The sequence below is a fragment of the Micromonospora sp. NPDC049282 genome (assembly GCF_043197045.1).
Lineage (GTDB): Bacteria > Actinomycetota > Actinomycetes > Mycobacteriales > Micromonosporaceae > Micromonospora.
The window spans coordinates 1-113,493 of the sequence record NZ_JBICSL010000001.1 but is presented as its reverse complement, the minus strand read 5'-3'; the positions used below and the strand labels follow the sequence as shown (position 1 = coordinate 113,493).

General features: G+C 73.9%; 99 protein-coding genes and 2 pseudogenes (1 of these 101 only partly in view). 70 read left to right on the top strand and 31 right to left on the bottom strand.

All coding sequences use genetic code 11. The features are described from left to right. Nucleotides 1-450 carry the start of a PQQ-dependent sugar dehydrogenase gene (locus ACGFI2_RS00505; protein ID WP_393508325.1) on the bottom strand. The gene continues 729 nt to the left of window position 1, outside the view, so the window shows 450 of its 1,179 coding nt (coding positions 1-450); its start codon is at nucleotides 448-450; its stop codon lies off the left edge, out of view. Between the two features lie 87 nt (nucleotides 451-537). On the opposite strand from ACGFI2_RS00505, the gene ACGFI2_RS00500 reads away from it, so the two are divergent. From ACGFI2_RS00500 to ACGFI2_RS00485, 4 genes are all read left to right on the top strand, one after another. Further along, on the top strand, nucleotides 538-1,902 hold the full coding sequence (locus ACGFI2_RS00500; RefSeq protein WP_393508323.1) for a glutamine synthetase family protein: 1,365 nt from the start codon (nucleotides 538-540) through the stop codon (nucleotides 1,900-1,902). A 113-nt stretch (nucleotides 1,903-2,015) separates the two neighbouring features. Next, complete coding sequence (locus ACGFI2_RS00495) at nucleotides 2,016-3,362, top strand: aldehyde dehydrogenase family protein (protein WP_393510017.1); 1,347 nt, start codon at nucleotides 2,016-2,018, stop codon at nucleotides 3,360-3,362. A gap of 5 nt (nucleotides 3,363-3,367) precedes the next feature. After that, complete coding sequence (locus ACGFI2_RS00490) at nucleotides 3,368-4,135, top strand: 3-oxoacyl-ACP reductase (RefSeq protein ID WP_393508320.1); 768 nt, start codon at nucleotides 3,368-3,370, stop codon at nucleotides 4,133-4,135. 263 nt (nucleotides 4,136-4,398) lie between these two features. Next, nucleotides 4,399-8,058, top strand: coding sequence for a SpoIIE family protein phosphatase (locus ACGFI2_RS00485; protein WP_393508317.1), 3,660 nt, complete (start codon nucleotides 4,399-4,401; stop codon nucleotides 8,056-8,058). 6 nt (nucleotides 8,059-8,064) lie between these two features. Here ACGFI2_RS00485 and ACGFI2_RS00480 read toward each other — a convergent pair whose 3' ends face one another. Next, nucleotides 8,065-8,379, bottom strand: coding sequence for an STAS domain-containing protein (locus ACGFI2_RS00480; RefSeq protein WP_393508314.1), 315 nt, complete (start codon nucleotides 8,377-8,379; stop codon nucleotides 8,065-8,067). Nucleotides 8,380-8,473: 94 nt separating this feature from the next. Here ACGFI2_RS00480 and map point away from each other — a divergent pair, with 94 nt between their 5' ends. Then, on the top strand, nucleotides 8,474-9,331 hold the full coding sequence (gene map / locus ACGFI2_RS00475; RefSeq protein ID WP_393508311.1) for a type I methionyl aminopeptidase: 858 nt from the start codon (nucleotides 8,474-8,476) through the stop codon (nucleotides 9,329-9,331). After that, entirely contained in the window at nucleotides 9,328-10,041 is a 714-nt protein-coding gene (locus tag ACGFI2_RS00470) for a VIT1/CCC1 transporter family protein (RefSeq protein ID WP_393508308.1), read from the top strand. The genes map and ACGFI2_RS00470 overlap by 4 nt, the downstream gene beginning before the upstream one ends. A gap of 97 nt (nucleotides 10,042-10,138) precedes the next feature. Here ACGFI2_RS00470 and ACGFI2_RS00465 read toward each other — a convergent pair whose 3' ends face one another. The 6 genes from ACGFI2_RS00465 to ACGFI2_RS00440 all read right to left on the bottom strand — a co-directional run bounded on the left by ACGFI2_RS00465 (nucleotide 10,139) and on the right by ACGFI2_RS00440 (nucleotide 15,708). Further along, nucleotides 10,139-10,606 carry a nitroreductase family deazaflavin-dependent oxidoreductase gene (locus ACGFI2_RS00465; protein ID WP_393508305.1) on the bottom strand — a complete coding sequence of 156 codons (468 nt, stop codon included), beginning with the start codon at nucleotides 10,604-10,606 and terminating at the stop codon, nucleotides 10,139-10,141. Nucleotides 10,607-10,633: 27 nt separating this feature from the next. Next, nucleotides 10,634-13,312, bottom strand: coding sequence for an FtsX-like permease family protein (locus ACGFI2_RS00460; RefSeq protein ID WP_393508302.1), 2,679 nt, complete (start codon nucleotides 13,310-13,312; stop codon nucleotides 10,634-10,636). Continuing rightward, nucleotides 13,309-14,031 carry an ABC transporter ATP-binding protein gene (locus ACGFI2_RS00455; protein WP_393508299.1) on the bottom strand — a complete coding sequence of 241 codons (723 nt, stop codon included), beginning with the start codon at nucleotides 14,029-14,031 and terminating at the stop codon, nucleotides 13,309-13,311. The genes ACGFI2_RS00460 and ACGFI2_RS00455 overlap by 4 nt, the downstream gene beginning before the upstream one ends. A gap of 22 nt (nucleotides 14,032-14,053) precedes the next feature. Beyond that, on the bottom strand, nucleotides 14,054-14,635 hold the full coding sequence (locus ACGFI2_RS00450; RefSeq protein WP_393508296.1) for a PadR family transcriptional regulator: 582 nt from the start codon (nucleotides 14,633-14,635) through the stop codon (nucleotides 14,054-14,056). A gap of 69 nt (nucleotides 14,636-14,704) precedes the next feature. Further along, nucleotides 14,705-15,145 carry a ferritin-like domain-containing protein gene (locus tag ACGFI2_RS00445; RefSeq protein ID WP_393508293.1) on the bottom strand — a complete coding sequence of 147 codons (441 nt, stop codon included), beginning with the start codon at nucleotides 15,143-15,145 and terminating at the stop codon, nucleotides 14,705-14,707. 110 nt (nucleotides 15,146-15,255) lie between these two features. Further along, nucleotides 15,256-15,708, bottom strand: a complete 453-nt coding sequence (locus tag ACGFI2_RS00440) for a hypothetical protein (protein WP_393510015.1) — start codon at nucleotides 15,706-15,708, stop codon at nucleotides 15,256-15,258. Nucleotides 15,709-15,972: 264 nt separating this feature from the next. On the opposite strand from ACGFI2_RS00440, the gene rimP reads away from it, so the two are divergent. The 13 genes from rimP to ACGFI2_RS00375 all read left to right on the top strand — a co-directional run bounded on the left by rimP (nucleotide 15,973) and on the right by ACGFI2_RS00375 (nucleotide 28,559). After that, on the top strand, nucleotides 15,973-16,629 hold the full coding sequence (rimP, locus tag ACGFI2_RS00435) for a ribosome maturation factor RimP (RefSeq protein ID WP_393508291.1): 657 nt from the start codon (nucleotides 15,973-15,975) through the stop codon (nucleotides 16,627-16,629). Beyond that, on the top strand, nucleotides 16,626-17,669 hold the full coding sequence (gene nusA, locus ACGFI2_RS00430; protein WP_393508288.1) for a transcription termination factor NusA: 1,044 nt from the start codon (nucleotides 16,626-16,628) through the stop codon (nucleotides 17,667-17,669). The genes rimP and nusA overlap by 4 nt, the downstream gene beginning before the upstream one ends. A 15-nt stretch (nucleotides 17,670-17,684) precedes the next feature. Then, nucleotides 17,685-18,020, top strand: a complete 336-nt coding sequence (locus ACGFI2_RS00425) for a YlxR family protein (protein WP_393508285.1) — start codon at nucleotides 17,685-17,687, stop codon at nucleotides 18,018-18,020. A 93-nt stretch (nucleotides 18,021-18,113) separates the two neighbouring features. Further along, nucleotides 18,114-21,131: a translation initiation factor IF-2 gene (gene infB, locus ACGFI2_RS00420; RefSeq protein ID WP_393508282.1), complete on the top strand. Its 3,018-nt coding sequence runs from the start codon at nucleotides 18,114-18,116 to the stop codon at nucleotides 21,129-21,131. A gap of 84 nt (nucleotides 21,132-21,215) precedes the next feature. Beyond that, the gene (locus tag ACGFI2_RS00415) at nucleotides 21,216-22,259 is read left to right on the top strand and encodes a TRM11 family SAM-dependent methyltransferase (RefSeq protein WP_393508279.1); all 1,044 of its coding nucleotides are present in this window, start codon (nucleotides 21,216-21,218) and stop codon (nucleotides 22,257-22,259) included. Nucleotides 22,260-22,301: 42 nt separating this feature from the next. Then, nucleotides 22,302-22,595, top strand: coding sequence for a DUF503 domain-containing protein (locus ACGFI2_RS00410; RefSeq protein ID WP_393508276.1), 294 nt, complete (start codon nucleotides 22,302-22,304; stop codon nucleotides 22,593-22,595). A gap of 177 nt (nucleotides 22,596-22,772) precedes the next feature. Next, complete coding sequence (rbfA, locus tag ACGFI2_RS00405) at nucleotides 22,773-23,264, top strand: 30S ribosome-binding factor RbfA (RefSeq protein WP_393508273.1); 492 nt, start codon at nucleotides 22,773-22,775, stop codon at nucleotides 23,262-23,264. A gap of 83 nt (nucleotides 23,265-23,347) precedes the next feature. Continuing rightward, nucleotides 23,348-24,367, top strand: coding sequence for a bifunctional oligoribonuclease/PAP phosphatase NrnA (locus ACGFI2_RS00400; protein ID WP_393508270.1), 1,020 nt, complete (start codon nucleotides 23,348-23,350; stop codon nucleotides 24,365-24,367). A 584-nt stretch (nucleotides 24,368-24,951) separates the two neighbouring features. Then, nucleotides 24,952-25,506, top strand: a complete 555-nt coding sequence (locus ACGFI2_RS00395; RefSeq protein WP_393508268.1) for a hypothetical protein — start codon at nucleotides 24,952-24,954, stop codon at nucleotides 25,504-25,506. A 109-nt stretch (nucleotides 25,507-25,615) separates the two neighbouring features. After that, nucleotides 25,616-26,023 carry a hypothetical protein gene (locus ACGFI2_RS00390; protein WP_393508265.1) on the top strand — a complete coding sequence of 136 codons (408 nt, stop codon included), beginning with the start codon at nucleotides 25,616-25,618 and terminating at the stop codon, nucleotides 26,021-26,023. Further along, the gene (locus ACGFI2_RS00385) at nucleotides 26,023-26,232 is read left to right on the top strand and encodes a DUF6186 family protein (RefSeq protein WP_393510013.1); all 210 of its coding nucleotides are present in this window, start codon (nucleotides 26,023-26,025) and stop codon (nucleotides 26,230-26,232) included. The genes ACGFI2_RS00390 and ACGFI2_RS00385 overlap by 1 nt, the downstream gene beginning before the upstream one ends. A 594-nt stretch (nucleotides 26,233-26,826) precedes the next feature. Further along, entirely contained in the window at nucleotides 26,827-27,195 is a 369-nt protein-coding gene (locus tag ACGFI2_RS00380; RefSeq protein ID WP_393508263.1) for an adenylate kinase, read from the top strand. 41 nt (nucleotides 27,196-27,236) lie between these two features. Continuing rightward, nucleotides 27,237-28,559: an MATE family efflux transporter gene (locus ACGFI2_RS00375; RefSeq protein WP_393508260.1), complete on the top strand. Its 1,323-nt coding sequence runs from the start codon at nucleotides 27,237-27,239 to the stop codon at nucleotides 28,557-28,559. Nucleotides 28,560-28,565: 6 nt separating this feature from the next. Here the strand turns inward: ACGFI2_RS00375 and ACGFI2_RS00370 are convergent, their stop codons facing one another. The 3 genes from ACGFI2_RS00370 to ACGFI2_RS00360 form a co-directional block, all read right to left on the bottom strand. Then, nucleotides 28,566-29,501, bottom strand: a complete 936-nt coding sequence (locus tag ACGFI2_RS00370; protein ID WP_393508257.1) for a hypothetical protein — start codon at nucleotides 29,499-29,501, stop codon at nucleotides 28,566-28,568. A 77-nt stretch (nucleotides 29,502-29,578) separates the two neighbouring features. Continuing rightward, the gene (locus ACGFI2_RS00365; RefSeq protein ID WP_393508254.1) at nucleotides 29,579-29,878 is read right to left on the bottom strand and encodes a hypothetical protein; all 300 of its coding nucleotides are present in this window, start codon (nucleotides 29,876-29,878) and stop codon (nucleotides 29,579-29,581) included. Between the two features lie 48 nt (nucleotides 29,879-29,926). Further along, entirely contained in the window at nucleotides 29,927-30,916 is a 990-nt protein-coding gene (locus ACGFI2_RS00360) for a hypothetical protein (protein ID WP_393508251.1), read from the bottom strand. A gap of 107 nt (nucleotides 30,917-31,023) precedes the next feature. Here ACGFI2_RS00360 and truB point away from each other — a divergent pair, with 107 nt between their 5' ends. The 8 genes from truB (at nucleotide 31,024) to ACGFI2_RS00320 (ending at nucleotide 39,733) form a co-directional block, all read left to right on the top strand. After that, complete coding sequence (gene truB / locus ACGFI2_RS00355) at nucleotides 31,024-31,908, top strand: tRNA pseudouridine(55) synthase TruB (protein ID WP_393508248.1); 885 nt, start codon at nucleotides 31,024-31,026, stop codon at nucleotides 31,906-31,908. 30 nt (nucleotides 31,909-31,938) lie between these two features. Further along, on the top strand, nucleotides 31,939-32,865 hold the full coding sequence (locus ACGFI2_RS00350) for a bifunctional riboflavin kinase/FAD synthetase (protein WP_393508245.1): 927 nt from the start codon (nucleotides 31,939-31,941) through the stop codon (nucleotides 32,863-32,865). A gap of 183 nt (nucleotides 32,866-33,048) precedes the next feature. After that, nucleotides 33,049-33,318 carry a 30S ribosomal protein S15 gene (rpsO, locus tag ACGFI2_RS00345; RefSeq protein WP_184683203.1) on the top strand — a complete coding sequence of 90 codons (270 nt, stop codon included), beginning with the start codon at nucleotides 33,049-33,051 and terminating at the stop codon, nucleotides 33,316-33,318. Between the two features lie 220 nt (nucleotides 33,319-33,538). Beyond that, nucleotides 33,539-35,926: a polyribonucleotide nucleotidyltransferase gene (locus ACGFI2_RS00340; protein ID WP_393508241.1), complete on the top strand. Its 2,388-nt coding sequence runs from the start codon at nucleotides 33,539-33,541 to the stop codon at nucleotides 35,924-35,926. A gap of 121 nt (nucleotides 35,927-36,047) precedes the next feature. After that, a complete protein-coding gene (locus ACGFI2_RS00335) occupies nucleotides 36,048-37,382 on the top strand; it encodes a M16 family metallopeptidase (protein ID WP_393508238.1) in 1,335 nt (444 codons plus the stop codon). Between the two features lie 64 nt (nucleotides 37,383-37,446). Then, nucleotides 37,447-38,214, top strand: a complete 768-nt coding sequence (gene dapB, locus ACGFI2_RS00330) for a 4-hydroxy-tetrahydrodipicolinate reductase (RefSeq protein ID WP_393508235.1) — start codon at nucleotides 37,447-37,449, stop codon at nucleotides 38,212-38,214. Between the two features lie 86 nt (nucleotides 38,215-38,300). Next, nucleotides 38,301-39,236 carry a helix-turn-helix domain-containing protein gene (locus ACGFI2_RS00325; protein ID WP_393508232.1) on the top strand — a complete coding sequence of 312 codons (936 nt, stop codon included), beginning with the start codon at nucleotides 38,301-38,303 and terminating at the stop codon, nucleotides 39,234-39,236. Between the two features lie 29 nt (nucleotides 39,237-39,265). After that, nucleotides 39,266-39,733: a GNAT family N-acetyltransferase gene (locus ACGFI2_RS00320; RefSeq protein ID WP_393508229.1), complete on the top strand. Its 468-nt coding sequence runs from the start codon at nucleotides 39,266-39,268 to the stop codon at nucleotides 39,731-39,733. A gap of 167 nt (nucleotides 39,734-39,900) precedes the next feature. On the opposite strand, the gene ACGFI2_RS00315 is transcribed toward ACGFI2_RS00320, so the two are convergent. Beyond that, a complete protein-coding gene (locus tag ACGFI2_RS00315) occupies nucleotides 39,901-42,042 on the bottom strand; it encodes a glycogen debranching N-terminal domain-containing protein (RefSeq protein WP_393508227.1) in 2,142 nt (713 codons plus the stop codon). Nucleotides 42,043-42,217: 175 nt separating this feature from the next. Between ACGFI2_RS00315 and ACGFI2_RS00310 the strand changes: the two genes are divergently transcribed. From ACGFI2_RS00310 to ACGFI2_RS00295, 4 genes are all read left to right on the top strand, one after another. Next, the gene (locus ACGFI2_RS00310) at nucleotides 42,218-43,180 is read left to right on the top strand and encodes a LacI family DNA-binding transcriptional regulator (protein ID WP_393508224.1); all 963 of its coding nucleotides are present in this window, start codon (nucleotides 42,218-42,220) and stop codon (nucleotides 43,178-43,180) included. A 25-nt stretch (nucleotides 43,181-43,205) separates the two neighbouring features. Then, nucleotides 43,206-44,453, top strand: a complete 1,248-nt coding sequence (locus ACGFI2_RS00305) for an extracellular solute-binding protein (protein ID WP_393508221.1) — start codon at nucleotides 43,206-43,208, stop codon at nucleotides 44,451-44,453. 83 nt (nucleotides 44,454-44,536) lie between these two features. Continuing rightward, the gene (locus ACGFI2_RS00300) at nucleotides 44,537-45,655 is read left to right on the top strand and encodes a carbohydrate ABC transporter permease (protein WP_393508218.1); all 1,119 of its coding nucleotides are present in this window, start codon (nucleotides 44,537-44,539) and stop codon (nucleotides 45,653-45,655) included. 1 nt (nucleotide 45,656) lies between these two features. Continuing rightward, nucleotides 45,657-46,541, top strand: coding sequence for a carbohydrate ABC transporter permease (locus ACGFI2_RS00295; RefSeq protein ID WP_393508215.1), 885 nt, complete (start codon nucleotides 45,657-45,659; stop codon nucleotides 46,539-46,541). 85 nt (nucleotides 46,542-46,626) lie between these two features. Here ACGFI2_RS00295 and ACGFI2_RS00290 read toward each other — a convergent pair whose 3' ends face one another. Then, on the bottom strand, nucleotides 46,627-47,205 hold the full coding sequence (locus ACGFI2_RS00290; protein WP_393508212.1) for a GNAT family N-acetyltransferase: 579 nt from the start codon (nucleotides 47,203-47,205) through the stop codon (nucleotides 46,627-46,629). 35 nt (nucleotides 47,206-47,240) lie between these two features. On the opposite strand from ACGFI2_RS00290, the gene ACGFI2_RS00285 reads away from it, so the two are divergent. Then, nucleotides 47,241-48,554 (top strand): glycosyltransferase family 87 protein, encoded by a 1,314-nt coding sequence (locus ACGFI2_RS00285; RefSeq protein ID WP_393508209.1) that lies wholly within the window; start codon nucleotides 47,241-47,243, stop codon nucleotides 48,552-48,554. Here ACGFI2_RS00285 and ACGFI2_RS00280 read toward each other — a convergent pair. Further along, on the bottom strand, nucleotides 48,453-49,004 hold the full coding sequence (locus tag ACGFI2_RS00280; RefSeq protein ID WP_393508206.1) for a GNAT family N-acetyltransferase: 552 nt from the start codon (nucleotides 49,002-49,004) through the stop codon (nucleotides 48,453-48,455). The genes ACGFI2_RS00285 and ACGFI2_RS00280 overlap by 102 nt on opposite strands. 82 nt (nucleotides 49,005-49,086) lie before the next feature. Between ACGFI2_RS00280 and ACGFI2_RS00275 the strand changes: the two genes are divergently transcribed. The 6 genes from ACGFI2_RS00275 to ACGFI2_RS00250 all read left to right on the top strand — a co-directional run bounded on the left by ACGFI2_RS00275 (nucleotide 49,087) and on the right by ACGFI2_RS00250 (nucleotide 56,302). Beyond that, on the top strand, nucleotides 49,087-50,316 hold the full coding sequence (locus ACGFI2_RS00275; protein WP_393508203.1) for a winged helix-turn-helix domain-containing protein: 1,230 nt from the start codon (nucleotides 49,087-49,089) through the stop codon (nucleotides 50,314-50,316). Beyond that, complete coding sequence (locus tag ACGFI2_RS00270) at nucleotides 50,306-50,941, top strand: DUF2752 domain-containing protein (RefSeq protein WP_393508201.1); 636 nt, start codon at nucleotides 50,306-50,308, stop codon at nucleotides 50,939-50,941. Before ACGFI2_RS00275 ends, ACGFI2_RS00270 begins: the two co-directional genes overlap by 11 nt. A gap of 183 nt (nucleotides 50,942-51,124) precedes the next feature. After that, on the top strand, nucleotides 51,125-51,862 hold the full coding sequence (gene thyX / locus ACGFI2_RS00265) for an FAD-dependent thymidylate synthase (RefSeq protein WP_282288783.1): 738 nt from the start codon (nucleotides 51,125-51,127) through the stop codon (nucleotides 51,860-51,862). Nucleotides 51,863-51,914: 52 nt separating this feature from the next. Beyond that, nucleotides 51,915-52,841 carry a 4-hydroxy-tetrahydrodipicolinate synthase gene (dapA, locus tag ACGFI2_RS00260; RefSeq protein ID WP_393508198.1) on the top strand — a complete coding sequence of 309 codons (927 nt, stop codon included), beginning with the start codon at nucleotides 51,915-51,917 and terminating at the stop codon, nucleotides 52,839-52,841. 51 nt (nucleotides 52,842-52,892) lie between these two features. Beyond that, entirely contained in the window at nucleotides 52,893-54,581 is a 1,689-nt protein-coding gene (locus ACGFI2_RS00255; protein ID WP_393508195.1) for a ribonuclease J, read from the top strand. Nucleotides 54,582-54,754: 173 nt separating this feature from the next. Further along, nucleotides 54,755-56,302, top strand: coding sequence for a S1 family peptidase (locus tag ACGFI2_RS00250; RefSeq protein WP_393508193.1), 1,548 nt, complete (start codon nucleotides 54,755-54,757; stop codon nucleotides 56,300-56,302). A 202-nt stretch (nucleotides 56,303-56,504) separates the two neighbouring features. On the opposite strand, the gene ACGFI2_RS00245 is transcribed toward ACGFI2_RS00250, so the two are convergent. Further along, nucleotides 56,505-58,085, bottom strand: a complete 1,581-nt coding sequence (locus ACGFI2_RS00245) for a YbjN domain-containing protein (RefSeq protein WP_393508190.1) — start codon at nucleotides 58,083-58,085, stop codon at nucleotides 56,505-56,507. Beyond that, nucleotides 58,082-58,561, bottom strand: a complete 480-nt coding sequence (locus ACGFI2_RS00240; protein WP_393508187.1) for a YbjN domain-containing protein — start codon at nucleotides 58,559-58,561, stop codon at nucleotides 58,082-58,084. Before ACGFI2_RS00240 ends, ACGFI2_RS00245 begins: the two co-directional genes overlap by 4 nt. A 113-nt stretch (nucleotides 58,562-58,674) precedes the next feature. On the opposite strand from ACGFI2_RS00240, the gene ACGFI2_RS00235 reads away from it, so the two are divergent. Next, nucleotides 58,675-61,122 (top strand): DNA translocase FtsK, encoded by a 2,448-nt coding sequence (locus ACGFI2_RS00235; protein WP_393508184.1) that lies wholly within the window; start codon nucleotides 58,675-58,677, stop codon nucleotides 61,120-61,122. Nucleotides 61,123-61,179: 57 nt separating this feature from the next. Here ACGFI2_RS00235 and ACGFI2_RS00230 read toward each other — a convergent pair whose 3' ends face one another. Continuing rightward, the gene (locus ACGFI2_RS00230; protein WP_393508182.1) at nucleotides 61,180-61,425 is read right to left on the bottom strand and encodes a hypothetical protein; all 246 of its coding nucleotides are present in this window, start codon (nucleotides 61,423-61,425) and stop codon (nucleotides 61,180-61,182) included. 86 nt (nucleotides 61,426-61,511) lie between these two features. Beyond that, nucleotides 61,512-61,826 carry a DMT family transporter gene (locus tag ACGFI2_RS00225; RefSeq protein WP_393508179.1) on the bottom strand — a complete coding sequence of 105 codons (315 nt, stop codon included), beginning with the start codon at nucleotides 61,824-61,826 and terminating at the stop codon, nucleotides 61,512-61,514. A gap of 214 nt (nucleotides 61,827-62,040) precedes the next feature. Between ACGFI2_RS00225 and ACGFI2_RS00220 the strand changes: the two genes are divergently transcribed. From ACGFI2_RS00220 to ACGFI2_RS00190, 7 genes are all read left to right on the top strand, one after another. Then, entirely contained in the window at nucleotides 62,041-62,964 is a 924-nt protein-coding gene (locus ACGFI2_RS00220) for an ornithine cyclodeaminase family protein (RefSeq protein ID WP_393508176.1), read from the top strand. Nucleotides 62,965-63,027: 63 nt separating this feature from the next. Next, nucleotides 63,028-64,530: a 30S ribosomal protein S12 methylthiotransferase RimO gene (gene rimO, locus ACGFI2_RS00215; protein WP_393508173.1), complete on the top strand. Its 1,503-nt coding sequence runs from the start codon at nucleotides 63,028-63,030 to the stop codon at nucleotides 64,528-64,530. 47 nt (nucleotides 64,531-64,577) lie between these two features. Beyond that, the gene (gene pgsA, locus ACGFI2_RS00210) at nucleotides 64,578-65,159 is read left to right on the top strand and encodes a CDP-diacylglycerol--glycerol-3-phosphate 3-phosphatidyltransferase (protein ID WP_393510010.1); all 582 of its coding nucleotides are present in this window, start codon (nucleotides 64,578-64,580) and stop codon (nucleotides 65,157-65,159) included. 50 nt (nucleotides 65,160-65,209) lie between these two features. Continuing rightward, entirely contained in the window at nucleotides 65,210-65,755 is a 546-nt protein-coding gene (locus ACGFI2_RS00205) for a CinA family protein (protein ID WP_393508170.1), read from the top strand. 170 nt (nucleotides 65,756-65,925) lie between these two features. After that, nucleotides 65,926-66,375 carry a helix-turn-helix domain-containing protein gene (locus ACGFI2_RS00200; RefSeq protein ID WP_393508168.1) on the top strand — a complete coding sequence of 150 codons (450 nt, stop codon included), beginning with the start codon at nucleotides 65,926-65,928 and terminating at the stop codon, nucleotides 66,373-66,375. 127 nt (nucleotides 66,376-66,502) lie between these two features. After that, nucleotides 66,503-67,354: a PspA/IM30 family protein gene (locus ACGFI2_RS00195; RefSeq protein WP_393508165.1), complete on the top strand. Its 852-nt coding sequence runs from the start codon at nucleotides 66,503-66,505 to the stop codon at nucleotides 67,352-67,354. 16 nt (nucleotides 67,355-67,370) lie between these two features. Continuing rightward, on the top strand, nucleotides 67,371-68,132 hold the full coding sequence (locus ACGFI2_RS00190; protein WP_393508162.1) for a hypothetical protein: 762 nt from the start codon (nucleotides 67,371-67,373) through the stop codon (nucleotides 68,130-68,132). A 70-nt stretch (nucleotides 68,133-68,202) separates the two neighbouring features. Here the strand turns inward: ACGFI2_RS00190 and ACGFI2_RS00185 are convergent, their stop codons facing one another. Both ACGFI2_RS00185 and ACGFI2_RS00180 read right to left on the bottom strand, forming a co-directional pair. Next, complete coding sequence (locus tag ACGFI2_RS00185; protein WP_393508159.1) at nucleotides 68,203-71,847, bottom strand: fibronectin type III domain-containing protein; 3,645 nt, start codon at nucleotides 71,845-71,847, stop codon at nucleotides 68,203-68,205. 170 nt (nucleotides 71,848-72,017) lie between these two features. Beyond that, nucleotides 72,018-72,809: a DNA-formamidopyrimidine glycosylase family protein gene (locus ACGFI2_RS00180; protein WP_393508156.1), complete on the bottom strand. Its 792-nt coding sequence runs from the start codon at nucleotides 72,807-72,809 to the stop codon at nucleotides 72,018-72,020. A gap of 106 nt (nucleotides 72,810-72,915) precedes the next feature. Between ACGFI2_RS00180 and ACGFI2_RS00175 the strand changes: the two genes are divergently transcribed. Next, a complete protein-coding gene (locus ACGFI2_RS00175; protein ID WP_393508153.1) occupies nucleotides 72,916-74,163 on the top strand; it encodes a hypothetical protein in 1,248 nt (415 codons plus the stop codon). Between the two features lie 13 nt (nucleotides 74,164-74,176). On the opposite strand, the gene ACGFI2_RS00170 is transcribed toward ACGFI2_RS00175, so the two are convergent. From ACGFI2_RS00170 to ACGFI2_RS00160, 3 genes and pseudogenes are all read right to left on the bottom strand, one after another. Next, complete coding sequence (locus ACGFI2_RS00170; RefSeq protein WP_393510007.1) at nucleotides 74,177-74,962, bottom strand: S-adenosyl-l-methionine hydroxide adenosyltransferase family protein; 786 nt, start codon at nucleotides 74,960-74,962, stop codon at nucleotides 74,177-74,179. Nucleotides 74,963-75,136: 174 nt separating this feature from the next. After that, nucleotides 75,137-78,745 (bottom strand): annotated as a pseudogene (locus ACGFI2_RS00165) (helicase-related protein); the annotation flags it as partial. A gap of 306 nt (nucleotides 78,746-79,051) precedes the next feature. Next, nucleotides 79,052-80,002 (bottom strand): annotated as a pseudogene (locus ACGFI2_RS00160) (DEAD/DEAH box helicase); the annotation flags it as partial. Between the two features lie 177 nt (nucleotides 80,003-80,179). Here ACGFI2_RS00160 and ACGFI2_RS00155 point away from each other — a divergent pair. The 10 genes from ACGFI2_RS00155 (at nucleotide 80,180) to ACGFI2_RS00110 (ending at nucleotide 90,645) form a co-directional block, all read left to right on the top strand. Beyond that, a complete protein-coding gene (locus tag ACGFI2_RS00155; protein WP_393508151.1) occupies nucleotides 80,180-80,533 on the top strand; it encodes a hypothetical protein in 354 nt (117 codons plus the stop codon). 349 nt (nucleotides 80,534-80,882) lie between these two features. Further along, nucleotides 80,883-83,714 carry a Na+/H+ antiporter subunit A gene (locus ACGFI2_RS00150; protein WP_393508148.1) on the top strand — a complete coding sequence of 944 codons (2,832 nt, stop codon included), beginning with the start codon at nucleotides 80,883-80,885 and terminating at the stop codon, nucleotides 83,712-83,714. Further along, entirely contained in the window at nucleotides 83,711-84,190 is a 480-nt protein-coding gene (locus tag ACGFI2_RS00145) for a Na(+)/H(+) antiporter subunit C (protein ID WP_393508145.1), read from the top strand. The genes ACGFI2_RS00150 and ACGFI2_RS00145 overlap by 4 nt, the downstream gene beginning before the upstream one ends. Beyond that, nucleotides 84,187-85,692 carry a Na+/H+ antiporter subunit D gene (locus ACGFI2_RS00140; RefSeq protein WP_393508142.1) on the top strand — a complete coding sequence of 502 codons (1,506 nt, stop codon included), beginning with the start codon at nucleotides 84,187-84,189 and terminating at the stop codon, nucleotides 85,690-85,692. Before ACGFI2_RS00145 ends, ACGFI2_RS00140 begins: the two co-directional genes overlap by 4 nt. Continuing rightward, on the top strand, nucleotides 85,689-86,300 hold the full coding sequence (locus tag ACGFI2_RS00135; RefSeq protein ID WP_393508139.1) for a Na+/H+ antiporter subunit E: 612 nt from the start codon (nucleotides 85,689-85,691) through the stop codon (nucleotides 86,298-86,300). Before ACGFI2_RS00140 ends, ACGFI2_RS00135 begins: the two co-directional genes overlap by 4 nt. Further along, nucleotides 86,297-86,560, top strand: coding sequence for a monovalent cation/H+ antiporter complex subunit F (locus ACGFI2_RS00130; RefSeq protein ID WP_393508136.1), 264 nt, complete (start codon nucleotides 86,297-86,299; stop codon nucleotides 86,558-86,560). Before ACGFI2_RS00135 ends, ACGFI2_RS00130 begins: the two co-directional genes overlap by 4 nt. A 120-nt stretch (nucleotides 86,561-86,680) precedes the next feature. Next, complete coding sequence (gene mnhG / locus ACGFI2_RS00125; RefSeq protein WP_393508133.1) at nucleotides 86,681-87,010, top strand: monovalent cation/H(+) antiporter subunit G; 330 nt, start codon at nucleotides 86,681-86,683, stop codon at nucleotides 87,008-87,010. Nucleotides 87,011-87,173: 163 nt separating this feature from the next. Further along, nucleotides 87,174-88,529, top strand: a complete 1,356-nt coding sequence (locus ACGFI2_RS00120) for a hemolysin family protein (protein WP_393508130.1) — start codon at nucleotides 87,174-87,176, stop codon at nucleotides 88,527-88,529. Next, nucleotides 88,526-89,590, top strand: a complete 1,065-nt coding sequence (locus ACGFI2_RS00115) for a hemolysin family protein (RefSeq protein ID WP_393508127.1) — start codon at nucleotides 88,526-88,528, stop codon at nucleotides 89,588-89,590. Before ACGFI2_RS00120 ends, ACGFI2_RS00115 begins: the two co-directional genes overlap by 4 nt. A 125-nt stretch (nucleotides 89,591-89,715) precedes the next feature. After that, the gene (locus ACGFI2_RS00110; RefSeq protein ID WP_393508124.1) at nucleotides 89,716-90,645 is read left to right on the top strand and encodes a sporulation protein; all 930 of its coding nucleotides are present in this window, start codon (nucleotides 89,716-89,718) and stop codon (nucleotides 90,643-90,645) included. 70 nt (nucleotides 90,646-90,715) lie between these two features. On the opposite strand, the gene leuE is transcribed toward ACGFI2_RS00110, so the two are convergent. Beyond that, on the bottom strand, nucleotides 90,716-91,372 hold the full coding sequence (gene leuE, locus ACGFI2_RS00105) for a leucine efflux protein LeuE (protein ID WP_393510005.1): 657 nt from the start codon (nucleotides 91,370-91,372) through the stop codon (nucleotides 90,716-90,718). Then, complete coding sequence (locus tag ACGFI2_RS00100) at nucleotides 91,372-92,616, bottom strand: bifunctional pyridoxamine 5'-phosphate oxidase family protein/GNAT family N-acetyltransferase (RefSeq protein WP_393508121.1); 1,245 nt, start codon at nucleotides 92,614-92,616, stop codon at nucleotides 91,372-91,374. Before ACGFI2_RS00100 ends, leuE begins: the two co-directional genes overlap by 1 nt. A 38-nt stretch (nucleotides 92,617-92,654) precedes the next feature. Between ACGFI2_RS00100 and ACGFI2_RS00095 the strand changes: the two genes are divergently transcribed. Continuing rightward, nucleotides 92,655-93,992 (top strand): aminotransferase class I/II-fold pyridoxal phosphate-dependent enzyme, encoded by a 1,338-nt coding sequence (locus tag ACGFI2_RS00095; protein WP_393508118.1) that lies wholly within the window; start codon nucleotides 92,655-92,657, stop codon nucleotides 93,990-93,992. A gap of 96 nt (nucleotides 93,993-94,088) precedes the next feature. Next, nucleotides 94,089-94,775 (top strand): UdgX family uracil-DNA binding protein, encoded by a 687-nt coding sequence (locus ACGFI2_RS00090; RefSeq protein ID WP_393508115.1) that lies wholly within the window; start codon nucleotides 94,089-94,091, stop codon nucleotides 94,773-94,775. Nucleotides 94,776-95,195: 420 nt separating this feature from the next. On the opposite strand, the gene ACGFI2_RS00085 is transcribed toward ACGFI2_RS00090, so the two are convergent. Continuing rightward, nucleotides 95,196-95,852: a 4a-hydroxytetrahydrobiopterin dehydratase gene (locus ACGFI2_RS00085; protein WP_393508112.1), complete on the bottom strand. Its 657-nt coding sequence runs from the start codon at nucleotides 95,850-95,852 to the stop codon at nucleotides 95,196-95,198. Between the two features lie 82 nt (nucleotides 95,853-95,934). Between ACGFI2_RS00085 and ACGFI2_RS00080 the strand changes: the two genes are divergently transcribed. The 8 genes from ACGFI2_RS00080 (at nucleotide 95,935) to rny (ending at nucleotide 104,516) form a co-directional block, all read left to right on the top strand. After that, nucleotides 95,935-96,468 (top strand): hypothetical protein, encoded by a 534-nt coding sequence (locus ACGFI2_RS00080; RefSeq protein WP_393508109.1) that lies wholly within the window; start codon nucleotides 95,935-95,937, stop codon nucleotides 96,466-96,468. Between the two features lie 20 nt (nucleotides 96,469-96,488). Continuing rightward, nucleotides 96,489-97,631, top strand: coding sequence for an acyl-CoA dehydrogenase family protein (locus tag ACGFI2_RS00075; protein ID WP_393508106.1), 1,143 nt, complete (start codon nucleotides 96,489-96,491; stop codon nucleotides 97,629-97,631). Between the two features lie 68 nt (nucleotides 97,632-97,699). Beyond that, the gene (locus ACGFI2_RS00070; RefSeq protein ID WP_393508103.1) at nucleotides 97,700-99,022 is read left to right on the top strand and encodes an MFS transporter; all 1,323 of its coding nucleotides are present in this window, start codon (nucleotides 97,700-97,702) and stop codon (nucleotides 99,020-99,022) included. Nucleotides 99,023-99,026: 4 nt separating this feature from the next. After that, nucleotides 99,027-99,227: a DUF3046 domain-containing protein gene (locus ACGFI2_RS00065; protein ID WP_018785963.1), complete on the top strand. Its 201-nt coding sequence runs from the start codon at nucleotides 99,027-99,029 to the stop codon at nucleotides 99,225-99,227. A gap of 185 nt (nucleotides 99,228-99,412) precedes the next feature. Further along, nucleotides 99,413-100,462, top strand: coding sequence for a recombinase RecA (recA, locus tag ACGFI2_RS00060; RefSeq protein WP_393508099.1), 1,050 nt, complete (start codon nucleotides 99,413-99,415; stop codon nucleotides 100,460-100,462). An 11-nt stretch (nucleotides 100,463-100,473) separates the two neighbouring features. Next, nucleotides 100,474-101,166 carry a regulatory protein RecX gene (locus ACGFI2_RS00055; protein ID WP_393508096.1) on the top strand — a complete coding sequence of 231 codons (693 nt, stop codon included), beginning with the start codon at nucleotides 100,474-100,476 and terminating at the stop codon, nucleotides 101,164-101,166. Between the two features lie 69 nt (nucleotides 101,167-101,235). Further along, nucleotides 101,236-101,940, top strand: coding sequence for a 3-keto-5-aminohexanoate cleavage protein (locus ACGFI2_RS00050; RefSeq protein WP_393508093.1), 705 nt, complete (start codon nucleotides 101,236-101,238; stop codon nucleotides 101,938-101,940). 809 nt (nucleotides 101,941-102,749) lie between these two features. Further along, complete coding sequence (gene rny, locus ACGFI2_RS00045) at nucleotides 102,750-104,516, top strand: ribonuclease Y (RefSeq protein ID WP_393508090.1); 1,767 nt, start codon at nucleotides 102,750-102,752, stop codon at nucleotides 104,514-104,516. Between the two features lie 79 nt (nucleotides 104,517-104,595). Here rny and ACGFI2_RS00040 read toward each other — a convergent pair whose 3' ends face one another. The 4 genes from ACGFI2_RS00040 to ACGFI2_RS00025 form a co-directional block, all read right to left on the bottom strand. Next, nucleotides 104,596-105,483: an amino acid ABC transporter permease gene (locus ACGFI2_RS00040; RefSeq protein ID WP_393508087.1), complete on the bottom strand. Its 888-nt coding sequence runs from the start codon at nucleotides 105,481-105,483 to the stop codon at nucleotides 104,596-104,598. Then, nucleotides 105,483-106,157 (bottom strand): amino acid ABC transporter permease, encoded by a 675-nt coding sequence (locus tag ACGFI2_RS00035; protein ID WP_393508084.1) that lies wholly within the window; start codon nucleotides 106,155-106,157, stop codon nucleotides 105,483-105,485. Before ACGFI2_RS00035 ends, ACGFI2_RS00040 begins: the two co-directional genes overlap by 1 nt. A 78-nt stretch (nucleotides 106,158-106,235) precedes the next feature. Further along, entirely contained in the window at nucleotides 106,236-107,102 is an 867-nt protein-coding gene (locus ACGFI2_RS00030; RefSeq protein WP_393508081.1) for a glutamate ABC transporter substrate-binding protein, read from the bottom strand. Between the two features lie 56 nt (nucleotides 107,103-107,158). Continuing rightward, entirely contained in the window at nucleotides 107,159-107,914 is a 756-nt protein-coding gene (locus tag ACGFI2_RS00025; protein ID WP_393508078.1) for an amino acid ABC transporter ATP-binding protein, read from the bottom strand. A gap of 199 nt (nucleotides 107,915-108,113) precedes the next feature. Between ACGFI2_RS00025 and selD the strand changes: the two genes are divergently transcribed. The 3 genes from selD (at nucleotide 108,114) to miaB (ending at nucleotide 111,368) form a co-directional block, all read left to right on the top strand. Continuing rightward, nucleotides 108,114-109,103, top strand: coding sequence for a selenide, water dikinase SelD (selD, locus tag ACGFI2_RS00020; protein ID WP_393508075.1), 990 nt, complete (start codon nucleotides 108,114-108,116; stop codon nucleotides 109,101-109,103). A gap of 203 nt (nucleotides 109,104-109,306) precedes the next feature. After that, nucleotides 109,307-109,786, top strand: coding sequence for a hypothetical protein (locus ACGFI2_RS00015; RefSeq protein WP_393508072.1), 480 nt, complete (start codon nucleotides 109,307-109,309; stop codon nucleotides 109,784-109,786). 52 nt (nucleotides 109,787-109,838) lie between these two features. Then, nucleotides 109,839-111,368, top strand: a complete 1,530-nt coding sequence (gene miaB, locus ACGFI2_RS00010) for a tRNA (N6-isopentenyl adenosine(37)-C2)-methylthiotransferase MiaB (protein ID WP_393508069.1) — start codon at nucleotides 109,839-109,841, stop codon at nucleotides 111,366-111,368. A gap of 116 nt (nucleotides 111,369-111,484) precedes the next feature. Here miaB and ACGFI2_RS00005 read toward each other — a convergent pair whose 3' ends face one another. After that, nucleotides 111,485-113,125: a cellulase family glycosylhydrolase gene (locus tag ACGFI2_RS00005; RefSeq protein ID WP_393508067.1), complete on the bottom strand. Its 1,641-nt coding sequence runs from the start codon at nucleotides 113,123-113,125 to the stop codon at nucleotides 111,485-111,487. Nucleotides 113,126-113,493 lie beyond the last annotated feature (368 nt).

Genomic DNA, 113,493 nt, shown 5'->3' with positions numbered 1-113,493 from the left:
GGCGGCGGTGGTGTAGGCGGCGTAGACCCACCCGTCGCGCGCGTAGGTGGGGGAGACGGCGAGCCCGAGCAGGCCGGCCTCGCCGCCGGCGACCACGTCGGCGAGGCGGGCCACCTGTCGGGGCGGTCGGCCCGGGCGCACCCGGACGATGGCGCCCAGGTCCCGCTGGGCGACCAGGGCGCTGCCGTCGGGCAGGAAGGCCAGCCCCCAGGGCACCGCCAGCCCGGCGGCGATTACCCGCGGCTTCGTCAGGTCGTAGCCGGCCGCCGGCCGCCGGTCGACGTGCCGTTCGAAGCCGGCCGGGCGCAGGTCGACCAGGTCCGGCTGCGGGGCGGGAGCGGCGGCCGGTCGGGTTGGGCCACCGACGGGCTGCCGGTCGGCGCGGGCGTCGGTGGCGCCCAGCCCGACCGCGAGGACGGCGGCGACGGCCGCGACGATCCGACGACGCATGTGCCCTCCTGGCGTTTCGCCCCCGGTCCCGCCGGGGCATTGACGGTGATCCGGTTTGCCAGTAGACCTTGGTGGTGGAGGCCCCTGATGAGTAGAACGCCGTTCTCCCTGGAGCAGTTGCGGGTCGCCGTCGCCGAGGGCGGGATCGACACGGTGGTGCTCGCCCTCACCGACATGCAGGGCCGCCTCCAGGGCAAGCGGATCCACGCGCCGTTCTTCCTCGACCAGGTGGTGGAGAACGGCAGCGAGGGCTGCAACTACCTGCTCGCCGTGGACGTGGACATGAACACCGTCGACGGGTACGCGATGTCGAGCTGGGAACGCGGCTACGGCGACTTCGCCATGCGCCCCGACCTGGACACGCTGCGCCGGACGCCGTGGCAGCCCGGCTCCGCGATGGTGCTGGCCGACCTGGAGTGGCTGGACGGCTCCGGCCCGGTGGTCGCGTCACCCCGGCAGATCCTGCGCCGGCAGCTCGACCGGCTGGCCGCGCACGGGCTGACCGCGTACGCCGGCACCGAGCTGGAGTTCGTGCTCTACCGCGACTCGTACGAGGAGGCGTGGCGGCGCGGCTACCGCGAGCTGACCCCGGCCAACCAGTACAACGTCGACTACTCGCTGCTCGGCACCGCCCGGGTGGAGCCGCTGCTGCGCCGCATCCGCACCGAGATGGCCGGGGCCGGGCTGACCCCGGAGAGCGCGAAGGGCGAGTGCAACCTCGGCCAGCACGAGATCGCCTTCCGGTACGACGAGGCGGTGGCCTGCGCCGACCACCACGTCATCTACAAGAACGGGGCGAAGGAGATCGCCGCCCAGGAGGGCATGTCGATCACGTTCATGGCCAAGCCCAACGAGCGGGAGGGCAACTCCTGCCACATCCACTTCTCGCTGCGCGACGCCTCCGGCTCGTCGGCGATGCTGGGCGACGGGCCGGCGCACCTGAGCGTGACCGGGCAGCGGGTGCTGGCCGGGCTGCTCGCCACGATGCGCGAGTTCAGCCTCCTCTTCGCGCCGAACATCAACTCCTACAAGCGCTACCAGCCCGGCTCGTTCGCCCCGACCGCGTTGCGCTGGGGCACCGACAACCGCACCTGCGCGCTGCGGCTGGTCGGGCACGGGCAGGGGATGCGGGTGGAGAACCGGGTCCCGGGCGCCGACGTCAACCCGTACCTGGCGATCGCCGCGCTGGTGGCCGGCGCGGTGCACGGCATCGAGCACGAGCTGGAGCTGCCGGCGGAGTGCACGGGCAACGCCTACGACGACCCGGCCGCCGAGCGTGTCCCCGGCACCCTGCGCCACGCCCTCGACCTGTGGCAGGGCTCGGCGGTCGCCCCCGAGGCGTTCGGCGACGAGGTGGTGGCCCACTACACCAACTACGCGAAGGTCGAGCTGGCCGCCTTCGACGCCGCCGTCACGGACTGGGAGCTGATCCGTGGCTTCGAACGCCTCTGACCCCGCCCGGCCCTCCACGATCTTGCACTTGCGGCCCGTGGCTCGCGGCATGAGTGGCTTTTGTCCGGGCAGCAACTGCAAGATCGCCGAGGGAAGGGGGGCGCGTGGGTGAGGTGATCTCGCCGGTCGACGGGGTGGCGATCGGGGATGTGCCGAGGTGCTCCGTGGCGGACGTGGACGCGGCCGTGGCGCGGGCCGCCGCCGCGTTCGAGCGGTGGCGGAACGTGACGCCGGGGGACCGGGCGCGGCTGCTGCGGCGGTTCGCCGCCCAGGTCGACGCGCACCTGGAGGAGCTGGCGCGGCTGGAGGTGCGCAACGCCGGGCACACCATCGGCAACGCGCGCTGGGAGGCCGGCAACGTCCGGGACGTGCTCGACTACTACGCGGGCGCGCCGGAGCGGCTGACCGGGCGGCAGATCCCGGTGCCCGGCGGGCTCGACGTCACGTTCCACGAGCCGCTGGGCGTGGTCGGCGTGATCGTGCCGTGGAACTTCCCGATGCCGATCGCCGGCTGGGGTCTCGCCCCGGCGCTCGCCGCCGGCAACACGGTGCTGCTCAAGCCGGCCGAGCTGACCCCGCTGACCGCGCTGCGCCTGGCCGAACTGGCGCTCGACGCCGGCCTGCCCGAGGGCGTGTTCACCGTGCTGCCCGGGCCGGGCAGCGTGGTGGGCGAGCGGTTCGTCACCCACCCGGCGGTCCGCAAGGTCTGCTTCACCGGGTCCACCGAGGTCGGCACCCGGATCATGGCAGGCTGCGCCGAGCAGGTGAAGCGGGTGACGCTGGAGCTGGGCGGCAAGTCGGCGAACATCGTCTTCGCCGACGCGGACCTGGCGAAGGCGGCGGCCACCGCGCCGTCCTCGGTCTTCGACAACGCCGGCCAGGACTGCTGCGCCCGCTCCCGGCTCCTGGTCCAACGCGCGGCGTACGACCGGTTCCTGGAGCTGCTCGAACCGGCCGTGCGGGCGTTCCGGGTGGAGGACCCGGCCCGGGAGACCGCCGAGATGGGCCCGCTGATCTCCGCCGCGCACCGGGACCGGGTCGCCGGTCACGTCGAGGGCGCGGACGTGGCGTTCACCGGCACCCGCCCCGACGGCCCCGGCTTCTGGTACGCCCCGACCGTGCTGCTCGCCGGCTCGCCGGCGGACCGGCACTGGCGTGAGGAGATCTTCGGCCCGGTCGTCTCGGTGCTCCCCTTCGACGACGAGGCGGACGCGGTCCGGCTCGCCAACGACACCGAGTACGGGCTCTCCGGCTCGATCTGGACCCGGGACGTGGGCCGGGCCGTCCGGGTGGCCCGGGCGGTCGAGGCCGGCAACCTCAGCGTCAACTCGCACTCCTCGGTGCGCTACTGGACCCCGTTCGGCGGGATGAAACGTTCCGGCCTCGGCCGGGAGCTGGGTCCGGACGCCCTGCACGCCTTCACCGACGTCAAGAACGTGTTCATCGGCACCGAGGAGTGATCACAGTGCAGGGACGGCTTCAGGACCGGGTGGCCGTGGTGACCGGCGCGGGCAGCGGCATCGGCCTGGCCACCGTGCGGCGCTTCGCCGCCGAGGGGGCCCGGGTGGTCTGCGTGGACATCGACGCCGACGCCGGCGCCCGGGCGGCCGAGGAGGCCGGCGGGGAGTTCGTCGCCACCGACGTGGCCGACGAGGCGGCGGTCCGCGACCTCTTCGACGGCGTGGTGGAACGCCACGGCCGGGTGGACGTCGCCTTCAACAACGCCGGCATCTCGCCGCCCGACGACGACTCGATCCTGGACACCGGGCTGGACGCCTGGGAGCGGGTGCTGCGGGTCAACACCACGAGCGTCTACCTGTGCTGCAAGCACGTCATCCCGCACATGCGCCGGCAGGGCAAGGGTTCGATCATCAACACCGCGTCGTTCGTGGCGCTGATGGGCGCGGCGACGTCGCAGATCGCGTACACGGCGAGCAAGGGCGGGGTGCTCGCGATGACCCGGGAACTGGGGGTGCAGTTCGCCCGCGAGGGCATCCGGGTCAACGCGCTCTGCCCCGGCCCGGTCGCCACCCCGCTGCTGCTGGAGCTGTTCGCCACGGACCCGGAGCGGGCCGCCCGGCGGCTGGTGCACGTGCCGATGGGCCGGTTCGGCGACCCGGCCGAGATCGCCGCCGCGGTGGCGTTCCTGGCCAGCGACGACGCCTCCTTCATGACCGCCGCGCAGTTCGTGGTCGACGGCGGCATCACCGGCGCGTACGTCACTCCACTGTGAGCCGAGGGCCGGTGAGCGGGATCACCGCGTACGTCGAGCGGCCGTCACCGGTCGGGGCCGTCACGATGTCGCGCAGATCACAGCCGGCGGACCCGCGGCCCGGCCCGGCTCGCCCCCGCCCTCCGGTTACGCCAGGATGAGCCGGAGGTAACCAGCGTCCACCGGGTCGTGTGCGTTACGTTGCTCGTCCGTGGGGGTAGTAGGCGGGGACGGTCGGCGTGGTCGCGCCGGCCGTCGTGGACATGGCCGGAGCGGGAGGCTGCATGGGCTCGGCCCAGGGGGGCGGGGACGTCGGTCGGTCGTCCCCGGCGGCCGGTGAGTGGTCACTGTCGCCGTTGCTGACCGCCGCGTTCGCCGCCGGCGGCGAGATGGGCGAGCGGCTGCGCGGCTTCAACTGGTCGACGACCCGTCTCGGCACGCCGGACCGCTGGCCGGCCGCGCTCTGCCACGCGGTGAGCACCATGCTCGCGTCCCGCGCCCAGATGGTGGTGTTCTGGGGCGAGGAGCACCTGGCCTTCTACAACGACGCCTACCGGCCGACCATCGGCGACAAGCACCCGGCCGTGATCGGGCAGTCCGCGCGGCTGCACTGGGCGGAGACCTGGGACGTCCTCGGCCCGCTGCTGGACGGGGTGCGCGACAGCGGTGTGCCCTACCGGGGCGAGAACCACCCCTTCGTGATCAACCGGCACGGCTTCCTGGAGGACGTCTACTTCGACGTCTCGTACGACCCGATCCGCGACGCCGACGGCACCGTCAGCGGGATCTTCTGCGTCGTCAACGAGACCACCGGCCGGGTGCTCGGCGAGCGCCGGCTGCGGACCCTGGCCGACCTGGGCAACGAGTTGGGCGACGTGCCGAGCACGCTCGAGCTGGGCCGGGCCGTGGCCCGGGTGCTCGACGCGCACCGCGCCGACGTGCCGTTCAGCGCGATGTGGCTCCACGACGCCGACGGCGCCCCGGCGCTGGCCGGCTGCTCCGGCGTCGACCCGGCTCTGCTCGCCGGCTGGTCCGGCCTGCCCGCCGGCGAGCCGTTGACCGCGCCACGCTGGATCGCCACCGCCGACCTGCCCGGCGCGGTGCCGGCGGACGCCGCCGACCAGGCGCTGCTGCTGCCGCTTACCGCCACCAACGAGCCGGCGGGCGCGCTGCTGCTCGGCGTGGCCCGCGGGCTGTCGTTCGGCGACGACTACCGGGACTTCGTCGACCTGGTCGCCGCGCAGGTCTCCCGCGCCGTGGGCAAGCAGCGGGCGTACGATCAGGAGCGCATCCGCGCCGCCGAGCTGGCCGCGCTGGACCGAGCCAAGACCAACTTCTTCGCCAACGTCAGCCACGAGTTCCGCACCCCGCTCACCCTGGTCCTCGGGCCGCTGGAGGAGATGCTCGCCGACCGGGAGCTGCCCGACCGGTACACCGACCGGCTGGCCGTCATGCACCGCAACGGACTGCGCCTGCTCAAGCTGGTGAACACGGTGCTCGACTTCTCCCGGCTCGAGTCCGGCCGGCTGGCCGCCCGCTACCAGCCCACCGACCTGTCCGACTACACCTCCCGGCTGGCCAGCACGTTCCGCTCGGCCGTCGAGCGGGCCGGGCTGCGCCTGGTGGTCGACTGCCCGCCGCTGCCCGCGCCCGTCTACGTCGACCGGGACATGTGGGAGAAGATCGTCCTCAACCTGGTGTCGAACGCGTTGAAGTTCACCTTCGACGGCGAGATCCGGGTCCGGGTGCGCCCCGGCGACGGCGTGGCCGTGCTGGAGGTGACCGACACCGGGGTCGGCATCGCGCCGGAGGAGCTGCCGCAGGTCTTCGAACGGTTCCACCGGGTCGCCGGGGCCCGCTCCCGCACCCACGAGGGCACCGGCATCGGGCTCGCGCTGGTCCGCGAGCTGGTCGAGATGCACGGCGGCACGGTGACCGGGCGCAGTGTCGTCGAGCGGGGCACCACGTTCACCGTGACCGTGCCGTTCGGCTACGCGCACCTGCCCGCCGACCGGGTGTCCGCGCTCTCCCCGGTGCCGCTGACCGAGTCGGAACAGGCCCGGCTCCACGTCGCCGAGACGGCGCTCTGGACCGACGAGGTGGCCCGACCCGCCGGGCTGCCCGAGTCGTCCGGCACGCCGGGCGGCTCGGGGCGCGTCCTGCTCGCCGACGACAACCCCGACCTGCGCGAGCACGTCGGTCGGCTGCTCTCCCCGGCGTACGAGGTGGTCGCCGTGCCGGACGGCGTGGAGGCGCTGCGACTGGCCGTGGACACCCCGTTCGACCTGGTGCTGACCGACGTGATGATGCCCCGCCTGGACGGTTTCGGGCTGGTGACCGCGTTGCGCGGCAACCCGCTCACCAGGCACGTGCCGATCGTGATGCTCTCCGCCCGCGCCGGCGCCGCCGAGGAGGTCGCCGGTCTCTCGGCCGGCGCGGACGACTACCTCACCAAGCCCTTCTCCAGCCAGGAGCTGGTCGCCCGGGTGCGGGCCAACGTCGAGCTGGGACAGCTTCGCGGGCAGATCATCCGCCGGCTGCGGGCGCTCGCCGACGCCGCCGTGGCGATCAACACGGCCCGCTCCACCGCCGAGGTGGTGCGGGTGGCCGCGCACCACGCGCTCAGCCTGGCCGAGGCGGGCCGGGTGATGGTGGTCGCCACCGGCGCCCGCCACGAGGAGGACGCTGGCGGGGACCTGCCGGCCGAGCCGTCCACGGTGCTGCCGCTCACCGGCACCACCGGCGAGCAGCTCGGCGAGTTGCGGGTGTGGCGTCGCGAGGGCGGTGGCACCGAGCAGGCGGCGCTGACCGAGCTGGCCCGGCTGGTCGGCGTACGGCTGGAGAACGCCCAGCTCTACGAGGCCGAGCACCGGATCGCCACCACGCTCCAGCACAGCCTGCTGCCGCGTACGCTGCCGCAGCTGCCCGGCGCGGTGGTGGCCAGCCGTTACCTGCCCGGCAGCGCCGACGTCGAGGTCGGCGGCGACTGGTACGACGTGATCGGCACCGCCGACGACGACCTGGTGCTGGTCATCGGCGACGTGGTCGGCAAGGGCGTGCGGGCGGCCGCCGCGATGGGCCAGCTCCGCAACGCGCTGCGGGCGTACGTGCTGGAGGGCTACGACCCGGGCGAGGCGCTGACCCGGCTCAACCGGCTCGTCCACTCCACCGGCGGCGGCTCCTTCGCCACCGTGGTCTGCCTCGACTTCTCCCCGCGCACCGGCCGGCTCCGGTACGCCAGCGCGGGTCACCCCTCGCCCCTGTTGATCCGAGGAGACGACGTGGCGTTCCTGCACGATCGGGCCCTCGGACCGCCGGTCGGGGCGATCCCGGGCACCGTCTACCGGACCGTCGAGGGCGAACTCGCCCCGGGCGGCCGGCTGCTGCTCTACACCGACGGCCTGATCGAGGACCGGGAGGCGGGCATCGACGCCGGGTTCGACCAGTTGCGGGCCGACGCGACCGCGCGCGGCGAGCACGTCGCCGACCTGGTGGACGCCGTGGTGGAGCGGGTCTCCGGGCGGTCCCGGCACGACGACGTGGCGGTGCTCGCGCTGGAGGCGGCCGAGCTGAACCGCTTCGCGCTGCGGCTGCCGGCCGACCCGACCCGACTCAGCGTGCTGCGCAAGCGGCTGGAGGACTTCCTCGTCGCCCACCAGGTCGGCGAGACCGACCTGTTCGACCTCACGGTGGCGATCTCGGAGGCCGCGGCGAACGCGATCGAGCACCCGGTCGACCCGGCCGAGTCGACCATCGGGGTCGAGGTCACCATCGTCGACCGTACGGTCACCGCCACGATCCGGGACAGCGGCCGCTGGCGCGAGTCCAGCGGGTCGAGTTTCCGTGGCCGCGGGCTGGCCCTGATCCAGGCGCTCGGGGAGATGAGCGTGACCCGTACCGAGGACGGCACCGAGCTGACGTTGCGGCGCCGGCTGGCCGACTAGGGCGGCTCAGCCGTCGGCCAGCCAGGCCTGCTCGCCCAGGCCGGAGACCTCCAGCACCCGCCGGACCTGCCGGGACGGCAGCACGGTGAGCGCGGCCGGGAACTTCTGGGAGAGCCGGACCACCGCGTGGATGGCAGCCGAGTCGAAGAAGGTGACCGCCCGCAGGTCGAGCGTGAGCTGTTCGGCGGGCTCGCGCAGCGCGGTCTGGAACATGGTGTCGGCGGTCGCCATGTCGACCTCGCCGGTCACCTGGACGTGAAGCCGGACGCCGTCGCCCTCCGTCGTCACGGAGAAGACGGGCGATGCGCCCCCTTGATCCACGCAGCAACAATGGCACAGCGTTTGCCGCGCGGCAACAACCTGCCCGGCGGGGCCGTGGCGGGGTCCGGACGGGGGCCGGCGATAAGCTGAGGGCATGACCGTCCGTGCGCCGCTGACCCCCGGCACGCTCTCCCCGTGGCGGGCGGTTCCCGCCCACATTCCGCGCCCGGAGTACGTGGGCAAGAAGCGCCCGCAGGAGTGGCGCGGCTCGCACGTGCAGACACCGGAGACCATCGAGAAGATGCGGGTGGCCGGCCGGCTCGCGGCCCGGGCCACCCAGCTCGCCGGCGAGCACTGCAAGCCCGGGGTGACCACCGACGAGATCGACCGGGTGGTGCACGAGTTCCTCTGCGACCACGGCGCCTACCCGTCGACGCTGGGTTACCGCGGCTTCCCCAAGTCCTGCTGCACCAGCCTCAACGAGGTGATCTGCCACGGCATCCCGGACTCCACCGTGCTGCGTGACGGCGACATCATCAACATCGACGTCACGGCGTTCCTCGACGGGGTGCACGGCGACACCGACGCCACCTTCTGCGTGGGCGAGGTGAGCGAGGAGGCCCGGCTGCTGGTCGAGCGGACCCACGCGGCGATGATGCGCGGCATCAAGGCGGTCGCGCCGGGGCGGCAGATCAACGTCATCGGCCGGGTGATCGAGTCGTACGCCAAGCGGTTCGGCTACGGCGTGGTCCGCGACTTCACCGGGCACGGCATCGGCGAGACCTTCCACAGCGGCCTCTACGTGCCGCACTACGACAGCCCGCGTCCCACCGACGTGATGGAGCCCGGCATGACGTTCACCATCGAGCCGATGATCACCATCGGCACGTACCAGTACGACATGTGGGACGACGGCTGGACCGTGGTCACCAAGGACCGGAAGTGGACGGCGCAGTTCGAGCACACCATCGTCGTGACCGACGACGGCTACGAGATCCTGACCCTGCCGTGACCGAGACCCCGGCGGCGCTGCGCGAGGCGCACCACGCGGACGTGTCCGGCGGCTGGCTGCGGCCGGCCGTCTTCGGCGCGATGGACGGTCTGGTCACCAACATCGCGCTGATCGCCGGCGTCGGCGGTGGCGGGGTGTCCCCGCGCAGCGTGGTGCTGACCGGCACGGCCGGCCTGGTGGCCGGCGCCATCTCGATGGGCCTGGGCGAATACACGAGCGTCCGCTCCGCCAACGAGCAGGTGGCCGCCGAGGTGGCCAAGGAGCGGCGCGAGCTGGAGCGGCACCCGGAGGCGGAGGCCCGCGAACTGGCCGACGCGTGGGTCGCCCGGGGCCTGCCCCGCGACCTGGCCACCCAGGTCGCCGAGGCGGTCCGGCGCAACCCGGAGGAGGCGCTTCGGGTCCACGTCCGGGAGGAGTTGGGCGTCGACCCCGACGACCAGCCCAGCCCGTGGGCGGCGGCGATCTCGTCGTTCGTCTGCTTCTCGATCGGCGCGCTGGTGCCGCTGCTGCCCTACCTGCTCGGCTTCACCAGCCTCTGGCTGGCCCTCGCCGTCGGTGGGGTGGGGCTCTTCCTCGCCGGGGCGATCGTGGCCCGGTTCACCTACCGGTCCTGGTGGACCGGCGGCCTGCGGCAGTTGCTGCTCGGCGCGCTGGCGGCCGGCGCCACCTACCTGATCGGCGCGCTGATCGGCGTCGGCGGCTTGGGCTGACCCCCGCCCGCCCCGTCACCTGATTCACGGTAAGAGTGCCCATGCTGCGCCCCATGCCCACTCTTACCGTGAAACAGCGGGCGAAGGGTGGGCGGGGTCAGCCGACGGGGGACAGGCGGAAGACCTTGATCTCGCGACCGCCGGCCCGTTCCACGTACGTGCGGTAGGCCGGCCACTCCTCGACCAGGCGGTCGAACAGCCGGTCCCGTTCGGCGCCGCTCACCTGCTCGGCGCGCACCGGGATCCGGCGCCCCTTGACATCGACCTCGGCGATCGGCCGGGCCAGCAGGTTGAACGTCCACGACGGTTGGTGCTGCTGCCCCCAGTTGGAGCCGATCACCACGTAGGCGTCGCCGTCGGGGACGTAGAGCAGGGGGTTGCTGCGGGGCTTGCCGGAGCGGCGGCCGGTGGAGGTGAGCACCAGCGTGGGCACCAACCCGAAGGCGACCACCCGCCCCTTGGTCAGCCGGCCGACCAGCCGGTCGGCGGGGACGAGCACGCGCATGGTGGTGGCGAACCACCGTTGGTGACCGAGACGGCGGGTGAGGGATCCCAGGGCGGACACCCGCCCAGTGTGCCCCTGGATCGGCCGTCAGTCGAGGCGGCGCTCGATCGGCAGGCGGGAGCGGGTGAGCAGGGCCGCGCCGGCCATCGCCACCAGCGGCACCACGACCAGCACCGTCATGGTGAGACCGGGCACGGTCACCGGGTACGACGGCTGCACCGGCCAGGAGTCCGCGTACCGCTGGTTGAGCGAGGTCAGGACGACGGTGGCCGAGCCGAGTCCGGCCACGATGCCGAGCGCCGAGCCGAGCACCGCGATCACGCCGGCCTGGCAGAGCGAGAGCACCCGGCGTACCCGGGGGTCGGCGCCGACCGCCGCGAGCGTGGACAGGTCTCGGCGGCCCTCGGCGGCGGCCAGACCGGTGGCGACCGCGGCGGCGCCGAGCGTGATGATCCCGGAGGCGACGGCCAGCAGGAGCAGCAGCGGTCGTTGGTCCGACGGCGGGTCGGCGGTCGACACCTGCGCGTACACCCGTACGACGTCGGACAGTTCGTCGACCAGCCGTTCACGCTGCCCGTCGGTGGGCGGGCCGGTGGTGTCCACCAGGTAGCCCGTCGGCGCCGGGGCCAGGCCGAGCGCGTCCGCCGCGGCGGGGGAGATCACCAGCCGGTCCACCGGCAGCCCGCCGCGCAGGACGTGGCCGGGCAGGAGACGGACGGCCGTCGGAACGCCGGGGCCGTGGTTGACCTCCACCCGGACGTGCCCGTCCACCACCTGGTGGGGATCGGTGACCACCACGCCGCCCGCGGCGAGCGTCCGGCGTGCGGCGGCCACCTCGTCGGCCGGGGCGCCGGTGAGCGCGGGCAGCGCCGCGCCGTCGTCCACCAGGGTCGGTAGGGAGATGTCCTGCGGTTCCCGGAACGGCCGGTGACAGCGTGGGTCCTCCCGGGCCGCGGCGGGACCCGACTCGAACGGCCCGTACGGGCAGCGCTCCTCGGGCGGGCGCATCGCCTGGGCGAAGCAGTAGGCGTCCGGGTCGGCGGGACGGGCGCACCCCGGGATGGCGAGGGCCGCCACGGTGGCGTCCGGCAGCACCGCCCGGACCCGCGCGGCGACCGTCCCGGCCGCCGGCAGCGTGCCGGCCGGCGAGTCGGTGAGCTGGAGCAGCACGTGGCCCGGCGGCAGGCCGGGCTGCCAGAGCGCCCGCTCCCGGGCGTCGTCGCTGGCCACGTAGACGCCGAGCGCGACACTGCCGGCGACCGCCGCCATCACGGCCGAGATGGCCGGCGCGGCCGACGACCGGTTGCGGCTGGCGTCACGCAGCGCGAGCCGGGGTGTCAACGGCAGCAGCCGGCCGGCCCGGGCGAGCAGCCCGACCAGCGTCGGCGTGCAGAAGACCAACCCCAGCTCACCGAGGACCACACCGGCCAGCACCCCGGTCGGCGAGGTGCGGGTGGCGGCGAACGCGGCCAGCGCGGTGCCGGCCACCGTGAGCACCGCGCCGAGCAGCAGCCACCGGCGGCGCGGCCGGGGCGCCTCGCGCCGGCCGGCCAGGCCGGCCAGCACGTCCTGCCGGGCCGCGGTCCAGGCCGGCGCGAGCGCCGCCAGCACGCCGGCCAGCACCGCGACCGCGGCGATCGCGGCGAGCGCGGTCGGGAAGACGCGGTACCCGCCGAAGCGCTCGTGGACCAGGTACTGCTCGACCAGCGGCCGGCCGGCGAACGCGGTCCCGACGCCGAGCAGCAGTCCGAGGGCGGCCCCGCCGGCGCCGAGGACCACCCCGTCGGCGAGCACGATCCGGCGCAGGTGGGCCGCGTCCCCGCCGGCCACCGCGACCAGCGCGAGGTCCCGCCGGCGGCGGCGGACGCCGACCGCGAAGGCCGGGCCGACCAGCAGCACCACCTCCAGCAGCCCCAACCCGCCGACCAGCACCGAAACCCCGGTCTCCTCGGCGCCCGGCAGCGGCACGCCCCGGGCGACCTCGGGCCGCCCGGGCAGCGGGTGGCGGGTGGTCACCTGGATGCCCTGCGCGTTGAGCCGGTCGGCCAGCGCTTGATCCAGCGGGCCGGGCAGGTCCGCCAGCCAGCTCGCCTCGCTCGGCGCTCCGTCCGGGGCCAGATCGGCCATGGTGACCATCTCGCGCAGGCTGTCCGGGAACTCGACCACCCCGACGACCCGGTACGTGGTGCCGTCGGCGGCGCGCACCGGCGCGCCGACCCGGGTGTCCAGCCGGCGCAGGGCGGCCGGATTGACCGCGATCTCGTCCGGCCGGATCGGTGGCCGGCCCTCGCGCACGGTCGCCAGCGGCCGGGCGAGCGGGTCGGTCAGATCGACGGCCCGTGCGTCGATCGGCTGCGTCCGGCGGCCGACACGGGTCTCGAACGACACCCACCAGCGCACCCGGGTGACCCGGCTGCCGGCGGGCAGCAGCGCCCGCAACTCGTCGGCGGAGACCGGCCGGGTCCGGGGCACCGGGTCGCCCTCGACCGGCCACGCCGACTCGCCCCACGCGTCCTGCGTCAGCGGGGCCAGGTCGGTCCAGCGCAGTTCGGCGTCGGCCGCGCCGAGCCGTCGGTCGAGCCGCTCCGACCGGGTCAGCTCGGACATGTCGTAGCTGACCGCGGCGAAGCTGAGCCCGAGCACCGGCAGCGCGATCATCACCAGCACCAGCAGGGTGCGCCGGCGGGACCGGCGGGCCTCCCGGCGGGCGATCCGCAACGCGGTACGCCACGAGCCGCGTGCCGCGGCGAGCCGGCCGGAGGTCACCGGCCGCTGCCGCTGAGCAGGTGCTCGATGCCGATCAGCGGGGCGGTCGAGTCGACCAGCACGCCGTCGCGTAGGAAGACCACCCGGTCCGCCCAGCCGGCGTGCCGGGCCTCGTGGGTGACCAGCACCCCGGCGGCGCCGTCGTCCACCCGGCGGCGCAGCAGGTGCAGCACCGCCTCGCCGGCCTGGGAGTCCAGCGCGCCGGTCGGCTCGTCGGCGAGGACCAGCCGGCGTTCGCCGACCAACGCCCGGGCGATCGCCACCCGCTGCTGCTGGCCGCCGGACATCTGGTCGGGGAACCGGTCGGCCTGACCCGCGACGTCCACCTCGCGCAGCGCGGCCAGGGCGAGCCGGCGGGCCGCCCGCACCCCGGCGCCGTCCAGTTCCAGGGGGAGCGCCACGTTCTCCACCGCGGTCAGGCTGCCGAGCAGGTTGAGATCCTGGAAGACGTACCCGATCCGGCGGCGGCGCAGCCGGGCCAGCTCGCGGGCCGGCAGCCCGCCGAGCGCCTCGCCCTCGACCAGCACCTCGCCGCCGGTCGGTCGGTCCAGCCCGCCGGCCAGGGCCAGCAACGTCGACTTGCCGGAGCCGGAGGGGCCCATCACCGCCACCAGCTCGCCCGCCCGCACGGTGAGGCTCACGCCGCGCAGCGCGTGCACGGCGGCCTCGGCGGCGCCGTGCGTCCGGCGCACGTCGCGAAGTTCCAGCACTGCGCTCATCTCCGCCGACCTCCGTGTCGTGTCACCGGCGGGCCTCGTCGCCGGCCCGGTCCACCGCCTCGCGGTGGACGGCGGGCCGGCCCGGCGCCGGCCGGTGGCGGACCAGGCTGGTCTCGCAGTGGTCGAGCCAGCGCACCTCGGCCTCCGCCTGGAAGATCATCGCGTCCAGCACCAGCCGCCAGGGCAGATCCTCCGGCTTGTCGCTGGTGTACTTCAACCTGGTGAACTCCTGCAGCGCGCGCATGGTGGCGCTGCGCTGGGTCTGCACCACCGCCCGGACGTCCACCCCGGGAGTGGTCAGCGCCAGCGCCAGCTTGATCGACAGCTCGTCCCGGGGCCGGTCGGCGCGGCTGATCGGGGTGGCGAACCAGAGCGCCAGGTCCGCCCGCCCGGCGTCGGTGATCTCGTACGGCCGCTGCCCGCTCTCGTTCTCCGGCAGTGGGCGGACCAGGCCGTCGCGTTCCAGCCGGGCCAGTGTGGTGTACACCTGCCCGATGTTGAGCGGCCACGTCGACCCGGTCGATTCCTCGAACGCGGCACGCAGCTGGTAGCCGTACATCTGGCCGCGTTCGAGGAGGGCGAGCAGGCCGTGGCGGATGGACATGGCCTGGAGTATGCATACCTGGTATGCGGCCCGCAACCGCAGGGCTCCCGTCGGTGACCGGCGCCGCGCTCAGGCCGGCCGGCCCGGGAAGGGCACGGTGATCGGGGTCACCCCGGCGGTACGCCGCCAGCGGGTGGCCCGCAGCGCGCAGTCGGTGAGCGCGGCGAGCGCCGTGTTCCGGTCGGCGCCGCCGGTGTGCGGCAGCGCGGCCCGCCAGTGCCCGGCGGTACGCTCCTCGATCTCGACGGCCAGCCGCAACGCGGTCGCCCGGTCGGTCACCGGGTAGGGCAGCGCATAGCCGGCCCGGTCGGCGGGCACCTCCCCGGAGCCCTCGGCGAGTTGGAGGAGCAGCGCGTCCCGGCGGGACCGGTGGGCCGCCTCGGCGGCCCGGGCGGCGGAGCGGGCCGCGTCGGTGAGGTGCACGCCGATCACCCCGTACGCCCAGACCGCCGCGTACTCGGCGGCGAGCGCGTCGGCGAGGGCCCGGGTCGGGTCGCCGGTCGGGTTCATGCTGTTCCGTGTCGGTATGGCCGCACGGCCCTCGCTTCGCTCGGTGCGTTCGCTCATGCTTTGCCGGCTGGGCATGCGCTCACGGCCCTCGCTTCGCTCGGTGCGTTCGCTCATGCCAGCGCCTCCACGTGGGTGGCCCGGGCCGCGGCGATCGAGCCGAGCAGCGCGGCCCGCTCGGCCGGCGCGCCCGCGCAGGCCTTGGCGGCGTTCGTCCGGCCCTGCTGCTCGGCCCGGCGCAGCTGGGCCAGCACGGCGTCGGGCTCGGTGGCCGGCGTGACCGACGAGGCGGCCGCCGGCGTGCCGGACGGCGCGGGCCGGCCGATCGCGCGACGCAACTCGTCGGCGTGCGCCCGGTGCGCGTCGGCGATCGGGGTGAGCCGCCCGGCCAGCGCCGGCGTGGCGCCGGCGGCGGCCCGGTGCTGCGCCTCCAGCGCGAGCGCCTCGGCCACCAACGGCTCCAGCGCGTCCGGCGGCGGTGGCTCGTCGTCACGGTCGAGAAGATCACAACCAGTCAGCGGCACGGCCGCGCCGCCGAGCGCGACGAGCGCTCCGGCGCGCAGCAGACGACGCCGGGAATGCCCCGCTCCGCCCTGGTCGGATGGTGTTCTGCCGGTCCCCACCGGACAAGTCAACACCATCTCCGCCGCCCCGTGGGGCAGGGTCGTCGGTGCGCCGCCGGGTCCGCCGCCCGACCCAGGCGTTACGCTCTGCGCAGCCACCGGGCGCGAACGCCCCGGTGGCGTGCCGGCATGGCGGGTCGACCGCCGGCGCCGGCCCGGGACAACACGGCTCCGACGGACCGTGGCAACAGCAGAGAGGTGCGCGGAATGACGCAGCGTGGCCGTGCCACCCGGCCGTCGGGGCCCGCCGGGCGGCCCCGCCGGTCCGACGGGCCCCGCGGCACGGACCGCAGTGGCGCACCCCGCGGCGATCTCGCCGCCCGCCGGACCCGGCTGCGCGAGGTGATCGAGCCGGTGGTCACCGCCGCCGGCTACGACCTGGAGGACATCTCCGTCTCCCGCGCCGGCCGCCGGCACGTGGTCCGGGTGATCGTGGGCGCCGACGGTGGGATCAGCCTGGACGCCGTCGCGGACGTCTCCCGGGCGGTCTCCGCGGCGTTGGACGCCGCCGAGGAGGCCGGCGGTGACATCGTCGCCGGCGAGTACCAGCTCGAGGTCAGCTCGCCCGGCGTGGACCGTCCGCTCACCCTGCCCCGGCACTGGCGGCGCAACGTCGGCCGGCTGGTCAAGGTCACCGTGCGTGGCGATGCCGGGGACCGACAGCTCACCGGACGGATCACGGCCGCCGACGACGAGCGGGTGACCCTGGAGACCGACGCCGGTCAGGCCGCACACCCCTACCCCGAACTCGGGCCGGGCCGCGTCCAGGTGGAGTTCAACCGCCTGGACGACCTGGCCGACGAGGATCTCGGTGACGACACCGACATCGACGACGACGAAGATCTGGAGGACGAGGAGAGGTGAACATCGACCTCGCGGCGCTGCGCGCCCTGGAGCGCGAGCGGGAGATCCCGTTCGACACGATCCTCGCGGCGATCGAGACCGCGCTGCTGACCGCCTACCGGCACACCGACGGCGCCGAGCCGCACGCCCGGGTGGAGATCGACCGCAAGAGCGGCGCCGCCTCCGTCTACGCCCAGGAGCTGGACGACGACGGCACGGTGGCCCGGGAGTGGGACGACACCCCGCACGACTTCGGCCGGATCGCCGCCATGACGGCCAAGCAGGTGATCCTCCAGCGACTGCGGGAGGCCACCGACGAGGTGCACTTCGGCGAGTACGTCGGCCGCGACGGTGACCTGGTCACCGGCGTGGTGCAGGCCCACGAGACCCGCCGGGAGAAGGGCATCGTCAGCGTCGACCTGGGCAAGCTGGAGGGCGTTCTGCCGCAGTCCGAGCAGGTCCCCGGCGAGCGCTACGAGCACGGCGAGCGGATCCGCTGCGTGGTGGTGCACGTGGCCAAGGGCATGCGCGGCCCGCAGATCACGCTGTCCCGGTCGCACCCCGGGCTGGTGAAGAAGCTCTTCGCGCTGGAGGTGCCGGAGATCGCCGACGGCACGGTGGAGATCGGCGCCATCGCCCGTGAGGCAGGTCACCGCACCAAGATCGCCGTACGCTCCACCGCCTCCGGCGTCAACGCCAAGGGCGCCTGCATCGGCCCGATGGGGCAGCGGGTGCGCGCGGTGATGAGCGAGCTGCACGGTGAGAAGATCGACATCATCGACTGGTCGGACGACCCGGCCACCTTCGTCGGCAACGCGCTCTCGCCGGCCAAGGCCCTGCGGGTCGAGGTGGTCGACCTGGCCAGCCGTGCCGCCCGGGTCACCGTCCCGGATTTCCAGCTCTCGCTCGCGATCGGCCGGGAGGGGCAGAACGCCCGCCTGGCCGCCCGTCTGACCGGTTGGCGGATCGACATCCGCTCCGACGCGGAGCAGTCCGGCGCCGGCGGGCGGGGTGGAACGGACCACGTACCGGAGCCGGGCGGCGCGATCTCGAGCAGCTAGGGGTAGACTTCCTCAGTGGCACGACGCGCGCTGCCGGAGCGCACCTGTGTGGGCTGCCGGAAGCGAGCGCCAGCCAGCGAGTTGTTGCGGGTCGTCGCGATCGGTGACGAGGCTGGTCAGACCAGTCTCCGGCCCGATCCGGCCCGCAGACTGCCGGGTCGGGGAGCGAACATGCACCCCAATCCGGCCTGCTTCACGCAGGCGGTGCGGCGCCGCGCCTTCGGGCGGGCACTGCGCGTCGCCGGGGTCCCCGACCACGGCGCGCTTGCCGAGCACGTCGACGCGCAACCCCCGACGACCGGTCAATCCGACCGGTCGAGGGTCGCTAGCAAGGTAGGACGATCGACATGAGCACACGATGAAGTCGCAGAAATGACCAGGCTTCAAGTGCACGAGTGAGGTCGTTGCGGGTGCTGCCCGCACGACCTCGGAGTGAGGAGTGCAGTGGCAGGAAAGGCCCGCGTACACGAGCTCGCCAAGGAGCTCGGGGTCGAAAGCAAGACCGTTCTCGCCAAGCTCAAGGAGATGGGCGAGTTCGTGAAGTCCGCCTCCAGCACCGTCGAGGCGCCTGTCGCCCGACGGTTGCGGAACGCGTTCGTGGCGTCCGCCGGTTCGCCGGCGCCCGCCGCCCCGCCGACAGCCGCGCCCAGCGGCCCGGCACCGACCCCGACATCCACCCCGACCCCGGGTGCCCCCCGGGTCTCGGCGCGACCGATGCCGCCTCGGCGTCCGTCCGCGCCGACCCCTGGACCGAAGCCCAAGGGCCCGGTCCCCGGCCCGCCGCAGCCGGCGACCCCGGTCGCCAAGCCGGCGAGCGCGCACGACATCGAAGTGGCGGCCGCGGAAGCGCGCGCCGCCGCGCTGAAGGCTGAGCAGGAGGCCGCGGTCAAGGCCGCCCAGGCCGCCCGCCAGCAGCAGCGCGAAACCGTTCGCCGGGAGCCTCCGGCCGAGGGCGGTCCCCGTCCCGGCCCGCGTCCCGGCCCGAACGCCATGCCGGCGCGTCCGGGTTCCCCGGCCGCTCGTCCCGGTGGCCCGGGTCAGGGCCCGGGTGCCCGTCCCGGCGGTCGTCCGCCGGCGCGCGGCGCCGGTAACAACCCGTTCGGTATCCAGGGTGGCCAGCAGCGGCCCCCGGCCGCCGGTGGGGGCGGTCCCCGTCCCAGCCCGGCCGGCATGCCGCCGCGGCCCAGCCCGGCGTCCATGCCGCCGCGGCCCAGTCCGGCGTCCATGCCGAGCCAGCGTCCGACCACGGGTCGCCCCGGCGGCCCCGGTGGCGGTCGTGGCGGTCCCGGTGGCGGCGCGGGTCGTCCCGGTGGTGGCGCCGGCGGTGGCGGTGGCTACCGCGGCGGTCCCGGTGGCGGTGCCGGCGGTGGCGGTGGCTACCGCGGCGGTCCCGGTGGCGGTGCCGGCGGTGGCGGTGGCTACCGCGGCGGTCCCGGCGGTGGCGCCGGCGGTGGCGGTGGCGCTCCCGGCGGTGGTTTCCGTCCGGGTGGCGGCGGCGGTCGTCCCGGTGGCGGCGGTCGTGGCCGTGGCGGCGGCGCCGCGGGTGCCTTCGGGCGTCCGGGTGGTCGGCCGACCCGTGGCCGGAAGTCCAAGAAGCAGCGCAGACAGGAGTTCGACAACCTGTCGGCCCCGACCATGTCCTCGGGTGCTCCCCGCGGTCAGGGTCAGGTCGTCCGGCTGTCCCGTGGCGCCTCGCTGTCGGACTTCGCCGACAGGATCAACGCCAACCCGGGTTCGCTGGTCCAGGAGATGTTCAACCTGGGCGAGATGGTGACGGCGACCCAGTCGTGCTCCGACGAGACCCTGCTGCTGCTGGGTGAGCACCTCGGTTTCGACGTGCAGATCGTCAGCCCGGAGGACGAGGACCGCGAGCTGCTCGCGCAGTTCAACATCGACCTCGACGCCGAGGTCGCGGCGGACCGCCTGGTCAGCCGTGCGCCGGTGGTGACCGTCATGGGTCACGTCGACCACGGTAAGACCAAGCTGCTCGACGCGATCCGTAAGGCGAACGTCGTGGCCGGCGAGGCGGGTGGCATCACCCAGCACATCGGCGCCTACCAGGTCCACGTCCCGCACGAGGGCGAGGACCGCGCGGTGACCTTCATCGACACCCCGGGTCACGAGGCGTTCACCGCCATGCGTGCCCGTGGTGCCCAGGTGACGGACATCGTGATCCTGGTGGTGGCGGCCGACGACGGCGTGATGCCGCAGACCATCGAGGCGCTCAACCACGCCAAGGCGGCGGACGTGCCGATCGTGGTCGCGGTCAACAAGGTCGACAAGCCGGAGGCGAACCCGGACAAGGTCCGCCAGCAGCTGACCGAGTACGGCCTGGTCGCCGAGGAGTACGGCGGCGACACCATGTTCGTCAACGTGGCCGCGAAGCCCGGCATCGGCATCGACGAGCTTCTCGAGGCCGTCCTGCTGACCGCCGACGCGTCGCTGGAGCTGACCGCTCCGATCGACGGGCCGGCTCAGGGTGTGGCCATCGAGGCGCACCTGGACAAGGGCCGTGGTGCGGTGGCGACCGTGCTGGTGCAGAAGGGCACGCTCCGGGCGGGTGACTCCATCGTCGCCGGTGGGGCGCACGGCCGGGTCCGGGCCATGCTGGACGAGAACGGCAAGCCGGTCGACACGGCCGGGCCGGCGCGTCCGGTCATGGTGCTGGGTCTGACCACGGTGCCGGGTGCGGGTGACACCTTCCTGGCCGCCGAGGACGACCGCACCGTGCGGCAGATCGCCGAGCAGCGGCAGGCACGGCGGCGGGCGGCCTCGTTCGCCAACTCCCGCGGCCGGGCCACTCTCGAGACGCTCATGGAGCAGCTCAAGGAGGGCGAGAAGACCTCGCTCAACCTGGTGCTCAAGGGCGACGTCTCCGGTTCCGTGGAGGCGCTCGAGGACGCGCTGTTCAACCTCGACATCCCGGAGGAGGTCCAGCTTCGGATCATCCACCGGGGCGTGGGTGCGATCACCGAGAGCGACGTCATGCTCGCGAGCGCCTCGTCCGAGGCGGTCACGATCATCGGCTTCAACGTGCGGGCCGCCAACAAGGTCCGCGAGATCGCCGACCGCGAGGGCGTGGAGATCCGGTACTACACGGTCATCTACCAGGCCATCGAGGAGATCGACGCCGCGCTCAAGGGTCTGCTCAAGCCGGAGTACGAGGAGGTCGAGCTGGGCACCGCGGAGATCCGCGACGTCTTCCGCTCGTCCAAGATCGGCAACATCTCCGGCTGTATCGTCCGGTCCGGCCTCATCCGCCGCAACGCCAAGGCGCGGCTGCTGCGGGACGGGGCGGTCGTGGCGGACAACCTCACGATCAGCTCCCTGAAGCGGTTCAAGGACGACGCGACCGAGGTTCGCGAAGGCTTCGAGTGTGGTCTGACGCTTGGCGGTTACAACAACGTCCAGGTCGGCGACGTCATCGAGACCTTCGAGATGCGGGAGAAGCCGCGCGCCTGAGCGAGCGGTGTGCACGACCGGTCGACGGCCGGGGCCTTCGGGTCCCGGCCGTCGCCGTTTCCGCAGGCTGCGACAATTTCCGGCGTGATCGGGTACGCACTGCTCCTCGCCCCCTCCGCCAACCGCGTCTACGCCGGCGCGGCCGCCCGGCTGGCCCGCGCCGAACTGGCCGTGTTCGCCGGCTCGGGCGTGTTGGACGTGGCGCCGGCCGACGCCGACGTCACCCGGATCGGCGGGGTGGACTACCTGACCTTCACCGCGCCCGAACCCGGACTCGGCGCCCGGGACCTGGCCTACCTGGCGAACCTGTCGGCGGCGTACGCGCTCTTCGAGCGGGTCGGCGACGATCTGCTCCGGCCGGTGCCGCTGCACCCGTTGGCCCGCTACGACTCGGACCTCGTCACCATCCCCAAGTACGCCGGCAAGACCAACGAGCAGTTCACCCGGCTGCTGCTCAACGTCACGCTGCTCGCCTCGGCCGCCGCGCCGCGGATGCTCGACGGCGGGCTCGTGGTGCTGGACCCGCTCTGCGGCCGGGGCACCACGCTCAACCAGGCGCTCATGTACGGCCACGACGGCATCGGCGTCGAACGCGACAGCCAGGACGTGGAGGCGTACGCGGGGTTCCTGCGTACCTGGCTGCGCCGCAAGCGGCTCAAGCACACCGCGGAGACCACGTCGGTGCGCCGGGACCGCAAGCTGGTCGCCCGCCGCTTCTCTGCGGTGCTCTCGCCGTCCCGGGACGCGCACCGGGCCGGCGTCACCCAGCGGGTCGTCGTGCTGAACACCGACACCACCCGGGCCCGCGAGGTGCTCCGCCCCCGCTGCGCCGACGTGATCGTCACCGACGCCCCGTACGGCGTGGCGCACGGCAGCCGCACCGGTCAGGGCCTGTCCCGCAGCCCGCTGGAACTGCTCACCGTCGCCGTACCGGTGTGGCGTGAGCTGCTGCGCCCGGGCGGCGCGCTGGGGCTGTCCTGGAACACGCACGTGGCGCCGCGCGCCGAGGCGGAGGCGGTGCTGACCGCCGCCGGCCTGCGCGTGGTCGACGGGCCCGGCTGGCGGGACCTCGCCCACCGGGTCGACCAGGCCATCGAGCGGGACGTGCTGGTCGCGGTCGCACCTTAATCGGGTGCCACGGGTTCCGTCCGCCGCGTACCGTTGCTCGCCGTGTATACCGGAACCGCGTTGTTCGACCTGTTGCTCCCGGGCGACTCCCGCTCCCTGAAGGCCAAGCGGTCCTACGTGCGGCCGATCGTCGCCGCGTTGCGCAAGTTCGAGGTCTCGGCCGCCGAGGTCGGCGCGCTGGACCTGCACGGCCGGGCCGAGATCGGGGTGGCCGTGGTGGCCGCCGAACCGGCCCACGTCCGTGAGGTGCTCGACTCCTGCGAACGGATGGTCGCCGCCCGCCCGGAGACCGAGCTGCTCTCGGTGCGCCGCCGCCTGCACGGCGCGGAGGACTGACCCCGTCGGCGCGTCGCGCCGCAGCCCGGCCGCGCCGCGCGAGGCCCGGTGGGGCGCGGGTAATGTTCTCGGACGTTGGGCGGTCGGGCCCGGCGTCGTCCGTCCCCGGCCGGCGGCTTCCCGATCGCGGCGTCAGGCGCCGGGGTCGTAGGAACAGTGATCGTGGAGGTGGGGGACATGTCGGATCCGGCCAAGGTACGCCGGCACGCGGAGCGCGTCCGTGAACTCGTCGCGTCGGTGGTGCGGAGCCAGATCAAGGACCCCCGGCTCGGCATGATCACGATCACCGACGCTCGGATCACCGCCGACCTGCGCGACGCCACCGTCTTCTACACGGTGCTCGGTGACGCGACGGCCCAGGCGAGCACCGCCGCCGCGTTGGAGAGCGCGAAGGGCATGCTGCGCAGCACGGTCGGCAAGGCGCTCGGGCTGCGGCACTCGCCGACGCTGACCTTCGTCCTCGACGACGTGCAGAACCAGGTCAAGCACATCGACGACCTGCTCACCGCCGCCCGCTCCGCCGACGCCGAGGTGCAGCGGCTGGCCGCCAAGGCCGCGTACGCGGGCGACGCCCAGCCGTACCGGGTGGAGGAGGAGGGCGACGAGGACGAGTCGGCCGAGGGTGAGTCGTCGACGGACGACGAGCCGCGGGGCGGCGACCCTCGGTGACCGAGGCCGCCGCACCGCCCGCTGTGGGTGGGCCGTCCGCGACCCGGGCCGGGTCAGCCGCCGCCGGGCGTGACGCGGCGTCGGTGGGCGGCCCCACCGCCGCCGACTGGGCGGCCGCCGTCGCGACGGTACGCGAACTCCGCGCCGACGCGCGGGTGCTGCTCATCTGCCACGTGAACCCGGACGGGGACGCGCTGGGGAGCATGCTCGGCTTCGCGCTGGGCCTGCGCCGGCTCGGCGTACGCGATCTCCAGGCGACCTTCCCCGGACCGGCCGGCGTGCCCGAGCCGTTCCGCTGGCTGCCCGGCGTCGAGCTGCTGGTGCCGCAGGACGACGCGTACCCGGAACCGGACCTGGTGATCTGCTTCGACGCGGCGAGCGAGTCCCGGCTGGGTGACCTGGTCGACCGGCTGGCCACGGCCGGCACGTCGCTGGTGCTGGACCACCACGCCTCGAACACCGGCTTCGGCGCGGTCAACCTGGTGGACCCGCACGCCGCGGCCACCTCCGTGGTGGCGCTGGGGCTGCTGGACCGGCTCGGGGTGACGCTGGACGCGCCGACGGCGACCGGCCTCTACGTGGCGCTGACCACCGACACCGGCTCGTTCCGCTTCGAGGCGACCACGCCGGCCGTGCACGAGATGGCCGCGCGCCTGCTGGCTACCGGCATCCGGCCGGGCGACATCTCCCGGCGGGTCTTCGACACCCGCCCGTTCGGCGCCGTCCGGCTCTTCGGTGAGGTGCTCGGCCGGGCCACGCTCGAACCGGACGCCGCCGCCGGGCACGGCCTGGTCTGGACGTACGCGACCCGCGACGACCTGGCCCGCCACGACCAGCCGGCGTACGTGCTGGAGGCGCTGATCGACTCCGTCCGCTGCACCGCCGAGGCGGACGTGAGCTGTGTGGTCAAGCAGTCCGGGGAGGCCGAGTGGGCGGTCTCGCTGCGCAGCAAGGGCGCGGTGGACGTGAGTCGGGTGGCGGTGGGGCTCGGCGGTGGCGGGCACCGGTTCGCGGCGGGCTTCACCGGACGTGGCCCGATCGACGAGGTGGTCGGAAGCATCCGCGCCGCGCTCCCCTCCGCGGTGCTGACCCCGAGCCCCTGACCGTCCCCGTCACTCCACCCCGCCCGTCTGTCCGGTCCGGGCTACGGCGCGACGCTCGTTCCGGGTCTCCGACTACCTCCGCGCCCGCCACGGCCGCCGCCGACCCGCTCGCGCGGCTTGCTCGGCTCCGCTACGCCGACCTGGCGGTGTCCCCGCACGCCGGACCCCGCCACGTCCCCGACCTGGCGGCACCCGAGCCCGCCGAGCCCGCCACGTTCCAGTGGCCGGTGGGTGGAGCGTGGTGGGTGTTTGCGGAGTTCTGGAGGCACCTGTGGTGTTCCACTCATCGCGTCGGGTGGGTGCGATGTCTGGTTCGGGGGTGGTGGGCGGTACGCTGGCGGCGGAATCGGCCCGGGGTGCGCGGCGTTGTAACCGGGTGAACGACCGAGGAAGGTGAGTGCACCCCCGCGCCGCCGACCCGCGCCCCCCGGGAATGACGGTGGGTGGCCGGTCGTTACACATGGTCCGGCGCCGCGTAGAGGCCCCCGCGCCCCGCGAGCAGCCGGATCCCCCGAAGACTTTCCTGAGCGCCTGACGGTGCCCACACACCCCCCGGTGTGTCGACCCCCGAACGGAGCCCTCTGATGAACACGATCCTGCGTAAGAGCATTCTGGGTGTTGCTGGTCTGGCCTTCACCGGTGGTGTGTTCGCCGGTCCGATCGCCGCGCACGCCGACACCCCCGCCCACGCCACGGCCGGTAAGCCGGTCGCCGCCGCCACGGTGCAGGATGAGCAGTCGACGATCACGCTGAACGACGAGCAGACCGCGAACGTCAAGGCGATCATCGCCGCGACGAAGAAGGCCGGCCTGCCCGAGCGGGCGGCGGTCGTGTCGATCGCCACCGCGCTGCAGGAGTCGAAGCTGGAGAACCTGGGCCACCTCGGCGACCGCAACGACCACGACTCGTTGGGTCTGTTCCAGCAGCGCCCGTCCTCGGGTTGGGGTAGCCCGGAGCAGATCACCGACCCCGAGTACTCCACGCTCGCGTTCCTCAAGGGTCTGAAGCAGGTCGACGGCTGGCAGGACATGCCGCTGACCAAGGCCGCCCAGACCGTGCAGGTGTCGGCCTACCCGGATGCGTACGCGCAGTGGGAGAAGCAGGCCACCGACCTCGTCAACCAGCACTGGACCAAGTAAGCACCACGCCGAAGGCCGGCACCCACGGGGTGCCGGCCTTCAGCGTTTCGCGGCAATCACGAGGCGTGCTGGTCTTCCCGCCTTCCGTCACGCTGGGGACAATCGGGTGATGGATCATCCCCCCGAGCTCATCGTCGAGGCGCCCCGGGTCTGGGACCGGCCGGTCGTCTCCGTACCGGTGCTGATCTGCCTTTCCCTGGTCGGTGGTCAACTGCCGTCGTTCTCGACCGCGGCGAACCTCTACATCCTCGGCACCGGTGGTGGGCTGATCTGGGTCGGCCTGAGCAATCGGGTACCCCGGCGTCCGGCACCGCGCCGACTGCCGTCGGCCGCGCTGTGGTGGCTGCTGCCGGTCACCGTCTTCGGGGTCTTCGAGGGGACGACCTTCGTGCTGTCCGTGGGCGACGACTTTCCCACCTTCTCCCGGCTGGCCGACCCGCTGCTCGAGGATCACCTGGCCCGCTCGGCGGCCTGGTTCGCCTGGCTGGCGGCGTTCTGGGGACTGGTCCGCCGATGATGCGCGCGCTGGCCATCGGCGGGTTCCTGGCCGCCCTGCTGCTGTTCGCGGCCGTCGAGTGGGTCGCACGCCGGGAGGGATCGCGGATCCCGTCGCTGGCCGACGTCTGCGCCTTCGTCATGCGATACGAGGTGGGCCCGGTGCCGGTGGGCCGGATCGGTCTGTTCGGTTTCTGGTGGTGGCTGGGCTGGCACTTTCTCGCCCGCTGAGACACCACCGGAAAAGGGATTGTCCTGTCCGCATCGCGGGAACAGTGGGCAGTATCTGGAAAGTGAACGTTAATTTGGGTGAGGGATCGGCGCTTCGCGGCGCTGGTCACGGGCGGTGGTGCCGCACCCGGCGCTGCCTCCCTCCAGGGTCAGACCGACCCGGGCTCACGCTGCCAGGCGAGCCGCTCCGGTGATCCCGGACCGCTGCCGGGCGCGCAGCAGGCCGACGACTCCGGTCGCGGCGCGACGCTCGTCGCGTCGTCGACCACGAGGCGTCGGGCGCCCGCAGGGCCGCCGTGCCTCGGTGGTCCGCACCCTGGAAGGACATTCCATGCCGAGCAAGCGCAAGCCGCAGACCGAAACCACCACCGACGAGGCGCGCGAGCAGATGCGTCGCGCGCTGCAGACCTCGATGGACACCCGTCAGTGACGCAGGCCGTCCGGCGGTGACGCCGGGGGCGCCGCGACACCGTGATCGCCCCCACCGCCCGCGTCACCGCCGCACCGGTCGCCGGAACCGGCGACCATCGGCCCGGAGTCGGCGTCCCGCCGACCTGAGCCCGCACCCCGGAGTGACGGCGCTGCCGTCACCCGGTGCGCCGCATCCTCGTCGTCGGCAGTTCCGGCGCAGGCAAGAGCACCCTCGCCGGGGAACTGGCCCGGCGACTCGACCCTCCCCTGATCCACCTCGACCGCCACTACCGGCGGCCCGGCCGGGTCGCCCCGACCGGCGACGAGTTCCGCGCCGAGGTGACCGCGCTGGCCGCCCGCCCGGCCTGGGTGATGGACGGCAACCACGCCGGCACCCTCGACCTCCTGAGCTACATCTGGCGCTACCCACGCCGCTCCCGTCCCCGGGTGCTGGCGGCCGTCGCCGGGTACGCGCCAACCCTCCCGGTGTGCCGGCTGCGCGGCCGGCGGGACGTGGCTCACTTCCTGGAGGGGTGGGGTAAGCAGCCCTAGGGGTTGTGGGGCTTACCGGGCGCGTGCCAGGATCGGCGGTGATGAGCAGCACCGCAGCACCCGCCACCGCCGTCTCGCCCCGGCGGATCGCCGCGCTCGCGCTCCCCGCCCTGGTGGTGCTCGCCGCGGAGCCGCTCTACGTTCTCGTCGACACCGCGGTGGTCGGCCACCTGGGCCGGGTGCCGCTCGCCGCGCTCGCCGTCGGCGGCACGGTCATGACGCTCACCGCGTGGATCGGCACCGTCGTGGCGTACGGCACCACGGGGCGCTCGGCCCGCCGGTTCGGTGCGGGCGACCGGGCCGCCGCGGTGGCCGAGGGCGTCCAGGCGTCCTGGCTCGCGCTGACCGCCGGCCTGCTGGTGGCGGTCGCCATGGGAATCGGTGGGGGCGCGCTGGCGCGTACCCTCGCCGGCGGTCCCGGCGAGGTGGCCGACGCGGCCGCCGGATGGCTGCGGATCGCGGCGCTGGGCGCGCCCGGCCTGCTGCTCGCCGCCGCCGGCAACGGCTGGCTGCGGGGGATCCAGGACACCCGCCGGCCGCTGCTGTTCGTGCTCGCCCCCAACCTGCTCTCCGCGCTGCTCTGCCCGTTGCTCGTCTACCCGGCCGGGCTCGGCCTGGTCGGCTCCGCCGTGGCCAACGCGATCGCGCAGACGCTCTCCGGTGGCCTCTTCGCGGCCGCGCTGGTGCGCGAGCGGGTCGCCCTGCGGCCCCGGCCGCGCATGATCGGGCAGCAGTTGGTGCTCGGCCGTGACCTGCTGGTCCGCGGCGTCGCGTTCCAGGCGAGCTTCCTCTCGGCGACCGCCGTCGCGGCCCGCTTCGGCGCCGCCGCGGTCGGGGCGCACCAGATCGCCGTACAACTCTGGTTCTTCACCGCGCTGGTGCTGGACGCCCTCGCGATCGCCGCGCAGGCGCTCGTCGGCGCCGCGCTCGGCGCCGGCGACGCGGCCGGCGCGCGGTTCCTCGCCCGCCGCGTCGCCCTGCTCGGCGGCCTGTGCGGCGTGGCGTTCGCGGTGCTGATCGCCGCCGGCGCCGGCGGAGTGCCGTCGTTGTTCAGCTCCGACCCGCAGGTACGCGAACAGGCCATGGTGGCCTGGCCCTGGCTGGTGGCGCTCCAACCGATCGGCGGCGTGGTGTTCGCGCTCGACGGGGTGCTGATCGGCGCCGGCGACGTGCGCTACCTGCGCAACCTCACCATCGTGGCCGCGTTCGGCGGGTTCCTGCCGGCGATCTGGCTGGCCTACGGTCTCGACCTCGGGCTGGGCGGGATCTGGGCCGGGTTGACGCTGTTCGTGGTGCTGCGGCTGATCGCGTTGCTGCTGCGGCTGCGCTCCGGCGCCTGGGTGGTGGTCGGCGCGGTCCGCTGACGCCGGTCAGCAGGGCTGGTACGAACCGGGGCCGCCCAGCCACGGCTCGACGACGAAGAACCCTTCCCCCAGGCGGGCGCAGTCGACGTTGCTGGTGGACGCCTGCGCGGAGACGAGCCAGAGACCGCGCCTGGCCGCGGGCAGTCCCTTCGACCGGGGGACCTCCCAGACCACCCGGTCGCGGATGGTGGCGATGCCGGCCCGGCCCGGCGTCGTCCGGGGCACGTCGAAGGCGTACATCCAGACGTATTCGGTGGTGATCCTCAGGACCGGCAGCCCGTTCGCGCCGGTGACGGCCCGGTAGCGTGTCTCGCCCCGCACCCGGATCTCGTCCGCGCGGTCCTGCGACCCGATGCGGGTGGCGTAGCGCAGGAACGAGGCGTCGTCGAAGTCGGCGCGCCGCTCGGCACGGGCGGCCGGCGCCAACAACGCGAGGAACGGCTCCGGATCGCCGACGATCATGCTGGTGTCGAGCCGGGCCTGCACCAACGCGGCCCGGACCTGGGACAGGGCCACGGCCACCTCGCGGGCGGTGAACGGAAATTGCGCCGTGGCCCGGGGCAGGGTGATCCCGGCCTCACCGACCGCGAAGTCCGCGCCGAGGGTGCCCGCGTAGAGGTCGCGTGGTTCGCCGACCCGGCTGAGTGGAAGCGGCGACGGGCTGGGGGAGGAGGAGGCGACGGTGGTGCCGGAACGCACCCGGTCGACGGTGATCGTGCCGAGGGTGACCGTGCCGCCGATCAGGGCCAGCGCCAGCACCGCCACCAGGGCGATGTGGCGCTTGCCGCGCTGCCGGTTCCACTCCATCCGGAACCGTTCGCCGCGGGTCAGCGGGGTTGCCGCGTCCTCCCCGGTCATCCAACCCGGCAACCGGACACCGTCGCCGCGGGTGGCGACGGCGTACGGGTCCGGCTCGACCGGCGTGGTCTCGGGTTCGTTCATCGGCGGTCCCGGTGGATGTGGGGGGAGGCGGCAGATGATGATCGCATCCCGGGGCGCCGGTCGTGTCGCCCCTTCGGTCAGACCTGGGGGTGCCGGATCCGCCACAGCAGGTAGGACGCACCCGCGACCAGCAGGGTGGCCGTCACGGCCACCACCACGAAGGACACGATCGCGGAGAGCACCGGGCGCCGTTCACTGAACCGGGTCCGGTCCCGTCGGGCCCAGAGGCGGCGCCGGGCCGCCGCCAGCGCCGGAACGCCGTCGACCAGTTCGGAGACGCGACGGCCGAGCGTGCGTCGGGGCGGTTCCGGATCGCGCATCCAGTCGGGCAGGTCCACCCGGGCGCGGTGCGGTCCGGTCGGCGGATCGGTGGTCATGGCGGGTTCCTGTCGGTCGTGCGGGAAGGGACGGGTCGGCGGCGCGGGTCAGCAGGTGTCCGGCAGGTCGAGGGTCTTGTCCGGGTCGAAGACCGCGTCCGGGTCCGGATCGGCGGGACCGCCGAACGAGGGCTCGCCGAGCGCGAGCAGACCCTTGTCCCAGGCCGCGCAGTCGATGTTGGAGGCGTACGAGTCAGCCTTCTCGATCCAGAGTCCGAGCGAGGCGGGGCGCACGTCGTCCGGGTGGGCCACGCTCCACACCACGGTGTCGTGCACCACCACGACACCGCCGCCCGGCTCGGTGCTCGCGGTGGGGAAGGCGTACGCCCAGACGAAGTTCGTGGTGATCCGCAGGATCCGGATGCCGTCGGGATCCTTGGCGGCCCGGTAGCTGATCCGGCCCTTGACCCGGGGCTGGTCGGCGCCGAGCCGGGCGCCGGGGGCCAGCCGGGTGGCGTAGCTGCCCGCCTCGCCGGCGGGGAAGTCGTCCCGCAGGTCGTCCCGGGCGTCCGGCGCGAACTGGCGGACCAGCCGCTCCGGCTCCTTCGCGGTGAAGAACGCCCGGTCCAGCCGCGCGGTCACCAGCGCCTTGCGCACCTTGGTCAGCGCGTCGGTCACCTGCCTGGCGGTGAACGGGCCGGTGCGCTTGGCCGGTGGCAGCGCGATCCCGGCCGTACCCTCCGGGAACCCGGCGGCCGGGGTGCCGTCGAACGGCCCGGCGGCCGGTGGCGGCGACGCCGAGGTGACGGCCTGCTCGCCGCTCGGCGGGCTGATCGTCGGGTACGCCACCGGGCCCGCACGCCACCGTTGGAAGCCCTGGTAGCCGACCGTGGCGCCCACCCCGGTGCAGGCCAGGAGCAGCACCGCGACGCCGCCGCCGAGCAGCTTGCCCGAGTGTCGCCCGAGGGCGATGCGCAAGCGTTGGAGGCGGGTGAGTTCGGCTTCCGGGGCGGCCTGGCGGAGCCACTCGGGAACCCGCCCCAGGGCGTCCTCGGACAGCGGGTCGGCGGGGTCGGGGGTCGAACGGTGCTCGGTCATCGGGCTTCCGGGGGCGGCGGGACGAGGGCGGCTGATCTTGACACCTCGCTGAGCGGGGCGGTATCCCCCGCAGGGCCGATCACCGCCGTCTGGCAGGCTTGGCGGTCGTGAGCGCAGACGGTCTGATCGTGGTCGACAAGCCCGGTGGCATGACGTCGCACGACGTGGTGGCCCGCGTCCGGCGGCTGGCCCGGACCCGCCGGGTGGGGCACGGCGGCACGCTGGACCCGATGGCCACCGGCGTCCTGGTGATCGGCGTCGGGCGGGCGACCCGGCTGCTCACCTACGTGATCGGGGCCGGCAAGAGCTACGCCGCCACGATCCGGCTGGGCCAGGCCACGGTCACCGACGACGCCGAGGGCGACGTGATCGCGAGCACCCCGGCCGGCGCGGTCACCGACGACGCGGTGCGGGCCGCGCTGGCCGCGCTCACCGGCGAGATCGACCAGGTGCCCAGCGCGGTCAGCGCCATCAAGATCAACGGGGAGCGGGCGTACAAGCGGGTCCGCGACGGGGAGGCGGTCGAGCTGCCGGCCCGCCGGGTCACCGTGTCCCGGCTGGACGTGCGGGAGATCCGCCGGGACACCCCCGACGTGGTGGACGTGGACGTGGACGTGACCTGCTCGTCCGGCACGTACATCCGGGCGATCGCCCGGGACGCGGGCCTGGCGCTCGGGGTCGGCGGCCACCTCACCGCGCTGCGACGCACCGCGGTCGGCGGCTTCGACCTGGCCGAGGCGGCCACCCTGGCGCAGCTCGAGGAGCGCGCGCCGGAGGTGGTGAACCTGCCGCTGGACGCCGCCGCCGAGCGGTTCTTCCCGCGCCGGGACGCGACCGTGGCGGAGGCGCGGACGCTGTCCCACGGGGGGCCGCTGGCCCCGGCCGGGCTCGCCGGCCCGTACGCGGTCTTCGACCCGGCGGGCGGGTTGATCGCTATCGTCAGCGAGCGGGACGGGCGGGCCCGCGCGGAGATCGTCCTGGCCCCGGCCTGACGGCGCACGGGCGGACAGGGGAGGAACGGCATGCAGCGGTGGCGGGGGTACGAGGCGGCGCCCGGCGGCTGGGGACGCTCGGTGGTCACCATCGGCGTCTTCGACGGGGTGCACCAGGGGCACCAGGCCACCATCGGCCACGCCGTGGCGCGTGCCCGCGAGCTGGGCGTCAAGTCGGTGGTGGTGACGTTCGACCCGCACCCGGCCGAGGTGGTGCGCCCCGGCTCGCACCCGGCGGTGCTCACCGAGCCGGCCCGCAAGGCGGAGCTGATCGAGGCGCTCGGCGTGGACGTGCTCTGCGTGGTGCCGTTCACCGTCGAGTTCTCCCGGCTGCCGGCCGAGGCGTTCGTGCACGACATCCTGGTCGAGCACCTGCACGCCGCGCTGGTGGTGGTCGGCGACAACTTCCGGTTCGGGCACCGGGCGGCCGGCGACGTGGCCCTGCTGGAGCGGCTCGGCCGCACCTTCGGCTTCGGCGTCGAGGGGGCGCCGCTGGTCGCCGAGGCGGGCACGGTCTTCTCCTCCACGTACATCCGCTCCTGCGTCGACGCCGGCGACGTGCGCGCGGCGGCGGCCGCGCTGGGCCGCCCGCACCGGGTCGAGGGCGTGGTGGTCCGCGGTGACCAGCGCGGACGTGAGCTGGGTTACCCCACCGCCAACCTGCTGACCCACCGGTACGCGGCGGTGCCCGCCGACGGGGTGTACGCGGCCCGCCTGGTGCGCCGCGGCGGCGACCCGCTCGCGGCGGCGGTCTCGATCGGCACGAACCCGACCTTCTCCGGCCGGGAGCGCCGGGTGGAGGCGTACGCGCTGGACTTCAGTGGCGACCTGTACGGCGAGCGGCTGGCCCTGGACTTCGTGGCGCACCTGCGCGAGCAACGGACGTACGACGCGATCGAGCCGCTCGTGGCCCAGATCGCCGAGGACGTGGAGCGCACCCGCCACGCGGTGTCCTGACCCGCGTGGCGACCTTGACCGGCCGACCCGGGTCGGGGCTGGTAGGCTGACGAAGACGTCGGCTGACCGACGGGGGCCTCGCGTGCCTGCACGACGCCGCGGGTGCGAGGAACCGGTCCGTCGCGCCGGTCACCACGACCGCTCCGACAGACCTCATCGAACCACCCACGAAACAGGGAGAACATGGCGCTCGACCAGGAAGCCAAGGCCAAGATCCGCCAGGAGTACGCGACCGCCGAGGGCGACACCGGTTCGCCGGAGGTGCAGGTCGCGGTCCTGACCAAGCGGATCGCGGAGCTGACCGAGCACCTGAAGGTGCACAAGCACGACCACCACAGCCGCCGTGGGCTGCTGCTGCTGGTCGGCCGGCGCCGTCGGCTGCTCAACTACGTCCAGAAGAAGGACATCAGCCGCTACCGGTCGCTCATCGAGCGGCTCGGCCTGCGCCGATGACCTGGCGGGGGAGTGGCCGCGCGGTCGCTCCCCCGTTCCGGTACCACCGAAAGAACCCCGGCCGCGCGACGACCCGAGAGGGAGCCGGTCAGCACCGGTCTCCGGTAGTGGCCCCCGGGAATCCCGGCAGATGCCGGCCCCCCGGGCGCTTCGATCGAAGACCGGCCGCCTGAGCAGTTCCCGTGTCGTCGGCCGACGACGCGAAGGAGCACCACAGCACATGACCGAGACCAACCTCGGCACCGAATCCCGCACCGCCGTGATCGACAACGGGTCCTTCGGCACCCGTGAGATCACCTTCTCCACCGGCCGGCTGGCCCGGCAGGCCGCCGGCTCCGTCGTCGCCCAGCTCGGCGAGACGGTCGTCCTCTCCGCCACCACCGCCGGCAAGCAGCCGCGCGAGTCGTTCGACTTCTTCCCGCTGACGGTCGACGTCGAGGAGCGGATGTACGCCGCGGGCCGGATCCCCGGCTCGTTCTTCCGCCGCGAGGGCCGGCCCAGCGAGGACGCCATCCTCACCTGCCGGCTGATCGACCGGCCGCTGCGCCCGTCCTTCGTCAAGGGCCTGCGCAACGAGGTCCAGGTCGTCGAGACCATCCTCGCGCTCGACCCGCAGCACCCGTACGACGTGGTGGCCATCAACGCCGCCTCGATGTCGACCAAGCTCTCCGGCCTGCCGTTCTCCGGCCCGATCGGGGCGACCCGGGTCGCGCACGTGGACGGCCAGTGGGTCGCCTTCCCGACCCTGGAGGAGCTGGCCCGTGCCACCTTCGACATGGTCGTGGCCGGCCGCACCCTGGCCGACGGCGAGGTCGCGATCATGATGGTCGAGGCCGAGGCCACCCCGAACGCGGTGTCCCTGATCTCGGACGGTGCCACCGCGCCGACCGAGGAGATCGTCGCCAGCGGCCTGGAGGCCGCCAAGCCGGCCATCCGTGAGCTGTGCCGGGCGCAGAGCGAGCTGGCCGAGGTCGCCGCCAAGCCGGTCGCCGAGTTCCCGATCTTCCTGGACTACCAGGACGACGTGTACGACGCGGTGGCCGACGTGGCCCGCGCCGAGGTCACCGAGGCCCTGAAGATCGCCGGCAAGGCCGACCGGGAGGAGGCCCTGGACCGGATCAAGGCCAAGGTCGCCGAGGAGCTGACCGGCCGGTTCGAGGGCCGCGAGAAGGAGCTCTCCGCCGCCTTCCGCTCGCTGAGCAAGTCCGAGGTCCGCAACCGGGTGCTGCGCGAGCAGGTCCGGATGGACGGCCGCGGCCCGCGCGACATCCGCCCGCTGACCGCCGAGGTCGGCGTGCTGCCGCGGGTGCACGGCTCGGCGCTGTTCGAGCGCGGCGAGACCCAGATCCTGGGCGTCACCACGCTGAACATGCTGCGCATGGAGCAGATGGTGGACACGCTGTCGCCGGAGAACCGCAAGCGCTACATGCACAACTACAACTTCCCGCCGTACTCCACCGGTGAGACCGGCCGGGTCGGCTCGCCGAAGCGGCGCGAGATCGGTCACGGCGCGCTGGCCGAGCGGGCGCTGATCCCGGTGCTGCCGTCGCGCGAGGAGTTCCCGTACGCCATCCGGCAGGTCTCCGAGGCGCTCGGCTCCAACGGCTCCACCTCGATGGGCTCGGTCTGCGCCTCCACGCTGGGCCTGCTCTCGGCCGGTGTGCCGCTGAAGGCGCCGGTCGCCGGCATCGCCATGGGCCTCATCTCCGACGAGGTCGACGGCAAGACCCAGTACGTGACGCTTACCGACATCCTCGGTGCCGAGGACGCGTTCGGCGACATGGACTTCAAGGTCGCCGGCACGCGTGACTTCGTCACCGCGCTCCAGCTCGACACCAAGCTCGACGGCATCCCGTCGGACGTGCTGGCCGCCGCGCTGCAGCAGGCGCACGAGGCCCGGCAGACGATCCTCGACGTGATGCAGCGGGCCATCGAGGCGCCGGCCGAGATGTCGGACTACGCGCCGCGGGTCACCACCGTCAAGATCCCGGTCGACAAGATCGGCATGGTGATCGGCCCGAAGGGCCAGACCATCAACGCCATCCAGGACGAGACCGGCGCCGAGATCTCCATCGAGGACGACGGCACCATCTACGTCGGCGCGACCAACGGCCCGTCGGCCCAGGCCGCGGTGGACCGGATCAACGGCATCGCCAACCCGACCCTGCCGAAGACGGGCGAGCGGTTCCTCGGCACCGTGGTGAAGACGGCCGCGTTCGGCGCCTTCATCTCGCTCCTGCCCGGCCGCGACGGCCTGCTGCACATCTCCAAGGTGGGCGACGGCAAGCGGGTCGACAAGGTCGAGGACTTCCTCAACGTCGGCGACAAGGTCGAGGTCGAGATCGCGGACATCGACGCCCGCGGCAAGATCTACCTGGACAAGATCCGGCCGGAGGGCGCCGAGGCGCCGGCCGCCGGTGAGGCCGCCGGCGGCGACCGTCCGGCCGGCCGGGACCGCGGCGGCGACCGTGGCCCGCGCGACCGCGGTGACCGCGGTGAGCGCGGCGGTGACCGCGGTGAGCGCGGCGGTGACCGCGAGGGCGGCGACCGCCGCCCGGAGGGTGGCGAGGGCGGCGACCGCCCGCGTCGCCGCACCCGGCACAGCTGATCACCGACCGGCCCGGGCGACGTACGCGTCGCCCGGGCCGGCCCACGGCTCCAGGTCGCACGGCGGGCTGGAGCCGTCGTTCGTCCCACCCACCCTTCGTGGCACGGAGAGCAGGTCTGTCGTGAGTTCGTCTTCCCCGGCGGCACGGGCGGTCACCCGCACCCTCAGCGACGACCCGCTCGGCGGCACGGTCCGCCGCACCGTGCTCCCCAGCGGGCTGCGGGTCCTCACCGAGGCGATCCCGGCGATGCGCAGCGTCTCGTTCGGCATCTGGGTGGCGGTCGGCTCCCGCGACGAGACCGGGCCGCAGGCCGGGGCCGCGCACTTCCTGGAGCACCTGCTCTTCAAGGGCACCAAGAAGCGCAGCGCGCTGGAGATCTCGGCCGAGATCGAGGCGGTGGGCGGCGAGACCAACGCGTTCACCACCAAGGAATACACCTGCTACTACGCGCGGGTGCTCGACGAGGACCTGCCGCTGGCCATCGACGTGATGTGCGACGCGGTCGCCGACTCGGTGCTGGCCGCCGCCGACGTGGAGACCGAGCGCGGCGTCATCCTCGAAGAGATCGCCATGCACGACGACGAGCCCGGCGACGAGGTGCACGACCTCTTCGCCCGCGCGGTCTACGGCGACCACCCGCTGGGCCGGCTGATCTCCGGCACCGAGGAGACGGTCACGCCGATGACCCGGCGGCAGATCCAGAGCTTCTACCGCAGCCGATACACCGCGCCGCAGATCGTGATCGCCGCCGCCGGCAACCTCGACCACGCCGCCGTGGTCAAGCTGGTCCGGCAGGCGCTGCGGGACACCCCGCTGGACACCGACCCGGCCGCGCCGGCGCCGCACCGCGCGACGACCCCGGCGGTACGCACGAAGCCGGCCACCACCCTGGTCGAACCGAAGGAGACCGAGCAGGCGCACGTCCTGCTCGGCTGCCCGGCCATCGACCGCACCGACGACCGGCGCTTCGCCCTGGGCGTGCTCAACAACGTGCTCGGCGGCGGCATGTCCAGCCGGCTGTTCCAGGAGATCCGGGAGCAGCGCGGGCTCGCCTACTCGGTCTACTCCTACGCCAGCCAGTACGCCGACAGCGGCGTGTTCGCCGTCTACGCCGGCTGCGCGCCCGGCAAGGTGGACGAGGTGCTCGACCTGACCCGCGCCGAGTTGGCCCGGGTGGCGACCGAGGGCGTCACGGAGGCCGAACTGGCCCGGGGCAAGGGGATGAGCAAGGGCTCCTTCGTGCTGGGGTTGGAGGACACCGGGTCGCGGATGAGCCGGCTGGCCAAGGGCGAGCTGCTCTACGGCAACCTGATGCCGGTGGACGAACTGCTGGCCCGGGTGGACGCGGTGACCCTGACCGACGTGAACGACCTGGCGGCCGAGCTGCTCGGCCGGCCGATGTCGCTGGCCGTGGTCGGCCCGTTCGACGAGTCCGCCTTCACGGTCGGCCGCTGACCCGGCCGTCCGGTGCTTCGGACCACCCGGTGCGGCGCGTCCCGATTGGGATAGGTTGTGCCCCGTGACTGACGTGCGGGAGAAGGGCCCGGCCGACGCGGCCCGGGTCGGCGTGCTGGGTGCCCGGGGCCGGATGGGCATGGAGGTCTGCAAGGCGGTCGGCGGCGCGCCCGACCTGGACCTGGTCGCGGCCGTGGACCAGGGCGACGACCTGGACGCGGTCGCCGGCGCCGGCGTGGTCGTCGACTTCACCACCCCCGACGCGGTGATGGACAACCTGCGCTGGTGCGTCGAGCGGGGCATCCACGCCGTGGTGGGCACCACCGGCTTCACCGAGCAGCGGCTGGACCAGGTGCGCGACTGGCTGGCCGACCGGCCCGGGGTGGGCGTGGTGATCGCGCCCAACTTCGGCATCGGCGCGGTGCTGATGATGCAGTTCGCGGCCCGTGCGGCGCGGCACTTCGAGTCCGTCGAGATCATCGAGCAGCACCACCCGCGCAAGCTGGACGCGCCCAGCGGCACCGCCACCCACACCGCCCGGCTGATCGCGGCGGCCCGGGCCGAGGCCGGCCTCGGTCCCGCGCCGGACGCCACCCGCGACGAGGTGGCCGGCGCCCGCGGCGCCGACATCGACGGGGTACGCGTGCACGCGGTCCGCGCCACCGGCCTGGTCGCCCACCAGGAGGTGCTGTTCGGCACCACCGGCGAGACGCTGACCATCCGGCACGACTCGTACGACCGGGCGTCGTTCATGCCCGGCGTGCTGCTGGCGGTGCGCGAGGTCGGCCGCCGGCCGGGTCTCACGGTCGGCCTGGACGCCCTGCTCGACTGACACTCCCGCACCTGCCGCGGTCGGCGGTCCGCAGGTGCGCAACGGCGATCAAGCGGTTCCGTCCATGCCGGGTGCAGGCTGAGCGCATGAACCGGAACGACGGACTCACCGGCCTCCTCGACGTACTCCAGGTCGCGCTCGACGATCCGGCGGCGAGCCCGGCGGGTCTGGCCTCCCGGGCCCACCTGTCCCGGTTCCATTTCGACCGGCTGGTCGCCGCGGCCACCGGGGAACCGCCGGGCGCGCTGCGCCGGCGGTTGCTCCTGGAGCGCGCGGCGCACCGGCTCGTCACCAGCGACCGGACCGTCCTCGACATCGCCGTCGAGGCCGGATACGGCTCGCACGAGGCGTTCACCCGCGCCTTCCAGCGGTCGTACGGCTTCACCCCGACCGCGGTCCGGCGGCGCCGGCCGCTGACCTTCCACGAGCTGGAGCTGCCCTGCCCCAGCGGCGTCCACTTCCAACCGCCCGGTGGCCTGCGGCTGCCGGCCGCCCGTCAGGAGACCACGATGAACGTTCTCCAACACCTGGTCGACCACCACGTCGAGACTCTCACCGCGATCATCGACCGCGCCGGTGGCCTCGACGAGCGGGTGCTCGACCAGCCCGTCACCGTGTCCGTGGAGACGATCGACGAGGAGCCGACGCTCCGCTCGCTGATCAACGCCATGGTCACGCAGGAGGAGCACTGGCTGTCCGCCCTGCGCGGTGGCGAGTGGCCCGACGAGAGCGACCGGTCGGTGACCGGTCTCGCCGCTCGGCACGCGGTGGCCGGGCGCGACTGGCGGGCGTTCGTGGCCCGGACGCTGGCCGCCGGCACCCTGGCGGACACCTTCGTCGACACCACCTGCGCGCCCCCGACCACGCACACGCTCGGCGGCACCATCGGCCACGTGATCACCTTCGCCGCCGTGCGCCGAACCCTGGCGATCGGCGCCCTGCGCAGCGCCGGTGTCACCGACCTCGGCGCCGGCGACCCGCGCCCGTACCTCGACTCAGCCGCGCGCACCCCGGCCGGCTGACCGCTCCGGCCGGACCCTAGGCTGACCATATGATCAACTCTGGAGAGCGTGACCGCCTCGGCCGCCGGGTGACCCTGCGGCCGGTGGACGACGGCAACTGGCGGCCGGTGGCCGACGTGGCGCCGCGTGACGACCAGCGTGCCTTCGTGGCGGCGCTGGCCGCCCGCTACCTGCTGCTGACCGCGCACTCGGAGGTGTGGAACTCGCTGGCCGTGTACGCCGAGGAGACCGTGGTGGGGCACGTCATGTGGGGCGTGGACGACGACGGTTCGCGCTGGATCGGCGGCATGGTGATCGACGCCGCCGAGCAGGGTCGGGGTCTGGGCCGGGCCACCGTGCGCACGCTGGCCGGCTGGCTGGCGGAGGCGGCCCGCCCGATCCGGCTGAGCTACCACCCCGACAACACCGCGGCCGCCGCCCTGTACACCTCACTCGGCTTCCACCCGACAGGCGCCACCGAGGACGACGAACTGGTCGCCGAACTCCACCCCTCCTGACCCACCCCACCCCACCCGCACGGTGATCAAGGAGTTTGCGTCGGCCCCGGGCCGCCCGGACGACGCAAACTCCTTGATCGACCGCCTTGGTCCGCGCGCGGGTCCGGGCGCGGGAGCCGTCGATCATGAAGGTGGTGGCCGTGGGGAGAGCTACAGGAGTGCGGACTTCATGATCGACGCGTCGGTGTGGTGCGGGCGGGGGTGGGGAAGCCGGACGGGGGGCGGGGGGTAGGTACGCGGGTGGGGATGTGGGTGGGATGCAGGGTGGGCGAGAGGTCGGTCAGGGTGGGGTGGCCGGTGTGGTCGACCGTGACCGTGACCGGGGCGCCGGCGATCCGCAGGTTGGCGGCGCTCAGCGCGCCCAGCTCGGGGCCGGCCAGCGGGCGCAGGTCGACCCGACCGTTCGGCACGTCGGGATAGACGCCCAGACCGGCCTGGAGCAGCAGCACGGACGCCGCCGCGGACCAGGCCTGCGGGCGGCAGGCGGCCGGGTAGGGCACCGGCCGGCCGAGCGTCGCCCGGTCGTCGCCGCCGTACAGCTCGGGCAGGCGGTAGTCGAACGCCTCGGCGGCGGCGAGCAGGCCGTCGGCGAGCCGGAGCGCCGCCGCCCGGTGCCCGTCGCGGGCCAGCCCGGCGAGCACGATCGCGGTGTCGTGCGCCCAGATCGAACCGCAGTGGTACGACAGCGGGCTGAAGCCGGCGTCGTCGGTGGACATGGTCCGCAGTCCGAAGCCGCCGGCCATCGCCTCGGTGGAAAGCAGCGCCGCGACCTGGGCGGACTCGGCGTCCGACAGCAGCCCGGTGCCGAGCAGGTGGCCGATGTTGCTGGTCAGCGAGTCGACCGGACGCTTGTCCCGGTCCAGCGCCAGCGCGGGCTGCGGGCCGTGGCGGCCGTCGACCCAGAACGTGGACCGGAACCGCTCGGCGAGGCGGTCGGCGTATCCGCGCCAGCGGTCGGCCCCCGGGCGGCCGAACGCGTCCAGCAGGTTCGCCCCGTCCGTCGCCGCCTGGTACGCGTACCCCTGCACCTCGGCCAGCACGATCGGCGGCGCGGCCAGCCGGCCGTCGCGGAAGCGCACCGCGTCGCCGGAGTCCTTCCAGCCCTGGTTGGCGAGGCCGTGGCCGGTGGTGTCGACGTACTCGACGAAGCCGTCGCCGTCGGCGTCGGCGTGTTCGCCGAGCCAGCGCAGCGCGGCCTCCAGGTGCGGCAGCAGCGGCTCGATCTCGTCGGCGGGCAGGCCCCAGCGCCAGGCGTCGTGCAGCAGGTTGACCCAGAGCATGGTGGCGTCGACCGTGCCGTAGTAGGCCGGCGGCAGCCGGAGCCCGTTGTCGTGCGACAACTCGTGGCGGCGCAGCTCGTGCAGGATCTTGCCGGGCTGCTCGCCGGTGGCCGGGTCGATCCGGGTCCCCTGCCGGCGGGCCAGCACCCGCAACGTGCCGGCGGCCAGCTCGGTGCCGAGCGGCAGCATCATCCGGGCGGCCCAGAGGCTGTCCCGGCCGAACAGGGTGAGGAACCAGGGCACGCCGGCGCCGAGGAAGACGTCTTCCGGGTGGGCAGGTTCGGCCAGCCGTAGCCCCCGCAGGTCGGCCAGGGAGCGGTCGAGCAGTCGCGGCAGGCGGCGGTCGTCGGCGCCTACCTGCGGCTCGGCCCAGCCGGCGCCGGCCGGCGCGGCGGTCACCACCGCTCGCGGGTCGGTGACGGCGAGCCGCCAGCGCAGCGTGACCGGGCTGCCGGGCGTGACGGTGACCGGCCAGCTCAACCGAGGCGCGACGGTCCGCTCGCCGGTGGCGTCCACAGTGGCGCCCTCGCCGGTCACGGTGACGGTCAGCCCGTCGCCGGCCCAGCGCACCCGGCCCGGCTCACCGGCCCCGGCCTCCAGCGGAGCGCCCGCCCGCCCGGCCTTGACCTGCTCGATCGGGGCGAGGTCGCAGGCCAGGTCGACGGTGACGGTGGTGCGGACCGGGTCGGCGGCGGTGGAGGACACGACGATCTCCTCGGTGAGACCGCGCGGACCGGCCTGCCGGGTGCGCTCGACCCGGACGGTCGGGTCGGGGGTGGCGTCGCCGAGCCAGCGGGCCAGGCCGACGAAGCGGGCGCCGTGCGGGCCGACGGCGCCGTGACCGATCGTCTCCGGCTCCCGGTCGTCGAGGCTCAGCTCGGCACGGGAGAGCACCCGGGCGTCGGCGTGGAAGACGCCCTGGACGCCGTGCGGTCGGAGTTGACCGGCCGCGTCGCCCAACGCGCTGGTGGGGGCGTGCGCCACGCCGACCAGGTCGTGCAGCAGCGGTTGGAGGTGGCGTTCGGTCACGGGGGAACTCCTGGTGCTGATCGGTGGCGACGGACGTCTTGACAGATGGCCGTGGCCGGGTGCACAGTGCGAAACATTCCAGAAACTTTGAACGATCTAATCCTGCCTCATCGGTATTGGATCGTTCAAGGTAGGCGAGAGGGATTTCGTGGGAGAAAAGGTAACCATCGCAACGGTGGCTCGGCATGCCCAGGTCAGCCGGCAGACCGTCTCCAACGTGCTCAACACGCCGCACATCGTCCGTGAGGACACCCGACGACGGGTGCGGGAGGCGATCGTCGCGCTCGGCTACCGGGCCAACCAGGCCGCCCGGCAGATGCGGACCGGGCGGTCCCGGCTCATCGCCGTCCGCATCGAACCCACCCGCGACGGCATCAACGGCTCGGTCCTCGACCGCTTCCTGCACGGCCTCACCGAGACCGCCGACGCCGCCGGCTACCGGGTGCTGCTCTACACCGCCGTCGGCGACGACCAGGAGATCGCCACCTACGACGACCTGCTCGGCGCGTACGACCTGGACGCGTTCGTGCTGACCGGCACCAAGCACGGCGACCCGCGCACCGCGTGGCTGGCCGAGCGGGAGGTGCCGTTCGTGACGTTCGGCCGGCCCTGGGACACCCCGGAGGCGCACCCCTGGGTCGACGTCGACGGTGCCGCCGGCACCGCCCAGGCCACCCGGCACCTGCTCGCCGCCGGGCACCGCCGGATCGCCTTCCTCGGCTGGCCCGCCGGCTCGGGCGTCGGCGACGACCGGCGCGCCGGCTGGCGTACCACGATGGCGGAGGTCGGCCTGGACGGCGCCGCGCCGGACCGCGCCACCGAGGACGGCATCGCCGAGGGGGAGCGCGAGTCGCGCGCGCTGCTCGCCCTCGACGCGCCGCCGACCGCGGTGGTCTGCGCCAGCGACTCGCTGGCCCTCGGCGCGTGGCACGCCGCGCGCGACACGGCGACCGACCTCGCGGTCGTCGGCTTCGACGACACCCCGGTGGCCGCCGCGGTCGGGCTGAGCAGCGTCAGCCAACCGCTCGGCGAGGCCGCCGCCCGCTGCGTCGAGCTGCTTACCGGGCTGCTCGACGGGCAGCAGCGCGACCCCCAGCTCCTGCTCCATCCCTCGCTGGTGCTCCGGCACTCGGCGTGATCCCATCCCCCACCAGGAGAAACAGATGACACCTCGGATTCTCACCCGGGCCGCGGTGGCCGGCGTCGCCGCCGTCGCCCTGCTCGGCTCCACCGCCTGCGGCAGCGGCTTCGACGACTCGGCCGACGACGCCAAGCAGTCCAGCGGCCCGGCCAACCTGCAGATCCTGATCGGCTCGTCCGGCGACGCCGAGACCAAGGCCGTCAAGGACGCCGCCGCCGCGTGGGCCGGCTCGTCCGGCAACAGCGCCACCGTCACCCCGGCGCAGGACCTCACCCAGCAACTCGGCCAGGCGCTGGCCGGCGGCACCCCGCCGGACGTGTTCTACGTCGACGCGGCCCGCTTCGCCGACTACGCCAGCGTCGGCGCGCTTGAGCCGTACGGCGACAAGGTGAGCAACCCCGACGACTTCTACGAGAGCCTGCGCACCACGTTCACCTACGACGGCAAGCTCTACTGCGCGCCGAAGGACTTCTCCACCCTGGCCCTGCAGATCAACACCGACCTGTGGGCCAAGGCCGGCCTGACCGACGCCGACGTGCCGACCACCTGGGACCAGCTCACCGCCGTCAGCCAGAAGATCAAGGCGAAGGGCAAGGTGGCGATCGCCCTCGGCGACACCCGGGACCGCATCGGCGCGTTCATGGTGCAGAACGGCGGCTGGCTGATGAGCAAGGACGGGAAGCAGCCGACCGCGGACACCCCGGAGAACCTCCAGGCCCTGCAGTACGTCAAGTCGCTGCTCACCAACGGCTACGCGAAGTTCCCGAAGCAGCTCGACTCCGGCTGGTCCGGTGAGGCGTTCGGCAAGGGCAAGGCCGTGATGACCATCGAGGGCAACTGGATCAAGGGCGCCCTGCAGAACGACTTCCCGAACGTGAAGTACAAGGTGGTGCCGCTGCCGGCCGGCCCGAAGGGGCCGGGCACGCTCTCCTTCACCACGTGCTGGGGGATCGCCGCCAAGTCCACGTACAAGGATCAGGCGATCAAGTTCGTCGAGGCGATGACCGCCGGTGAGCAGCAGATGAGCTTCGCCAAGGCGTTCGGCGTGATGCCGTCCCGCCAGTCGGCCCGCGACCAGTACGGCAGCGCCTTCCCGGCGGACAAGCCGTTCATCGACGGCGTCGAGTACGCCCAGGGCCCGGTGAACGCCCCCAAGATGGACAGCGTGCTGCGCGACCTGGAGGCCGGCCTGCAGGGCCTGGCCACCGGCGACCCGAAGACCGTGCTGGCCAACTTCGACAAGAACGCCAAGGCGGCGCTCGGCGGCTGAGGTGTGAGGCGGGGCCCCCTGTTAACAGACGGGTGTTAACAAGGGGCCCCTCCTTCCACCTCCCCCGAGCGAAGGAGGAGGGAATGGCAACGGACACGCTCGCCGCGCCGGGCACCGCGCCGGCCGGCCCGCCGCGCCGCCGGCCGGGCGGCATCCGCAGCAACGAGAACCTCGCCGGCTGGCTCTTCGTCGCGCCGGTGATCGTGATCCTCGGGCTCTTCCTGCTGCTGCCGATCCTGATGGCGCTCTGGGTGAGCCTCACCGACTGGAACGGCCAGGGCAGCCCGTTCACCGGCGACGTGCCGTTCGTCGGGGCCGACAACTACAGCCGGCTGTTCACCGAGGACGGGCTCGCCCGCCGCGACTTCATGACCGCCATCCGCAACAACATCTACTACGTCGGGATCGTGGTGCCGGTGCAGACCGCGCTGGCGCTCGGTCTGGCCCTGGTGGTCAACAACCGGCTGCTCAAGGGGAAGGGCTTCTTCCGCAGCGCCTTCTACTTCCCCTCGGTCACCAGCTCGGTGGCGATCAGCGTGGTGTTCCTCTTCCTGTTCGCCAACTCCGGCGCGGTCAACCGGCTGCTCGCCCTGCTCGGCATCGACGGACCGGAGTGGTTCGCCGACGGCCGTGGCGTGCTGCACCTGCTGCTCGGCGCCTTCGGCGTGGACAGCCCGCCGGCCGCGCTGACCTCCGGCGGTCCGCTCGGGCTGAGCTGGTGGGACTGGCTCTCCGGGCCGAGCGTCGCGATGACGTCGATCATCTGCCTGGTCATCTGGACCACCTCGGGCACGTTCATGCTGATGTACCTGGCCGCGTTGCAGAACGTCCCGGTGGCGCTCGACGAGGCCAGCACGCTGGACGGGGCGACCCGCTGGCAGCGCTTCCGGTACGTCACCCTCCCGCTGATCAAGCCCACCACGTTCCTGGTGGTCACGCTGGGACTGATCGGTTCCTGGCAGGTCTTCGACCAGGTGTACGTGATGAGCCAGGGCGACCCGGCCAAGACCACGCTCACCCCGGCGTACCTGTCGTACCGGACCGCGTTCCGGGACTTCGACTACGGCTCCGGCGCGGCCATCTCGTTCGTGCTGTTCTTGATCATCATCCTGTTCACCCTGTTCCAACGCCGGCTGATGGCCGACCGGGACGGGACCCGGCGCGGCCGGTGGTGGCGACGACGCGTACCGGAGGGGTCCTGACATGGCCGTGCTGACCGACCGGCCGGCGCCCGTCGCGCGCCGCGCCGACCGCGGGCCGCGGGCCCGGGTCAACCGCTTCCTCGGGTACGGCGTCCTGATCTTCTTCGGGCTGGTCTTCCTCTACCCGTTCGTGATCCAGCTCGCCAACTCGCTCAAGACCGAGCCGGACGCGGCGGCCAACCCGCTCTCGCCGGTGCCCGACCCGCTCACCCTGGCCGGCTTCGAGCGGATCTTCGCGGGCACCGCCTTCCCGCTCTGGCTCGGCAACTCGCTGCTGGTCACCGTGCTGGTGACGCTCGGCCGGGTGTTCTTCGACTCGCTCGCCGGCTACGCGTTGGCCCGGCTGCGGTTCCGGGGCCGGGCCGGGCTGTTCGCCGCGGTCATCGCGGTGATGGCGGTGCCGGGCGTGGTGCTGCTGATCCCGAAGTTCCTGGTGCTCAAGCAGATCGGCCTCTACGACAGCTACGCCGGCCTGATCGTGCCGCTGCTCGCCGACGCGGCCGGCGTCTTCATCATGAAGCAGTTCTTCGAGTCGATCCCGGTCAGCGTGGAGGAGGCGGCCCGGATCGACGGCGCCGGCGTGTTCCGCACGTTCTGGTCGGTGGTGCTGCCGATGGCCCGGCCGGCCCTGATCACGTTGACCATCCTGTCGTTCCAGGGCTCCTGGAACGAGTTCCCGCACAGCCTCGTCGCGGTGCAGGACCCGAACCTGTTCACCCTGCCCCGCGGGCTGGCCGACCTGGTCAGCGGCTCGCTCGGCAAGGGCACCCAGTATCCGCTGAAGCTCGGCGCGGCGCTGCTCGCCACCATCCCGGTGGCGGTGCTCTTCGTGATCTTCCAGCGCTACTTCGTCCGGGGCGCCAACGAGGGCGGGGACAAGGGGTGACCGGTGACCGGCGGTCCAGCCCCGTGCCGGGACCGCCGGTCGGTACCGTCAGGTGTCAGACCGGCGGCCGGGCGGAAACTCATCGCTACGCCGGCGCCTTTTCGTCCGGGACTCCCACGTGCAGGCGGAGCTGCGGGACCAGCATGTCGTCCACGTCCAGCGCCCGGGTCGCGCCGTCCGGCTCCCAGCCGGTCGAGCCGAGGAACGCGCGGGTCGCCGCGTCCGCGTCGAACGCCCACGCCACCGCGCTGGTGAAGCCGTCCGCACGCCAGTGCTCGACCGCGGCGGCGAGCAGCCGACTGCCGTGCCCGCGCCGGCCCCAGCGCGGCTCGACCAGCAGGTCGGTCACCGCCACCACGCCCGACGTGAGCGCGTCGGCGGGCTCGCCCGGTGCGAGCGCCTCGGCGTCGGCCGGACCGGAGGCGGCGAACCCCACCAGATAGGATTGCGCGGCCTGTTCGACGGCGACCAGCACCCGGTGCGCGCCCGAGGGCGGCTCCTGCACCGCAGCGCCCCACCGCCGGGCGAGGTACGCCTCGTCCAGGTTGTCGAGCACGTGCCGGGGCAGGATCCGGCGGTACGCGACCCGCCAGGTCGCGAGCTGGATGCGTGCGATCTCGGCGACGTCCTCGGGACGCGCGGGGCGGACGTAGCCTGCAGCCATGGCACGAGAGCCTACGCAGGGCGAGGAGGGTGACGGTGGCGCAGGGTGCCGGGCGGACGACCGCGCAGGTCGTCGCCGTGGCGGCGCTCGCCGCGGCGGTCACCGTGTTCCTCTCCGTGGCGGCGGTGCGGCACGGCTTCTTCGACCTCCGGGTCTACCACGGCGCGCTGACCTACTGGGCGCGTGACGGCGGGGAGATCTACGACTTCCTCAAGGCCGGCACCCAGTACGGCTTCACCTACCCGCCGTTCGCGGCACTGGTCATGCTGCCCATGGCGTACCTGCCGTGGAACGCCGCGATCGTGGTCAGCGTGGCCGCCACGGTCCTGGTCAGCGCCGTGGTGATCTGGTGGCTGCTGGACCCGGTGGCCCGCCGTTCCGGCTGGACCCGGTGGTTCACCCTCGCGGTCGCGCTCTGCCTGGTCGCGGCGTACGAGCCGATGCGCGAGACGGTCAACTTCGGTCAGGTCAACATGCTGCTGCTGTTCCTGGTGGCGGTGGACCTGCTCCGGCTGCTGCCGGCGGGCAACCGCTGGGCCGGTGTGGGCATCGGTCTGGCCACCGCGATCAAGCTGACCCCGGGCATCTTCATCGTCTACCTGCTGGTCACCGGCCGCTGGCGGGCCGCCGCGACCGCGGTCGGCTCGGCCGCCGTCGCCACCCTGGTGGCCGCCGCCCTCTTCCCGGACGCCTCCCGGGAGTTCTGGACCGAGGCGCTGTGGAACACCGACCGCGTCGGTGAGCTGGCATTCGTCTCCAACCAGTCGCTGCGCGGGGTGGTGGCCCGGTTCGACCCGGAGCACCCGAGCACCGTGGTCTGGCTGCTGCTCGTGCTGGCCACGCTGGCGGTCTGGGGCTGGCGGTGCCGGGCCGCGGCGGCCGCCGGCGACGAGGCCACCGGCCTGGCACTGACCGGTGCGGTGATGTGCCTGGTCAGTCCGGTGACCTGGGTGCATCACCTGGTCTGGCTGCTGCCGGGCCTGATCCTGCTGGTCGACAACGGCATGGCGGCGCCCGCCCGGGGGCGCCGGCGCCGCGTGCTGCTGGCCGCCGCGCTGATCGGGTACGCGCTGCTGTGCAGCCGGATCGTCTGGTCCTGGGAGAAGGACTTCACCGGCGTGGACGGCTTCCTCGGCAGCAACACCTACGTCTGGATCAGCCTGGCGCTGCTGCTCGGCCTGCCGATCCGCCGCTGGGCGACGCCGGCTGGAGCCGACGGGCCGGCCGGGTCGGCGCAGCCGGCCGGGTCAGCCGTCGAGCCGGGCGGTGTAGCGCAACTCGCGGAGCAGGACCGGGGCGCGTCCGCCGTGCAACGGCACCGGGTAGGCGGACTCCTCCCCGTCCGGTGAGTGCCCGGCCCGCTCGTAGAAGCGGCGGGCCCGGGCGTTGTCGGCGAGCACCCAGAGCCGGTACTCGGTCCAACCCCGCTCGGCCAGGCCGGCCCGGGCCGCCGTGAGTAGCGCCCGGCCGGTGCCCGAACCCCAGTGCGCCGGCTCCAGATAGAGGGCCAGCAGTTCGCCGTACGCCTGGTCGAGGTCGCCGCGGTCCTGGTTGTTCCGGTACGGCCCGAACGTGGTGAAACCGGCGACCGCGCCGTCGGCCTCGGCGACGAGCGTGGTGAACGGGTGCTCCGGGTCGGCCGTGCCGAGGTCACGGCGGCGCTGCGCCCAGGCGGCCGGGTTCAGCCGGCGCAGCACCTCGTCCGGCATGATCCCGGCGTAACCGGCCTGCCAGCCGCGGATGTGCACCCGGGCGATCGCCTCGGCGTCGTCCGGCTCCTCCCGACGGATGGTGGGCACCCGTGTAGTTCTATGCCCCGACGGGCGACCGGTCCAGCCGCCGCTCCGTCCGCGTCGTACCCGTGGATTAGGGTCGCCGACGATGGCCGCACCGGAATCGCTCTCGCTCGCCCAGGCCCGCCGGGTCGCCCTGGCCGCCCAGGGCTTCGCCGACCCGATGCCGGCCGGCGCGCCCACCCGCCGGCACCTGCGCCGAGTGCTCGACCGGGTCGGGCTGATCCAGATGGACTCGGTCAACGTGCTCCAGCGCGCGCACTACCTGCCGCTCTACAGCCGGCTCGGGCCCTACCCGACCGCCCTGCTCGACACCGCCGCCTACCGCCGCCCCCGCGAGCTGTTCGAATACTGGGCGCACGAGGCGTCGCTGGTCCCGGTGGGGCTGCATCCGGCGCTGCGCTGGCGGATGGCCAAGGCGCGCGACGAGGCCTGGGGCGGGATGCGCCGGATCGCCCAGGAGCAGCCCGAGCTGGTGGCGTGGGTCCGCGACGAGGTGGCCGCCCGGGGTCCGCTCACCGCGGCCGAGATCGAGCACGACGCCCCCCGGGAAACCGGCAACTGGGGCTGGAACTGGTCGACCGTGAAGCGGGCGCTGGAGTTCCTCTTCTGGTCCGGCGAGGTCACCGCCGCCGACCGCACCAGCTCGTTCGCCCGCCGCTACGACCTGCCGGAGCGGGTGCTGCCGGCGGCGGTGCTGGACGCGCCCACCCCGACCGACGCGCAGGCGTACCGCACCCTGGTGGCCATCGCGGCCCGCTCGCTGGGCGTCGCCGCCGAGCCGGAGCTGCGCGACTACTTCCGGCTGCCGGTGGCCGGCGCCCGGCGGGCGCTCGCCGAGCTGGTCGAGTCGGGCGAGCTGACCCCGGTCACGGTGCAGGGCTGGCGGCAGCCGGCCTACCTGCACGCCGAGGCCCGGTTGCCCCGCTGGGTGCGGGGCAACACGCTGGTCAGCCCGTTCGACCCGCTGGTCTGGGAGCGGGCCCGCGCCGAGCGGCTCTTCGGCTTCACCTACCGGATCGAGATCTACGTGCCGGCGCCCCAGCGGGTCTACGGCTACTACGTGCTGCCGTTCCGGCAGGGCGAGCGCTTCACCGCGCGGGTCGATCTCAAGGCCGACCGGAAGGCCGGTGTGCTGCTGGTGCCGGCCGCCTGGGCCGAGCCCGGCGTCGACCCGGGGGAGACCTCGGTGGCGCTCGCCGCCGAGCTCTACCGGCTCGCCGGCTGGCTCGGTCTGGACGCGGTCGCCCCGCCGGCCGCCGGCGATCTGGCCGCTCCGCTGGCCGCCGCGCTGGTGGGCGTGGCGGGTGTACGGTGAGCGCGTGACGAGCGTTGACCGGCCTGCCACCGCGCCCGACCCGCACGCCGAGGCGCCCGGGCACGCGGACCCGCACGCCGGGCCGCACGGGCACGCTGAGCACGCCGGGCCGCCGCACGGGCACGCCGGGCCCGTCGGGGCGCCGTGGCCGGCCGGGGTGGCCTACCAGCCGGTCGAGCCGGACCGGTTCACCCGGATGGTGCTGCGCCTGCACGCCCGCGCCCCGCGCTGGGCGGTGCCGCTGGCCGCGCTCGGCTGTGTCGGCCTCGGCATGACCTACGCGCTGATCAGCGATCCCACCCAGAGCGACCCGGACGCCAGGCCGACCTGCCTGCTCAAGCTCACCACCGGGCTGGACTGCCCGGGCTGCGGCGGCACCCGCGCCCTCTGGTACGTGCTGCACGGCGACCTGCCGGCGGCCGCTCGGCACCACTTCCTGTTCGTCTTCGCGCTGCCGTTCCTGGCCTGGCTCTTCATCGCCTGGGCCGGCAACCGGGCGTTCGGCTGGCGGCTGCCCGAGTTGCAGTTCAGCCCGAAGGTGATCGGCGGCTTCCTGGCCGCCTGGGCGGTCTTCTCGGTGGTCCGCAACCTGCCCTGGGCGCCGTTCCCCTCGCTCTACGTCTGACGGCTCCGCCACCTGCTTCCCGACGGCCCTTTCGAGCTGAGTCACCGTCAGATCGCCAGAGCCGGAGCCGGAGCATCGGGCCGCGCGAGAGCTTGGACACGTGCCGGTGGTGCGACCCTGGTCGGCCGCGTGCCCGATTTCCTCGCCGGGCGGGGGGCAACTACAGTCCTCGGCATGCCGGAGATGGTGCAGCCTCAGGTCAAGCTGATCGCGTGGACGCAGTTCCAGGCGCCGGACGAGGTGCCGTGGTCGACCGACGCCGACGGTGGGCAGGCGCTCGCCGAGTTCGCCGGCCGGGCCTGCTACCAGAGCTGGAAGAAGCCGAACCCGGCCACCGCGACCAATGCCGGCTACCTGGCGCACATCCTCGACGTCGGCCACCTCTCCGTGCTGGAGCACGGCTCGGTGAGTTTCTACTTCAGCGGCGTCTCCCGGTCGTTCACCCACGAGCTGATCCGGCACCGGCACTTCTCCTACTCCCAACTCTCCCAGCGCTACGTGCCCGAGCGGGACGCGGCGATGGTGGAGCCGGCGGTGATCGCCGAGGACCCGGAGCTGCACAAGCGGTTCGTCGAGGCATCCGAGGCGGCGGTGCGGGCGTACACCGATCTGCTGGAAGGGCTGGAGGCCCGCTTCACCGACGAGCCCAACCCGACGCTGCGCCGCAAGCAGGCCCGGCAGGCGGCCCGGGCCGTGTTGCCGAACGCGACCGAGACGCGGATCGTGGTGACCGGCAACTACCGGGCCTGGCGGCACTTCGTGAAGATGCGCGCCACCGAGCACGCCGACGTGGAGATCCGCGAGTTGGCCGTGGAGTGCCTGCGTCAGCTCAAGGGTGTGGCGCCGAACGTGTTCGCCGACTTCGTGATCTCCACGTTGCCGGACGGCACCGAGGTGGCGGCGTCGCCGCACGCCGAGTGACTCGTCGCCCTTCGCCGCCGGGGCACCGGTGGTCGTCCGCTAGGTTGTGAACATGACGCACGACCACTTCGCCGCCCCGCACCGGGGCCCGTCGCGCCCGTTCGGGCGGGTGATCACGGCCATGGTGACGCCGTTCACCCCCGACGGCGCGCTCGACCTCGACGGCGCGGTCCGACTGGCCCGCCACCTCGTCGACGAGCAGGGCAACGACGCGCTCGTGCTCAACGGCACCACCGGCGAGTCGCCGACCACCACCGACGCGGAGAAGGAGACGCTGATCCGCGCCGTGGTCGAGGCGGTCGGTGACCGGGCCCGGATCGTCGCGGGGGTGGGCACCAACGACACCCGGCACACCGTCGAGCTGGCCGCGCAGGCCGAGAAGGCCGGCGCGCACGGCCTCCTGGTGGTCACCCCCTACTACAGCAAGCCGCCGCAGGCCGGGCTGCTGCACCACTTCACCACCGTCGCGGACGCCACCGGGCTGCCGGTCATGCTCTACGACATCCCGCACCGCTCCGGCGTGGCGATCGCCACCGAGACGCTGGTGAAGCTCGCCGAGCACGGGCGGATCGTCGCGGTGAAGGACGCCAAGGGCGACCTGACGGCGACCTCGGAGGTGCTGGCCCGCAGCGACCTGGCGTTCTACAGCGGCGAGGACGCGCTGACCCTGCCGTTCCTGTCGATCGGCGCGGTCGGCGTGGTGGGGACGTCCACGCACTTCACCGGCGTGCCGACCAGGCGGCTGATCGAGGCGTTCGAGGCGGGCGACGTCGCCGGCGCGCTCGCCCTGCATCGTCGGCTGCTGCCGCTCTACACCGGAATCTTCCGCACCCAGGGCACGATCCTGGTCAAGGCCGGGCTCGCTGCCCACGGCCTGCCGGCCGGCCCGGTGCGACCGCCGCTGGTGGATGCCACCGGCGACGAACTGGCCCAGCTGCGTGCCGACTGCGCCGCGGCGGGCCTGCCCCTGCCCGAATGACCCAACGACACGACGGACGCCGCGCGACGGCGTCGCAGAATGAGGTGACGCGTGACCGAGGCGCACATCGAGGGTGAGCTGCCCCCGCCGCTGCCGGAGGGCGGCCTGCGGATCATGCCGCTCGGCGGACTCGGCGCCATCGGCCGGAACATGACCGTCTTCGAGTACGACGGCAAGCTGCTCGTCGTCGACTGCGGGGTGCTCTTCCCCGACGTCGAGCAGCCGGGCGTGGACCTGATCCTGCCCGACTTCGGCCCGATCCTGGACCGGCTGGCGGACGTACAGGCGATCGTGCTCACCCACGGCCACGAGGACCACATCGGCGCGGTGCCGTACCTGCTCGCCCACAAGCCGGACATCCCGCTCGTCGGGTCCCAGTTCACCCTGGCGCTGGTCGAGGCGAAGCTGGCCGAGCGGCGGATCCAGCCCTACACGCTGACCGTGCGGGAGGGCGGCCGGGAACGGCTCGGTCCGTTCGAGTGCGAGTTCTTCGCGGTGAACCACTCGATCCCGGACGCGCTCGCGGTGGCCATCCGCACCCCGGCCGGCCTGGTGCTGCACACCGGCGACTTCAAGATGGACCAGCTCCCGCTGGACGGCCGGATCACCGACCTGGCCGGCTTCGCCCGGCTGGGCGCCGAGGGCGTCGACCTGCTGCTGTCCGACTCCACGAACGCGGAGATCCCCGGCTTCGTCACGCCGGAGCGGGAGATCGGCCCGGTCCTCGACTCGATCTTCGCGAAGGCCAAGGGGCGGATCATCGTCGCCTCGTTCGCCTCGCACGTGCACCGGGTGCAGCAGGTCTTCGACTCGGCGGCCGAGCACGGCCGCAAGGTGGCGCTGATCGGCCGGTCCATGGTCCGCAACATGGGCATCGCCCGCGACCTGGGCCTGCTCAACATTCCGGCCGGCCTGGTGGTGGGGATCGAGGAGGCCACCAACCTGCCGCCCGAGCAGATCGTGCTGATGTCCACCGGTTCGCAGGGCGAGCCGATGAGCGCGCTCGGCCGGATGGCCAGCGGCGACCACCGGCACATCACCATCGCGCCGGGCGACACCGTGGTGCTCGCGTCGTCGCTGGTGCCCGGCAACGAGACCTCCGTCTACCGGGTGATCAACCGACTGGCCCGGGCCGGCGCCGTGGTGGTGCACAAGGACGTGGCGAAGGTGCACGTCTCCGGTCACGCCCCGGCCGGTGAGCTGCTCTACCTGCTCAACGTGGTACGGCCGAGCAACCTGATGCCGGTGCACGGCGAGTGGCGGCACCTGCGCGCGCACGCCCGGCTCGGCATCGAGTCCGGCGTCGCGCCGGACCGGGTGGTGCTCTGCGAGGACGGCGACGTGGTCGACCTGGTCGAGGGCCGGGCCACCCTGGTCGGGCGGGTGAAGAGCCGGTACGTCTACGTCGACGGCCTCGCCGTCGGTGACGTCAGCGAGTCGCTGCTCACCGAGCGGCGGATCCTCGGTGACGGCGGGTTCATCGCCACCACCGTGGTGGTCGACTCGGTCACCGGCAAGGTGGTCGCCGGCCCGACCCTCTCGGCGAAGGGCTTCTCCGAGGACCCGGCGGCGTTCAACCCGGTGGTGCCGCTGGTCACCGAGGCGCTCAACCGGGCCGCCGCGGACGGCATCACCGACCCGCACCAGCTCCAGCAGATCGTGCGTCGGACGGTGGGGCGTTGGGTCAACGACGCGTACCGCCGTCGCCCGATGATCGTCCCGACCGTCGTCGAGGTCTGACCGACGGTTTCGCGCGCCGGTCCACCGTCCGCGGTGGGCCGGCGCCGTCGCGTTCCGGGTACGCCCCGACACGATGCGTCGAAACCTTTTGTCGCCGTTCAACCGATCGGCGTGCGTCTCCGTACTCCCGGTCGACCGGCGTGCCCCCGCGCCGGTCGGGAGGAGCGTGGCGGATGGACCGCAGACGGATGACAGCCATCGGCGTCGTGGTGGCGGCGGCCGGACTGACGGCGGCGGTGACCCTGCCGTCGTTCGCCGGTGAGGAGCCCCGGCGGGCGACGTCGGCGGCCGACGGCGTCGCCCCGGAGGTCCTGGACGCGCTCGGCCGTGACCTCTCGCTCACCCGCGACCAGGCGGTACGCCGGCTGCGCACGGAACGCTGGGCTGCCGGCACGGTCAGCAGGCTGCGCACCGAACTCGGCGCCGACTACGGCGGCAGCTGGCTCAGCGACGACGGCGCCACCCTCAACGTGGCGGTCGCCGACCCGGCCCAGGCGAAGCGGGTGGAGGCGGCCGGCGCGGTGCCGAAGCGGGTCACGCGCGGCGTGGCCGAGCTGGACGCGGTGAAGACCCGGCTGGACGCGGCCGGCGCCGACGCCAGCCCGGACATCGCCGGCTGGTACGTCGACGTGGCCAGCAACTCCGTGGTGGTGGTCGCCCGGCCCGGCGCGGAGGCCGCCGGCCGCCGGTTCGCCGCCGCCGGTGGGACGGACAACGGCCCGGTCCGGGTACGTACCGCCGACGAGGCCCCCCGCCCGCTCTTCGACGTGCGGGGCGGCGACGCCTACTTCATCAACAACGCCGGCCGCTGCTCGGTCGGCTTCTCGGTGGTGGGTGGCTTCGTCACCGCCGGGCACTGCGGCCGGCCGGGGGACCGCACCACCGGGTCCAACCGGGTCGCCCAGGGCACGTTCTCGGCCTCCTCGTTCCCCGGTGACGACTGGGGCGTGGTGAAGGTCAACGGCGACTGGACGCCGCAGGGCGTGGTGAACGACTTCAACGGCGGCACGGTGCCGGTGAACGGCTCCACCGAGGCCCCGGTCGGCGCCTCGATCTGCCGTTCCGGCTCCACCACCGGCACCCGGTGCGGCGTGGTGCAGGCCAAGAACGCCACGGTCAACTATCCGGAGGGGACGGTCACCGGCCTGACCCGCACCGACGTCTGCGCCGAACCGGGTGACTCCGGCGGGTCGTGGCTCTCCGGCGACCAGGCGCAGGGCGTCACCTCCGGCGGCTCCGGCGACTGCACCCGGGGCGGCGTCACGTTCTTCCAGCCGGTCAACGAGATCCTCCAGCGCAACAACCTGACGCTGGTCACGGCCGGCGGCCAGCAGGCGCCCGCGGAGCCGCCGGCCGGTGGTGGCGAGACCGCCCCGCCGGCCAGCGAGCCGCCCGTCCCGCCGGCCGCCGACACCGAGTGCACCGGCCAGGTGAGCCGGACCGGCCGGATCGCCGCCGGGCGCGCCCAGGTGCAGCCGGACGGCCGCTTCTTCCGGGTGGCCGGCGGCGCGCAGGAGGCCTGCGTCGCCGCGCCGGACGGCGCCCGGGTGGTGCTGGAGCTGCAACGCTTCACCGGCGGCGCGTTCCGCACCGTGGCCCGCGCCGCAGGTGCCGACGGACCGGTCCGGCTGACCGCCGACACCCCGGCCGGCGCCTACCGCTACCGGGTCGTCGGCCTGGCCGGCTCCGGCGAGTACACGCTGGCGTTCTCCGCCCGCTGACCGCCGCCCGGCGGCCCCACGGACCGCGGCCCCCGACCCCCACCGCCCGGTGGTCGGGGGCCGCGCCGCGTCGGCGGCGCGGGTCCTCCGGGCACTCCCACCGTCCGGTGGTCGGGGGCCGCGCCGTGTCGGCGGCGCGGGTCCTCCGGGCACTCCCACCGTCCGGTGGTCGGGGGCCGCGCCGTGTCGGCGGCGCCGCCGGTCAGGGCAGCGCGGCGACCGCGTCGGCGTACGCCGTCCCGGTGCGGATCGCGGCGGCCACCAGCACGGCGAGCTGGACCGGGGCGACGCCGCAGGACAGGTCGGTGGTGATGCCGGCGGCCAGCACCAACGTCTGGTCGCCGGGCTCGTGCACGTAGGCGGCGGGCAGCAGCCGGTCGTGGTTCCAGACGTTGCAGAACGCGTACGCCTCGGCGCGGCGGGCGGCCGGCAGCCGGCGGGCCGCCACCACCCGGGCGTGCAGCACGTCGCCGCGCCGGCCGAGCCGGCGGAACTGGATCGTCGCGTCGCCCCACCGCCCGACCAGCGTGCCGTCCGGCTCCACCGTGTACGGCTCGCCGCGCCCGTCCAGCACGGCGGTGAGCAGCGCCACGTCGAGCGGGGCGGGTTCCTCCGGGCCGGGCGGGCCGGGCTCGGCCGGGTCGACCGTCGGCTCGTCGTCGAACTCGCTCTCGGCGGCCAGCGACACCGGCGCGGCGAGTGGCCGTTCGGCAAGCCAGGAGGCGATCCGCCCGGACTGGTGACCGGTGCCGTTACGGGCGTCGAAGCTGCCGGCCAACGCGGTGGCCAGTGCCTGGAGCTGTGCGCCGAGCGTGGCCACGTCCACCTCGGCGGCCGGCCGGGAACCGTGTCCGGGGCGGTGGATCGGTCGCCCGCCGAGACCGGCCTCCGCGGCCAGCCCGCAGAGCAGCGCGCCCGCCGCGGCGAACTCCATCGCGGACAGGTCGTCGGCCGGGCGGTCCAGCCGGGGGAGCTGCTCGGTCAGCAGCTCCAGCCCGCGGTGCAGGTAGCCCCCCAGCGCGCAGAACCGCAGGTGCGCGGCGAGCAGCGGGAAGGCGACGCGGTCCCGGCGGTGCCGGCGGTACGCGCGCACGTGGGCCCGCGCCGCCTCCACCACCGCGCCGGTGCGCAGCCAGGGGAGCAGCCCCGTGGCGAGGGACCGTTCGGGCTGGTCGGTGCAGCCCGCCGGATCGGTCGCCGCCAGCGCCGCCAGCGCCGCCTCCGGCTCACCCCAGCCGGTCAGCAGCTCGGCCCGCCGCGCCGGGGCGCAGCCCGGGCAGCCGCCCACCGGGTCCGCCGTGTCGCCGGCCGTCCAGTGTGCGTACGCGCGCCGGGCGGCCGGCTCGTCGCCGAGGTGGTCGGCGAGCCGGCATCGCAGCTCGGCGACCGGCGCGGCGTCCGGGCCCAGCTCCTCGGCGAGCGTGTCCAGCAGGGACCGTGCCTGGTCCAGCCCGACCCGGGGGGTGCCGAAGAACGCCTCGACCGCCTGCCGCTGGTGCTGGCGCAGCCGGGTCAGCTCGTCGGGGTGGGCATCGAGCAGCCCGGGGTGCCGGGCGAGCGTGGCCCGCAGGTGGCGTACCGGCTCCACGGTCCGCCACCGCTCGCCCAGGTGCAGGTACGCCTCGACCAGCGCGAACCGTGCCGACAGGGCGGTACGCGGGTCGCCGGTGGCGTCGGCACGGGCGGCGATCCGCGCCAACTCGGCACAGCGCTCCTCACCGTCGGGCCGGTCCCGGGCGTCGGCGAGCGCGGCGGCCAGCCCCCGGTCGCGGGCGGTGGTCACCGGACCGACCCGCCGGGCAGGCCGGCGACGGCGTCGGCGAGCTGGCAGCCGGTGGTGACGCCACCGTCGACCAGCCGGTCGAGCTGGTGCGGGGTGACCCCGCGCTCCAGGTCGATGGTGACCTCGCCGCAGACCTGGGCCACCCCGTCGTCGGCGACGTGCACGTACGCCTTGGGCCAGAGCCGGTCGTGGTTCCAGGTGTTGCAGAAGACGTGCAGCTCGGGCACCCGTTCGATGCCGAACCGGGGCGCGGTGACGGTGCGCACCTGGAGCAGCTCGCCGGCCGTGCCCCGCCGGTGGAACCAGATCAGGCTCCGTTCCCAGCGGCCGACCAGGGCGCCGTCGGGCTCCTCGACCACCGCGTACCCCCGGTGGGTCAGCACGGCGGCGACCAGCTCACCGGTCAGCGGTCGCAGCGCCTGCGGATGCCCGGCCAGCGGACCGTCCGGACCGTCCTCGATCTCCGGCGACGCCATCGGGCATCCCTTCTGAGGCGAATAACACAAACGACTGTCCGATCCGTGCTGTGACACGCGGACACGACCCGGAAAAGCGGCGTTCCGCCGGGTGCCGCCGTTACCGTGACTCTATGGCGGGCCGTACCTCTCAGGCGAGCCGGCGGCGCGGCGCGTCGCCACGTGGCTCCACGAACAACCGTGCCCGGCAACCGGCGAAGAAGACGGCGCGCAAGCCGGCCCGGCGGCGACCGGCCCGTGGGCCGAGCCCGGCGGCGTTCGTCGGCGGCGCCGTCAACGCCCTGTGGATGGGGCTGGCGCACTCGGTCGGGTGGGCGTTCCGGGCCGCCGGCCGGCAGGCCGCGTCCACCCGGGAGCTCGACCCGGAGCACCGCCGCGACGGCGCCGGCCTGTTGCTGTTCGGGCTGGCCATCCTCGCCGCGGTGGGCATCTGGGGCGGTGCCGCGGGCCCGGTGGGCCGGCACCTGGCCGACACCGTGCGCCTCTTCGTCGGGGCGATCTCGATCGTGCTGCCGGTGCTGTTGATGGTCGGCGCGTGGCGACTGATGCGTACCCCGGTCGACCCGGAGCACCGCGGTCGCGGCCTGGTGGGCTGGGGTTCGATGCTGCTGGCCACCGCCGCGATGCTGCACATCGGGCAGAACCCGGTCGACGACGTCCAGCGCGACTACGCGGGCGGCCTGGTCGGCGCCGGCGTGGGCGACCTGCTCAAGTCCGCGGTGACCGCCTGGGTGGCCATGCCGCTGCTGATCCTGCTGCTGGTCTTCGGCCTGCTGGTGGTCACCGCGACGCCGATCAACCGGATCCCGGAGCGGCTCGGGTTGCGGGCCGACCCGGGCGCCCCCGAGGAGTCCGACGAGGTCGAGGCACCGCCGAAGCCGGCCCGCAAGCGGCCGGCGAAGCGGCTCCCGCCACCGCTGGACCCGCTGGAGCTGGACCCGGACGACGAGCTGGCCGGCGTCGACCTGCAGGACACCATCGTGCTGCCGCGCAAGACGCCCAAGGTGCCGGCGAACCGCAAGCCGGTCGAGCCGCCGGAGCACTCCCCGCTGCCGACCCGCGCCGAGCAGCTCGCGCTCACCGGGCTGGCCGGCGACTACACGCTGCCGCCGGCCAACCTGCTCGGCAGTGGGGCCGCGCCGAAGACCCGGAGCAAGGCCAACGACGAGGTGATCGCGGCGCTGACCGGCGTCTTCGAGCAGTTCGACGTGGACGCCGCGGTCACCGGTTTCACCCGCGGCCCGACGGTCACCCGCTACGAGGTCGAGCTGGGACCGGGCGTCAAGGTCGAGCGGATCACCCAACTCTCCCGCAACATCGCGTACGCGGTGAAGTCGCCGGACGTGCGGATCCTCAGCCCGATCCCGGGCAAGAGCGCGGTCGGCGTGGAGATCCCGAACACCGACCCGGAGAACGTGTCGCTCGGTGACGTGCTGCGCTCGCGGGCCGCGACCAGCGACCACCACCCGATGGTGGTGGCGCTCGGCAAGGACATCGAGGGCGGCTACGTGGTGGCCAACCTCGCGAAGATGCCGCACATCCTGATCGCGGGCGCCACCGGCGCCGGCAAGTCGAGTTGCCTGAACAGTCTGCTTGTGTCCGTTTTGACGCGCGCTACGCCGGACGAGGTGCGGCTGTTGCTGATCGACCCGAAGCGGGTCGAGATGACCGGCTACGAGGGCATCCCGCACCTGGTCACGCCGATCGTGACCAACCCGAAGAAGGCGGCCGACTCGCTCGACTGGGTCGTGCGCGAGATGGACATGCGCTACGACGACCTCGCCGCCAACGGGGTCCGGCACATCGACGACTTCAACCGCAAGGTGCGCAACGGCGAGATCAAGGCCCCGCCCGGCAGCGAGCGGGAGATGCGCCCCTACCCCTACCTGCTGGTGATCGTGGACGAGTTGGCCGACCTGATGATGGTCGCGCCGCGTGACGTGGAGGACTCGGTCGTCCGGATCACCCAGTTGGCCCGCGCCGCCGGCATCCACCTGGTGCTGGCCACCCAGCGCCCGTCGGTGGACGTGGTCACCGGCCTGATCAAGGCGAACGTGCCGTCCCGGCTCGCGTTCGCCACCTCGTCGCTGGCCGACTCCCGGGTCATCCTCGACCAGCCCGGCGCGGAGAAGCTGCTCGGCCGCGGTGACGGTCTGTTCCTGCCGATGGGCGCGTCGAAGCCGGTGCGGATCCAGGGCGCCTGGGTGACCGAGCGCGAGATCGCCGACGTGGTCAAGTTCTGCAAGGACCAGCGCGAGCCGGAGTTCCGCCCGGACGTGCTCGCCCCGGCGCAGGACAGCAAGAAGAAGATCGACGAGGACATCGGCGACGACCTGGACCTGCTGGTGCAGGCGGTCGAGCTGGTGGTCACCTCGCAGTTCGGCTCGACCTCGATGCTCCAGCGCAAGCTGCGGGTCGGCTTCGCCAAGGCGGGCCGGCTGATGGACCTGATGGAGACCCGGGGCGTGGTCGGCCCCTCCGAGGGCTCCAAGGCCCGTGACGTGCTGGTCAAGCCGGACGAGCTGGAAGAGGTCCTGGCCGGCCTGCGCGGCGGCGACTGACGGCGGACACGCCACGGGCCCGCCGGACGGCCGGCGGGCCCGTGGGACGTGGTGGGCTCAGGAGTTGAGGACGGCGTAGCTGATGATCATGCCGAGCACGGCGCCGGCGACACTGGCGGCGGCGGCGTACCAGCCGAGCGGCTTGTCGCCCAGCACCGCGCCGATGATGCCGAGCACGAGGCCGACGAGGCCGAACAGCGGCGGCAGGATGAAGATCGCGATGGCCGCGAAGACGAACGCGATGATGGTGCAGATCCGGGCGGCGCCGCTGCGCGGACGGGCGGTGGCGTGGACGTCGGCCATGGGGTTCCTCCGTGGGTGATCGCTTTCGGTGAGCTGCGGATCACCTACCCCGGCCGGCCGGCCGTCCAAACCGGATGTCGCATCGGTCAGTGGAAGAGTTTCAGGCCGACCACACCGGCCACCACCAGCAGCAGGCAGGCGATCCGGGGCAGGTTCGCCGGCTCGCCCAGGGCGAGCATCCCGACCAACGCGGTGCCCACCGCGCCGATCCCGACCCACACCGCGTAGCCGGTGCCGACCGGGATGTCGCGCAGCGCGTACGCCAGGCCGGCCATGCTGGCGATCAGCGTGACGGCGAAGACGGTGGTGGGGAGGGGGCGGGTGAAGCCGGCGCTGCGGTCCAGGGCGATCGCCCACGCGGTCTCCAGCAGTCCGGAGAGCACCAACACGATCCAGGCCATGAGTGTCACCTCTGACGGGCGGGCCCGGCGCGTCGCACCGGGCGGTGGTCGTTTCCGCGGGGCGTCGTGCCTGACCGGGTACGCCCACCACTCGTCCGGGGCGGCCGTGGACCGCCGTGGCCGACGCTAGCACCGGCCGGGCCGGGCGGGCGGCGTGGTGACGAAGCCCACCACCGCTGGAGTTCACGCGAACTTGAGGTTGCACGATGGGGTCATGACCGTGCTCTTCTCCGACGAGGACGTCGCGGCGGCCGTGGACGCCCCGCTCACCGTCGCCGCCATGCGGGACGCGCTGCTGGCCGCGCACGACGGGCGGCTGATCGCCCCGCCCCGGGCGTCCGCCCCGCTCGGCGCCGGGCGGATGGTGCTCACCGCCGGCCACCTCACCGGCGAGTGGTACGGCTTCCGTTCGTACGACACGTTCGGGCACCCGGAGAGCGGACAGCTGGTGGTGCTGCACGACGCGACCACCGGCGCGGTCCGCGCCATCGCCGTCGGCGAGGAGCTGGGCTCGCGGCGCACCGGGGGACTGGGCGGCGTCGCCGTGGACGCGCTGGCCCGCCCGGACGCCGCCACGCTCGGCGTGCTGGGTTCCGGCCGCCAGGCGTGGACCCAGGTCTGGGCCGCGGCGGCGGTCCGGCCGCTGCGTGAGGTCACCGTGCACAGCCGCTCCACCGCCCGGCGGGAGGCGTTCGCCGTCCGGGTCCGGGCCGAGCTGGGCGTACCGGCCCGGGCCGTCGACTCGGCCGCCGCCGCGGTGCGCGACCGCGACCTCGTGGTGATCGCCACCACCAGCACCTCCCCGGTGCTGTCCGCCGCCGACCTGGCCCCGGGCACGCACGTCAACACCGTCGGCTTCAAGCAGGTCGACCGGCACGAGTTCGGCACTGACCTGCTCGACGTCGCCGACCTGCTGGTCACCGACTCGCCGGGGCAGGCCGCCGCGTACGCGCCGCCGATGCTCGCGGCCGTCGAGCCGTACGCCGGGCGGCTGCGTGACCTGGGCGCGGTGCTGGCCGGGGCGGTCCCCGGCCGGACCGGCGCGGACCAGGTCTCGGTCTTCTGCTCGACCGGCCTGGCCGGCACCGAGGTCTTCCTCCTCGACCGCCTCGCCCGCGCGCTCACCCCGGCGCGGTGAGAGGGGATCCCCTCCCTACCGCAGGCGTTAAGAAGGGGCCCTTCCTTGCACCTGTACCCTCGGATGGTGTCTGCTGCCTCCTCCTCCTTGCCATCCGACGGGCGCCGGGTCGCCCTGCTGACCCTGGGCTGCGCCCGCAACGAGGTCGACTCGGAGGAGTTGGCCGCCCGGCTGCACGCCGACGGCTGGCAGGTGACCACCGACGGCGAGGGCGCCGACGTGGTGGTGGTGAACACCTGCGGCTTCGTGGAGAAGGCCAAGCAGGACTCGATCCAGACGCTGCTGGCCGCCGCCGACACCGGCGCCAAGGTGGTCGCCGCCGGCTGCATGGCCGAGCGGTACGGGCGTGAGCTGGCCGACAGCCTCCCCGAGGCGCAGGCGGTGCTGAGCTTCGACGACTACCCGGACATCGCGGCCCGGCTCGACGCGGTGGTGGCCGGTGAGGCGATCGCCGCGCACACCCCGCGCGACCGGCGTGAGCTGCTCCCGCTGACCCCGGTGAAGCGTCGCGAGGCGGTGGTGTCGCTGCCCGGCCACGGCACCCCGACCCGGGTCGCGCCGGAGACCGACGCGCACACCCCGGCGCACCTGCGGCAGGTGCTGCGGCACCGGCTCGACACCGGCCCGGTGGCCTCGCTGAAGCTGGCCAGCGGCTGCGACCGGCGGTGCGCGTTCTGCGCCATCCCGGCGTTCCGCGGGGCGTTCGTCTCGCGTACCCCGGACGAGCTGCTCGCCGAGGCCGAGTGGCTGGCCAAGACCGGCGTCCGTGAGCTGGTGCTGGTCAGCGAGAACTCCACCTCCTACGGCAAGGACCTGGGCGACCCGCGCGCGCTGGAGAAGCTGCTGCCGCAGCTCGCCGCGATCGACGGGATCGTGCGGGTGCGGGCCAGCTACCTCCAGCCCGCCGAGACCCGGCCCGGCCTGGTCGAGGTGATCGCCACCACGCCCGGCGTGGCCGCCTACTTCGACCTGTCGTTCCAGCACTCCAGCGAGCCGGTGCTGCGCCGGATGCGGCGGTTCGGCTCCACCGACCGGTTCCTGGAGCTGCTGGCCTCGGCCCGCGCGCTGGCGCCGGAGGCCGGCGCGCGGAGCAACTTCATCGTCGGCTTCCCCGGCGAGACGAAGCGGGACGTGGCCGAGCTGGTCCGGTTCCTGACCGAGGCGCGGCTCGACGCGATCGGCATGTTCGACTACAGCGACGAGGACGGCACCGAGGCCGCCGGGCTGCCCGGCAAGGTCTCCGCCGGCACGGTCAAGCGGCGCTACGACAAGCTCGGCGCGCTCGCCGACGAGCTGTGCTCGCAGCGGGCCGAGGAGCGGCTCGGCTCGACCGTGGAGGTGCTGGTGGACACCGTCGCCGACGGGGTGGTCGAGGGCCGGGCCGCCCACCAGGCGCCCGAGGTCGACGGGTCGACCACGCTCGTCGCGCCGGACGGCGGCGGGGTCGACCTGGCCGCGCTGCGCCCGGGTGACCTGGTCCGGGCCCGGGTGACCGCCACCGAAGGTGTCGACCTGCTCGCCGTGCCGGATGAGATGATCTCGGCGGCGCCCGGCGCGGTACGGTGACGGCGGGCCCGGACGGAGCGGGGAAGCCACGTGGGGCGATGCCGGACATGACCGGGGCGGAGTCGACGGTGGCCGCCCCCGTGCCGCTGCTCAATGCCGCGAACCTGCTGACCGCGGCGCGGCTGGTGCTGGTACCGGTGTTCGCGGTGACCGTGGTGGCGTCCGGGATGAGCCACGCTGGCTGGCGGATGGCGGCCTGCCTGATCTTCGTGGTGGCCTCCGCGACGGACCTGGTCGACGGGTGGATCGCCCGCCGGTTCGAGCTGGTCACCTCGCTGGGCAAGGTCGCCGACCCGATCGCCGACAAGGCCCTCACCGGCGCCGCGCTGGTGCTGCTCTCCTGGTACGACATGCTGCCCTGGTGGGTGACCGTGGTGATCCTGGTCCGGGAGCTGGGCATCACCGCGATGCGCTTCTGGGTGATCCGGCACGGGGTGATCGCGGCCAGCCGGGGCGGCAAGATCAAGACAGCCCTGCAGATCCTGGCGATCACCTGGTACCTCTGGCCGATGCCGGCCGTGCTGGCCCCGGTCGGCCCCTGGATCATGGGCGCCGCCGTGCTGGTCACGGTGGCCACCGGCTTCGACTACGTGGCTCAGGCGCTGCGGCTGCGCCGTCCCGCGCGTTGATCCGGGCGGCCGACGAGTAAGCCGGCGCGGCGCGGGAAGAAGGGGCGGTCATGGAGGACACCGATGCGAGACACCAGCGGCCCGCCGGCAGCCCGGCGGCGTCCGTGGTGCACCGCCTGCACGACCGCGGCGAGACGCTGGCCACCGTCGAGTCGCTGACCGGCGGCCTGCTCGCCGCCGCGATCGTGGAGATCGCCGGGGTCAGTTCCATCTACCGGGGCGGGCTGGTGGTCTACGCCACCGAACTCAAGGCGACGCTGGCCGGCGTACCCGAGGACCTGCTGGCGGCGCGTGGGCCGGTGGACCCGGACGTGGCCGTCGCGCTCGCCGAGGGCGGGCGGCAGCGCTGCGACGCGGTCTGGGGGCTGGCCACCACCGGGGTGGCCGGTCCGGAGCCGCAGGACGGCAAGCCGGTGGGCTTGGTCTACGTGGCGGTCGCCGGCCCGGCCGGCGCCGAGGTGCGCCGGCTCGACCTCGACGGCGGTCGCGAGCACATCCGCGACGCCGCGGTGATCGAGGCGTTGCGCCTGCTCGCCGACCGGATCCAGGCCCGCGACGCCGAGCCGGCCGACCCGGCGGGCACCGGCCGGCGGTGATCCCGTCCGGCGCCGACCCGCCCGGCCCCGGGGGCGTGGCGTCGGCCGGTTCGGCGGGATTGGACAGGCAGGGTGGGATGTCGTCGTGGCGGTCAACGGGTACGGTTGCGGGAAGGCTCCGGCGCGGCGCTGTCGGTCGGGCATGGTGACCCGTTTCAGGGGGAGGTGCGATGGTCCTGCTACGCCGGGTGATCGGTGACGCACTGCGGGCGCGCCGGCAGGGGCAGCACCGCACCCTCCGCGAGGTCTCGTCCGCCGCCAACGTCAGCCTCGGTTACCTCTCCGAGATCGAACGCGGCCAGAAGGAGCCCTCCAGCGAGCTGCTGGCCGCGATCTGCGACGCGCTCGGCGCCCGCCTGTCGGAGCTGCTGCGCGAGGTGAGCGACACGGTCGCCCTGGCCGAGCAGATGCCGGGAGTGCTGGTGCCGATGGTCGACGAGCCGGTCGAGTCGACGCCGGTGGCTCAGTCCGCCGTGCGCAAGGCGACGAACCGTGGGGTCCGGCAGGTCACCTCCGACGGCGCGGTGGCCGTCCAGGTCCGGCAGGACTCGCCGCTCAAGGCGACGCTGCGCAGCACCCGGGTGCGCCCCGCCGAGCGGGACGTGGTCTGCGCCGCCTGACCTGCCCGGTCGCGCATGGCCGCCACTGGCGCTCGCGTCGTAGTGTTGATCAGGATCGTACGGGTGCCGGAGGTGGCGTCCGACTGGGACGATGTAGGCGCGACGCTACTGAGGGGACGAGGCGGAGATGGCGAACCCGTTCGTCAAGGGTTGGAAGTACCTGATGGCGCTCTTCGGCGCGAAGATCGACGAGCACGCCGATCCGAAGGTGCAGATCCAGCAGGCGGTCGAGGAGGCGCAGCGGCAGCACCAGGCGCTGGTCCAGCAGGCGGCGGCGGTGATCGGCAACCAGCGCCAGCTGGAGATGAAGCTGTCCCGGCAGATCACCGAGGTGGAGCAGCTCCAGGGCAACGCGCGGCAGGCGCTCGCGCTGGCCGACCAGGCCCGGGGCCGCGGCGACGAGACCGAGGCGGGGCGCTACGAGCAGTCCGCCCAGTTGCTCGCCACCCAGCTGGTCTCCGGCGAGCAGGCGCTGGAGGACCTCAAGACGCTGCACGACCAGGCGCTCGGCGCCGCCGCGCAGGCCCGTAAGGCGGTCGAGAACAACTCGATGATCCTGCAGCAGAAGCTCGCCGAGCGCACCAAGCTGCTCAGCCAGCTCGAACAGGCCAAGATGCAGGAGAGCGTGGCCCGCTCGCTGGAGTCGATGTCGTCGCTCACCGCGCCGGCCAGCACCCCCTCGCTGGACGAGGTGCGCGACCGGATCGAGCGCCGCTACGCCACCGCCATGGGCCGGGCCGAGTTGGCCGGCAACTCGGTCGAGGGCCGGATGCTGGAGATCCAGAAGGCGACGCTCGACTCGGCCGGGTCGGCCAGACTGGAACAGATCCGGTCGAGCATGGCCGGCGACCAGCTCGGCGGCCGGCAGGAGCGCCCGGCGGTGGGGCAGCCGACCGACCCGGCGGCCGCCGCTCGGTTGGACGAGATCCGGGCCAGCATGAGCCGGGATCGCGGCGCCGGGGAGAGCACCACCGGCTGACGGACGGGGGAGACCCATGGTGGACGAGCGGGCGCGACACTTCCGCCGGCTGGGCAGGCTGCGGCGCTCGGCGCGGCGGTGGAGCGTCCTGGCCGGTGGGCTCGGCGGCGCCGCCGCGGTGCTCACCCCGTACGCCGGGCTGGGTCTGCCGGACGCGGCCTGGGCCGGCGCCGCGGGCAGCGCGATCGCGGTCGCCGTCTGGCGCTGGGCCGACCACCGCGCCCTCGCCGCCGTGCCGGCCCCGCCGGCGCTCGACCCGGCCGTGGCCGCCGCCCGCTCCCGCGCCCGGCTGGTCGCCGCCGTGGAACGGCTGCCCGTGGGCCCGGGCGTCCTGGCCGAGGTACGCCGGGTCCGCTCCCGCCTCGCGCTGCGCGGCACCGCCGCGGCCGAACCGTGGGCCCGGCTGGACCGGGCCGCGCTCACCCTGGGCGGGCTGGCCGGCCGGCTGACCGGGCTGGCCGAGCCGGCGGTCCGGGAGGCGGCCGAGGCGGACAGTTCCCTGCGCGAGCTGGCCAACCGGGTGGCGAGCGTGGAGGGCGCGGTGAAGCTGGCCCCGCGGGGTCCGCTCGCCGAGGTGCACGCCACGCTTGTCGCCCAGTTGGAGGACGGCGTGGCCGCCTACGAGCGGCTGGTGGTCGCCGCCGCCGGCTACGTCGCCGAGGACGCCCGCCCCAACACCGCACACCCGGCCGCGGCCCGCCTCACCGAGGCCACCGACCTGCTGCACGGCGTCGCCGCCGCCCTGGCCGAACTCCGCACCCCCCTGCGCACCCCCTGACCGCCGCCCGCGCCCGTCCATGCGTCCGACCGCGCCCCCGGCCGGCGCACGGGCGGCGCGCCGACCCGGGTCAGTCCGGGGTGGTGACGGGGATCGGGGGGGTCCAGGCGGAGGTGCCGACGACGTTCGTCGCGCGGACCCGGTAGTGGTAGGTGACGCCGCGGGCCAGGCCGGTGTTGGTGAAGCCCCGGCCGGTCACCCGGAAGGTGGTCGGCTCCCGGGTGAACGTCGCGTCGGCGGCGCGCTGCACGACGAACCCGGCGCCCGGCCCGGCCGGCGCCTCGGCCGACCAGCTCAGGGTCACCGTGGCCGTGTCCTCCGACGGCGTGCCGGTGGTGGCGGCCACCCCGGTGGGCGCGGCCGGGCGGGGTGGGATGCTCACCGTGGCCACCGTCGACCAGGGTGACGCCGCACCCAGATACGTCGTCCGTACCCGGTAGTAGTAGGTGGTGTCCGGGGCGACGGCCGGGTCCAGGTGGGTCTCGCCGACGGCGATCGCCGTGGTGCCCGGCCCGCTGGTGAACGTCGGGTTGGTGGCCCGCTGCACGTCCACCCCGGTGGCGAAGGAGTGGTTCGTCCAGCGCAGCGCCACCCGCGCCGGCGCGGCCGGCGGCACCGACGCGGTCAGCCGGGCGGGCGCGGCCAGCCGCACCGAGGCCGGTGCGCTGTTCGACCAGGCCGAGCAGCTCACCGCGTTCTCGGCCCGGATCCGGTAGTGGTAGGTGACGCCGGGGGTGACCGTCGCATCCGTGTAGCGGCTGGCGGTGGCGGCCACGGTGATCTCGGTGAGGCCGGCGGTGAAGGCGCTGTCGGTGGCGCGTTGCAGCCGGTGGCTGGTGGCCGGTGGGCGGCTGCCGTTGCCGGTCCAGGTCAGCGCGATGGCGGGCAGCGCGGTCGCCGAGCCCGGGGCCGGGGTCGTGGTCAGCCCGGTCGGCGCCCGGGGCGTCACCCGCAGCACCAGCGGCCGGCTCATGCCCTGGTCGCGCAGCCCCGCCGAGCGGGTCTGCCAGCGATACTCCCAGCCCAGGTTGACCAGTTGGTTGACCACCAAGGTGGGCCGACCGTCGACCGGGCTGACCCCGCCGGCGTCCAGTCGCGCGCCGGCCGGCCGGGTCGGGTCGAGCAGCCGTACGCTGTCGCCGATGGTGAACGGCAGGCTGGGCGGGACGGGACGCAGCGCCACGACCACGTCCTCCCGGGGATTGACCCGGACGGTGTCCTTCCACCCCAGTTCGCCCTCCTCCGGCGGGCGGAGCGTGCCGTCCCAGCCGACCCGGTTGACCAGCTGCACGTCGCAGCCCTCGACGTGCACCGGATGGGTGCGGTCCGCGTCGCCGACGATCCGCCAGAGCTGGGTGCCGTCCGCCGGCGTGCCCACCGGCACGGTCGGGTCGGTCACGAACAGCACCTCGGTGGCCGGCTCGGTGGGTCCGAGCGGCAGGACGGCCGGGGCGAGCGGACCGCCGACCGGGTGGCCGACGCCGAGCCGCCCCACCGCCCGGCCGTGTCGGGGCTCGAACACCTGCCCGACCGACTTCACCGACAGCGGCAGCGTGACCGGGGCGGACGCGCCGGTCGGGGTGAACGTGACCGAGGCGGCCCGCGCCGGGACGAGTGTCGGTCCGGCGGTACGGGTGCCGAACGCCCGGTCGTACGCGGGTTGCGGCACGATCGGCGGCGGCTGGCTCCGCGCGTACGCGCCGGGCAGCCGGGCGGCGAGCCGCCGCAGGTCGTACCGGGTCGCCGGGGTGCCGGTGACCCGGATCTGGAGCAGCGTTCGGGTGTTCGGACCGTAGCCGGGGTGGGCCGGCGGCAGGCCGCCCGAGCCGGTGCGGTCCGGGGCGCCGGTGTGGTGGTCGTGGCGGGGGTCGAACCGGGGCAGCGGCGCCGGGCAGTCGTTGTAGAGGATCAGGGTGCCGCCCGGCGGCACGGTCGAGAAGTCCACCAGCACGTCGGCACGCTCGCCCGGGGCGAGCAGCAGCGCGTGCCCGTCCACGTTGAGCACGGTCGGGTCCTGCCGGTCGTACCGGTAGTCGACCGGCCGGTTGGCCAGCACCACCGGGGCCGGCAGCAGGCCGCCCTCGTTGCCGATCTGGATCAGCTCCGGCCCGGCGGCGGCCGGGTCGGGCACACCCCCGTCGCGCCCGTCGACCGGCCAGTACGCCGGCCGTCCGGGGGTCCGGACCGCCTCGACCATCGGCACCTCGCCGGCGCGCGGATCGCCGGGGCCGCCGTCCGGCGTCCACATCGGCCCGTCCGAGGCGGCCCGGTAGAGCTGGAGGTTGAGCGCCCGGTCGGCGCAGGCGTTCAGGATCCGGAACCGGTACGCCCGCGGGGCGACCTCCAGGTACGGGTAGGCCACGCCGTTGACCAGCGGGGTGTCCCCGTACGCCTCCGGGACCGCCGAGGGGTGCGGCACGCCGGGGACCAGCGGCGGCTCGTCCGGGTCGGTGACCGGGTCGTGGTGCGGGTTCGGCACCGGGGCGACCCACGGGCTCGCCCCGCCGTCCGGGTCGTGCGCCCACGGCCCGTAGTCCCAGCGGCCGGTCGGGTTGGTGCCGTTGAGCCGGTACGGGTTCTGCCGGGGCTGGTAGACGTGCGGGTGCCAGAGGCTGCCCTTGGCGCCCCAGCGGTCCCGGTCCCAGGTCGGGTCCTGGGCGGCGAGCTGGGCGTCGTCGGGCACGAACGTCTTGTCCTCGATCACCAGCGGGAGCTGGTCGGCGGGAAGCACGCCGTCGTCCACCAGCCGCTCCTCGGCCGGGTCGGTGAGCAGGTAGAGGGCGAGCTGTCCGGAGTAGACGGTGAGCCGGGACAGGCCCAGCGTGTTGTCGTGCAGCCACATCAGCCGGCCGCTCTGGTCGTTCGGGAAGTAGAGCGTGGTGGCGCCCGCGCCGGGGGCCGGCATGTCCGGCACCGGCGTCACGCCCACCCCGACCGGGTACGGGGTGATCTCGCCGGCCGGGGTCACCCACTGCCACGGGTTGCCGGCGCTGATCCATCCGGTCCGCGCGCCGGCCAGGTGCGGCACCGCCCGGTTCTGCGGGTACGGCGCGGGGCCGCCCAGCGGTCCGGCGCCGGCCCCGTCGACCGTCTCGTCGACCGGCAGGAACAGCTCGCCGGCCCGGCCGGTGGGGAGCTGGTTGATGAACTTGATCCGCACCGGCCGGCCGCGCCGGGCCACGATCATCGGGCCGAGGTGCCAGGGCCGGTCGGGCGGGCTCACCGTGTTGTGGCCGGACGCGTCGGTGCCCAGGTTGAGCTGGCGGTAGCCGCGCAGCCGGGTGGCCGGCAGGTCCCGGTGCAGGCGCTGCGCGTACTCCTGGAGGCCGATCTCGTAGTAGTCGCAGCCCGGCCAGGTGATGGTGTCCGGCACCGCGACCGGCAGCCGGGCGCCGAGCCCGGCGGTGGCCGGCCGGCCGGGCAGCGGCAGCGGGTCGACGAACTTGCGGATGCCGGTGCCGGGCACCGGCCGGCCGTCCGGGTCGAGCGCGGGCAGCGGGCTGCCGGCGGTGTTCGGCACCGGCCCGAACAGGCGCGGCACGGCGGCCGGGTCCAGGCTGGCCGGCTCGGCCAGCGCCGCCGGCTCGAGCGGTGCGGTCGGTGCGGTCGGATCCTGGTCGGCGGCGCGGGCGGTGGGAACGGTGGGCGCGGTCTCCTCGGCGACCGTGGCGGCCCGGTCCGGCCGGCCGGGCCGGAGTCTGCGGAACAGCACCATGGCTCTCCCCGGGATCGGGGCGCGCCGGCCGTCACCCCGGCGTGGCGGGCGTACGCGCTGCTGACGATCGGTGAGCGGTCCACCGCAGCATGCGACACCGAAGGCGTGGGAGGGAATTACCCAATCGTCCGTATCTCGGGTGATCTTAGGCGGTTCGTGGAAGTTCCACGTCATCCACGTTCCGGCTGGCAGGCCGGGCACCAGTAGGTGACGCGCTCGCCCAGCTCCTCCTTGCGGATCGCCGTCCCGCAGCGCCGGCACGGCTGCGCTCGGCGGCCGTAGACGTAACTGGTCCCGCCCCGGCGCAGCACCCCGGTGGTGCTCTGCGTCCAGCGGCCCCGGTTGGCCGCGAGCAGCCGCTGGGCCAGCGTGACCGTGCCGGCCAGGTCGGGCACCGCCCGCACCGGCGTCCACGGCGACACCCCGCGCAGGAAGAGCACCTCGCACTTGTAGAGGTTGCCCACCCCGGCCAGGTTGCGCTGGTCGAGCAGCGCCTCACCGATGCTCTGCTCCGGGTGCGCGGCCAGCCGGCGGACCGCCTGGTCCGGGTCCCAGTCCGGGCCGAGCAGGTCCGGGCCGAGATGCCCGACCAGCGACGCCTCCTCGGCGGTCCGGACCAGCGCCACCTCGTGCAGGTGGTAGCCGACCGCGACCGCGCCGGGGGAGCGCAGGACCACCCGGATCAGGTGGGCCGGCCGGGCCGTCCACCGCTCACCCGGCGCGTACGCCCGCCAGGCGCCGTCCATCCGCAGGTGCGAGTGCAGCGTCCAGTCCTCGCCGGCCGGGTCGCCCAGGCGCAGCAGCAGGTGCTTGCCGCGGCTGGCCGACTCGCGGACGGCCCAGCCGGCCAGGTCGGTGGTGGCGAGCTGCGGCACGCGGAAGTCCGACCCGGTGAGGCGGGCCCCGGCCAGCGCGCGTTCCAGGACGCGGGCGGTGTTCCAGACGGTGTCACCTTCGGGCACGCCACCATTCTCCCCGACCGAACGAAATTCGCATGTTTCGCTATTTGTACCTATGTTCCTATTCACCCGATAGGCGGCAAGGATCAGGGGGTTCTGAGGAGAATCGATGGCCCGTGCCCGCCGTACCCTGGTTGCCCTGACCGCCCTGCTCCCCCTGACCGCCGCCGTGCCCGGCACCCCCGCGTCGGCCGCGCCACCGGCGCTCGCCGCACCGTCGGCCGCCGCCGCGCCCGGCGCCGAACGTTGGTCCGCCGACCTCGCCGTCGCCGGCGGTGACGACGTCAACGTCACCTGGCGATCCGGCCGCCTGCGGCTGGCCCACCCCCGCCCCACCGCCCGCAGCCGGCCCGCCGCCGCGGCCGGCCCGGTCGCCGAGGGCATCCTGCTCTCCGCGCCGCGCGCGCTGGACCGGCCCGCCACCCGGGTACGCGCCCGGCTCGCCGCCCGCACCCGCGACGGCGGCACCGCGACGGCCCAGGTACGCGGCTGGCGGTCCGGCCGCTGGACCGAGTGGCGCGACGCCGCCGAGGCGGTCTTCGACCAGCCGGTCACCCGGGTCCAGGCCCGCGTCGTGCTGACCACGCCGGACGCCGCGGCCGAGGCCACCGTGACCGGGCTGACCCTCGCCGCCGACCGGGCCGCCGCCACCGCCGCCCTGCCGGCCGTCGCGGGCACCTACCGGGTGTACGCGACCAGGATCGGCCTCGTCGGCGGCATCACCGCCAACGGGCACACCGTCGGCGTCCGCGACCACTTCGCGGCGCTGCCCACCCGGCGCGGCCTCTCCCCGCGCGGGACCGGCGACTACACGGTCAGGGTCTGCACCACCAGCGGCAGCCGCTGCGAGTACGCGCCGGTCTGGGACGTCGGCCCGTGGAACACCCGGGACGACTGGTGGAACCCCCCGACCGTCCGGGAGAACTGGCGGGACCTGCCGCAGGGCATGCCCGAGGCACAGGCCGCCTACCAGACCGGATACAACGGCGGGCGGGACCAGTTCGGGCGGACCGTGCGCAACCCGGCCGGTCTCGACCTGGCCGACGGCACGTTCTGGGACGGGCTGCGGCTCACCGACAACGCCTGGGTCACGGTGACTCTGCTCTGGACGGCCGGCGGGCTCCGGGGCGTGGTCGGCTCCGGGCCGCTGAACCTGCGCAGCGGGGCCGGCACGTCCTACCCGAGCCGGGGCCTGGCCGCCACGTACGCGCAGGTGCCGATCGAGTGCTACCTGACCGGGCAGCGGATCGCCGGGCCGTACCGCACCACGACCCGGTGGTACCGGTTGGTGGGTGGGCTGTACGTGAGTTACGCGTACCTGTCCACGACCTCCGGCGGGACGGCGCCGCGCTGCTGACGACGGGGTCGGCTCAGTCGCCGGTCACGGCGACCAGATCGCCCGGCGCGACGCCGAGCAGGTCGACCGCGCGGCCGGTGCGCACCGCGACCGCCACCAGAGCGGCCGAGTCGACGTACACCACCAGCTCACCCGGCGCGGCGTCGCCGAACGTACGGCCGCGCACGGCCGGCCGGCCGCTCACCCGCACCCGGGCCGGCAGCCGGTCGAGCAGCGCACCGGGCGCGGCGAGCTGGACGTTGCCGAAGTGGTCGACGGTCAGCACCTCGGCGGCGAACCCGCCCGCGTCCGCGCGGACCACCGGCTCCGGCAGCCGGACCAGGGCAGCCGGGTCGACGGCCGGCCCGGCCCCGGCCAGCGGCGCGCCCAGCGCCAGCCGGGCCGCCACCGGCGCGAACACGTCCCGCCCGTGGAAGGTGCGGGAAACCTTCGGCGCGAGCCACTCCGGGTTGGTCAGCTCCACCGCGGCGGTCACCCCGCCGAGCGCCTCGGCCGCCGGGACCAGCAGCCCGTTGTCCGGCCCCACCAGCAGGCCGCCGGGAGTGGCCAGTGCGATCCCGCGCCGCTCGGTGCCGACCCCCGGGTCGACCACCCCGACGTGCACCCCGACCGGCAGGTACGGCACGGTCTGCGCGAGCACCGCCGCGCCCCGCCGGACGTCGGCCGGCGGCACCAGGTGCGTCACGTCGATCACCCGGGCGGTCGGGGCGAGCCGGGCGAGGACCCCGTGGCAGGCCGCCACGAAGCCGTCGGAGAGCCCGTAGTCGGTGGTGAGCGAGACCCACGGCCGCGCGTGAATTCCGACCATCCGTCCTCCTCAGGGGTTCGGCACCCCGCAACGAGATCCCCGCCGCAGCTCCCACTGTCGGCGACTTTTCGTCCACCTGGTGAACCCCGCCGAGATCTTGGTACGAAACGGCCCCATCGGGGCCCATCCGTACCAAGATCTCACGGCCGGGCCGGCCGAGCCGGGTCAGCCGCGCAGGCGCAGGCCCCGGGGGGTGGCCCGGAAACCGGCCGCGGTGAGCGCGTCGCGCAGCGGCGAGGAGCGCACCGCCTCGCCGTCGGCGCGTTCCACCGAGATCGCGCCCAACGCGCCGGAGTGCACCGCGTCGGCCAGCGCCTTGCCCGCCGCGCCCAGCGTGTCGACGTCGTCGGTGAACGAGAGGATCGTCCGACCGCCCCGCTCGACGTAGAGCACCACATCCCCGCCGACCAGCACCACCAGCGCGCCCGCCTTGCGCCCGGCCCGGTGACCGGTGGCCGGGGCGGCGCCGTCACCCGAGTCGACCACCCGCTCCGGCCAGGGCAGCGCGGCGCCGTACGGGTTCGCCGGGTCGGTGGCGGCCAGCACCACGGCCGGCCCGCCGCCGCTGCGGCCACCGTCGGCCGGATCGGCCAGGGCACGGATCCGGTCGACCGCGCCGGGCACCGCGAACTGGGCCGCGCCCAGACCCTCGACGAAGTAGCCGCGCCGGGCCGCCCCGCGCTCCTCCAGCGCGGACAGCACCGGATAGACCCCGGCGAAACCGCCGGTGACCTGCTCGGCCACGACCGCGCCCCGGGTGACCACGCCGTGCCGTTCGAGCAGCAGGTCGGCCAGGGCGGCGGCCCGGCGGGTCGGGTCGAGGTCGCGGTCGGGCAGCCGGGACCAGCGGCCGGCCATGGTCGGCGGGCCGCCTCGGCTGGGCAGCGCCACCCGGCCGGGACGGCGGTAACGGGTACGCGGGGCCGACGGCCGGGACCGGTGCGCCCCGCCGGCGCCCAACGCGGCGCGCAGCGGCGCCAGCGTGTCGTTGGTGAGGTGACCGGCCCAGACCAGGTCCCACACCACGGCCGAAAGGGCGGCGTCGTCGGTGGCGCCGACCCGGTCGGAGAGCGAGCGGAAGAAGAGCGCCTGCCCGTCGGCGAGCGCGTCGAGCACCGCCTCGTGCGGCGGGGTGAGCGTCAGCGCCTCGTCCGGCGGCGGCAACAGCAGCGGCGCGACGTCGGCGTATGCCAGCGTCACCCACCCGTCTCCGCCGGAGATCGCGCCGGCGCCGGCCCAGACCACCTCGCCGCTGGCGCACATCTCGTCGAGCTGGGCGGGCGAGTAGTCGGCGACCCGGGCCGGCAACACCAGCCGTTCCAGCGCGGACGCCGGCACGGTCACGCCCTGCAACTGCTCGACGGTCGCGGCGACCGCCTCGACACCCCGGGCCGACGAGCCGACCTGCTGCCAGCGGGGCAGGAAGGCGGCCAGCGCGCGGGGCGGCACCGGTTCGATCTCCCGGCGCAGCGCGGCCAGCGAGCGGCGGCGCAGCAGGCGCAGCACCTCGGCGTCGCACCACTGCGTGCCCACACTGTCCGGAGCGAACTCGCCGGAGACCACCCGGCCGTTCGCCGCGAGCCGGCGCAGCGCCTGCTCGACCACGAACACCCCGAGCCCGAACCGGGCCGCGCAGGTGGACGCGGCGAACGGACCGTGGGTGCGTGCGTACCGGGCGACCAGGTCGCCGAGCGGGTCGGCCACCGGTGTCAGGTAGGCCTCGGCCACCCCGACCGGCAGCGCCACCCCGAGCGCGTCGCGCAGCCGGGCCGCGTCCTCGACCACCACCCAGCGGTCCTCGCCGGCGATCCGCAACCGCAGCACCCGACGGGCCGCCGCCAGCTCCTCCGGCCAGGCGTCCGGCACCCCCCGCTCGGCCAGCTCGGCCGGGCTCAGGTCACCGACCACCCGGAGCAGCTCGACCACGTCCTCGGCGTCGCGGGGCCGCCGCTGCTCGGTGCGCCACCGCAGTTGGCGTGCCGTCTCGGCGAGCACCGCCGGGTCGAGCAGCTCGCGCAGGTCGACCCGGCCGAGCAACTCGCCGAGCAGCCCGGAGTCGAGCGCCAGCGCGGCGGCGCGCCGTTCGGCCAGGGGCGCGTCGCCCTCGTAGAGGAACGCGCCGACGTAGCCGAAGAGCAGCGACCGGGCGAACGGCGACGGGCGCTCGGACTCCACCTCGACCAGGCGGACCTTGCGGGCGGCCAGGTCGCGCATCAGCTCGGCCAGGGCCGGCTGGTCGAAGACGTCCTGCAGGCACTCCCGGGCCGCCTCCAGGGTGACCGGGAAGTCGGCGTACTCGCGGGCCACGTCGAGGAGCTGCGCGGCGCGCTGGCGTTGCTGCCAGAGCGGCTGCCGGCGGCGCGGGTCACGGCGGGGCAGCAGCAGCGACCGGGCCGCGCACTCGCGGAACCGGGAGGCGAACAGCGCCGACGTGCCGACCGACTCCTCGACCAGCTGGGCGATCTCGTCCGGCTCGAAGACCACCACGTCGGCGCCGGGCGGTTCGTCGGCGGTGTCCGGCAGCCGGACCACGATGCCGTCGTCGGAGGGCATGACCTGGGCGTCCACCCCGTACCGCTCGGCCAGCCGGCGACCGATGGCCAGCGCCCACGGCCCGTTGACCCGCGCGCCGAGCACCGAGTGCACGGCGAGCCGCCAGTCGCCCAGCTCGTCCCGGAACCGCTCGACCACCACCGTCCGGTCGTCGGGCAGCGAGCGGGTGGCCGCCTTCTGCTCGCGCAGGTAGTTCATCAGGTTGCCGGCGGCCCAGTCGTCCAGCCCGCCGGCGCGCAACGCCGAGACGGCGTCGGCGTCGGACTGCCGCAGCAGCGCCCGGACCCGGGCGCCGATCGCCCGGCCCAGCTCGACCGGTCGGCCGAGCTGGTCGCCCTTCCAGAACGGCATCCGGGCGGCCTGGCCGGGGGCGGGGGAGACGAGCACCCGGTCGGGGGTGATCTCCTCGATCCGCCAGGACGACGAGCCGAGCAGGAACACGTCGCCGACGCGGGACTCGTAGACCATCTCCTCGTCCAGCTCGCCGACCCGGGCCGCCCGCTCGGCCCCGGCCAGGAAGACCCCGAACAGGCCCCGGTCGGGGATGGTGCCGCCGCTTGTCACGGCGAGCCGCTGGGCGCCGGGCCGACCGGTCAGCACGTCGGTCGCCCGGTCCCAGACCAGCCGGGGGCGCAGCTCGGCGAAGGCGGTGGACGGGTAGCGGCCGGAGAGCATGTCGAGCACCGCGTGCAGCGCCGAGTCGGGCAGCTCGGCGAAGGGCGCCGCCCGGCGGACCAGCACGGCCAGGTCGCCGAGCGGCCACGGCTCCAGCGCCACCATGGCGACGATCTGCTGGGCCAGCACGTCTAGCGGGTTGCGCGGGTAGTGCAGCTCCTCGATCGCGCCCACCCCCATCCGCTCGGCGACCACCGCGCAGGAGAGCAGGTCGCCGCGGTGCTTGGGGAAGACCACGCCCCGGGAGACGGCACCCACCTGGTGCCCGGCCCGGCCCACCCGTTGCAGCCCGGCCGCGACGCTCGGCGGCGCCTCGATCTGCACCACCAGGTCGACCGCGCCCATGTCGATGCCCAGCTCCAGGCTGGAGGTGGCGACCACGGCGGGAAGCTGACCGGACTTCAGCGCCTCCTCGATGTGCTTGCGCTCCTCCCGGGAGACGCTGCCGTGGTGCGCCCGGGCGATCACCGTCGGCGCGCCGGCCGCCGCGCCGGACTGTGCCATCACCTCGGCGGGCTGCCGGGGCGCGCGCACCGGCCCCACCGGCCCGTCGAACGCGTCCGCGCCGCGCCGACCGCCGCGCCCGCCCTCCTCCGGGGCTCCTGGCCCGTCGGTCGTGTTCGCTCGGTCGGCCGTGCCCGGGCCGTCGCCGGTGACGACCACGCCCGCCGGGGCGCCGTCGCCGTTCGCCGGGCCGTCGTTCGCCGGGCCGCCGTCGCCGTTCGCCGGGCCGTCGTTCGCCGGGGCGCCGTCGCCGGCCGGCGGGGCGTCGCGATCGGGCAGGAGATCGGATACGCGCACCGGGTCGCCGCCGGCGGCCACGCGGCTGCCCTCCGGCGCGGTGGCTGCCTCCGCCTCCTCGGCGGCCAGCTCGTTGAGGCGGGCGCAGAGCCGTTCGGCGCCGCGCCGGGAGTTGGTGAAGACGATGGTGGACCGGTGCGCGCGGATCAACGCGAGCACCCGTTCCTCGACGGCCGGCCAGATCGAGGGCCGGCGCGGGCCGAGCCCGCCCAGCTCGTCCGCCGGCGGCTCCTGCTCGTCGAGGCGGGTCATGTCCTCCACCGGAACCTGGACGCTGACCTCGATGGTCTTGTCGGCCGGCGGCTGCACCACGTCGACCGGGCGCGCGCCGCCGAGGAAGCGGGCGCAGACGTCGATCGGCCGCACCGTGGCGGAGAGCCCGATCCGTTGGGCGGGGCGGTCGAGCAGCGCGTCGAGGCGTTCCAGGGAGAGCGCCAGGTGGGCGCCGCGCTTGGTGCCGGCAACCGCGTGCACCTCGTCGACGATCACCGTGCCGACCCCGCGCAGGGAGTCGCGGGCGGCGGAGGTGAGCAGCAGGAACAGCGACTCGGGCGTGGTGATGAGGACGTCCGGTGGGGTGCGGGCGAAGGCCCGCCGCTCGTCGGCCGGGGTGTCGCCGGTGCGCATGCCGACGGTGATGTCGGGCGGGACGACGCCGAGCCGGGTGGCGGCCTGGCGGATGCCGATGAGCGGGGTGCGCAGGTTGCGCTCCACGTCGACGGCGAGCGCCTTGAGCGGGCTGACGTAGAGCACCCGGCAGCGCCGCCGGGGATCGGTCGGCGGCGGCTCCTTGCCCAGCCGGTCGAGCGACCAGAGGAACGCCGCGAGGGTCTTGCCGGAGCCGGTCGGTGCGACCACCAGCGCGTTGCGGCGGGCGGCGACGGAGCGCCACGCCCCCTCCTGCGCGGGGGTGGGCGCGGCGAACGCCGCGGTGAACCACTCCCGGGTCGCCGCGCCGAATTCCGCCAGCACCCCGCCTGTCGGGGTCACCTCGTCCGCCACGCCACCATCCTGCCGCGCCGGTGTGACATCCGGCCCGGTGCCGTGGTGGTTCTGTCCCGCCCCAGCAATTGAAGCGATGAATAGAGGCTTTAATCCGTTAAGTCTCACTTAACTGCTTGCTTGCGGCCTGCAACATAAAGTAACTTCACTCGCAACGCGGCGTGGCTGGAGGCGTGGATGACCGTGGAGGAGCGAGGTTTCAGGCCCGGCACCGACGTGCTCATCCGCAAGGTCGACAGCCGGCTCGCCACGCTCCGCGCCGGTCTGCACGGCACGGATCTCGAACTGGCCGAGGAACTGGCCCGACGCCTGCGCGAGCTGGTCGTCGCCACCGCACGCTCCAGCGCCGCCGACCGGGCGTTGGTCCGCGCCGCGGTGCACTACTTCGTCCTGCGCCGGGAGAGTCGGGACGCCCGGCTGCCGGTCCGCTCCCTCGCCGACGCGCAGCGCGTGGTCGACCGGACGGCCCGCCAACTCGCCGACTCCCACCCCACCGCGGCGTCCCACCGCGACCCCGCCCCCCTGCGCTGACGCCCCGGGTCGCGCCCGTCTCCCGGTCCGCGACCTGCCGCCCGCACCAACTTTCCGGGTCGCGGGTCACCGCGCCGCCGTCGATCAGAGAGGCGCTCTCCGGTCGCGCGCGACCGCAAAACGAGATACTTGTTCCACTTGATGGGAATCGTATAGGTCTTGGTAGGAAAGGCCCCCATGGGGCCGATTCGTACCAAGATCTCGCGGCGCGCGCCGCGCGCCCGGGTTGTGGTGGGGTGCGGCGGTTGGGCGGGTTTCCGGAAAACGGCGCGGCCGGGTGGGAAGTGGCGTGTGATCGGTCGTGCCCCCAGCGTGCGCCGCCGCGCTGTCACCTCGACCGGGAGTGCGTGTGCTCGTCCTGCTGATCCTGCACCTGGTGGCGGCGCTGTTCGCCCCGTTGCTGGTCCGCAGGTGGGGGCCGCGTGCCTGCCTGCTGCTCGCGCTCGTCCCGGCCGCCGCGGTCGGTTGGGCGGTGGCGCACACCGGTGCGGTACGCGACGGCGGAGCGGTGGTCGAGACGTACCCCTGGATCCCCCAGCTCCGGTTCGACGTCGCGCTGCGGGTCGGGACGCTGTCCTGGCTGATGATGCTGCTGGTCGGCGGCGTCGGCGCGCTCGTGCTGGTCTACTGCGCCCGTTACTTTCCGCCCGGCTCGGTCGGGCTGGGCCGGTTCGCCGCCGTGCTGGTGGCGTTCGCCGGCGCCATGCTCGGCCTCGTCGTCTCCGACGACCTGCTGCTGCTCTACGTCTTCTGGGAGCTGACCACGGTCTTCTCCTACCTGCTGATCGGGCACAGCGCCGAGCGCCGGGCCAGCCGGTGGGCCGCCGCCCAGGCGCTCACCGTCACCACGCTGGGCGGGCTGGCGATGCTGGTCGGGTTCCTGCTGCTCGGCCATCATGCCGGTGGTTACCGCTGGTCGGCGGTGGCCGCCGCGCCACTGCCCGGCGGCGGCTACCTGGCCACCGCGGTGCTGCTCGTCCTGGCGGGCGCGTTGGCGAAGTCCGCGGTGTTCCCGTTCAACGCCTGGCTGCCGGTGGCGATGGCGGCGCCGACGCCGGTCAGCGCGTATCTGCACGCCGCCGCGATGGTGAAGGCGGGCGTCTTCCTCATCGGGCTGCTCGGGCCGGCGCTCGCCCCGGTCGGGCCGTGGCGGCCGATCACCGTGGTCGCCGGGCTGGTCACGCTGGTCGCCGGTGGCTGGGCGGCGCTGCGGCAGTGTGACCTGAAGCTGCTGCTGGCGTACGGGACGGTCAGCCAGCTCGGCCTGCTCGCGGTGGTGCTCGGGGCGGGCACCCCGCACGCGGCCCTGGCCGGAGTCGCCATGCTGGCCGCGCACGCGCTGTTCAAGTCCGCGCTCTTCCTCGTCGTCGGCATCCTCGACCACGAGGCGGGCAGCCGGGACCTGCGCGACCTGTCCGGGGTGGGCCGGGCCGCGCCGGTGCTGGCCACGGTCGCCACGCTGGCGGCGGCGTCGATGGCCGGGGTGCCGCCGCTGCTCGGGTTCGTGGCCAAGGAGGCGGTGCTCGCCGCGTTCACCGACCACCCGTGGGTGCTGGCGGTGCTGGTCGCCGGCAGTGCGCTGACGGTGGCCTACAGCATCCGCTTCCTCTGGGGCGCGTTCGGCACCCGGCCCGGCGTCCCGGACACCGAGGTGGACCGGCCGCCCGCCGCGATGCTCGTACCCCCGGCGCTGCTCGCCGTGGCCGGGTTCGCCGCCGGGCCGGCCGCCGGCTGGCTGAGCGGCCTGCTCGAGCCGTACGCGGAGCTGTTCGGCCCGGTCGACGAGCACCTGGCGCTCTGGCACGGGCCGACCACGGCGCTGGGCCTCTCCGCCCTGGTGCTGGCCGGCGGCGCGGCGCTGCACCTGGTCCGTGGCCCGCTCGCCCCGGCGTTGGCCCGGCTGCGCTCGCCGATCTCCGGCAACCAGGGGTACGAGTGGGTGACCCACCGCTTCGACCGGTTCGCCATCGAGGTCACCAGCGTCACCCAGCGCGGCTCGCTGCCGCAGTACCTCGGCACCGTCCTGATGGTGCTGGTGCTGGTGCCGGGCGGGGCGATGGCGGCCACCGCGCCGTGGCGGGTGGAGCTGGCGCCCTGGGACAACCCGACCCAGTTGGTGGTCTGCGTGGTGATCGCGGTCGCCGCGGTGCTCGCGGTCGGGGCCCGCCGCCGGCTCACCGCCATGCTGCTGGTCGGCGTGACCGGTTACGGCACGGCGATGATGTTCGTCCTCTACGGCGCGCCGGACCTGGCGCTCACCCAGTTCCTGGTGGAGACCGCCACCATCGCCGTCTTCGTGCTGGTGCTGCGGCGGCTGCCGGAACGCTTCTCGGCCCGCCCGCTGCGCCGCAGCCGGTGGGTGCGCCGGGGGGTCGGGGTGGCCGCCGGGCTGGTGATGGCCGGCCTGGCGCTGGCGGCGGCCGGCGCCCGGCGGGCGCCGTCGATCTCCGCGGCCTTCCCGGATCTCGCGGTCGCGCAGGGGTACGGCCGCAACGTGGTCAACGTGACCCTGGTCGACATCCGTGCCTGGGACACGATGGGCGAGATCTCGGTGCTCGTGGTGACCGCGACCGGGGTGGCCAGCCTGATCTTCGAGCGTTCCCGCACCGGACCGCGCCCGCGCCGACCCCGCCCGGCGATGCCACACGCCGGGCGTACGGTCTGGCTGCGTGGCGGGCAGACGCTGGGCGAGCGGCGGCGCTCGATCGTGTTCGAGGTGGTCACCCGCCTGATCTTCCACACCGTGCTGCTGTTGTCGCTGTTCCTGCTCTTCTCCGGGCACAACGCCCCGGGCGGCGGGTTCTCCGGCGGCCTGGTCGCCGGCCTCGCGCTGACCCTGCGTTACCTGGCCGGCGGCCGGTACGAGCTGGCCGAGGCGGCCCCGGTCGGCGCGGGCATGGTGCTCGGCGCGGGCCTGGCCGTCTCGGTCGGCAGCGGCGTAGTCGGACTGCTGCTCACCGGGGAGGTGCTGCAGAGCGTCAAGGTGAACCTGTGGTTGCCCCTGCTCGGCCACTTCTACCTGGTCACCTCGCTCTTCTTCGACGTCGGCGTCTACCTGGTGGTGGTCGGGCTGGTGCTGGACATCCTGCGCAGCCTCGGCGCCGAGGTGGACCGGCACGTCGAGGCCGCCGGTGAGCCGGGCCGCGGCCTGACCGTCCAGCGTCAGGGGCCGCCGTCATGACGCGGGGGATGGCCGGGCCGACGTTGGTGGTGGTGCTGGCGGTCGGGGTGCTCGTCGCCACCGGCGTCACGCTGCTGCTGGAGCGCAGCCTGACCCGGATCCTGCTCGGCGTCATCCTGCTCGGCAACGGGGTCAACCTGCTCATCCTGCTCGGCGGGCGGTCCGGCGCCGCCCCGCTGGCCGGTACGGCGCCGCCCGACCGGATGAGCGACGCGCTGTCGCAGGCCTTGGTGCTGACCGCCGTGGTGATCACGTTCGGGCTGACCGCGTTCCTGCTCGCGGTCGCCTACCGGAGCTGGTTCACCAGCGGCGACGACGAGGTGCCGGACGACCTGGAGGACCGGCAGATCGTCCGGCTGGCCGAGCGCGGCGAGGTGGCCGCCGCGGACCTCGGTGGGGAGGGTGCGGACGAGGACCCGGAACAGGTCGATCCGGAGCCGCCCCGCCGTCGGCTGCGTCGGGACGAGGAATCATGAGTGGGCTGGTGACGCTGCCGGTGGTGGTGCCGCTGCTCGGCGCGGCGCTCACCCTGATCCTGACCGGGCGACCCCGGCTGCAACGCTCGATCAGCGTGCTCTGCCTGGCCAGCGTCCTGGCGGTCGCGGTGGTGCTGCTGGTCGAGGCGTACCGGCACGGGCCGGTGGTGGTGCGGGTGGGTGGCTGGCCGGCGCCGGTCGGCATCGTGCTGGTGGCCGACCAGTTGGCGGCGCTGATGGTGGTGGTCTCCTCGGCGGTCACGCTCTGCGTGCTGCTCTACTCGATCGGCCAGGGCCGGGCGGAGACCGGCGAGACCGCGCCGGTGAGCATCTACCACCCCACCTATCTGGTGCTCACCGCCGGCGTCACGAACGCCTTCCTCGCCGGCGACCTGTTCAACCTCTTCGTCGGCTTCGAGATCCTGCTGGCCGCGAGCTTCGTGCTGATCACGCTGGGCGGCACCGAGGTCCGGCTGCGCACCGGCTCGACGTACGTGGTGGTCAGCATCCTGTCGTCGCTGCTCTTCCTGTCCGCCGTGGGGCTGGTGTACGCGGCCACCGGCACGCTGAACATGGCGCAGCTCGCCGGCCGGCTGGACGCGGTGCCGTCCGGCGTACGCCTGACCCTGCAACTCATGCTGCTGCTGGCGTTCGGCATCAAGGCGGCGGTCTTCCCGCTGTCGGCCTGGCTGCCGGACAGCTATCCGACCGCGCCCGCGCCGGTCACCGCGGTCTTCGCCGGCCTGCTGACCAAGGTCGGGGTGTACGCGATCATCCGCACCGAGACGTTGCTCTTCCCCGGCGGCCGGGTCTCCGGACTGCTGATGGTGGTGGCCGGCCTGACCATGGTGGTGGGCATCCTCGGCGCGGTGGCCCAGTCGGACATGAAGCGGCTCTTCTCCTTCACCCTGGTCAGCCACATCGGCTACATGATCTTCGGGGTGGCGCTGAGCAGCGTCGCCGGCCTGTCCGGGTCGATCTTCTACGTGGTGCACCACATCACCGTCCAGACCACGCTCTTCCTGGTCGCCGGCCTGGTCGAGGAGCGGGCCGGCAGCACCGACCTGCGCCAGCTCGGCGGCCTGGCGCGGGTCGCCCCGGTGATCGCCGTGCTCTTCTTCGTCCCGGCGATGAACCTGGCCGGCATCCCGCCGTTCTCCGGGTTCCTCGGCAAGCTCGGCCTGCTCCAGGCCGGGGTGGCGGCCGGCGGCGCGCTGCCCGCCGTGCTGGTCGCCGCGGGCACGGTGACCAGCCTGCTCACCCTCTACGTCGCGTCCCGGGTGTGGAACATCGCGTTCTGGCGGGCGCCGAAGCTGGCCACCACCACCCCGGACGCCCGGCTGCCGGGCCTGATGGTCGGCGCCACCGCCGCGCTGGTGGCGCTCGGCGTGCTGCTCACCCTGATGGCGGGCCCGCTCTTCCAGGTCACCGCCGACGCCGCCACCGACCTGCGCCAGCGCACCCCGTACGTCCGGGCGGTCCTGCCGCGGGACGTGCCGTGACCGGCGACCCGCCCCCGGACCGGCCCACCGCCGCCGGCGAGCCGCCGACGGTGAGCCGGGGCGAGCGGCGGCGCGACCAGGCGGTGGCGCTCGGCTGGCTGGTCGTCGCCTGGCTGCTGCTCTGGGGCGACGTGTCCTGGGGCAACCTGCTCACCGGGCTGGTGGTGGGCGCGGCGGTGCTGTACTTCTTCCCGCTGCCGCCGGTCACCTTCGGCGGCCGGCTCCGACCGGGCCCGTTGCTGGTGTTCGCCGGCACGTTCGTCGCGGAGCTGGTCAGCGCCAGCGTGCACGTCGCGGCCGTGGCGTTGCGTCCGGGCTACCGGCCGCGCGGCGGGATCATCGCGGTGCCGCTGCGGGTCCGCACCGACCTGAACCTGACGCTCACCGCCGAGGTGATCTCGCTGGTGCCGGGCACCCTGATCCTCGACGTCGACCGCGCGCGGGGCGTGCTCTACGTGCACGTGCTCGACGTGCGTGGCCCCGACGACCTGGCCGGCAGCCGCGACCGCGTGCTCGTCATCGAGCGGCGCATCGTCCGCGCCGTCGGCTCTCCCACCGAGGTACGCCAGCTCGACCTCGAACCCGTCGAACGGAGGAACCACCCGTGACCGTCCTGCTCGCCCTGGCGCTGACCGTGCTGCTCTCGGCCACCGCGCTGCTCGCCCTGGTCCGGATCTACCGCGGCCCGTCCCTGCTGGACCGGGTCGTCGGCGCCGACCTGCTGCTGTCGGCCATGCTCGCCGCGGTGGGGGCGGAGGCGGCGGTGAACCGCCACGCCGCCACGTTGCCGGTGCTGGTGGTGCTCTCGCTGCTCGGCTTCGTCGGCTCGGTCTCCCTGGTCCGCTTCGCCGTCCGGGCCGAATCGTGAGCGCGAGGAGTGAGCCGGGGTTGCGAGCCCCGCAGTCGCGAACGGAAGGTGGCTCAGCGTGAGCGCGAGGAGTGAGCCGGGGTTGCGAGCCCCGCAGTCGCGAACGGAAGGTGGCTCAGCGTGAGCGTGGTGGCGGACTGGGTGGGTGGGGTCCTGCTGCTGGGCGGGGCGCTGCTGAGCCTGGTCGCCGGCATCGGGCTGGTGCGGTTCCCGGACACGCTGGACCGGATGCACGCCGCCACCAAGCCGCAGGTGCTCGGGGTGCTGCTGCTCCTGGCCGGGCTGGCGCTGCGCCTGCGTACCGGATCGGACCTGGGGATGCTGGTGCTGGTGGCGATCTTCCAGCTCTCCACCGCGCCGGTCGCCGCGCAGATGATCGGCCGGGCCGCCTACCGGTCCGGGCGGGTGGACCGGTCGCTGCTCGACGTCGACGAACTGGCCGGGCGGTGAAACGGGACGTGGGGAAGGGTTCCCGGCACCTTCAGCGGGCATCCAGCGGGCACCGATAAAATGGCGGCATGATCGACTCTCCTGCCCCGGAGGGCAGCAGTAGCCGGCCGGGTCGTACCCGGCATCTTCCCTCCCCGACGACCCCGGGAGCCCTGAACCTCCCGTGTTGATCCTCGTCGGTCTCCTTCTCATCACCGTGCTCACCGCCGCCACCGGTTACTTCGTGGCGCAGGAGTTCGGTTACGTCGCCGTGGACCGCGGCAAGCTCAAACAACTCGCCGACGGTGGCGACCGTGCCGCCGCCCGGGCCCTGGAGGTGACCGGGCGGCTCTCCTTCATGCTCTCCGGCGCCCAGCTCGGCATCACCGTGACCGCCCTGCTGGTCGGTTACGTCGCCGAGCCCTACCTGGGCGCCGGGCTGGCCGACCTGCTCGGCCTCGCCGGGTTGTCCGGCGCGGTGGCGCTGCCGCTGTCGGTGGCGCTGGCCCTGGTCATCGCCACCGTGGTGCAGATGGTCCTGGGTGAGCTGGCCCCGAAGAACCTGGCCATCGCCCGGGCCGTGCCGCTCGCCCGGGCGCTGTCCCGATCCACCCTGATCTACCTGCGGATCGCCGGTCCGCTGATCACGCTCTTCGACCGGGCCGCCGTGCGGCTGCTCCGCCAGGTCGGCATCGAGCCGATCGAGGAGCTGCCCAGCGGCGCCACCCCGGCCGACCTGGAACAGATCATCGCCGAGTCCCGCGAGGAGGGGCACCTCGACGCCGAGATGTCCGACCTGCTCGACCGGGGGCTCGACTTCCGAGGGCTGACCGCGGGCGAGGCCATGGTGCCGCGGGTGGACGTGCACACCGTCCGCGCCGACGAGCCGGTCAGCCGGGTCGTCGAGATGCTCGACACCGGCCACTCCCGGTTCCCGGTCCGCGGGGCCGAGGGCGTCGACGACCTGATCGGTGTGGTCGGCATCGCCGACGTGCTGGGGGTGCCGCCGGCCGAGCGGGCGCGTACCCGGATCGACGCGGTCGCCGTACCCCCGTTGCTGGTGCCGGAGACGCTGCCGCTGCCGACGGTGCTGGACCGGCTCCGGTCCGGGCACCGGCAGCTGGCCTGCGTGGTCGACGAGTACGGCGGGTTCGCCGGCGTGATCACGCTGGAGGATCTCGCCGAGGAGCTGGTCGGGCCGATCCGCGACGAGGACGACCCGCCGGAGCGGGCGCCGGCCCGGCAGGAGGACGGCTCCTGGGTGGTGCCGGCCCGCTGGCGGATCGACGAGGTCGCCGACAGCACCGGCATCGAGCTGCCCGAGGCGCCCGAGTACGACACGCTCTCCGGGCTGGTGATGCGGGAGCTGGGCCGGGTGCCCGAGGTCGGTGACCGGCTGGAGATCGCGCCCGCCGGTGACGGCGACGAGCCGTCGACCGGTACCCGGGTGCTGGTCGAGGTGCTGGCGGTGGACCGGCACGTGGCCGACTCGGTCCGGCTGCGGTCGACCGCCGGGGTGTCCGGGGAGGGTGCGGCATGAGCCCCGGGTTCGCGCTTCTCATCTCCGCGGTGCTGCTGGCGCTCAACGGGTTCTTCGTGGCGGCCGAGTTCGCGCTGGTCGCCTCGAAGCGCTACCGGTTGGAGCAGTCGGCCGCCGGTGGCGGTCGGGCGGCCCGCGCGGCGCTGGACGGCGTCCGGGAGCTGAGTCTGATGCTGGCCGGCGCCCAGCTCGGCATCACGCTGTGCACGCTGGGTCTCGGCGCGCTGGCCGAGCCGGCCATCGAGTACCTGCTCAGTCCGCTGCTGCACGCGGTCGGCCTGCCCGACGCGGCGAGCCACGTGATCGCGCTGGTCTTCGCGTTGGGCCTGGTGACGTTCCTGCACCTGGTGGTCGGTGAGATGGCGCCGAAGTCCTGGGCGATCACCGACGCGGAGCGGTCGGCGATGCTGCTGGCGTTGCCGTTCCGGGCGTTCGCCCGGATCGCCCGCCCGGTGCTGTCGCTGCTCAACGGGCTGGCCAACGCGATGCTGCGGCTGGTCGGGGTGCAGCAGCAGGACCAGCTCGCCCAGGTGCACGGCCCGGACGAGCTGCGCATGCTGCTGGAGCAGTCGCGGGAGCACGGGCTGCTCGGCGCCGAGCAGCACCAGCTGCTGACCAGCATGCTGGAGTTGCAGGGCACCACGGTGGCGCAGGTGATGGAGCCGTTCGACCGGATCGTCACGGTACGCCGGGAGGACACCGCCGAGCGGATCGAGCACGTGTCCCGGGACAGCGGCCGGTCCCGTCTCGCCGTGGTCGACACCGGCGGCGAGGTGTGCGGCCTGGTGCACGTGCGCGAGGCGGTGCGCGCGGTCACCACCGGCCGGCCGGCGACCGCCGGGGAGCTCATGACGAACGCGTTCACGCTGCCGGCCGAGGCGTCGGTGACCGAGGCGGTGGCCGCCATGCGCGGCCGGCAGGCGCAGCTCGCGCTGGTGCGCAACGGCGGTGGGCCGACCCGGCCGATCGGCTTCGTCGCGCTGGAGGACCTGCTGGAGGAGGTCATCGGCGAGTTCGACGACGAGACCGACCCGATCCCCCGAGGCCGCCGCCTACGCTGACCGCTTCCTGATCGACACCAGTACGCCGAGGTGGCGGTGTCCGGGTAACCCCGGATGCCGCCATCTCGCCGATCCGGCTCCGGCGGACCGCGCATGCGTGCGCGGGCAGCGGGAATGCCGCCGGCATGCGGCTGACGGGGGTGTCCCGGGGGGCCTTCCGGACCGGGCTCTCGGTGAGCACCACCCTGACCAATCCGAGCACCCGGCCGGGCCTACGCCTGCCGGGACGGGTGACGTTGGCCGCCGCGAGCGAGGACGTCCTGGTCCGGCACATCCGGCTGGGGCTGGTCGCGCAGGTCGAGCCGGAGGACCCGGGAGCGCCGCGCCGGCTCGTGCAGTATCACCAGTGGCCGATCGCGGGCCGGTTCGTGGTTCCGGCGGGACGGCGGCGGGCGGTCGACTTCGCGGTGCCGCTGCCCTGGGAGACGCCGGTGACGGTGTTCGGCGGGGTGCCGTTGATGACCCTGCGCACCGGGCTGCGGACCGAGGTGTCCGTCGACCCCGACCTGGACCAGGGCGAGATGGTGCCGGTCGGAGTCCACCCGCTGCCCACCCAGCAGCACCTGCTCGCCGCGTTGGACACGCTCGGCTTTGTGATGCGGCAGGCGGGGCTCCTGCAGGGCCGGCTGCCCGGGGTGGCGCAGACGCTGCCGTTCCAGCAGCGGCTCGGCTTCTGGGCCGCCCCGCTCTACGCCGGGCCGATGACCGAGCTGGAAGTGATCATGGTGACGGACTCGGCCGGCATGGAGGTGCTGTTCTGGCTGGACCGGCGGCTCGCCCTGGCCGGGGTGACCCACCAGAGCATCAGCCGGTTCCGGGTCTGGCACGCCGGGGCGGACCGGCGGGACTGGGTGGCCATGGTGGACGGCTGGTTGCGGCGCGCCATCGACCGGCACGCCGAGGTGGCGTCGCACGCGGACTGGTCGGCCACGATCCGGGAGTCGGCACACGTCAGCCGCCATCCCGACCAGCCCGTCGCCCCCGGTTACGGCCTCGGCGGCACGGCCGGCGGCGCGGGTGTCGGCGGCGGTGGTGGCGGTGGCGACGGCACCTGAGCGCCGCGCGGGGTGTTGAGCGGGGCCCCCTCCTCTGCCAAGGCGTCAACAGGGGGCCCCGCCTTACAACTCAACCGGCGGCGAGCTTGAGGCTGAAGCCGAGGAAGAGCATGGCGACGGCGGTGGTGCCGGTCGCGGCGAGCCGCCGACGGCGCCGGAACTGGCTGGCCAGGAACGTGCCGGTGAAGATCAACGCGGTCAGGTAGAGCGCGCTGGTCACCTGCGCGATCAGCCCGAGCAGCAGGAACGACAGCGCCGGCCACTCGTACCCGGGGTCGACGAACTGGATGAAGAACGACACGAAGAAGAGGATCGCCTTCGGGTTGAGCAGACTGATCGTCAACGACCGCCGGAACGGGTCGCGGGCCGGCTCCACCTCGTCGATCAGGCGCGGCGTGGCCGGGTCGTTGCGGTCGCGCCAGCGCCGCCACGCGCCGCGCAGCATGACCAACCCCAACCACCCGAGGTACGCCGCGCCGGCGTACTTGATCACGAGGAACAGGGGCGGGTACGCCCGGAGCAGCGAGGCCACCCCGGCGGCGGAGAGCACCATCAGCGCCGCGTCGCCGACGAACACCCCGGCGGCCGCCCGGTAACCGGTGGCGACTCCGCGCCGGGCGGCGGTGGCGAGCACGAAGAGCGAGTTCGGGCCGGGCAGCAGCACGATCGCCACGGTGCCCAGCACGTACGTCCCGATGTCGGTGATCCCCAGCACGCCGGACATCATCACCCGGCGGAGGTCGCCGGGCGAAGCCGTTCCCGCAGTCCGACCTGTGCGTTCGGCCACTCCTCGGCGAGCATCGAGTAGAGCGCGGACTGCCGCCAGGTGCCGTCGGCGCGACGCCGGTTGGACCGCAGCGTCCCCTCCCGCACCGCGCCGAGGCGCTCGATGGCCCGCTGGGACCGCTCGTTGAGCGTGCTGGTCTGCCAGGTGACCCGCACCGCCTCCAGTTCCTCGAAGGCGCGGGTGAGCAGCAGCAGCTTCGCCTCGGTGTTGATCCCGGTGCGCCACCACCGCCGGCCGAGCTGGGTGTAGCCGATCTCCAGCGACCGCAGGTCGGGGTCGACCTGGTAGTAGGAGGTGGTGCCGACCACGGTCCCGGTGACCGCGCAGCGCTGCACCCACGGCGTCCGGACCCCCCGCGACCCGGCGTCCAGGGCGGCGCGGATCAGCTCGGCCGTCCCGGCCACCTCGGTGGGGCGCGGACTGCCGACGTATCGCCAGACCTCCTCGTCGTCGAGGGCGGCGTGCAGGTCCTCGGCGTGGGAGAGGTCCAGCGGCTCCAGCACCACGTGCTCGCCGCGCAGCACCACCGGCTCCAGCCATGCCGACCGGGCCGGCCGCAGGTACGCCGGCACCGGCGCGGTCACGCCGTCGGCCGGTTCGGGTAGCCCGGGCGTGAGCCGCAGCGGCAACACCCCGGCCCAGTGCGGCAGGCTCTCGTCCGCCGGCTCGTCGTTGACCCCGCCGGTCCGGACGCGTACCGAGACCTCGCGCAGCGGCAGCGCCAGCACCGCGGTCTCGGCCAGCTCGCGCCGGTTCGGCGGCCGGCTCTCGGCGGACCGGCCGGCGGCCACCTTCTCCACCAGCGCGGTCAGCACGGCGGCCTTCTCCCGCTCGTCGGTGACCAGCCGGGCGGTGCCGTGGGCGACCACCGAGCGGTAGTTCGCGCTGTGGTGGAACTGGGAGCGGGCGTAGACCAGCCCGTCGAGGTGGGTGACCGCGACGCAGACCGGCAGCCCGGTGTCGCTCCGGGCGGCCAGCAGCGGCCGGCTGCCGGTGGAGCCGTGCAGGTAGAGCGTGTCGTCGACGCGGACGTGCAGGGTCGGCAGCAGCCGCGGCTCACCGTCCACGACGAACGCCAGCGCGCAGTGGTACGCCTCGTCGAGCAGCGCGTGGGCGGTGGCGCGGTCGTAGCGCATCCGGTCCCGGGTGCGGGTGGCGGTGGTGCGGCTGGTCGGAGGGTACATGCGACATCCCACCTCTGTTCTAGTACAATCATCGAACTGTGGCAGAACATTATCAGGTCAGCGGGTCCACGTCGGCGGCCATTTCGGCGAGCGTGGAGTCCGGCATCCGCGCCGGCGCCCTCGCCCCGGGCGATCCCCTTCCGGCGGTCCGCGCGCTCGCCGGCCAGCTGGGCGTCAGCCCGGCCACCGTCGCGAAGGCCTACCAGGAGCTGCGGCAGCGGGGCCTGGTCGTCACCGCCGGCCGGCACGGCACCCGGGTCCGGCCCCGCCCACCGGTGGCCACCCGCCGCACCGCGCTGGCGCCCCCGCCGCGACCCGGCACCCGCGACCTCTCCGCCGGGCACCCCGACCAGCGACTGCTGCCCCCGCTCGGGCCGCACCTCGCCGCCCTCGCCGCCGAGATCGGGACCCCCACCGGGTACGCGGACGCCGCCGTCCTGCCCGACCTGGTCGCGGTCGCCCGGGAACGGTTCGCCGCCGACGGGGTGCCGGCCGGCGAGCTGACCGTCACCGGCGGCGCGCTCGACGGCATCGAGCGACTGCTCGCCGCCCACCTGCGCCCCGGCGACGCGGTGGCGGTGGAGGACCCGGGCTGGGCCAACCTGCTCGACCTGATCGCCGCGCTCGGGCTGCGTACCGTCGGGGTGCCGGTGGACGACGAGGGGCCGAGCGTGGCCGGGGTGCGGGCCGCGCTGACCGCCGGGGTCCGCGCGCTGGTGGTGACCAGCCGGGCCCAGAACCCGACCGGCGCGGCCGTCTCCGCCGAGCGGGCCGCCGCGCTGCGGACGCTGCTCGCCGGCCGGGCCGACCTGCTGCTGATCGAGGACGACCACGCCGCCGAGCTGGCCCGCGTACCGCTGCACCCGCTCGCCGGGGCGACCCCGGCGTGGGCCTTCGTCCGGTCGGTGAGCAAGCCCTACGGGCCCGACCTGCGGCTCGCCGTGCTGGCCGGCGACGAGGCCACCGTGGCCCGGGTGGCCGGCCGGGCCCGGGTCGGCGCCGGCTGGGTCTCCACCGTGCTGCAACGCCTGGTCCTGTCGCTCTGGCGCGACCCGGCCACCGCGGAGCTGGTGCGGCGCGCGGCGGACGGCTACGACCGGCGGCGCGACGGGCTGGTCTCGGCGCTCGCCGCGCACGGGCTGGCCGCGCACGGGCGCACCGGGATCAACGTCTGGGTGCCGGTGCCCGACGAGACGGTCGCGGTCACCGCGCTGCGGGACGCCGGCTGGTCGGTGGCGCCCGGCGGCCTCTACCGGATCGCCGCCGCGCCCGCGGTCCGGCTCACCGTCAGCCCACTCGACGAGGCCGACCTGCCGGCGCTGGCCGACGCCCTCGCCCGCGCCACCCACCCCACGAGAGGCGGGGCCCCCTATTAACGCCTCCGGTAGAGAAGGGGCCCCTTCTCAACGCCGCCTTCAGGCGAACGCGGGGGGTGCGGCGTGGCGGCCGGGGGAGGGGGTAGAACCATCGGCATGGTTGAGAGCGGAGCGCAGGAGTTCATCCCGCCGGAGGCGGACACCATCGACGAGCTGCGCGCCGCCGCGGCCGGCTGCCGGGGCTGCGAGCTCTACCGGGACGCGTCGCAGACCGTCTTCGGCCGTGGTGACGAGCATGCCCGGGTGGTCCTCGTCGGCGAGCAGCCGGGCGACGTCGAGGACCAGAAGGGGCTGCCGTTCGTCGGCCCGGCCGGGCGGCTGCTGCGTCGGGCGGTGGACGACGCCGGCCTCGACCCCGGCCAGCTCTACCTGACCAACGCGGTCAAGCACTTCCGCTTCGAGTTGCGCGGCACGCGGCGCATCCACCAGACCCCGGACCGGGTGCACATCACCGCCTGCCGGCCCTGGCTGGTCGCCGAGTTCGCCCGACTGCGCCCGGAGGTCGTGGTGGTGCTCGGCGCCACCGCCGCCAAGGCGCTGCTCGGCCCGACGTTCCGGGTGACACGGCAGCGCGGCGAACTGCTGCCCTGGCCGGCCGCCGCACAGCACCCGGAGGACTTCGCGCGGGTCCCGGTGGACCGCACCGGCGCGGTCGCCGACGCGCCGGACACCCGGCTGCTCGCCACCATCCACCCGTCCGCCGTGCTGCGCGCGGACAACCAGGACGTCGCGTACGAGGGCCTGGTCGCCGACCTGACGGTGGCCGCCGGCGCGCTGCGCTGAGTCAGCCCAGATGCCGCCCCTTGATCGCGGCAACGAACGTCCTCGAAGGGGTGGAGCGCTATGGGTGCCAAAACGGACCCGGCGCACCCATAGCGTTCCACTCGTGGGCTGGCTGGGGCGTGAGTGGAACGCCATGGGTGTCTACAGGCGCGGAGGCGCCCACCGTGTTCGTCCGCTTAGGCTTCGTCGTCGCTCTCAAGCAGGTGAGGGCGCCTCTCGGCAATCCACGCCTCGACGTGCTCCTTGAGCCACACGTTGCCCATCTTGAGCGTAGCGACCGGTGCCGGGAAGTCCCTGCGGTTGATCAAGATGTAGGCACGCTGACGGGAGATACCAAGACGTTCTTCGTACAGTCCAAGGGGCTGAGGGTGGAGCGCCGGGCTGTCGGCGACGGCCGGGTGCGGCTCCCCGCCCGATGAGTCAGCCGCGGCTCTGCCACGTGCAGAGGCAGACGCGGTTGCCGTCCGGGTCGGCGAGCACCCAGAAGTTCGGCGCCTCGGCATCGCTGACAAGCGTCCCGCCGGCCGCCAGCGCCGCCTCCATCCGCGCCGCGACCTCGGCCGGATCGACCCAGACGTCCGGGTGCCAGCGCTGCCGGGGCTCGTCGCGCCCGGAGCCCTGGAACCAGATCGTGGGCAGCGTCCCGGCCGGGTCACGCACCTCGTCGTCGGCGGTGCCTCCGTCGCCCGGTCGCGCCCACGCCAGGACCGCCCGCCAGAACGGCGCCACGGCGGCGTGCTCCGGGCTGTCCAACGCGAGTTCCAGCCGGGCCAGGCCGGCGTGGGTGAGCGTCAGCCCGGCCTCGGCGGCGAGCGCCGTGATCGTCCGGGCCAGCCGCAGGTCGCGCCCGGTGACACCGCCCGCGTCGTGCGACCAGAGCCGCACGTCGACGTGCGTGTAGCGCAGGTCCAGGTCGGGATGGTGGTCGAGCCGCTCGGCCTCCGCGCCGACGGCGGCCACCAGCGCCAGGCCGGCCGCGAAATCCGGGGTACGGATGCGGGTGTGCAACGCGCCGAGCAGGAAGGTCCACCCGTCCAGCCCGGCGTCGGCGATCTGTGCTCCGGTCAGCGTGCCCATCCGGCCATCCTGACGTGCCCCGGGCCGCCCGGCCACCCTCCACACCGGATTGCCGATCCGCACGGTGGGGTACGGCCCCGGCATGGCCGCCGACAACCGCCTCGCGCCGCTGGTACGGCTCGGCCCGCCCGGGCCGTACGTGGTGTTCATGCTCCTCGCCGCGCTTCTCTGGCTGCCGCTGCGGCTCTGGGAGGAGCGGGACGGGTCCGCGCTGGTCGCGGTCGTCCGAGCCGGCCTGGCCGGAGCGATCTGGGGCATCTTCCCCCTGGCGTTGAGCTGGGGAGGCCGGATGGGCCGGAAGCGACGCACGGCCGCCGAGGCGGAGCGGGCCGCCGGTTGGCGGGTGACCGAGGTCGCGTTGCGCCGGGGCGAGCCGCCCACCGACGAGGCAGGGCTGGCGACGGTCGCGGACGATCTGCCGGCGGTACGCCGAGGAGCGCTGTGGGGAGCCGTCGCGGGCACGCTGTTCCTCGGTGCGATGATCGCGCTCGCCGTCCGTGTCGGGTGGACGTCCAGCGCGATCGGGTTCGGGATGGCCCTGGTCACGGTGCTGGCCGTCGCCGCGCGTACCGGGCGCCGGGAGCGTCGGCTGCGCGCGACTGTGCCGACCGCGTGAGCGGTGCCAGACTGGCCGCCATGGAGCAGCATCTCTACCAGCCCGTCCACGAAGAGTTCCGGGACCTCTGCCGCCGGTTCCTGGCCCGGGAGGCGGTGCCCCACCACGAGCGGTGGGAGGCCGACGGCATCGTCGACCGCGAGGTGTGGCGGGCCGCCGGCGCGGCCGGGCTGCTCGGCCCCGACGTCGACCCGGCGTACGGCGGTGGCGGGCAGCGCGACTTCCGGTTCAACGCGGTGCTCGACGAGGAGATCGTCTCGGCCGGCTGCACCGGTCTCGGGTTCGGGCTGCACAACGACGTGGTGGCGCCGTACCTGACCGAGTTGACCACCGAGGACCAGCGCAAGCGCTGGCTGCCGGGCTTCTGCTCCGGCGACCTGGTCACCGCCATCGCGATGAGCGAGCCGGGCGCGGGCAGCGACCTGGCCGGCATCCGCACCACCGCGGTCCGCGACGGCGACTCGCTGGTCCTCAACGGCCAGAAGACGTTCATCACCAACGGCGAGCTGGCCGACCTCGTGGTGGTGGTGGTCAAGACCGCCCCGGAGCAGGGCGCGCACGGGGTGAGCCTGGTGGTGGTGGAGCGCGGCACCCCGGGTTTCGACCGGGGACGCCGGCTGGCCAAGGTCGGTCTCAAGGCCAACGACACCGCCGAGCTGTTCTTCGACGACTGCCGGGTGCCGGCGGAGAACCTGATCGGCGCCGAGAACCAGGGCTTCTACCACCTGATGGCCAACCTGCCCCGGGAGCGGCTGAGCATCGCGGTCGGCGCGGTGGCGGCCTGCGAGAAGCTGCTCGCGCTCACGCTGGACCACGCCCGGTCCCGGGAGGCGTTCGGCCGGCCGATCGGGAGGTTCCAACACAACCGCTTCCTCCTGGCCGAGCTGGACACCGAGGTCACCATCGCGCGGACGTTCGTCAACCACTGCGTCACCGAGTACGACGCCGGCCGGCTCTCGGTGACCGACGCGGCGAAGGCCAAGTGGTGGACCACCGAGTTGCAGACCAAGGTCGCCGACCGGTGCGTGCAGCTGCACGGCGGTTACGGCTTCATGCTGGAGCACCCGGTGGCGAAGGCGTGGCTGGACAGCCGGGTGCAGACCATCTACGGCGGCACCACCGAGATCATGAAGGAGATCATCGGCCGCGGCCTCGGCCTGTAGCGAAACCGGTTACCGGCCGACCGGTCCGGTGCGCGACGATGAGGCACCCGTCCTCATCAGGAGCGCCCATGGCCACCGACCTGACCGCGCCGGCCCCGCCCCGGCCCGACGTCGCCGGCATCCAGCGGCGCACCCTGCGGCTGCTCTTCCTCACCCAGATCGTCGGCGGCGTCGGCGTCGCCATCGGCATCTCGGTCGGGGCGCTGCTCGCCGCCCGGGTCGCCGGCACCGCCCTGGCCGGGCTGGCGCAGAGCGCCGGCGTGGTCGGCGCCGCGCTGCTCGCCGTACCGGTGACCCGGCTGATGGCGGCGCGCGGGCGGCGACCCGGTCTGGTCCTGGCCTATCTGGTCGGCGCGGTCGGTGGCGCGCTGGTGGTGGTCGCCGTCGTGACCGACCGGGTGCCGCTGCTCTTCGTCGGCATGCTGCTGTTCGGCGGCGGCACGGCGGCCAACCTCCAGGCCCGCTACACGGCCGTCGACCTGGCCGAGCCGGAGCGCCGGGGACGGCAGTTGTCGCTGGTGGTCTGGGCCACCACCATCGGCTCGGTGGCCGCGCCGAACTTCGCCGCGCTCGCCGACGACGTCACCCACGGCTGGGGCCTGCCGCTGCTGGCCGGTCCATTCCTGGTCAGCGCCGTCGCGTTCACGCTGGCCGCCGGCGTACTCCTGGCCCTGCTCCGGCCGGACCCGCTGCTCACCGCGCGCCGGCTGGCCGCGGCCGAGCCGGCACGCGCCGCCGGCTCCGCGCCGCCGGTCACCCGGCGCGGTGGCATGGCCGCCGCGTGGCGCACGGTACGCCGCCGGCCGGCCGCCCGGCTCGGCATCGCCGCGGTCGCGGTGGGTCACCTGGTGATGGTCGCGGTGATGTCGATGACCCCGGTGCACCTCGACGAGTGGCACTCCGACGCGGACCTGCTGCGGGTGGTCGGCATCGTGCTCAGCCTGCACATCGCCGGCATGTACGCGTTCTCGCCGGTGGTGGGCTGGCTCACCGACCGGGTGGGCCGCCGGCCGGTGATCCTCGGCGGCGTGGCGCTGCTGCTGGCCGCGTGCGCGGTCGCCGGCGCCGCCGGGCACCGCACCCCGGCGCTCTCGGTGGGGCTGGCGCTGCTCGGGCTGGGCTGGTCGGGCACCATGGTGGCGGGCTCGACGCTGCTGTCGGAGTCGGTGCCCACCGCCGACCGGCCCGGCGTGCAGGGCCTGTCCGACCTGCTCATGGGGTTGGCCGGGGCGGGCGCGGCGGCGCTGAGCGGGTTCGTCATGCGGGCCGTGGGGTACCCGACGCTCACCCTGCTGGCGGCGATCGCGGTGGTGCCGCTGGTGGCGCTCGCGCTGCGGCGCCCCGGCGTGGACGGCGGTGCCGGTGCGGACGGGCATGACGAGGAGGATTGAACACGTGCGGCTGACCGACTTCTGGACGCGGCTGGAGGAGGCGTTCGGACCGGGTTACGCGGCCAGCATCGCCAGCGACCAGGTGCTGTCCCAACTCGGCGGGCGGACCGTCGAGCAGGCGCTCGCGGCCGGTGAGGAAACGCACGTGGTGTGGCGGGCGGTGGTTGCCGCGTATCCCGACCGGGTGCCCGCCCGACTACGCTGAGCAGCCTTTTCCCCGGTTCCGCGTGTCGCTTGCCCAGTCGTACACCTGTTCGGCTATTGTCCACAGCGGGGTGCTCGTCCACAGTTCACGGCCCGTCGGCTGGTTTTCTGTCGGACCCAGCGCCTAGCGTGTCCCGCGTGACGCGAAGCTCAGGAAAGACGCCGGCGAAGGCAGGGGTGGCAACGATGGCGGCAGGTCCTGACCGGGAGAAGGCGCTCGACCTTGCTCTCGCTCAGATCGACAAGCAGTTCGGCAAGGGTTCGGTGATGCGGCTGGGGGAGCGGCCCGTCATTCAGACGGCGGTCATCACCACCGGCTCTATCGCGCTCGACGTGGCGCTCGGCGTGGGCGGTCTGCCTCGCGGTCGGGTCGTCGAGATCTACGGTCCGGAGTCCAGCGGTAAGACCACGGTCGCCCTGCACGCGGTGGCCAGCGCCCAGCGGGCGGGCGGCATCGCCGCGTTCATCGACGCGGAGCACGCGCTCGACCCGGACTACGCCAAGGCGCTCGGCGTCGACACCGACGCCCTGCTGGTCTCCCAGCCGGACACCGGCGAGCAGGCGCTGGAGATCACCGACATGCTGGTCCGCTCCGGCGCGATCGACATCATCGTGATCGACTCGGTGGCCGCGCTGGTGCCGCGCGCCGAGATCGAGGGCGAGATGGGCGACAGCCACGTCGGTCTGCAGGCCCGGCTGATGAGCCAGGCGCTGCGGAAGATCACCGGCATCCTCAACAACACCGGCACCACCGCGATCTTCATCAACCAGCTCCGCGAGAAGATCGGTGTGATGTTCGGCAGCCCGGAGACCACGACAGGTGGTCGGGCGCTGAAGTTCTACGCCTCGGTCCGGCTCGACGTGCGCCGCATCGAGAGCCTGAAGGACGGCACCGACGTGGTCGGCAACCGCACCCGGGTCAAGGTCGTGAAGAACAAGGTCGCGGCGCCGTTCAAGCAGGCCGAGTTCGACATCATGTACGGCAAGGGCATCTCCCGCGAGGGCTCGCTGATCGATGTCGGCGTGGAGCAGGCGATCATCCGCAAGTCCGGCGCCTGGTACACCTACGACGGCGACCAGCTCGGCCAGGGCAAGGAGAAGGCCCGCGAGTTCCTCCGCGAGAACCCGGACGTCGCGGCCGAGATCGAGAAGAAGATCCTGGAGAAGCTCGGCGTCGGCACCGGCGGCACGGGCGACGCCGCCGGCGGCCCGGAGTTGCCGCCGGTCGACTTCTGATCCGCTGAGCCGTGGCAGGACGACGTGCCCGTACGGGGCGGGGCTGGGATGCCGGCCCGCCCCGTACGGGTGACGCCACCGGCACGCCTCAGCCCCGCCGCGGGCGTCGCGGTCGCGCGGCGGAGCCCGAACCAGGGGAGGCTCCGGCTCCGTCGCGCGACGAGGCCGAGCTGGCTCGGGAGATCTGCCTGCGGCAGCTCGCCACCCGGCCCCGCACCCGGGCCGAGCTGGCCGGCGCGCTGGCCCGGCGGGGCATCTCCGAGGAGACCGCCGAGCAGGTTCTCGACCGCTACGACGAGGTCGGCATCGTCGACGACGCCGCGTTCGCCCGGGCCTGGGTGAGCAGCCGGCACAACGGCCGCGGGCTGGCCCGCCGGGCGCTCGCCACCGAGCTGCGCCAGAAGGGCGTCGACGGCGAGGTGGCCGGCGCCGCCCTGGACGGGCTCGACGAGGAGACCGAGGCCGAGACGGCCCGGGCCCTGGTGGACCGGAAGCTGCGCACCGCCCGCGGCGAGCCCGACGCGGTGTTCCGGCGCCTGGTCGGCATGCTGGCGCGCAAGGGCTACCCGGCCGGCGTGGCGATCCGCGCGGTCAAGGACGCGCTCGCCGCGCAGAGCGCCGAGGCGGCCGAGTTCGCCGAGCGCATCGATGCCGATGCCCTGGCCGACGCCGAGAACGACCTCGACGCCCGCCGGCACGACTGACCCGTCCCGGCCCGCCGACTGTCCCGGCCCGCCGACGTCACGGACGTCGTCGAAGAGGGGTGACACCCGTTGTTGAAGGCGTGCCTGAACGGCGGACGGCGACGGGAGGAGCATCCGGCCGTGCCGCTCACCGCGGCCGAGCTGGCGGCCGACGCCGTCCGCTGCGCGACCGCCGGGGTGGCGGCGGTGCACGTGCACCCGCGCGACGACAGCGGCGTCGAGTCGCTCGACCCGGTCGTCATCGCGGCGGCGGTCGACGCGGTCCGGGCCGCCCGTCCCGGTCTGCCGGTCGGCGTGAGCACCGGCGCGTGGATCCTCCCCGACCCGGCCGAGCGGGTGGCCGCCGTCCGCGCCTGGACGGTGCTGCCCGACTTCGCCTCCGTCAACGCGCACGAGCCCGGCGCGGCGGCGGTCGCCGCGGCCCTGCACGAGCGCGGTGTCATGGTCGAGGCCGGCCTCTGGACGGCAGCGGCGGTCGACGCCTGGCGCCGCTGGCCGACGCCCACCGGACGGGTCCTCGTCGAGTGCATGGCGGAGGCGGTGGAGATGGCGCTCGCCGACGCGGCCGCGATCCTCGCCGCGCTGCCCGACCGCGGCCCGCCGGTGCTGCTGCACGGCGAGGGCCCGGCGACCTGGCCGGTGTTCGCCGAGGCGGTCCGCCGTGGTCTGCACACCAGGATCGGCCTGGAGGACACGCTGCTGCTGCCGGACGGCACCACCACGCCGGACAACGTCGCCCTGGTGACTGCCGCCCGTGCCCTGGCCGCCCGCTGACCGAGGCTTCGGGGCCTTCGGTGCGTGATCGACACCGGTTCGGCGTAGTGGTGGGGTTGAGGTCGGCGGGATACCGCGACTTCGGCGACGTGGAGTGGATCATCCAGGGCTCGGGTGGCACCGGCCCGGCGGGCTGTCGGGCGGGACCGGTGGCAGGGTGCCTGAGCAGGCGGGAAAGGTCACGCTCAGATGACGGCGGGCGAGGTTTGTCCGAGCCTGTCCGGCATATTCTCACCTCTGTGTGACGGAGCAACTTCTCTCCGTCCGGGTGGTTTGATCATGACTCCTTGACCGAACGGCCCCTCGCGACCTAGCCTCGCCATACAGGCTCACTTTGCCCGACCAGCGCAGGCTAAGCGCACAACATAGATCTCGTAACAGAACAGCATCACTTTGGCCAGCTTCACCGGCCCTTGACGGCCGCTCCGGACCTGTTCGGAGCGTCCGACAACTGCAACCGGCCGCTGGCGGTGCCCAACGAGGGGCACCGCCGACGGAAAGCTGCCCACAGCCAGCCGCTCCGGTCGGGCGTCCAGAGCCGCAGGCGCGTGCCCTTCGCGCGTGCTGCGGCGCCGACGTTCAGGGGAGGCGGCCATGGCGGGGCGGCACAGGTTCAGCGGCGGTCTGCCACACGGTCCCGGTCGTTCCTCGCCGGGCGTCCGATGCCGGCGTACCGGCACGGCACGACCGAGCCGACGGCCGGCCGAGGACGCCGGTCCACGACCGGGCCGCGGCGCGGACCGTCCCGGCGGCGCGATGCCGACCGGGGGCGCGACGTCGACCGGCGCGGACCGGTGCGGAGTGGTGGCATGAGCGCCTTCGACGTCTTCCTCCTCGTGGTGGTGCTGCTGCTCGTCGCGGTGGTGGTCGGGGCCGTGCTGTTCGGCGTACGGGCGCTCAGACGTTTCAGTCTGGCACCCGCGCCGGAGGACCCGGCCTTCATCGCGGAGAAGGACCGGCAGGAACAGTCCCTGGCCGCGCTGCGCACCGCCGCCGACGAGGTCAACAGCACCATCGACGTGGCGAAGTCGGCCGCCTCCGCGGCCCGAGCCGAGGCGGCCGCCGCGAAGGCCGAGGCGAAGGCCGCCCGGGCGGAGGCCCGGCGGGTGCTCGACGACGCCCGCGCCGAGGCCGACACCGTGCTGGACCGGGCGCACAAGCAGGCCGAGGCGGACGCCGAGCAACTCCGGACGACCGCGCGGCGCAGTGGCGAGCGTGAGGTGGCGGTGCTCGCCGCCACCACCCGGGAGCAGGCCGCCGAGGTCGAGCGTCGGGCGGCCCGGATGGACGAGCGGGAGCGGCTGCACACCGAGGAGGTGGAGCGGCTGGCCGAACGGGAACGGCAGCTCACCGCCGCCACCGCCGCGCTCGCCGCCCGGGAGGCCGCGCTGGCCGACCGCGAGCGGGAGCTGACCGAGGTGGAGGAGCGGCGTCGCCGCGAGCTGGAGCGGGTCGCCGGGCTGACCGCCGACGCCGCCCGCGCCGAACTGGTCGAGTCGATCGAGGGGCAGGCGAAGCGGGAGGCCGCGCTGCTGGTCCGGGAGATCGAGTCCGACGCGCGGAGCACCGCCGAGCAGCGGGCCCGGCACATCGTGGTGGACGCCATCCAGCGGGTGGCGAGCGAGCAGACCGCGGAGAGCGTGGTCAGCGTCCTGCACCTGCCCGGCGACGAGATGAAGGGCCGGATCATCGGCCGAGAGGGGCGCAACATCCGCGCCTTCGAATCGGTCACCGGCGTCAACCTGATCATCGACGACACCCCCGAGGCGGTGCTGCTCTCCTGCTTCGACCCGGTACGCCGGGAGGTCGGTCGGCTCACCCTGGAGAAGCTGGTGCTGGACGGCCGGATCCACCCGCACCGGATCGAGGAGGTCTACGACCTGGCCCGCCACGAGGTGGAGGAGCTGTGCCACCGGGCGGCCGAGGACGCCCTGGTCGAGGTGGGGATCACCGAGATCCACCCGGAGCTGGTGAGTCTGCTCGGCCGGTTGCGCTACCGGACGTCGTACGGGCAGAACGTGCTCAAGCACCTGGTCGAGACCGCGCACATCGCCGGCACCATGGCCGCCGAGCTGCGGCTGGACGTGCCGACCATCAAGCGGTGCGCGTTCCTGCACGACATCGGCAAGGCGCTCACCCACGAGGTGGAGGGCAGCCACGCCATCATCGGCGCCGACCTGGCCCGCAAGTACGGCGAGACCGAGGACGTGGTGCACGCCATCGAGGCGCACCACAACGAGGTGCCGCCGCAGACCATCGAGGCGGTCCTCACCCAGGCGTCGGACGCCTGTTCGGGCGGGCGGCCCGGGGCCCGGCGGGAGAGCCTGGAGGCGTACGTCAAGCGGCTGGAGCGGATCGAGGAGATCGCGGCCGGCAAGCTCGGTGTGGAGAAGGTCTTCGCCATGCAGGCCGGCCGGGAGATCCGGGTGATGGTGAAGCCGGACGACGTTGACGACATCGGCGCGGCCGTGCTGGCCCGTGACGTGGCGAAACAGATCGAGGAGGAGCTGACCTATCCGGGTCAGATCCGGGTGACCGTGGTGCGCGAGTCCCGGGTCACCGAGATCGCCCGCTGACGGGCGGCGACGCGACGGCGAGAACACCGAGAGGGCCGGCCCTGATCACGGGCCGGCCCTCTCGCGACGGGTGGACGGATCAGCCCTGCGGCTCGGCCACCGTGGCGCCGCCGGCCGGGGCCGAGTCCGGCGCCGCCGTCTGCTTCGGGATCCGGAAGCCCTGCCGCCGGGTACGCCGGTCCAACCAGTTCGCCAGCGTGGTGAGCAGCGAGTTGATCGCGATGTAGATGACGGCTACCACGATCGCCGCGGCGACGACGTTTCCGCGGTTTGCGGCCAGGTCGTTGACGCCGCGCTGGAGCAGCTCGGGGAAGGCCACGATGTAGCCGAGTGCGGTGTCCTTGAGCAGCACCACGAGTTGACTGACGATCACGGGCAGCATGGCTCGGGCCGCCTGCGGCACCAGGATCAACTGCATCACCTGGCTCTTGCGCATGCCGACGGCATAAGCCGCTTCGGCTTGGCCGGCCGGGATCGAGCGGATGCCGGCGCGGAACGCCTCCGCCAGCACCGACCCGTTGTAGAGGGTGAGGCCCACGACCACCGACCAGAAGGCCGACACCGGTCCCTGGATCAGGAACGGCACGCCGTAGAAGATGAAGAAAATCATGATCAGCAGCGGAACGGCCCGGAAGAACTCCACGACCGCTCCGGCCGGAACCCTGATCCACCAGCGGTCGGAAAGCCGCCCGACGGCGAACAGGATGCCGAAGGCCAGTGATAGCACCATGCCGGTGGCGGCGGCGAGCAAGGTCTGCCGCAGACCGGGCCAGATGAACTGGGTCCAGGTGGGCACCTCGGTGAAGGGCTGCCAGAGGTTTCCCTCCCACTGCCCGGCCTGGTCGAACTTGGCGTAGATCCACCAGAACAGCGCGGCCAGGCCGACGCCGAAGAGAACGCTGAGCACCGCATTGCGGACGCGAGCCCGTGGCCCCGGGTGGTCGTAGAGGACGGAGGTGGTGCTCATCAGCGCTTCACCGCCAGTCGGTTGGCCAGCCAGCCGAAGAAGTAGCCGGTGGGGACGAGGATCGCGGCGAAGGTGCCGGCGAACACCAGGAAGATCGGGATCACGGCGTCGCCGTTGTCGTTGATGAGCTGCTTCATCACGCTGGACGCCTCGATCAGGCCGATCGTGCCGACGATCGTGGCGTTCTTGCACAGCGCGATGAGCACACTGCCCAGCGGGGCCACCACGGCCCGCCCGGCCTGCGGCAGGATCACGATCCGCAGGGTCTGGAAGAAGGTCAGTCCGATCGCGCGGGCGGCCTCCGCCTGGCCGGCCGGGACGGTGTTGACGCCGGAACGGATCGCCTCGCAGACGAACGCGGCGGTGTAGACCGACAGGCCGACGACTCCGAGCCAGAAGTTGTTCAGGTTCAGGTCGTCGGAGAGGCCCACGCCCAGCGTCGAGTAGAGGCCGAAGTAGCAGAAGAAGATGATCAGAGTCAGCGGTGTGTTGCGGAAGATGTTGACCCAGGCCGCGCCGAAGCCCCGCAGCACTGGCACGGGGGAGACTCGGAAGGCGGCGAGGAGCACACCGAGCACCAGCGCGAGCACCGCCGACGCGCCGGTCAGCTTGAGGATCCAGAGAAAACCCGACAGGTACGCGTCGAGGTTGGTCGGATCAGCGAATACGTGCATGCGTCGACTCCCGGGGCACGTCGTCGGCGTCGTGACAGCCCAGGGCCGGCACCCCTCCGGGTGCCGGCCCTGGAACGGTCAGACGCTGCCGCAGTTGGTCAGCTTCGTGGTGTCCAGTTCGGGTGCGGCCTTGCCGCTCTTGCCCAGGGTGGCGTCCCAGGCGGCCTTGTAGGTGCCGTCCGAGGCGGCGGTCTTGAGGATCTCGTTGACCTTCTCGCAGCCGTCCTTGTCGTCCTTCTTCAGGCCGATGCCGTAGGGCTCGGTGGAGAAGGTCTTGCCGACCACCTTGAACTTGCCGGCGTACTGGGACTGCGCGGCGTAGCCGGCGAGGATGATGTCGTCGGTGGTCACCGCGTCGACCTGGCCGCCCTCAAGCGCGGTGATGCACTTCGAGTAGGCGTCGAACTGCTGGAGCTTGGCCTTCGGGTAGTCGGTCTGGATCCGCTTCGCCGGGGTGGAGCCCTGCGCCGAGCAGACTTTCTTGCCGTCCAGACCCTCCGGGCCGGTGATCGTGGAGTCGGCCTTGACCAGCAGGTCCTGGCCGGCGATGAAGTACGGGCCGGCGAAGTTGACCTTCTGCTTGCGCTCGTCGTTGATGGTGTAGGTCGCCACCACCAGGTCGACGGTGCCCTGCTGGATGAAGGGCTCGCGGTTGGCCGAGACCGTGGTCTTCCACTCGATGTTGTTCGCGTCCACGCCGAGGCCCTTGGCCACGATCTTGGCGATCTCGATGTCGAAGCCCTCGTACTGGCTGCCGGTCTGGATGCCCAGACCCGGCTGGTCGGCCTTCACGCCGATGACCAGCTTCTTCTGGTTCTGCGCCTTGCCGATGATGCCCTTGGCCCCGCTGCTGCCCGAGCCGCCGTCCCCGTCGCCACCGCAGGCGCTCATGCCGAGCGCCAAGGTCGCCGCCGCGGCAACCGCCGCCACGCGCTTCATACGCATACTCATCTCCTTCTTCGAAAGAGCCGCCGGGGGACGGCGCGCTCCACTACGGACGCTCAGTGCGTGAGGATCTTGGAGAGGAAGTCCTTGGCCCGGTCGCTGTGCGGGTTCGCGAAGAACTCGGCCGGCGGGGCCTCCTCGACCAGCTTGCCGTCGGCCATGAAGACGACCCGGTTGGCCGCGTGCCGGGCGAAGCCCATCTCGTGCGTGACCACCACCATGGTCATGCCGTCGCGGGCCAGCGAGGTCATCACGTCCAGCACCTCGCCGACCATCTCCGGGTCGAGCGCGCTGGTCGGCTCGTCGAAGAGCATCGCCTTGGGCTGCATGGCCAGCGCGCGGGCGATCGCCACCCGCTGCTGCTGACCGCCGGAGAGCTGCGCCGGGTACTTGTCCGCCTGGTTGGCGATGCCGACGCGGTCGAGCAGGGCCAGCCCGCGCTCGCGGGCGGCGGCCGGCTTCTCCTTGCGTACCTTGACCGGTCCGAGGGTGACGTTCTCCAGGATGGTCTTGTGCGCGAAGAGGTTGAACGACTGGAACACCATGCCGACCTCGCTGCGCAGCTTGGCCAGGGGCTTGCCCTCGGCCGGCAGCGGCTGCCCGTCGAACGTGATGGTGCCCTCGTTGATCGGCTCCAGCCGGTTGATGGCGCGGCACAGCGTCGACTTGCCGGAGCCGGACGGGCCGATCACCACGACGACCTCGCCCCGGTCGACGGAGAGGGACACGTCGTCGAGCACGTGCAGCGGCCCGAACCACTTGTGGACCCCGTCGAGCACGATCAGCGGGTCGCCCGTCGTCACGTCGTCCACCGTCCCTGTCGTCCCTGCCGGATCCGGCGGTCGGTCGACCTCCCGGTTGGGCAACTGTAGGCGGCCTGATGTGGCCGAACGCAACCCGGATGGTCACGGAGCGGTAACACCGGTCACCGGCGTGCCCGTGGGTCCGAATTCCTTCACCGACCGGGGCGTCCGGGTGGCGGCGGCGGTCGCGCGCGGAGATCATGAGGCGATGACCGACACGTTCCGGCTGACCGACCACGCCCGCGGTGGCGGTTGTGCCTGCAAGATCCCGCCGGGCGAGCTGGAGGCGATGGTCGCCGGTCTCGGCCCGAGCGGCGGCACGGCCGAGCTGCTGGTCGGCCTGGAGAACGGCGACGACGCCGCGGTGGTCCGGCTGGACGAGCGCACCGGCCTGGTCACCACCGCCGACTTCTTCACCCCGGTCGTCGACGACGCGTACGACTGGGGGCGCATCGCCGCCGCCAACGCGCTCTCCGACGTGTACGCGATGGGCGGCACCCCGCTGGTCGCGCTCAACCTGCTCTGCTGGCCGCGCGAGGTGCTGCCGTTGGAACTGGCCCGCGAGGTGCTGCGCGGCGGGCAGGACGTGGCCCGGGAGGCCGGCTGTCACCTGGCCGGCGGGCACAGCGTGGACGACGACGGCCCGAAGTACGGACTGGCGGTCACCGGGGTGGTCCGTCCGGAGGAGTTGATCACCCTGGACGCCGGCCGGGCCGGGCTGCCGCTGTCGCTGACCAAGCCGCTCGGCGTCGGCGTGCTCAACACCCGGCACAAGCAGACCGGGGAACGGTTCACCGAGGCGGTCGAGTCGATGACCCGGCTCAACCGGGACGCCGCCCGCGCGGCGGTGGCCGCCGGCATCCGCTGCGGCACCGACGTGACCGGCTTCGGCCTGCTCGGGCACGCCTCGAAGCTGGCTCGGGCCAGCCGGCTCACGGTCGCGATCGACACCGCCGCGGTGCCCTACCTGCCGGGCGCGCGGGAGGCGCTGCGGGACGGGTACGTCAGTGGCGGCACCCGGCGCAACCTGGACTGGGTGACGCCGTGGAGCGACTTCGGCGGCGCCGACGAGGGAGAGCGGCTGCTGCTGGCGGACGCGCAGACCTCGGGCGGGCTGCTGGTCGCGGGCGAGGTGCCGGGCGGCACGGTGATCGGCGAGCTGCTGCCCGCCTCGGACCACCTGATCCGGCTGCGCTGACGCCCCGCGTGGCGTCGCCCGGCGCGGCACGATACCCGATAAACTGTCATCTTCCCGCTACTCTGGGCAACGTCGCCCGGGGAAATTTTGCCCGGAATGGTCACAGACCGGTAACTTGCCCCCGGTCGAGGTCAAATGCCCCCCACCATCGTCAGTAAGGCCCGATCCGGAGGCCGGTGGGAAGAGCGCAGCGAGGAGGCGGCATGACCGAGCTGTGGAACTGGAGAATCGACGGCGGCGCGCCGGTGGAGGTCTACCCGGCGATGGCCGAGGCGCTCGGCCGGGTGGTGATGCCCCTCGCCGTCGCCGACCCGGCCCGGCTCCCCGCGTACGCGGTGGTCTGCGACGTGTGGGAGGCGCCCGGGGCGTACGGCACCGTGGTCGACTGTTACGGCGTGCCCGAGCGCCTGCCCGAGCTGCCCGCCATCGCGGCGCTGGCCCGGGTGCTGGGCCGCAACTGCCTGATGCGCGACGACACGCTCGACGCCGGGCGGCACCTGCTGGTCGCCCCGGACGGCACGATCCGCCCGGTGCACTTCGACGTGGTCGAGACCGACGACGGCGAGGTCCTCAGCGACCAGCGGCTCTGCACCCTGGCCGACCCCGGCTGCCGGGGCTGGTCGCGGTGCCACCGCTCCCGGTGGGCGCCGGACTCGGTCGGTCCGGCGCTCGCCGCCGCCTGACCGGGTCCGCCCGTCGCCGGCCGCTGACGCACCCGGATACGCTGTCCGGGTCATGACTACCGCAGCCGCGGGCAGCCCGCGCACCTACCAGGTGCGCACGTACGGCTGCCAGATGAACGTGCACGACTCCGAGCGCATCTCCGGCCTCCTCGAGGATGCCGGTTACGTGCGCGCCCCCGAGGCCGGCGAGCAGCCCGACGTGGTGGTGTTCAACACCTGCGCGGTCCGGGAGAACGCCGACAACCGGCTCTACGGCAACCTGGGGCATCTGCGCCCGGTGAAGGCGAAGCACCCCGGGATGCAGATCGCGGTCGGCGGCTGCCTCGCCCAGAAGGACCGCGGCGAGATCGTCCGCAAGGCGCCCTGGGTGGACGTGGTCTTCGGCACGCACAACATCGGCTCGCTGCCGGCGTTGCTGGACCGGGCGCGGCACAACGCCGCCGCCGAGGTGGAGATCCTCGAATCGCTGGAGGTCTTCCCGTCCACGCTGCCGACCCGGCGCGAGTCGACGTACGCCGGTTGGGTCTCCATCTCCGTCGGCTGCAACAACACCTGCACGTTCTGCATCGTGCCCTCGCTGCGCGGCAAGGAGAAGGACCGCCGCCCCGGCGACATCCTCTCCGAGGTGCGGGCGCTGGTCGACTCCGGCGTGCTGGAGGTGACCCTGCTCGGGCAGAACGTCAACTCCTACGGCGTCGCGTTCGGCGAGCCTGGCGAGCCGAAACGGCGCAGTGGTGGCCGGTCCGCTTTTGCCGAGCTGCTGCGGGCCTGCGGCGACGTCGACGGGTTGGAGCGGGTCCGGTTCACCAGCCCGCACCCGAAGGACTTCACCGACGACGTGATCGAGGCGATGGCCGAGACGCCGAACGTCTGCCACTCGCTGCACATGCCGTTGCAGTCCGGCTCCGACGACGTGCTGCGGGCCATGCGCCGCTCGTACCGGTCGGAGAAGTACCTCGGCATCATCGGGAAGGTCCGGGCCGCCATGCCGGACGCGGCGATCACCACGGACATCATCGTCGGCTTCCCAGGCGAGACCGAGGCCGACTTCGTCCGCACCCTCGACGTGGTCCGGGAGGCACGGTTCTCCTCGGCGTTCACCTTCCAGTACTCCAAGCGTCCCGGCACCCCGGCCGCCACCATGGACGGGCAGTTGCCGAAGCCTGTCGTGCAGGAGCGCTACGAGCGGCTGATCGCCTGCGTCGAGGAGATCACCTGGGCGGAGAACCGCAAGCTGGTGGGCGAGACCGTCGAGGTGCTGGTCGCCGTCGGCGAGGGGCGCAAGGACGAGCGCACCGGCCGGATGTCCGGGCGGGCCCGCGACGGCCGGCTGGTGCACTTCGCGACCGGCGAGCTGGCCGGGCAGATCCGTCCCGGCGACATCGTGCACACCGTCGTCACGTACGCGGCCCCGCACCACCTCAACGCCGACGGGGCGCCGCTGGCGCACCGGCGTACCCGGGCCGGCGACGCGGCCGAGGCGGGGCGCGCCCCGCGTACGCCCGGGGTGCTCCTCGGGCTGCCGACGATCGGCGCGCCGGCCGTGCCGCCCGCCTCCACCGGCGGTTGCGCCGTCCGCTGACCCGCCGCACCCGCCCGCCCGCTCGCTCGTAAGCAGGGGCCCCCTCTCAACACCAGGTGTTGAGAGGGGGCCCCTGCTCTACCGAATGCGTTAAGAGGGGGGCCCTCCTTACACGCTCAGCAGGTGGCGCCGTTGAGCTTCACCGTGGCGGGGTTCGCGGCGGTGCCGTTGGCGGTGAAGCCGACGGTGACCGAGGCCCCCGGTGCCAGCGACGGCGCCCAGGCCGGCGCGGCGGCGGTGACCGTGGTGCCGGACTGGGTGACGGTGGCGTTCCAGCCGCTGGCCAGCGTCACCCCGGACGGCCAGGTCCAGGTGACCGACCACGGGTTCGCCGCGCCGGTGCCGGTGTTCTTCACGGTCAGCTCGCCCTGGAAGCCGCCGGCCCAGGCGTTGACCTGCTTGTAGCTGGCGGTGCACCCGCCGCTCGGCGCCGGCGTGGTCGGCGTCGGGGTCGGGGTGCCGGTCGGCGTGGGCCGCGGCGTGGGGGAGCCGGTCCCGGTCGGCGTCGGGCTCGGGTTGCCCCCGCCCGGCGGGATCAGGTAGGGCTGGAGGATGGACTGCTTGGCCTGGTTGACCGTGGTCCAGTCGTCGTTGGCGATGCCGCCGGTGTCACCCGAGTTCGGGTTCCACGACCAGTAGGTGAACGACATGCCGTTGACCCCGGTGCCGGTGTAGGCCATCAGGTTCTCCAGCCAGATCTTGTCCTTCGGGTCCTGGAGGGTGGTGCCGAACTCGCCCATCATGATCGGCGCGATGTTCTGCTTGTAGAGGTAGCCCCAGTACCTGTCCCAGATGGCCGGCATGTTCGCCGGGTAGCTCGGGTCGTCGAACCAGGCCTGGCGGTAGACCGAGGTGGCGTACTCGTGCGGCGAGTAGACCAGCCGGTTGGCCACGTTCAGCCGCACCGGGAACTGCCCGGCCTTGGAGAGGTTGCCGCCCCACCAGCCGCAGTCCTCGTCGTTGCTGGGGTCGTTGTCCCAGACGTTCGACAGCCCGCCGCTCGGGCAGCTCACTCCCTCCACGAAGATCAGCCAGTTCGGCTGCACGCCGAGGATCGCGTTGCCGGCCCGCTCGGCGGCCAGCCGCCAGTCGCGGGCGGTGTCGCCGCAGCCCCAGCAGGCGCCGGTGGCGGCCGGGTTGGTGCCCTCGGCGTGCGGCTCGTTGTGCAGGTCCGCGCCGATCACGGTCGGGTTGTTCCCGTACCGCTGGGCCATCGTCTTCCAGTCGTTGATCCAGGTCGCCTCGGAGACGCCCGAGGTGTACCAGAGTGGCGACTGACCGGCCGAGGTCGGCCGGTGCCGGTCCAGGATGACCCGCATCCCCTTGCTGCCCGCGTAGTCGATGACCTTGTCCAGGATCTGCAACGGGGAGAGCCCGATCAGGTCCGGGTTGACGAAGTCGTTGATCCCGGTCGCCGTCGCGCCGGGCTTGATGGAGTCGTTCGAGTACGGGATGCGCAGCGTGTTGTAGCCCAGCCGGGCCATGGTGTCGAGCTGGCCGCGCCACGGGTTGCTCGACCACAGGCCGTGGAACGTCTTGTTGTCGGTCTCCATGCCGAACCAGTTGATGCCGGTGAGCCGGACGGTCGCGCCCGTGCTGTCGACGATCTTGTTGCCGCTGGTGTGCAGGTAACCGGTGCCGGTGCCGCCGGCTGCGGCGGCCGCCGGGGTGGTGCTGACGGCCGTGGCGACGAGGATGCCGGCCGCGGCGGTGGCGAGCGCCGTCAGGGCGCCGCCGAGGGCGGTGCGTCGGTGCATGGAAGCTCCACTTCGGATGCCCGCGCCGCATGGGCGCCGCGGGCGACAGGACCAGGAGGCACGGCACGCTCGGCATCGAGTACGCGGACAGCGTCCGCCGGGCCGTGACGTAAGCGGCCACCCGTGGGGAGGCACCGGCGATCCCCGACGGCGGTGATCAGCCGTCGACGCCCTCGCGCCGGTGTCGGAACCTGGCTCCGCCGCTCATTCTGATCACCCCACCCCACCCCGTCAACAACCCCCACCACCACGCCCCCTCCGGACGTGCGGATTCACGGGAGTAGTTCCATCCTGAGTTGGCTGGTCAGGGGGTGTTGACGGGCGGGGTGGGGTAGGTGTGGGGGCAGGTCAGCGCTCGGGTGATCTTC

Coding starts and splice junctions, on each gene's coding strand:
- ACGFI2_RS00360 (WP_393508251.1), bottom strand. CDS start 30,916: ATGACCGAGCACCGTTCGACCCCCGACCCCGCCGACCCGCTGTCCGAG.
- ACGFI2_RS00195 (WP_393508165.1), top strand. CDS start 66,503: ATGGCGAACCCGTTCGTCAAGGGTTGGAAGTACCTGATGGCGCTCTTC.
- ACGFI2_RS00190 (WP_393508162.1), top strand. CDS start 67,371: ATGGTGGACGAGCGGGCGCGACACTTCCGCCGGCTGGGCAGGCTGCGG.
- selD (WP_393508075.1), top strand. CDS start 108,114: ATGACCGACACGTTCCGGCTGACCGACCACGCCCGCGGTGGCGGTTGT.
- recA (WP_393508099.1), top strand. CDS start 99,413: ATGGCGGCAGGTCCTGACCGGGAGAAGGCGCTCGACCTTGCTCTCGCT.
- ACGFI2_RS00295 (WP_393508215.1), top strand. CDS start 45,657: ATGGCCGTGCTGACCGACCGGCCGGCGCCCGTCGCGCGCCGCGCCGAC.
- ACGFI2_RS00235 (WP_393508184.1), top strand. CDS start 58,675: ATGGCGGGCCGTACCTCTCAGGCGAGCCGGCGGCGCGGCGCGTCGCCA.
- ACGFI2_RS00385 (WP_393510013.1), top strand. CDS start 26,023: ATGCGCGCGCTGGCCATCGGCGGGTTCCTGGCCGCCCTGCTGCTGTTC.
- ACGFI2_RS00370 (WP_393508257.1), bottom strand. CDS start 29,501: ATGAACGAACCCGAGACCACGCCGGTCGAGCCGGACCCGTACGCCGTC.
- ACGFI2_RS00005 (WP_393508067.1), bottom strand. CDS start 113,125: ATGCACCGACGCACCGCCCTCGGCGGCGCCCTGACGGCGCTCGCCACC.
- ACGFI2_RS00185 (WP_393508159.1), bottom strand. CDS start 71,847: ATGGTGCTGTTCCGCAGACTCCGGCCCGGCCGGCCGGACCGGGCCGCC.
- ACGFI2_RS00220 (WP_393508176.1), top strand. CDS start 62,041: ATGACCGTGCTCTTCTCCGACGAGGACGTCGCGGCGGCCGTGGACGCC.
- ACGFI2_RS00450 (WP_393508296.1), bottom strand. CDS start 14,635: ATGTCCATCCGCCACGGCCTGCTCGCCCTCCTCGAACGCGGCCAGATG.
- ACGFI2_RS00305 (WP_393508221.1), top strand. CDS start 43,206: ATGACACCTCGGATTCTCACCCGGGCCGCGGTGGCCGGCGTCGCCGCC.
- ACGFI2_RS00015 (WP_393508072.1), top strand. CDS start 109,307: ATGACCGAGCTGTGGAACTGGAGAATCGACGGCGGCGCGCCGGTGGAG.
- pgsA (WP_393510010.1), top strand. CDS start 64,578: ATGACCGGGGCGGAGTCGACGGTGGCCGCCCCCGTGCCGCTGCTCAAT.
- ACGFI2_RS00350 (WP_393508245.1), top strand. CDS start 31,939: ATGCAGCGGTGGCGGGGGTACGAGGCGGCGCCCGGCGGCTGGGGACGC.
- leuE (WP_393510005.1), bottom strand. CDS start 91,372: ATGATGTCCGGCGTGCTGGGGATCACCGACATCGGGACGTACGTGCTG.
- ACGFI2_RS00205 (WP_393508170.1), top strand. CDS start 65,210: ATGGAGGACACCGATGCGAGACACCAGCGGCCCGCCGGCAGCCCGGCG.
- ACGFI2_RS00300 (WP_393508218.1), top strand. CDS start 44,537: ATGGCAACGGACACGCTCGCCGCGCCGGGCACCGCGCCGGCCGGCCCG.
- ACGFI2_RS00485 (WP_393508317.1), top strand. CDS start 4,399: ATGGGCTCGGCCCAGGGGGGCGGGGACGTCGGTCGGTCGTCCCCGGCG.
- ACGFI2_RS00225 (WP_393508179.1), bottom strand. CDS start 61,826: ATGGCCTGGATCGTGTTGGTGCTCTCCGGACTGCTGGAGACCGCGTGG.
- ACGFI2_RS00275 (WP_393508203.1), top strand. CDS start 49,087: ATGGCCGCACCGGAATCGCTCTCGCTCGCCCAGGCCCGCCGGGTCGCC.
- ACGFI2_RS00040 (WP_393508087.1), bottom strand. CDS start 105,483: ATGAGCACCACCTCCGTCCTCTACGACCACCCGGGGCCACGGGCTCGC.
- ACGFI2_RS00110 (WP_393508124.1), top strand. CDS start 89,716: ATGCGGCTGACGGGGGTGTCCCGGGGGGCCTTCCGGACCGGGCTCTCG.
- ACGFI2_RS00500 (WP_393508323.1), top strand. CDS start 538: ATGAGTAGAACGCCGTTCTCCCTGGAGCAGTTGCGGGTCGCCGTCGCC.
- rpsO (WP_184683203.1), top strand. CDS start 33,049: ATGGCGCTCGACCAGGAAGCCAAGGCCAAGATCCGCCAGGAGTACGCG.
- ACGFI2_RS00200 (WP_393508168.1), top strand. CDS start 65,926: ATGGTCCTGCTACGCCGGGTGATCGGTGACGCACTGCGGGCGCGCCGG.
- thyX (WP_282288783.1), top strand. CDS start 51,125: ATGGTGCAGCCTCAGGTCAAGCTGATCGCGTGGACGCAGTTCCAGGCG.
- ACGFI2_RS00390 (WP_393508265.1), top strand. CDS start 25,616: ATGGATCATCCCCCCGAGCTCATCGTCGAGGCGCCCCGGGTCTGGGAC.
- ACGFI2_RS00140 (WP_393508142.1), top strand. CDS start 84,187: ATGAGTGGGCTGGTGACGCTGCCGGTGGTGGTGCCGCTGCTCGGCGCG.
- ACGFI2_RS00375 (WP_393508260.1), top strand. CDS start 27,237: ATGAGCAGCACCGCAGCACCCGCCACCGCCGTCTCGCCCCGGCGGATC.
- ACGFI2_RS00035 (WP_393508084.1), bottom strand. CDS start 106,157: ATGCACGTATTCGCTGATCCGACCAACCTCGACGCGTACCTGTCGGGT.
- ACGFI2_RS00320 (WP_393508229.1), top strand. CDS start 39,266: ATGATCAACTCTGGAGAGCGTGACCGCCTCGGCCGCCGGGTGACCCTG.
- ACGFI2_RS00395 (WP_393508268.1), top strand. CDS start 24,952: ATGAACACGATCCTGCGTAAGAGCATTCTGGGTGTTGCTGGTCTGGCC.
- rny (WP_393508090.1), top strand. CDS start 102,750: ATGAGCGCCTTCGACGTCTTCCTCCTCGTGGTGGTGCTGCTGCTCGTC.
- ACGFI2_RS00085 (WP_393508112.1), bottom strand. CDS start 95,852: ATGGGCACGCTGACCGGAGCACAGATCGCCGACGCCGGGCTGGACGGG.
- map (WP_393508311.1), top strand. CDS start 8,474: ATGACCGTCCGTGCGCCGCTGACCCCCGGCACGCTCTCCCCGTGGCGG.
- ACGFI2_RS00075 (WP_393508106.1), top strand. CDS start 96,489: ATGGAGCAGCATCTCTACCAGCCCGTCCACGAAGAGTTCCGGGACCTC.
- ACGFI2_RS00145 (WP_393508145.1), top strand. CDS start 83,711: ATGACGCGGGGGATGGCCGGGCCGACGTTGGTGGTGGTGCTGGCGGTC.
- miaB (WP_393508069.1), top strand. CDS start 109,839: ATGACTACCGCAGCCGCGGGCAGCCCGCGCACCTACCAGGTGCGCACG.
- ACGFI2_RS00155 (WP_393508151.1), top strand. CDS start 80,180: ATGACCGTGGAGGAGCGAGGTTTCAGGCCCGGCACCGACGTGCTCATC.
- ACGFI2_RS00455 (WP_393508299.1), bottom strand. CDS start 14,031: ATGAGCGCAGTGCTGGAACTTCGCGACGTGCGCCGGACGCACGGCGCC.
- ACGFI2_RS00365 (WP_393508254.1), bottom strand. CDS start 29,878: ATGACCACCGATCCGCCGACCGGACCGCACCGCGCCCGGGTGGACCTG.
- ACGFI2_RS00240 (WP_393508187.1), bottom strand. CDS start 58,561: ATGGCGTCGCCGGAGATCGAGGACGGTCCGGACGGTCCGCTGGCCGGG.
- ACGFI2_RS00250 (WP_393508193.1), top strand. CDS start 54,755: ATGGACCGCAGACGGATGACAGCCATCGGCGTCGTGGTGGCGGCGGCC.
- rimO (WP_393508173.1), top strand. CDS start 63,028: ATGGTGTCTGCTGCCTCCTCCTCCTTGCCATCCGACGGGCGCCGGGTC.
- ACGFI2_RS00230 (WP_393508182.1), bottom strand. CDS start 61,425: ATGGCCGACGTCCACGCCACCGCCCGTCCGCGCAGCGGCGCCGCCCGG.
- ACGFI2_RS00080 (WP_393508109.1), top strand. CDS start 95,935: ATGGCCGCCGACAACCGCCTCGCGCCGCTGGTACGGCTCGGCCCGCCC.
- ACGFI2_RS00175 (WP_393508153.1), top strand. CDS start 72,916: ATGGCCCGTGCCCGCCGTACCCTGGTTGCCCTGACCGCCCTGCTCCCC.
- ACGFI2_RS00340 (WP_393508241.1), top strand. CDS start 33,539: ATGACCGAGACCAACCTCGGCACCGAATCCCGCACCGCCGTGATCGAC.
- ACGFI2_RS00090 (WP_393508115.1), top strand. CDS start 94,089: ATGGTTGAGAGCGGAGCGCAGGAGTTCATCCCGCCGGAGGCGGACACC.
- ACGFI2_RS00030 (WP_393508081.1), bottom strand. CDS start 107,102: ATGCGTATGAAGCGCGTGGCGGCGGTTGCCGCGGCGGCGACCTTGGCG.
- ACGFI2_RS00325 (WP_393508232.1), top strand. CDS start 38,301: ATGAACCGGAACGACGGACTCACCGGCCTCCTCGACGTACTCCAGGTC.
- ACGFI2_RS00100 (WP_393508121.1), bottom strand. CDS start 92,616: ATGTACCCTCCGACCAGCCGCACCACCGCCACCCGCACCCGGGACCGG.
- ACGFI2_RS00070 (WP_393508103.1), top strand. CDS start 97,700: ATGGCCACCGACCTGACCGCGCCGGCCCCGCCCCGGCCCGACGTCGCC.
- ACGFI2_RS00290 (WP_393508212.1), bottom strand. CDS start 47,205: ATGGCTGCAGGCTACGTCCGCCCCGCGCGTCCCGAGGACGTCGCCGAG.
- ACGFI2_RS00115 (WP_393508127.1), top strand. CDS start 88,526: ATGAGCCCCGGGTTCGCGCTTCTCATCTCCGCGGTGCTGCTGGCGCTC.
- rimP (WP_393508291.1), top strand. CDS start 15,973: ATGACGCAGCGTGGCCGTGCCACCCGGCCGTCGGGGCCCGCCGGGCGG.
- rbfA (WP_393508273.1), top strand. CDS start 22,773: ATGTCGGATCCGGCCAAGGTACGCCGGCACGCGGAGCGCGTCCGTGAA.
- ACGFI2_RS00445 (WP_393508293.1), bottom strand. CDS start 15,145: ATGAACCCGACCGGCGACCCGACCCGGGCCCTCGCCGACGCGCTCGCC.
- dapA (WP_393508198.1), top strand. CDS start 51,915: ATGACGCACGACCACTTCGCCGCCCCGCACCGGGGCCCGTCGCGCCCG.